107 protein-coding genes, 2 tRNA genes, 2 pseudogenes and 1 riboswitch (1 of these 112 cut by a window edge) are annotated in these 115,343 nt (G+C 54.6%); of the genes and pseudogenes, 81 read left to right on the top strand and 30 right to left on the bottom strand.

All coding sequences use genetic code 11. The features are described from left to right. The 12 genes in view from ACP9M6_RS14225 to ACP9M6_RS14170 are tightly spaced (at most 59 nt apart) and all read left to right on the top strand, a layout consistent with a single transcriptional unit that may run on beyond the window. Positions 1-350: the 3' portion of a hypothetical protein gene (locus ACP9M6_RS14225; RefSeq protein WP_427452171.1), read on the top strand. Its footprint begins 88 nt before the window's first position; only the last 350 of its 438 coding nucleotides appear in the window; its start codon lies off the left edge, out of view; its stop codon occupies positions 348-350. Between the two features lie 59 nt (positions 351-409). Further along, positions 410-715 (top strand): hypothetical protein, encoded by a 306-nt coding sequence (locus tag ACP9M6_RS14220; protein ID WP_427452170.1) that lies wholly within the window; start codon positions 410-412, stop codon positions 713-715. Continuing rightward, positions 712-3,360: a hypothetical protein gene (locus ACP9M6_RS14215; protein WP_427452168.1), complete on the top strand. Its 2,649-nt coding sequence runs from the start codon at positions 712-714 to the stop codon at positions 3,358-3,360. Before ACP9M6_RS14220 ends, ACP9M6_RS14215 begins: the two co-directional genes overlap by 4 nt. Then, the gene (locus ACP9M6_RS14210) at positions 3,360-3,752 is read left to right on the top strand and encodes a hypothetical protein (protein ID WP_427452166.1); all 393 of its coding nucleotides are present in this window, start codon (positions 3,360-3,362) and stop codon (positions 3,750-3,752) included. The genes ACP9M6_RS14215 and ACP9M6_RS14210 overlap by 1 nt, the downstream gene beginning before the upstream one ends. Next, positions 3,739-4,269, top strand: a complete 531-nt coding sequence (locus tag ACP9M6_RS14205; protein ID WP_427452164.1) for a hypothetical protein — start codon at positions 3,739-3,741, stop codon at positions 4,267-4,269. Before ACP9M6_RS14210 ends, ACP9M6_RS14205 begins: the two co-directional genes overlap by 14 nt. Then, positions 4,266-4,763: an NlpC/P60 family protein gene (locus ACP9M6_RS14200; RefSeq protein ID WP_427452162.1), complete on the top strand. Its 498-nt coding sequence runs from the start codon at positions 4,266-4,268 to the stop codon at positions 4,761-4,763. The genes ACP9M6_RS14205 and ACP9M6_RS14200 overlap by 4 nt, the downstream gene beginning before the upstream one ends. Further along, positions 4,760-9,586: a TipJ family phage tail tip protein gene (gene gpJ / locus ACP9M6_RS14195; protein WP_427452160.1), complete on the top strand. Its 4,827-nt coding sequence runs from the start codon at positions 4,760-4,762 to the stop codon at positions 9,584-9,586. The genes ACP9M6_RS14200 and gpJ overlap by 4 nt, the downstream gene beginning before the upstream one ends. Further along, positions 9,587-9,934, top strand: coding sequence for a hypothetical protein (locus tag ACP9M6_RS14190; protein WP_427452158.1), 348 nt, complete (start codon positions 9,587-9,589; stop codon positions 9,932-9,934). Then, entirely contained in the window at positions 9,915-10,505 is a 591-nt protein-coding gene (locus tag ACP9M6_RS14185) for a hypothetical protein (RefSeq protein ID WP_427452156.1), read from the top strand. The genes ACP9M6_RS14190 and ACP9M6_RS14185 overlap by 20 nt, the downstream gene beginning before the upstream one ends. A 46-nt stretch (positions 10,506-10,551) precedes the next feature. Next, positions 10,552-10,890: a hypothetical protein gene (locus ACP9M6_RS14180; protein WP_427452154.1), complete on the top strand. Its 339-nt coding sequence runs from the start codon at positions 10,552-10,554 to the stop codon at positions 10,888-10,890. Further along, positions 10,835-12,013, top strand: coding sequence for a transglycosylase SLT domain-containing protein (locus ACP9M6_RS14175; protein ID WP_427452152.1), 1,179 nt, complete (start codon positions 10,835-10,837; stop codon positions 12,011-12,013). The genes ACP9M6_RS14180 and ACP9M6_RS14175 overlap by 56 nt, the downstream gene beginning before the upstream one ends. Next, the gene (locus ACP9M6_RS14170) at positions 12,010-12,738 is read left to right on the top strand and encodes a hypothetical protein (protein WP_427452150.1); all 729 of its coding nucleotides are present in this window, start codon (positions 12,010-12,012) and stop codon (positions 12,736-12,738) included. The genes ACP9M6_RS14175 and ACP9M6_RS14170 overlap by 4 nt, the downstream gene beginning before the upstream one ends. 53 nt (positions 12,739-12,791) lie before the next feature. On the opposite strand, the gene ACP9M6_RS14165 is transcribed toward ACP9M6_RS14170, so the two are convergent. After that, positions 12,792-13,238: a thermonuclease family protein gene (locus tag ACP9M6_RS14165; RefSeq protein WP_427452149.1), complete on the bottom strand. Its 447-nt coding sequence runs from the start codon at positions 13,236-13,238 to the stop codon at positions 12,792-12,794. 59 nt (positions 13,239-13,297) lie between these two features. Further along, positions 13,298-13,374, bottom strand: a tRNA-Arg gene (locus ACP9M6_RS14160). Positions 13,375-13,454: 80 nt separating this feature from the next. Here ACP9M6_RS14160 and ACP9M6_RS14155 point away from each other — a divergent pair. Next, positions 13,455-14,441 carry a TraB/GumN family protein gene (locus tag ACP9M6_RS14155; RefSeq protein WP_427452147.1) on the top strand — a complete coding sequence of 329 codons (987 nt, stop codon included), beginning with the start codon at positions 13,455-13,457 and terminating at the stop codon, positions 14,439-14,441. Between the two features lies 1 nt (position 14,442). Here the strand turns inward: ACP9M6_RS14155 and ACP9M6_RS14150 are convergent, their stop codons facing one another. Further along, positions 14,443-16,356, bottom strand: a complete 1,914-nt coding sequence (locus ACP9M6_RS14150; RefSeq protein ID WP_427452146.1) for a TonB-dependent receptor plug domain-containing protein — start codon at positions 16,354-16,356, stop codon at positions 14,443-14,445. A gap of 98 nt (positions 16,357-16,454) precedes the next feature. Beyond that, positions 16,455-16,663: riboswitch (cobalamin riboswitch) on the bottom strand. Positions 16,664-16,767: 104 nt separating this feature from the next. On the opposite strand from ACP9M6_RS14150, the pseudogene metH reads away from it, so the two are divergent. Further along, a pseudogene (metH, locus tag ACP9M6_RS14145) lies at positions 16,768-20,450 on the top strand (methionine synthase). 46 nt (positions 20,451-20,496) lie between these two features. Here the strand turns inward: metH and ACP9M6_RS14140 are convergent. The 4 genes from ACP9M6_RS14140 to ACP9M6_RS14125 form a co-directional block, all read right to left on the bottom strand. After that, positions 20,497-21,939 (bottom strand): Do family serine endopeptidase, encoded by a 1,443-nt coding sequence (locus tag ACP9M6_RS14140; protein ID WP_427452144.1) that lies wholly within the window; start codon positions 21,937-21,939, stop codon positions 20,497-20,499. An 803-nt stretch (positions 21,940-22,742) separates the two neighbouring features. Next, positions 22,743-23,381: a DNA-3-methyladenine glycosylase I gene (locus ACP9M6_RS14135; protein ID WP_427452143.1), complete on the bottom strand. Its 639-nt coding sequence runs from the start codon at positions 23,379-23,381 to the stop codon at positions 22,743-22,745. Next, positions 23,381-23,677 carry a hypothetical protein gene (locus ACP9M6_RS14130; RefSeq protein WP_427452141.1) on the bottom strand — a complete coding sequence of 99 codons (297 nt, stop codon included), beginning with the start codon at positions 23,675-23,677 and terminating at the stop codon, positions 23,381-23,383. Before ACP9M6_RS14130 ends, ACP9M6_RS14135 begins: the two co-directional genes overlap by 1 nt. Positions 23,678-23,784: 107 nt before the next feature. Continuing rightward, positions 23,785-24,252 carry a GNAT family N-acetyltransferase gene (locus tag ACP9M6_RS14125; RefSeq protein WP_427452140.1) on the bottom strand — a complete coding sequence of 156 codons (468 nt, stop codon included), beginning with the start codon at positions 24,250-24,252 and terminating at the stop codon, positions 23,785-23,787. A gap of 135 nt (positions 24,253-24,387) precedes the next feature. On the opposite strand from ACP9M6_RS14125, the gene ACP9M6_RS14120 reads away from it, so the two are divergent. Beyond that, on the top strand, positions 24,388-25,002 hold the full coding sequence (locus tag ACP9M6_RS14120) for a ribbon-helix-helix domain-containing protein (protein WP_427452138.1): 615 nt from the start codon (positions 24,388-24,390) through the stop codon (positions 25,000-25,002). On the opposite strand, the gene ACP9M6_RS14115 is transcribed toward ACP9M6_RS14120, so the two are convergent. Continuing rightward, the gene (locus ACP9M6_RS14115) at positions 24,999-25,769 is read right to left on the bottom strand and encodes a YgfZ/GcvT domain-containing protein (protein WP_427452137.1); all 771 of its coding nucleotides are present in this window, start codon (positions 25,767-25,769) and stop codon (positions 24,999-25,001) included. The genes ACP9M6_RS14120 and ACP9M6_RS14115 overlap by 4 nt on opposite strands. A gap of 309 nt (positions 25,770-26,078) precedes the next feature. On the opposite strand from ACP9M6_RS14115, the gene rpsL reads away from it, so the two are divergent. From rpsL to rplQ, 31 genes and pseudogenes are all read left to right on the top strand, one after another. Continuing rightward, positions 26,079-26,450, top strand: a complete 372-nt coding sequence (gene rpsL, locus ACP9M6_RS14110; RefSeq protein ID WP_121103013.1) for a 30S ribosomal protein S12 — start codon at positions 26,079-26,081, stop codon at positions 26,448-26,450. Between the two features lie 12 nt (positions 26,451-26,462). Further along, the gene (rpsG, locus tag ACP9M6_RS14105; protein ID WP_427452135.1) at positions 26,463-26,933 is read left to right on the top strand and encodes a 30S ribosomal protein S7; all 471 of its coding nucleotides are present in this window, start codon (positions 26,463-26,465) and stop codon (positions 26,931-26,933) included. A gap of 44 nt (positions 26,934-26,977) precedes the next feature. After that, the gene (gene fusA, locus ACP9M6_RS14100; RefSeq protein WP_427452133.1) at positions 26,978-29,062 is read left to right on the top strand and encodes an elongation factor G; all 2,085 of its coding nucleotides are present in this window, start codon (positions 26,978-26,980) and stop codon (positions 29,060-29,062) included. Between the two features lie 50 nt (positions 29,063-29,112). After that, the gene (gene tuf, locus ACP9M6_RS14095) at positions 29,113-30,288 is read left to right on the top strand and encodes an elongation factor Tu (RefSeq protein ID WP_427452131.1); all 1,176 of its coding nucleotides are present in this window, start codon (positions 29,113-29,115) and stop codon (positions 30,286-30,288) included. A 118-nt stretch (positions 30,289-30,406) separates the two neighbouring features. Continuing rightward, the gene (gene rpsJ / locus ACP9M6_RS14090) at positions 30,407-30,721 is read left to right on the top strand and encodes a 30S ribosomal protein S10 (RefSeq protein ID WP_427452129.1); all 315 of its coding nucleotides are present in this window, start codon (positions 30,407-30,409) and stop codon (positions 30,719-30,721) included. Positions 30,722-30,726: 5 nt separating this feature from the next. Further along, entirely contained in the window at positions 30,727-31,446 is a 720-nt protein-coding gene (gene rplC, locus ACP9M6_RS14085; RefSeq protein ID WP_427454796.1) for a 50S ribosomal protein L3, read from the top strand. Continuing rightward, positions 31,447-32,067, top strand: a complete 621-nt coding sequence (gene rplD / locus ACP9M6_RS14080) for a 50S ribosomal protein L4 (protein ID WP_427452127.1) — start codon at positions 31,447-31,449, stop codon at positions 32,065-32,067. Beyond that, positions 32,064-32,360 carry a 50S ribosomal protein L23 gene (locus ACP9M6_RS14075; protein WP_427452126.1) on the top strand — a complete coding sequence of 99 codons (297 nt, stop codon included), beginning with the start codon at positions 32,064-32,066 and terminating at the stop codon, positions 32,358-32,360. The genes rplD and ACP9M6_RS14075 overlap by 4 nt, the downstream gene beginning before the upstream one ends. 10 nt (positions 32,361-32,370) lie before the next feature. Next, positions 32,371-33,207 (top strand): 50S ribosomal protein L2, encoded by an 837-nt coding sequence (gene rplB / locus ACP9M6_RS14070; RefSeq protein WP_427452124.1) that lies wholly within the window; start codon positions 32,371-32,373, stop codon positions 33,205-33,207. A 12-nt stretch (positions 33,208-33,219) separates the two neighbouring features. Continuing rightward, positions 33,220-33,498 (top strand): 30S ribosomal protein S19, encoded by a 279-nt coding sequence (rpsS, locus tag ACP9M6_RS14065; protein ID WP_427452123.1) that lies wholly within the window; start codon positions 33,220-33,222, stop codon positions 33,496-33,498. A gap of 5 nt (positions 33,499-33,503) precedes the next feature. Continuing rightward, a pseudogene (gene rplV, locus ACP9M6_RS14060) lies at positions 33,504-33,875 on the top strand (50S ribosomal protein L22); the annotation flags it as partial. A 107-nt stretch (positions 33,876-33,982) separates the two neighbouring features. After that, complete coding sequence (rpsC, locus tag ACP9M6_RS14055; RefSeq protein ID WP_427452121.1) at positions 33,983-34,726, top strand: 30S ribosomal protein S3; 744 nt, start codon at positions 33,983-33,985, stop codon at positions 34,724-34,726. Between the two features lie 16 nt (positions 34,727-34,742). Further along, positions 34,743-35,165, top strand: coding sequence for a 50S ribosomal protein L16 (gene rplP, locus ACP9M6_RS14050; protein ID WP_427452120.1), 423 nt, complete (start codon positions 34,743-34,745; stop codon positions 35,163-35,165). A 10-nt stretch (positions 35,166-35,175) separates the two neighbouring features. Beyond that, a complete protein-coding gene (gene rpmC / locus ACP9M6_RS14045; protein WP_427452119.1) occupies positions 35,176-35,382 on the top strand; it encodes a 50S ribosomal protein L29 in 207 nt (68 codons plus the stop codon). 3 nt (positions 35,383-35,385) lie between these two features. Beyond that, a complete protein-coding gene (rpsQ, locus tag ACP9M6_RS14040) occupies positions 35,386-35,619 on the top strand; it encodes a 30S ribosomal protein S17 (protein WP_427452117.1) in 234 nt (77 codons plus the stop codon). Between the two features lie 38 nt (positions 35,620-35,657). Then, positions 35,658-36,041: a 50S ribosomal protein L14 gene (rplN, locus tag ACP9M6_RS14035; protein ID WP_427452115.1), complete on the top strand. Its 384-nt coding sequence runs from the start codon at positions 35,658-35,660 to the stop codon at positions 36,039-36,041. A 2-nt stretch (positions 36,042-36,043) separates the two neighbouring features. Continuing rightward, positions 36,044-36,364 (top strand): 50S ribosomal protein L24, encoded by a 321-nt coding sequence (gene rplX / locus ACP9M6_RS14030; RefSeq protein ID WP_427452113.1) that lies wholly within the window; start codon positions 36,044-36,046, stop codon positions 36,362-36,364. After that, on the top strand, positions 36,357-36,911 hold the full coding sequence (rplE, locus tag ACP9M6_RS14025; RefSeq protein ID WP_427452111.1) for a 50S ribosomal protein L5: 555 nt from the start codon (positions 36,357-36,359) through the stop codon (positions 36,909-36,911). Before rplX ends, rplE begins: the two co-directional genes overlap by 8 nt. 78 nt (positions 36,912-36,989) lie before the next feature. Further along, positions 36,990-37,295 carry a 30S ribosomal protein S14 gene (rpsN, locus tag ACP9M6_RS14020; RefSeq protein ID WP_189579673.1) on the top strand — a complete coding sequence of 102 codons (306 nt, stop codon included), beginning with the start codon at positions 36,990-36,992 and terminating at the stop codon, positions 37,293-37,295. A gap of 12 nt (positions 37,296-37,307) precedes the next feature. Further along, entirely contained in the window at positions 37,308-37,706 is a 399-nt protein-coding gene (gene rpsH, locus ACP9M6_RS14015; RefSeq protein WP_427452109.1) for a 30S ribosomal protein S8, read from the top strand. A gap of 10 nt (positions 37,707-37,716) precedes the next feature. Then, complete coding sequence (gene rplF, locus ACP9M6_RS14010; RefSeq protein WP_427452107.1) at positions 37,717-38,250, top strand: 50S ribosomal protein L6; 534 nt, start codon at positions 37,717-37,719, stop codon at positions 38,248-38,250. Between the two features lie 2 nt (positions 38,251-38,252). After that, complete coding sequence (gene rplR / locus ACP9M6_RS14005; RefSeq protein ID WP_427452106.1) at positions 38,253-38,603, top strand: 50S ribosomal protein L18; 351 nt, start codon at positions 38,253-38,255, stop codon at positions 38,601-38,603. A gap of 9 nt (positions 38,604-38,612) precedes the next feature. Next, on the top strand, positions 38,613-39,218 hold the full coding sequence (gene rpsE, locus ACP9M6_RS14000) for a 30S ribosomal protein S5 (RefSeq protein ID WP_427452104.1): 606 nt from the start codon (positions 38,613-38,615) through the stop codon (positions 39,216-39,218). Positions 39,219-39,220: 2 nt separating this feature from the next. Continuing rightward, a complete protein-coding gene (gene rpmD, locus ACP9M6_RS13995) occupies positions 39,221-39,409 on the top strand; it encodes a 50S ribosomal protein L30 (protein WP_427452102.1) in 189 nt (62 codons plus the stop codon). 58 nt (positions 39,410-39,467) lie between these two features. Further along, the gene (rplO, locus tag ACP9M6_RS13990; protein WP_427452101.1) at positions 39,468-40,415 is read left to right on the top strand and encodes a 50S ribosomal protein L15; all 948 of its coding nucleotides are present in this window, start codon (positions 39,468-39,470) and stop codon (positions 40,413-40,415) included. A 147-nt stretch (positions 40,416-40,562) separates the two neighbouring features. Next, a complete protein-coding gene (gene secY / locus ACP9M6_RS13985; RefSeq protein ID WP_427452099.1) occupies positions 40,563-41,930 on the top strand; it encodes a preprotein translocase subunit SecY in 1,368 nt (455 codons plus the stop codon). A gap of 15 nt (positions 41,931-41,945) precedes the next feature. After that, entirely contained in the window at positions 41,946-42,566 is a 621-nt protein-coding gene (locus ACP9M6_RS13980) for an adenylate kinase (protein WP_427454795.1), read from the top strand. A gap of 172 nt (positions 42,567-42,738) precedes the next feature. Further along, a complete protein-coding gene (gene rpsM, locus ACP9M6_RS13975; protein ID WP_427452097.1) occupies positions 42,739-43,107 on the top strand; it encodes a 30S ribosomal protein S13 in 369 nt (122 codons plus the stop codon). Between the two features lie 11 nt (positions 43,108-43,118). Beyond that, complete coding sequence (gene rpsK / locus ACP9M6_RS13970; RefSeq protein ID WP_427452095.1) at positions 43,119-43,508, top strand: 30S ribosomal protein S11; 390 nt, start codon at positions 43,119-43,121, stop codon at positions 43,506-43,508. Between the two features lie 99 nt (positions 43,509-43,607). Beyond that, positions 43,608-44,624, top strand: a complete 1,017-nt coding sequence (locus ACP9M6_RS13965) for a DNA-directed RNA polymerase subunit alpha (protein ID WP_427452093.1) — start codon at positions 43,608-43,610, stop codon at positions 44,622-44,624. Between the two features lie 48 nt (positions 44,625-44,672). Beyond that, positions 44,673-45,083: a 50S ribosomal protein L17 gene (gene rplQ, locus ACP9M6_RS13960; RefSeq protein WP_427452092.1), complete on the top strand. Its 411-nt coding sequence runs from the start codon at positions 44,673-44,675 to the stop codon at positions 45,081-45,083. A 216-nt stretch (positions 45,084-45,299) separates the two neighbouring features. Here rplQ and ACP9M6_RS13955 read toward each other — a convergent pair whose 3' ends face one another. Then, positions 45,300-45,980 (bottom strand): type 1 glutamine amidotransferase domain-containing protein, encoded by a 681-nt coding sequence (locus ACP9M6_RS13955; protein ID WP_427452090.1) that lies wholly within the window; start codon positions 45,978-45,980, stop codon positions 45,300-45,302. 163 nt (positions 45,981-46,143) lie between these two features. Between ACP9M6_RS13955 and ACP9M6_RS13950 the strand changes: the two genes are divergently transcribed. Together ACP9M6_RS13950 and ACP9M6_RS13945 are read left to right on the top strand one after the other, a co-directional pair. Continuing rightward, entirely contained in the window at positions 46,144-46,602 is a 459-nt protein-coding gene (locus ACP9M6_RS13950) for a (2Fe-2S)-binding protein (RefSeq protein WP_427452088.1), read from the top strand. A gap of 2 nt (positions 46,603-46,604) precedes the next feature. Next, entirely contained in the window at positions 46,605-48,812 is a 2,208-nt protein-coding gene (locus ACP9M6_RS13945; RefSeq protein WP_427452086.1) for a xanthine dehydrogenase family protein molybdopterin-binding subunit, read from the top strand. Between the two features lie 20 nt (positions 48,813-48,832). Here the strand turns inward: ACP9M6_RS13945 and ACP9M6_RS13940 are convergent, their stop codons facing one another. From ACP9M6_RS13940 to ACP9M6_RS13920, 5 genes are all read right to left on the bottom strand, one after another. Beyond that, positions 48,833-49,411 carry a DUF4272 domain-containing protein gene (locus ACP9M6_RS13940; protein WP_427452084.1) on the bottom strand — a complete coding sequence of 193 codons (579 nt, stop codon included), beginning with the start codon at positions 49,409-49,411 and terminating at the stop codon, positions 48,833-48,835. A gap of 45 nt (positions 49,412-49,456) precedes the next feature. Then, the gene (gene pyrC, locus ACP9M6_RS13935) at positions 49,457-50,491 is read right to left on the bottom strand and encodes a dihydroorotase (protein WP_427452082.1); all 1,035 of its coding nucleotides are present in this window, start codon (positions 50,489-50,491) and stop codon (positions 49,457-49,459) included. Between the two features lie 196 nt (positions 50,492-50,687). Next, positions 50,688-53,363, bottom strand: coding sequence for a DUF4175 domain-containing protein (locus tag ACP9M6_RS13930; protein WP_427452080.1), 2,676 nt, complete (start codon positions 53,361-53,363; stop codon positions 50,688-50,690). Between the two features lie 37 nt (positions 53,364-53,400). Then, positions 53,401-54,690: a diaminopimelate decarboxylase gene (lysA, locus tag ACP9M6_RS13925; RefSeq protein ID WP_427452078.1), complete on the bottom strand. Its 1,290-nt coding sequence runs from the start codon at positions 54,688-54,690 to the stop codon at positions 53,401-53,403. Positions 54,691-54,693: 3 nt separating this feature from the next. Beyond that, entirely contained in the window at positions 54,694-54,963 is a 270-nt protein-coding gene (locus tag ACP9M6_RS13920; protein ID WP_427452076.1) for a hypothetical protein, read from the bottom strand. Between the two features lie 53 nt (positions 54,964-55,016). Between ACP9M6_RS13920 and ACP9M6_RS13915 the strand changes: the two genes are divergently transcribed. Genes ACP9M6_RS13915 through ACP9M6_RS13900 form a run of 4 tightly spaced genes read left to right on the top strand, consistent with a single transcriptional unit; the run spans position 55,017 to position 57,384 of the window. Next, on the top strand, positions 55,017-55,784 hold the full coding sequence (locus ACP9M6_RS13915) for a hypothetical protein (RefSeq protein ID WP_427452075.1): 768 nt from the start codon (positions 55,017-55,019) through the stop codon (positions 55,782-55,784). After that, positions 55,774-56,544 carry a hypothetical protein gene (locus tag ACP9M6_RS13910; RefSeq protein WP_427452073.1) on the top strand — a complete coding sequence of 257 codons (771 nt, stop codon included), beginning with the start codon at positions 55,774-55,776 and terminating at the stop codon, positions 56,542-56,544. The genes ACP9M6_RS13915 and ACP9M6_RS13910 overlap by 11 nt, the downstream gene beginning before the upstream one ends. Positions 56,545-56,579: 35 nt before the next feature. Then, on the top strand, positions 56,580-56,768 hold the full coding sequence (locus ACP9M6_RS13905; protein ID WP_427452071.1) for a DUF1289 domain-containing protein: 189 nt from the start codon (positions 56,580-56,582) through the stop codon (positions 56,766-56,768). Continuing rightward, on the top strand, positions 56,761-57,384 hold the full coding sequence (locus ACP9M6_RS13900; RefSeq protein WP_427452070.1) for a hypothetical protein: 624 nt from the start codon (positions 56,761-56,763) through the stop codon (positions 57,382-57,384). Before ACP9M6_RS13905 ends, ACP9M6_RS13900 begins: the two co-directional genes overlap by 8 nt. Position 57,385: 1 nt before the next feature. On the opposite strand, the gene argH is transcribed toward ACP9M6_RS13900, so the two are convergent. Continuing rightward, a complete protein-coding gene (argH, locus tag ACP9M6_RS13895; protein ID WP_427452068.1) occupies positions 57,386-58,798 on the bottom strand; it encodes an argininosuccinate lyase in 1,413 nt (470 codons plus the stop codon). On the opposite strand from argH, the gene ACP9M6_RS13890 reads away from it, so the two are divergent. Both ACP9M6_RS13890 and ACP9M6_RS13885 read left to right on the top strand, forming a co-directional pair. Further along, positions 58,797-59,381, top strand: a complete 585-nt coding sequence (locus ACP9M6_RS13890; protein WP_427452066.1) for a TlpA family protein disulfide reductase — start codon at positions 58,797-58,799, stop codon at positions 59,379-59,381. The two genes, argH and ACP9M6_RS13890, sit on opposite strands and share 2 nt — an antisense overlap. Positions 59,382-59,440: 59 nt before the next feature. Next, the gene (locus ACP9M6_RS13885; protein WP_427452065.1) at positions 59,441-59,863 is read left to right on the top strand and encodes an ExbD/TolR family protein; all 423 of its coding nucleotides are present in this window, start codon (positions 59,441-59,443) and stop codon (positions 59,861-59,863) included. 63 nt (positions 59,864-59,926) lie between these two features. On the opposite strand, the gene ACP9M6_RS13880 is transcribed toward ACP9M6_RS13885, so the two are convergent. Beyond that, positions 59,927-61,390 (bottom strand): outer membrane protein, encoded by a 1,464-nt coding sequence (locus ACP9M6_RS13880; RefSeq protein ID WP_427452064.1) that lies wholly within the window; start codon positions 61,388-61,390, stop codon positions 59,927-59,929. Between the two features lie 223 nt (positions 61,391-61,613). On the opposite strand from ACP9M6_RS13880, the gene ACP9M6_RS13875 reads away from it, so the two are divergent. Both ACP9M6_RS13875 and ACP9M6_RS13870 read left to right on the top strand, forming a co-directional pair. Further along, positions 61,614-62,444, top strand: a complete 831-nt coding sequence (locus ACP9M6_RS13875; protein WP_427452062.1) for an SIMPL domain-containing protein — start codon at positions 61,614-61,616, stop codon at positions 62,442-62,444. After that, positions 62,437-63,669: an SIMPL domain-containing protein gene (locus ACP9M6_RS13870; protein ID WP_427452061.1), complete on the top strand. Its 1,233-nt coding sequence runs from the start codon at positions 62,437-62,439 to the stop codon at positions 63,667-63,669. Before ACP9M6_RS13875 ends, ACP9M6_RS13870 begins: the two co-directional genes overlap by 8 nt. On the opposite strand, the gene ACP9M6_RS13865 is transcribed toward ACP9M6_RS13870, so the two are convergent. The 3 genes from ACP9M6_RS13865 to ACP9M6_RS13855 are packed head-to-tail and all read right to left on the bottom strand — an operon-like array spanning position 63,666 to position 66,770. After that, positions 63,666-65,105: a serine hydrolase domain-containing protein gene (locus ACP9M6_RS13865; RefSeq protein WP_427452059.1), complete on the bottom strand. Its 1,440-nt coding sequence runs from the start codon at positions 65,103-65,105 to the stop codon at positions 63,666-63,668. The genes ACP9M6_RS13870 and ACP9M6_RS13865 overlap by 4 nt on opposite strands. Beyond that, positions 65,102-65,644 (bottom strand): SRPBCC family protein, encoded by a 543-nt coding sequence (locus ACP9M6_RS13860; protein ID WP_427452057.1) that lies wholly within the window; start codon positions 65,642-65,644, stop codon positions 65,102-65,104. The genes ACP9M6_RS13865 and ACP9M6_RS13860 overlap by 4 nt, the downstream gene beginning before the upstream one ends. Next, a complete protein-coding gene (locus tag ACP9M6_RS13855; RefSeq protein WP_427452054.1) occupies positions 65,616-66,770 on the bottom strand; it encodes a DUF547 domain-containing protein in 1,155 nt (384 codons plus the stop codon). The genes ACP9M6_RS13860 and ACP9M6_RS13855 overlap by 29 nt, the downstream gene beginning before the upstream one ends. 263 nt (positions 66,771-67,033) lie before the next feature. Here ACP9M6_RS13855 and ACP9M6_RS13850 point away from each other — a divergent pair, with 263 nt between their 5' ends. From ACP9M6_RS13850 to ACP9M6_RS13830, 5 genes are all read left to right on the top strand, one after another. Next, positions 67,034-67,420, top strand: coding sequence for a hypothetical protein (locus ACP9M6_RS13850; RefSeq protein ID WP_427452052.1), 387 nt, complete (start codon positions 67,034-67,036; stop codon positions 67,418-67,420). Between the two features lie 133 nt (positions 67,421-67,553). Continuing rightward, positions 67,554-68,084, top strand: coding sequence for an STAS/SEC14 domain-containing protein (locus ACP9M6_RS13845; RefSeq protein ID WP_427452050.1), 531 nt, complete (start codon positions 67,554-67,556; stop codon positions 68,082-68,084). A gap of 121 nt (positions 68,085-68,205) precedes the next feature. Next, a complete protein-coding gene (locus tag ACP9M6_RS13840; RefSeq protein WP_427452048.1) occupies positions 68,206-68,439 on the top strand; it encodes a DUF5710 domain-containing protein in 234 nt (77 codons plus the stop codon). Positions 68,440-68,502: 63 nt separating this feature from the next. Further along, positions 68,503-68,952 (top strand): DUF4112 domain-containing protein, encoded by a 450-nt coding sequence (locus tag ACP9M6_RS13835; RefSeq protein ID WP_427452046.1) that lies wholly within the window; start codon positions 68,503-68,505, stop codon positions 68,950-68,952. A 315-nt stretch (positions 68,953-69,267) separates the two neighbouring features. Next, positions 69,268-70,776: a CoA-acylating methylmalonate-semialdehyde dehydrogenase gene (locus tag ACP9M6_RS13830; RefSeq protein ID WP_427452044.1), complete on the top strand. Its 1,509-nt coding sequence runs from the start codon at positions 69,268-69,270 to the stop codon at positions 70,774-70,776. A gap of 34 nt (positions 70,777-70,810) precedes the next feature. Here the strand turns inward: ACP9M6_RS13830 and ACP9M6_RS13825 are convergent, their stop codons facing one another. Then, positions 70,811-71,866, bottom strand: coding sequence for a polysaccharide lyase family 7 protein (locus ACP9M6_RS13825; RefSeq protein WP_427452042.1), 1,056 nt, complete (start codon positions 71,864-71,866; stop codon positions 70,811-70,813). Positions 71,867-72,032: 166 nt separating this feature from the next. Between ACP9M6_RS13825 and ACP9M6_RS13820 the strand changes: the two genes are divergently transcribed. From ACP9M6_RS13820 to mmsB, 3 genes are read left to right on the top strand one after another with little or no spacing between them, the layout of a single operon-like run. After that, positions 72,033-73,172 carry an acyl-CoA dehydrogenase family protein gene (locus ACP9M6_RS13820; RefSeq protein WP_427452040.1) on the top strand — a complete coding sequence of 380 codons (1,140 nt, stop codon included), beginning with the start codon at positions 72,033-72,035 and terminating at the stop codon, positions 73,170-73,172. A gap of 1 nt (position 73,173) precedes the next feature. Beyond that, entirely contained in the window at positions 73,174-74,217 is a 1,044-nt protein-coding gene (locus ACP9M6_RS13815; protein WP_427452038.1) for an enoyl-CoA hydratase/isomerase family protein, read from the top strand. Continuing rightward, positions 74,214-75,095, top strand: a complete 882-nt coding sequence (mmsB, locus tag ACP9M6_RS13810; protein WP_427452037.1) for a 3-hydroxyisobutyrate dehydrogenase — start codon at positions 74,214-74,216, stop codon at positions 75,093-75,095. Before ACP9M6_RS13815 ends, mmsB begins: the two co-directional genes overlap by 4 nt. Before the next feature lie 65 nt (positions 75,096-75,160). On the opposite strand, the gene ACP9M6_RS13805 is transcribed toward mmsB, so the two are convergent. Then, a complete protein-coding gene (locus tag ACP9M6_RS13805; RefSeq protein ID WP_427452036.1) occupies positions 75,161-75,793 on the bottom strand; it encodes a hypothetical protein in 633 nt (210 codons plus the stop codon). 178 nt (positions 75,794-75,971) lie between these two features. On the opposite strand from ACP9M6_RS13805, the gene ACP9M6_RS13800 reads away from it, so the two are divergent. Then, positions 75,972-76,370, top strand: coding sequence for an Lrp/AsnC family transcriptional regulator (locus ACP9M6_RS13800; protein WP_427452034.1), 399 nt, complete (start codon positions 75,972-75,974; stop codon positions 76,368-76,370). On the opposite strand, the gene putA is transcribed toward ACP9M6_RS13800, so the two are convergent. Further along, positions 76,367-79,702, bottom strand: a complete 3,336-nt coding sequence (putA, locus tag ACP9M6_RS13795) for a bifunctional proline dehydrogenase/L-glutamate gamma-semialdehyde dehydrogenase PutA (RefSeq protein WP_427452033.1) — start codon at positions 79,700-79,702, stop codon at positions 76,367-76,369. The genes ACP9M6_RS13800 and putA overlap by 4 nt on opposite strands. A gap of 149 nt (positions 79,703-79,851) precedes the next feature. After that, a complete protein-coding gene (locus ACP9M6_RS13790; RefSeq protein WP_427452031.1) occupies positions 79,852-80,901 on the bottom strand; it encodes a PLP-dependent cysteine synthase family protein in 1,050 nt (349 codons plus the stop codon). Positions 80,902-81,005: 104 nt separating this feature from the next. Here ACP9M6_RS13790 and ACP9M6_RS13785 point away from each other — a divergent pair, with 104 nt between their 5' ends. Together ACP9M6_RS13785 and ACP9M6_RS13780 are read left to right on the top strand one after the other, a co-directional pair. Next, the gene (locus tag ACP9M6_RS13785) at positions 81,006-81,485 is read left to right on the top strand and encodes an Lrp/AsnC family transcriptional regulator (RefSeq protein ID WP_427452029.1); all 480 of its coding nucleotides are present in this window, start codon (positions 81,006-81,008) and stop codon (positions 81,483-81,485) included. 3 nt (positions 81,486-81,488) lie between these two features. Next, positions 81,489-81,902 carry a PaaI family thioesterase gene (locus ACP9M6_RS13780; protein ID WP_427452027.1) on the top strand — a complete coding sequence of 138 codons (414 nt, stop codon included), beginning with the start codon at positions 81,489-81,491 and terminating at the stop codon, positions 81,900-81,902. Between the two features lie 677 nt (positions 81,903-82,579). On the opposite strand, the gene ACP9M6_RS13775 is transcribed toward ACP9M6_RS13780, so the two are convergent. Continuing rightward, complete coding sequence (locus ACP9M6_RS13775; protein ID WP_427452025.1) at positions 82,580-82,948, bottom strand: hypothetical protein; 369 nt, start codon at positions 82,946-82,948, stop codon at positions 82,580-82,582. A 154-nt stretch (positions 82,949-83,102) separates the two neighbouring features. On the opposite strand from ACP9M6_RS13775, the gene ACP9M6_RS13770 reads away from it, so the two are divergent. Continuing rightward, positions 83,103-83,465 (top strand): metalloregulator ArsR/SmtB family transcription factor, encoded by a 363-nt coding sequence (locus ACP9M6_RS13770; protein WP_427454794.1) that lies wholly within the window; start codon positions 83,103-83,105, stop codon positions 83,463-83,465. Between the two features lie 18 nt (positions 83,466-83,483). Here the strand turns inward: ACP9M6_RS13770 and ACP9M6_RS13765 are convergent, their stop codons facing one another. From ACP9M6_RS13765 to ACP9M6_RS13750, 4 genes are all read right to left on the bottom strand, one after another. Next, complete coding sequence (locus ACP9M6_RS13765; RefSeq protein ID WP_427452024.1) at positions 83,484-84,425, bottom strand: electron transfer flavoprotein subunit alpha/FixB family protein; 942 nt, start codon at positions 84,423-84,425, stop codon at positions 83,484-83,486. Next, on the bottom strand, positions 84,425-85,174 hold the full coding sequence (locus ACP9M6_RS13760; RefSeq protein ID WP_427452022.1) for an electron transfer flavoprotein subunit beta/FixA family protein: 750 nt from the start codon (positions 85,172-85,174) through the stop codon (positions 84,425-84,427). The genes ACP9M6_RS13765 and ACP9M6_RS13760 overlap by 1 nt, the downstream gene beginning before the upstream one ends. A gap of 109 nt (positions 85,175-85,283) precedes the next feature. Continuing rightward, complete coding sequence (locus ACP9M6_RS13755) at positions 85,284-86,000, bottom strand: TMEM175 family protein (protein ID WP_427452020.1); 717 nt, start codon at positions 85,998-86,000, stop codon at positions 85,284-85,286. A 14-nt stretch (positions 86,001-86,014) separates the two neighbouring features. Further along, a complete protein-coding gene (locus tag ACP9M6_RS13750) occupies positions 86,015-87,520 on the bottom strand; it encodes a hypothetical protein (RefSeq protein WP_427452018.1) in 1,506 nt (501 codons plus the stop codon). 109 nt (positions 87,521-87,629) lie between these two features. Between ACP9M6_RS13750 and ACP9M6_RS13745 the strand changes: the two genes are divergently transcribed. Continuing rightward, positions 87,630-88,403: a M48 family metallopeptidase gene (locus ACP9M6_RS13745; protein ID WP_427452016.1), complete on the top strand. Its 774-nt coding sequence runs from the start codon at positions 87,630-87,632 to the stop codon at positions 88,401-88,403. Between the two features lie 22 nt (positions 88,404-88,425). After that, on the top strand, positions 88,426-89,349 hold the full coding sequence (locus ACP9M6_RS13740) for a glycosyltransferase family 2 protein (RefSeq protein ID WP_427452014.1): 924 nt from the start codon (positions 88,426-88,428) through the stop codon (positions 89,347-89,349). 45 nt (positions 89,350-89,394) lie between these two features. On the opposite strand, the gene ACP9M6_RS13735 is transcribed toward ACP9M6_RS13740, so the two are convergent. Both ACP9M6_RS13735 and ACP9M6_RS13730 read right to left on the bottom strand, forming a co-directional pair. Further along, positions 89,395-91,251, bottom strand: a complete 1,857-nt coding sequence (locus tag ACP9M6_RS13735; RefSeq protein ID WP_427452012.1) for a transglycosylase domain-containing protein — start codon at positions 91,249-91,251, stop codon at positions 89,395-89,397. Positions 91,252-91,523: 272 nt separating this feature from the next. Then, positions 91,524-92,258, bottom strand: coding sequence for a Bax inhibitor-1/YccA family protein (locus tag ACP9M6_RS13730; RefSeq protein ID WP_427452010.1), 735 nt, complete (start codon positions 92,256-92,258; stop codon positions 91,524-91,526). A 125-nt stretch (positions 92,259-92,383) separates the two neighbouring features. Here ACP9M6_RS13730 and ACP9M6_RS13725 point away from each other — a divergent pair, with 125 nt between their 5' ends. The 11 genes from ACP9M6_RS13725 to ACP9M6_RS13675 all read left to right on the top strand — a co-directional run bounded on the left by ACP9M6_RS13725 (position 92,384) and on the right by ACP9M6_RS13675 (position 114,640). After that, positions 92,384-93,430: an aldo/keto reductase gene (locus ACP9M6_RS13725; protein ID WP_427452008.1), complete on the top strand. Its 1,047-nt coding sequence runs from the start codon at positions 92,384-92,386 to the stop codon at positions 93,428-93,430. A gap of 6 nt (positions 93,431-93,436) precedes the next feature. Beyond that, positions 93,437-93,991, top strand: a complete 555-nt coding sequence (thpR, locus tag ACP9M6_RS13720) for an RNA 2',3'-cyclic phosphodiesterase (RefSeq protein WP_427452006.1) — start codon at positions 93,437-93,439, stop codon at positions 93,989-93,991. 65 nt (positions 93,992-94,056) lie between these two features. Next, a tRNA-Leu gene (locus tag ACP9M6_RS13715) sits at positions 94,057-94,143 on the top strand. A 178-nt stretch (positions 94,144-94,321) separates the two neighbouring features. Next, positions 94,322-94,693, top strand: a complete 372-nt coding sequence (locus ACP9M6_RS13710; protein WP_427452004.1) for an Arm DNA-binding domain-containing protein — start codon at positions 94,322-94,324, stop codon at positions 94,691-94,693. 40 nt (positions 94,694-94,733) lie between these two features. Next, the gene (locus ACP9M6_RS13705; RefSeq protein ID WP_427452002.1) at positions 94,734-95,522 is read left to right on the top strand and encodes a tyrosine-type recombinase/integrase; all 789 of its coding nucleotides are present in this window, start codon (positions 94,734-94,736) and stop codon (positions 95,520-95,522) included. 129 nt (positions 95,523-95,651) lie between these two features. Then, a complete protein-coding gene (locus ACP9M6_RS13700; protein WP_427452000.1) occupies positions 95,652-96,278 on the top strand; it encodes a hypothetical protein in 627 nt (208 codons plus the stop codon). Between the two features lie 135 nt (positions 96,279-96,413). Next, on the top strand, positions 96,414-96,620 hold the full coding sequence (locus ACP9M6_RS13695) for a helix-turn-helix transcriptional regulator (protein ID WP_427451999.1): 207 nt from the start codon (positions 96,414-96,416) through the stop codon (positions 96,618-96,620). 8 nt (positions 96,621-96,628) lie between these two features. Next, positions 96,629-97,063 carry a hypothetical protein gene (locus ACP9M6_RS13690; protein ID WP_427451998.1) on the top strand — a complete coding sequence of 145 codons (435 nt, stop codon included), beginning with the start codon at positions 96,629-96,631 and terminating at the stop codon, positions 97,061-97,063. 62 nt (positions 97,064-97,125) lie between these two features. Beyond that, a complete protein-coding gene (locus ACP9M6_RS13685) occupies positions 97,126-97,509 on the top strand; it encodes a hypothetical protein (protein ID WP_427451996.1) in 384 nt (127 codons plus the stop codon). 17 nt (positions 97,510-97,526) lie between these two features. Continuing rightward, positions 97,527-97,928 carry a hypothetical protein gene (locus ACP9M6_RS13680; RefSeq protein ID WP_427451994.1) on the top strand — a complete coding sequence of 134 codons (402 nt, stop codon included), beginning with the start codon at positions 97,527-97,529 and terminating at the stop codon, positions 97,926-97,928. A gap of 797 nt (positions 97,929-98,725) precedes the next feature. Then, positions 98,726-114,640, top strand: coding sequence for a VCBS domain-containing protein (locus ACP9M6_RS13675; RefSeq protein WP_427451992.1), 15,915 nt, complete (start codon positions 98,726-98,728; stop codon positions 114,638-114,640). Positions 114,641-115,343 lie beyond the last annotated feature (703 nt).

The raw sequence follows: 115,343 nt of genomic DNA, 5'->3' as shown, positions 1-115,343 counted from the left end.
CCTTGGATGATGACATCGCGATTCAGACGGCGGCGAAATGGTTTGGAGAACTCGCGACCTCTGCCGCGACGCAGGCCGAATTCGGTCTGCCCGTCACTGATCTCGACGCTGTCATTGCCGATGTGAAGAAAGAGATGTGCGATGTGAAAGCTTATTCGCGATATCTTTATTCTGTCGCGCTGGCCGTGCGTCTGGTCCGCGCGCTGACCGGGCTGAAGGTCGAAGGGGAGGTCGCACAACCGACCCGCCGGACCTTTGCCATCCTGTTCAAAGACACGGACTTGATGAACGATTTCCTGAAAATCGCCACCAAACGCTTTCATGCGCAGCGTGCAGCGGGAAACGCCTGACGCGTCGGGTCGAGCATGAGCTCGGCCTCGGCGCGGAATTCTGCAAAGACTGCAAACAGATGGACGAACCCTGCGTCACCGGCGGTCAACGGTCGGACGGCAAGGGGCTCTGCCCCCGATTTGCGGATGCCTTTGTCCTCGATGCTGAACATGCTGTTTTTGATCTCACCCTTGACCCGTCCAATTGGACGGGCGGCTTTGGCCTGCAACGTCTGAACATGACCTCCGTCCTGACACAACTTGAAATCATTCTGCCGGACCTGCCCGATGCCGAACGGCTTGCCCTGACACGGGCGGCGGGTCGCGGGGGTCTGCGCGGGCAGGCCGAACGCCACGCCCATGAAGAGAAAAAGGCCAAGTCATGAGCCGCCGCAATTCCGCCGATGTCGTCGTCCGCCTGATCGCCAAGGATGAGGGTCTGAAAAAAGCCCTGTCAGAGGCCGGACCCGCCGGCGAGAAAGCGTTGAAACAGATTCAACGGGCCAGTGACAAAGCCAGCCCCGCCCTGAAAAGCGTGGATGCCGTCGCGTCAGAAGTCAAACAATCCGTCAGCCAGATGACCGACCGCCTCGGCCCGGCGGGCAAGGGTTTGAAAGCCCTCGGCCCAATTGGAGCGGGGGCTGCGATTGGCCTTGGAGCCGTCGTCGCAGGCTTTGTCGCGATGAACCGCGCGGGATTGGACGCGATCGCGACCCTCACCGAAATCGGGGACAGCGCCGCCAATCTGGGCCTGACGACGGATCAATTTCAGTCGCTGACTTTTGCGGCGGGACAGTTGCAGGTCAAACAGGGTGATCTCACCCGCGGTCTGGCGACCTTCAAGAAAATCACGGATGAGGCCGCGCTCGGCACGGGCGAATTTTATTCCAGCATCAAACGCCTCAACCCCGAATTGGCGGAACAGATTGGAAAGACCGATGACGTGTCTGATCGCCTCGCGCTGTTTCAAAAAGCTTTCAAAGAGGCGGGGTCGGAAACAGAACGAAACACGCTGTTGGTGCGAGGTTTTGGCGATGGCAGCGTCGAAGTTGGGCGCAAACTGGGCGAGATGGAAGTCAGTCTGGACGGCCTGACCGAGGGGGCCATCCGCGCAGGTGTCGTTTTCGAAGAGAGCCTGATCCGCAAGGCGGAAGAAGCCGCCGTCGTGATTGAAGCCGCGAATGCGCGGATGTCGGTGTCGTCCACGCGGTTCAAGGCGACCTTCATTGATGTCGCGGCGGAAACCAAAGACAGCATCTCGCTCCTCCTCGACACGCTGTCCGCGCTGAAAACAGATGACAGTTTTGAAGGACAAATCTTCAAACTTGAAACGGCCAAGAAACGTCTGCTCAATCAGCAGGAATCAGTCGGGCGTGATCCCGTCGCGCGGTTCTTTCTGGGCGAGCCGGGTGAATTTGAAAAACGAATTGCTGAGATCGAGGCCGAACTTCAAAGGGTGTTGAGCAAACGTCGTGAGTTCGAAGACGTTTCACAATTCAACGACCTGAACATTTTTGAAGATGCGGGCCCGCCGCAGGCCAGTGCGGATTTGCAAGCCGCGATGAATGCACTGCGGCAAGAGGCGGTCACCGCCACCGAACGACAGGCCGAGGCTTTGGCGCAATTGAAGGCCGCCCGCACGTCCGGCCTGATCACGTCTGACGCGGAATATGAAAAACTGCGCGCGGTCATCGTGGAAAAATATCGGGACGTGGACGCCATCCGCGCGGCGGCCAAGGCGGACCAAGACCGCAAACAGGCCGCGGCAGAGCTGTCCCGGCAACAGGCCGAAGCCGCCCGCATCCGCGCCGAACTGGGCGACATCACGGGCGTGTTGTCCAAACGACAGGACGAGTTGAACGCCCTGGTCAAGGCGGGGACCTTGGAACAGGGTGATGCGGAGGCGTCGATGCGGCGGTTCCGTGAAAGTCTCGACGGGACGGCAGAGGCGAAACAATTGTTGACCAATGCCATTGCGGCAGGGACCGACCCGATTGAAAAATTCATTGCGCAGACCAAAGCGCTGGAAGAGGCTCAGGCCCTCGCCAACATCAAGGAGGAGGACTTCAACCGCCTGCTCGCGCTGCGGGCTGAAAAGCTGGCGGAGCTGCAGGGCAAGGCGTCTGATGACCGGGAACGCGACCAATTCGGCGAGACACTGGACGCCGCAGAAAAACGCATCAAGGACAGCCTGCGCACCGCAGAAGAGGTGATCGACGCGAAACTGGCCGCGGAACGCAAAGTGCTGGAAGCGTTGGTCGGGGAGGGGTCCCTCGGCGCGGATGAGATGGCGGAGCGGCTTCAAAAATATGAGGCCGAATTGCGCGACACAACCGAGGCCACGACCGAATTGGGACTGGCACAGGAGGTGCTGGACGGCATCCTGAACGGGTCGATTGACAGTTTTGAGGATTTGGGCCGTGTCGGGTTGCGCGTGTTGCAGGATTTGTTGAGCCAATCCGCGCAGACGAGCGGCGGGATCGGCAATTTCTTTTCCAGCATTTTCGGCGGCAACAATGGCGGCGGCAGTTCCGGCGGTGCCGGTGGTTTTCTGCGCGGCATTTTCGGCGGCAGCGCCCCGTCCCCGACCGTCCCGGCGACTGTCGCCCATCAGGGCACCTCGCGGGTTGGGTCGGGCGGCACCCGGCGGCAGGTTCCAATCACGGCCTTCCTCAACGCGCCGCGCGCCCATGACGGGCGGTCCAACATCGGGCGCGATGAACATGCTTACATTTTGCAGGATGATGAACGGGTCTTTTCCGCCTCTGACAATCGCGCCCTGATTGCGGCGATCAATCGTCCGTCCAATGTCCTGGCGATGGCGCCCGCGCCGATCTCGGTCACGGTGGTCGACAATGCCGGGGTTCAAACCACGGCGGAGGAGCGGCAGGATCCAAACGGCAATCGCGAATTGCTGCTGAAGATCGACAAGCGGATTGAGAGCGGCGCGATCTCGGCCATTGCCTCGCCCAAGGGGCAGTCCATGATGCGCCAAACTTATGCCTTGAGGCCGAAATTGGGGCAGGCCTGATGAGCCTCGTCAAAACATGGCCATCCGGGCTGCGCGGCAATGGCGGGCAGATCCGCAAAGACGGGTTCGAACCCTTGCCCCCCGCCAACATCCGCCGTTCCGACATGGAAGACAGCACGAAACAGGCGCGAAAATTCACGCGCGGTTGGTCGGGCGTCAAGGGCCGGTGGCGCTTCTCGCTCTCCGAATTCGCGACGTTCGAAACATGGGTCCGCGACGAGTTGAAAGACGGCATTCACAAATGGCGGTTCAATCACCCCCTGCGCAGTTACGACGTGGCCGCCGGGTTTGTGTCTCAATCGAACGGTCGGGCCTTTGCCGTGTCCGCCGCGCCCGGGGCCAATGTGTTCGTGACCTTTGAACTGGAATTCCTCGACCGTGCCCTCGCCTAGATTTCTGCACCACGCCACGGCGCAAGTTTCGGATGATGTCGATGTCATCCTGTTGCGCCTGTCCTGTTCTGATTTTCCGGATTGGTCCGATTTGACGGACGAAGATGTCGAGGATTTCCCGTTGGATTGGGACCCCGGCACAATGTATTTTGTGTCCAACACAGAGGCGATCACTTCCCGCGGGCACACTTACATTCCGTGGATGTTCGAACTGACGCCGCCGTCACAGGGCTCGGGCCCGTCCGGGTCGACACTGCGGTTTGAAAATATTGATCGGCGCATCGGGGACGCCATCAAATTGTTGCCGTCCTCCGCTGAAATCTTTGTGGCGGCGGAAATGGTGCTGGCTGAGACGCCGGACATCATCGAGCAGAATTTCACGCGATTCAAACTGACCGTCATCCAGTTGCAGCAATTGACGATCGAGGCGAGCCTCGCCCCGCCAAATGACGCGTTGGAGCCGTTCTGTTCCTTCATTTATGAACCGGCCTTCACGCCGGGTGTCTTCCCGCAATGACCCGTTTGAGCCTTGACGCCCTGCGCGATTTCTGCCCGCCCCGCGGTTGGCAGGCGGACCTGATCGGTTTGCCTTATGATTTTCACGGTTTTGACCGGACCGGTTTGTCTTGTTGGGGTTTGGCCTGTCTGGTCTGGATGGAACAGGCGGGGGTGGTTCTGCCGACCTTTGCGGACAGGTTGCCCGCCGACCCGACCTTTTCCACAGATCGTGTGCGGGCCGTGAACGCCCTGATCGCGGAACAGGTGTCCATCTTCCGCCCCTTGGACGTGCCGCGCCCGCTCTGCCTCGTTCAAATGCGCAATGGTCGCAATCTCACACATGTCGGGCTTTATGCCTGGGGCGGGCGTGTCGTTCATGCGGATGAGGAGGCCAATGGCGGGGCGGGGGCCGTCGTGCAGGGCGATTGGGAAGATTTGAAGGCCTGCATCACAGGTTTTTTCTGGCCGTCCGATGCCTTGTTCCGCGCGTCGATTTCGGAAAGCCGCTCATGACGGACGTGATCCCACCGTTTCAAGGCGCACCACATGCCGTGGAGCAGGCGCAGTTCGCGCGTTTCTGTCAGCCGCGCCCCGTCTTCATTCGCGAGGGTCAAACCCTGCAGGACGTCATGGCGCGGGCCCTGCCCAATTCGCCCCTGCGCCGTCACGCCGTGGTGTTGATGGAGGGGGAGGTCATCCCTGCGGAAAATTGGCGGTTGATCCGCCCGAAATCCGGCACACGGGTTCAGGTCGGATTGCGCCCTGCGGGGGATGCCGGGAAGAAAGTTCTGCGCACGGCCCTGACAATCGCGGTTGTTGTTGTCGCCTCATGGATTGCGGGACCGGCGGGTGCCGCGCTGTTGGGATCGACCTTTATCGCCGGCGCGGCAGCGGCGGCCTTCACGGTTGCGGCCACCCTGACGATCAACGCTCTGTTGCCGCCGCCCGGCGCCACGCAGTCGACGCGCCCGGAGGTGGATCCCACTTATTCGTTGACGGGTACGCGCAATCAATTGCGCCCGCGTGCGACGGTGGAGGTCCCCCTTGGGACGCACCGATTCACGCCCAGCCTGATCACGGAACAGTTGCAACAGGCCGTGGGGGACGACATCTGGCTGTCCTTTGGTGTGGCGATCGGCATTGGCAATTTCGAGGTCAGCGACTGGAAACTGGGGGAGACGCCGCTTGAAAATTATGAAGGGGTCACGATTCAGGAAAGCCTGACCGTGACCTCTGCGCCGCAGACCCTGATTCCCGGCGATTTCACGCAGAAGGATCTGGGCATCGAACTGGACACGGGCTGGCATGTCGAGCGCACGAATTCCGACGCCGCCGACATTGATGTCATGCTGTCCTTTCCTCGGGGTTTGGGCACGTCCGATGACAAGGGCAGGCCCGAATCGGTTCAGCTGACGGTCGAGGTTCAATATCGCGAGGTTCGGGCCAACGGGACGGTCGGGGACTGGCGCGGCTCGGCTGCGGTCACAGGCGCAGAGGCGGATGAGGCCGCCCAAGGGGGCGGTTTCCTCAATCGTTTCGTTTATTCGCTGCAGCAGGACCGGCTGGATAATTTTTATGCGAACCTGCCCAATGGCGGAACCGAGCTGAACCGGACTTATCGCCGGTCTGACACCAAACCATTTGCCCGGCGCATTCGCATCGCGGTCCCGCCCGGTTTTCAATATGATGTGCGGGTGCGGCGGTCGTCGGCTAAAGACACCGATGTCGGCGTGGCGAATGACGTGACCTGGTTCAAACTCAACACCTGGTCGGATCGCAATTTGACCCCTGATCCGCGCCTGGCAACAGCTTTTTTCCGGTTGAAGGCCTCCGGCGAATTGTCGGGCGTGGTGTCCAATCTGAACTGCAAACCCAGCAAAATCATTCCGACCTTCAAACGCAATCCGCTGACCTTTGATCCCGCCTTTGCGACGCCTGCGGATTGGGAAGGCAATGACACGACCAGTCGGAATTGCGCGGATGTCCTGCTGGATGTGGGTCGCGGTCTGCACACCCGCCGACCCGCTGCGGATGAGGATTATTTCTGGCCGGATGTCGCCGCGTTCTGGATCTGGTGCGATGAGATGAATTACGTTTTCGACTTGCCCATTGTGCAGGATCTGTCGCGAAACGAAGTCGAGGAAATGGTGGCCGCCGCAGGCCGCGCACGGATTTATCGCGGGGGCGACGGCAAAAAACACATCGTCATTGACCGCGTCCGGACCGAAGGGGCGACCCAGATCATCACGCCGAAAAATGCGCGGGGCTTCACCTTCACCCGCACATTTTCCCCGCCTGTCCATGCCCTGACCATTCCCTTCACAAATGCGGACAACGGATTTCAGGATGACAGCGTCAAGATTTACGCGCCCGGCTTTGATGAAAATAACGCAACTGAATTTCAGGAAATCACGACCCCCGGCACGACCACACCCGACAAGGTTTTCGAACTGGGCGAACTTTATCTCAATGATGCGCGGCTGCTGACGACGGTTGTGAATTTTGAAATGGATGTCGAGGGCACGACAATGTCGCTCGGCCAGTTCGTTCGCCTGCAACACCCGATTTTGAACAGTGTCGCAGGGTCCGCGCGCGTGACGACCGTTGCCGGGCCAACCCTGACCCTCGACACGCCCATCCCGTTTTCTGCGGGTTTCGATTACGTGATGCGGTTCCGGCGGGTTGTTGACCACAGTGACGGCACAGGGTCCATCGAGGCGGAAGGGCTGCTGACCCTGATCAATCCCGCGGCGGAAACGGATGTTGTCACGCTGTCCGAAAGCCTGCCGGAGGGTGTGGATCTGAAAGAAGGGGATCTGGTCACGATTGGCATTGCGGGTGAGGACACGTTTGAAGGTCTCGTCAAAAATATCGTCCCCGCCGGGCCGCGTCAGATTGATGTCGAACTCGTCGCTTACCTGCCTGAGCGTTTGACCCGGACGCCGCCGCCTGCCCACACGCCGCGCATCGGGCCTGTCTGGGACAGCGTTCCCACACCCGAACTGATCGGGGTGACAACCGGCGTGGAGGGCCTGACGGTCAGTTTCGACGTGCCTGCCGCACGGGAACCGTCCGTTGCGGGTTTCCGCGCCCAGACGCGCCTGACCCCGCCCGGCGGAACATCGGGGGGTGAAGCGGTCCTCTGGACGGCCTTGCCCGATTTGTCGGCGGATCAACGCAGCCTGACCTTGCCGCCTGACCGTCCGTCCGAATCCCGCGATGTTCGCGTCTTTGCCGTCGGCGTGGACGGGACGGTGTCGGCTCCCCTGCAGGTTCAGGACATTGCCGCGGCCACACTTGACCTTGCGCCGCAAAACCTGATCCTCACCCCGCGGGTTGAGGGCGGTTCGAACACAGCGCAATTCGGCGTTGTCGATGTGGCCGTGACAGACGGGGACCCGGCCTTTCTTGACCGCCTGTTGATCGAATGGCGCGCGGTGCAGCCTGCGGGACTGCCCTGGTCAGCGCCGACCACGGCCCCCGCGACCAATCCTGTCAAAACCCTGACAGGCCTGCCGCCCGGCATGGTCGTGCAGGTGCGGGTGGCGTGGGTCGATCATCGCGGATCGGAAACACCGGAAGCGGACCGCCCGACCGCATCGGTCACGGTCCCGGCCACCTTCACGGCGGAAGATGTTCGCAATGTTGGCGGGCGGGGTGTTGCAACATTTTTGCAAGAGTTTGATGAAAAACTCAATGATGCCGATCTGGATGCGCGGTTGAAGACGGCGGCCGATCTGATCCTGACCGAATTTGATGACGGAACGGGTCTGGCGCAGGGGACGCTGGAAGAGCGTCTGGAATTTGGATTTAACCGCACGTCCGGCATCATTGCGACGGGGACTTTTGCACCAAACCTGCTTGACAACACGACGCCGAAAACCTTGCCTGAAAACCAAGGCGACATCACATTCTCATTCTTCCAACCGGCGAACACGCCGGATGCCGCCCCGTTGGCGCGGGGGACCCGTCCGACAGGCGCAAGCGGAACCGCATTCGCCCTGCTGGAAACGCTGGATGTTGAGGTGGGACGCCGCATCGGTTTCGCGGCAATCGGGGCGCGCAGCGGCGCGAACAGTGCCGATCTGCGTCTGGTCTTTCGAAATGCCGCGGGCGGGTCGGTTCAGCAACGCGCCATTTTGCCGGAAGTCATCACGACGGATAAGGTGGCGCGGACCGATTATTTGCGGGTCGGTCGGATTGATGTTGTTCCCGTCGGGACCGTGACGGTGGATGTGTTTGTCCGCATCGGGGCGGCGTCCTCTCCAACATCTGTGCCGTTTCTGGAATTCGGGAATATTTTCGTCTGTTACCTCCCAGACGGGCAAACGACCTTGCCGCCTTATTCGCCGGGGACGGAGCAGGCGGGATTGGATGCGGTCAATTCCCGCGTGGGCCTGATCGAGGCGGAGCAGTTAACCCTGACCGAAGATCTGGCCGAGGTCGTTGATGACACGCTCGCCCTCGCCGAGGCCAATGCCGCCGGGCAGGTTGGCCGCGCCATCATCCGCACGGCGGCGTCGACGGGGGACGCGAACACGGCGGTCGTGACGATCGGGGCGTTCAAGGAAAATGGGGACGAGTTCAATGTGATCGTGAACGAGGCGGATGCCTTTGCGTTTCGAGGCGCCAATGGGAAGGGTTTCGTCGCGACGGGCAATGCCTTCACGGCGGAAATTCCTTTCATCTCGGAAAGTCCGGACGGTGAGACCGTGGTCATTCGCGGCAACGGGTTCGGGGCCAACAATGATTTGATCCGCTGGGAAGGCCCGAATTTCGGTGACCCGTCCGCCTGCACGCGCGAGAACGGCACCGCCGCTTTCACGGTCAATCGGGAGCTCTGGCAGTTCGGCGCGAAATTGGGTGGAGCGGCGATTGAGACAAGCCAATCCATTCCCGATGTGGGCATCGTCACGCAAACCGGCATCGGGTCCAATGGCAACACGAAAACGGCGACGGCCTCCGTCCGGATCACGGCCTCGCGCACGTCCTCGCAACCGTCGGGCACGGAACCAACGGGCCAGACGACCAGCACATTGGGTCAAGCCCGCATCATCCTGCGCCATCGCGCGGCAGGGGATGCCTGGACCAGCCGCACGCAGGTCGCCTCAAACGGGACCGTGACCCGCACCGTGACGGAAGACGACCTCGTCCCGCAGCCGGGGTCCACCCAAACCGTGCAGGAAGACTTCCTCGTCACGACGTCGGACACGGTCAGTTTTCCGACCATGGCCGTCCTGAATTATGATGCGGAAGCCGAAAGCGCGGAAACTATCCCGTCCGGATTTCTCAACATCACCCGCCGCACCACAATCGCCACAACGGAGTCCGGATAAATGTCAACTTCATCTGAACGTCTGCGCCGCGCCTTGGCCAATGATGCCGATTGGGAAGCCCGCCAATCGCAGGAGTTCGACGCCGCCCGTGCGGCGCAGGCCGCGATTGACGTCCTCGCCCTGATTGAGGAACACGGCGTCATCTTCATGCAGATCCGTGCCTTTTGCCGCGAGGCCGCCCATCCCGGCAACCCAAACAAATTGCAGCGCACCGTGTTCGGGAACTGGCTGAAATCAACGGATCGCGGCCTTGCGATTGCGCAGGACATCGCGGCGCGGGAACTGGCCAACCGCCGTTTGGAAGCGGAATTCGCAGCCGAGGAGGCAGATGATGAAATCGCCCAATGAATTGGATGAACTGGCGGGTAAGGTTGCCGCGCAATTGGCAGCGCGCATGCCCCCGATTCAGCAACATCAGGCGGCCCCGGTTCAGCCCAGTCAAAGCCCGACGGCCCAGGATGTTTTCAAATGGGCTGCGGGCATCGTCGCGTTTTTGGTCGGGGCCGGCATCATCGCCTATTTCAACGGGCAGTCCACGGGACAGGCAGACCAGGACAGGGCGATTGACAAATGGTCGGGGGATGTGGCGACACTGCGCGCGGATTTCACGTCTTATCAAGAGGTCGAAAGCCTGCGCAATGAGCAACAAATCAAACAGCTCAACCGGATTGAAGCCAACACGAGGGACCGCATCACACGCGCCGAAACCATGCGGGAAGTCGTCGATCTGCAGGAACAGATTGTCGAGGTCCGCGCCCTCGCCAAGGAGGCCTCTGACAAATTGTTGGCGCGCAATGAATTCATGTTTGAAAGCGTGTCGGACCGCGCAGCCATCAAGGAAGAGATGGATGCCCTGACCGCGCAATTGGAATCGGAAATCGCGCAATTGAAGGCCAAACTGGACGAACTCGGCAAATGATCCGTCAAATCAATCCACTCTCCACCACCCATGAAAAGGAAATCCCATGGTCCCTCAAAACTCAAAACCTTCCCGCGCGGCAACTCTGTTTCGGGCGGTGCCGTTCTGGCTCATCCTGGGCATTCTCGCCCTCATTTTGGCGGCGCGTCTGTTCGGCCCGGAAAGCTCGGCGGGCTTCTTCCTCATCGAGGGTCTGGACCGCATTCTCTCGACGGCCGGAAATCTCGGCCTGCTCTTCATTGGATTTTACGCCTTCATCACATTGCGTCTCTGGGACCGGAAAGGACTTCTCGATGTCATCAAACAATCGCCGCTGGCTTTCGCCATTTTTGTCGTGGGCATTTCTGCTTGCATCACTGCTGTCGTTCTCGCCGGCGTCCGCTGATCGCTTTGCCGATTGCCGTCCGTTCCAAGACGAGATTGACAAACAGGTTGCGCAGTTCTGGCCCGAGGGTTTGCGCGATTTTCCCTTCCTGATGACGGCGCAATTTTATCAGGAAAGCCTCTGCGATGCGGTGGCGGTTTCACCCGCCGGTGCGCGGGGCTTTGGTCAGATCATGCCCGGCACGCAGGGGGATTTGGACCGGCGTTTCGGTGACCGTCCATCCCCGTTCGAGGCGCGGCGCAACATCCGAAATTCGACATTTTACATGGCGCAGAAAATGAAGACGTGGTCGCGGCGCGGGCGCCCGCCGGTCGAGGTCCTGAAACTCGGTCAGGCCAGTTACAATTCCGGCACCGGAAATGTGCTGCGCGCGCAAAAACTCTGCGGTGGGGCGCGGGACTGGTCGGGGATCCGTCCGTGCCAATCACGGGTCACGGGCCGTCATGCCCGCGAAACCCTGACTTACGTTGAGCGGATTGAGCGCTGGACGCGGGACGGGGACCGCTGGGCGCATGAACGGATTTACCTGCAGCGGCCCGCCGTGCGCGGGTGGTTTCATGAGGGGCCGACGACACAGGCCCCGGGCACATTTTTTGAGGTGAGGGGCAGCCTCCTCGCGACGGCGGCCCATGTTCGCGACGCGCAGATGGGCACCGTGCCGCCCTTCACATCCGGAAAATATGATTGCGCTCCGGGGGTTTTGGATGCCTGTTTGATTGGGCGCATCCCCGCCACATGGCCCCGCCCGCCTGTCCCTGTCGAGGGTCAATCGGGTTTTGTCATCGGTTTTCCCGGTGGGTCCGGTCTGCCGTCAGAGCGGCGCGCCACGGTGCATTTCAAGCGGTCTGTGTCCGGCTCCCCCGGTTACGAAATGCCGACGTGGATTGCGCGGATTGAACCCTGTCCGGATGACGTCGATGCCGCCACGCCGGAATCGGCCCTCTGTCAGCCCGTCTTTGTCGGGATGAGCGGGTCACCCTTCACCGTGGACGGTGTGCCCATTGGCATCGTCGTGGCGCAGAACTCGCGGGCGGACCTGAACAATGACCGCGACCCGGACCAGAGTTTCGATTTCGTCGCGATGTCGGATGTCTGGGATGTGTTCAAAGGAGAAACGCCATGATCGGGTCACGACTCACGCTTTGGATTTTTGGGGCGTTGGGCGGCTTTGGCCTGCTCCTCGCCGCATGGCTCGGGTTCCAGTCTTGGAAGTCCGGGATTGAAGACGCCGCCTTTGCCGACGGTCAGGCGGCGGAGCGGGCGGTTTGGAATGAATTGAGCGCCTCCAATGACATCCGCGTCGCGGAGGTCCTGTCCGATCTGGCCAAAAGTGAGGCCCGTTTTCACCGTGTCGTGGGGGAGACAAGAGAGACCGCGCGTCTGGCCATCGCACAGGTGCAAGAGAAACTGTCACAACAATCGGCGGTCATCGCCAGACTTCAAGGAGAAATTGATGCCACACCCATTTTGGAAACTGCTGCCGCTCGCGAGCGTGTTGATCCTGTCCGCCTGCGCCAGCACGCCAGAGCCGACGCGGACCTTGCCCAAAACCGTCGAAATCATCCGGATGCCGCCGGACCGACCGCGCCCGACCCCGCCGCCGGAGGGGCTGTTCCGGTTGGAGAGCCTGCCCTGGTTGCCACAGCCGGGCTCACCCTCGGCGGAGCAGAGCGCCGCGCCGCCCATCTCGCCGCCGCCCTCGTCGCCACAGAAAACAGATATCTCGCCCTCTGGGATTTCGTGACCACGACTTATGAAAGTGATCTGCGCGCATGGCAGGCGGAGCAGGTGCGAATTGCGGAGGTTGATGCGCGTGTCGCAGACAGTGCCGCCGACCCGCCGCGTTGAATCCTCGCGCGGGAAGATTTCCTCCAACTGCCCCGGCTCCGGTCGGGGCTTTTTTATTGAGACAGGTGAGCGCACCAATCATGTTTCTCGCCGGTCCACCGCACGGCCAGACCTTCGGCAATCAAGACGTCGCCAAAGATGCGCCCGTCCGGCAATTGCAGTTTTGCCAAGGTCCGACCGTAACGGTCCGGCTTGCCCTCGGTCAGGATGCGGATGGGTTGATCGAGGAGAAGTTCTTTCGCCCGCGCGGTGGCGGCCTCGGCGTGGATGCGCTCGGCCTCGCATTTGAAACCGTGACTGGGATTGTTGTGCTGTTCCGGGGCGTCCAAATCAATCAACCGATATTTCACACCCTCCGCCCAGACAGTGTCGCCATCCACCACACGATCGATGGGTGTGCGGTGATCTGAAAGAGGTTTTTGACAGCCTGAAAGTCCAGTTGCCCAGAAAATGCCCAACAGGAACAAACAAATTGCGCGATATTCGACATAAATTGACAAGATTTCACAACTCCCAATGTCTGCCTATCTCAAAAAACTCAACAAAAACAAGGGGTAAATGGCGCACCCGACAGGATTCGAACCTGTGACCTCTGCCTTCGGAGGGCAGCGCTCTATCCAGCTGAGCTACGGGTGCTGTGCGGTCGCTCCCATAGCGCTGTCATGTCCTGCTGTCCAGCGGTTGAAACGTTGGAAAAGAGGGCGCACATCGAATTTATGAAACTCCGATTTTTTTTACTGCTCCCGTTTTTGTTTTTGGGGGCATGTGACGACACCTCTGAAACACCCCTTGCCACGCGCAGTGTTGAAAACCGCGTGGCCGACGCGCGGGAGCGCAATGACGGTCCGGCGATTTGGGTGGCCAAGGATTACGACTCAACGCTTTACTTGTTCGGCACGGTTCACCTCCTGCCTGATGATTTGTCTTGGCAGCGCGAGGATATGCGGCAGGCTTTTCAAGAGGCTGGAACGGTATTTTTTGAGGTCGATACAGGGCCTGAGGGGCAGGTTCAGGCGACGGTCCTGACGACAAGTTTGGGCTTGCGTGATGATGGTCTGCGACTGACGGATGAGCTGGATAATTACCAACGCAATCTGATGGAGGCCGCCGCCAACAACGGGAACCTGACGATTGCCGCACTGGACTCCATGTATCCTTGGCTCGCGTCGGAGTTTTTGACTTTCGCAGCCGCGCAGAATGCTGGACTATCAGCGGATCTTTCTGCAGATGAAGCGCTGAAATCACGGGCTGCGCGATTGGGCAAGAATATCATTTATCTGGAGACGATGGAGGACCAGATCACGGCTTCGGCGGAGTTGCCGGATTTTGTGCAGGGCCGGTTGCTGACGGAAACACTGGAGAATTTCAACACAATGGGCGACGACCTCGTGACGGTTGCCGAACAATGGGCGGTGGGCGGCACGGATTACCTGACCGAAGAATTGGTCGCTCCGATGAAAGCCCGTGCGCCTGAAGTCTTCCACGCGTTGTTGCGGGACAGGAACCGTAAATGGGCCACGCAACTCTCGCGCTTCATGGAAGATAGCGGGACGGGATTTGTCGCCGTCGGCACATCGCACCTTCTCGGCGAAGAAAGCCTGCTCCACGAATTACGGGAGCAGGGCTATGAGGTGCAACGCTATTACGCGTTCAAGGGCGAGAATGTCATCGACACGGTCGATACGACGATCACACGGCAATAGGCTAAAAGTCGAGTTCCAGTCCGGCAAAGACGGCGCGGGCCGCAGAGGCAAAACCGACGACTTCCTGATAATCCTCATCCAGCAGGTTTGATCCACGCAACGTAATGGCGGCGATATCGCTCAACGCATATCTGGCATTCGCTCCAACCAATGTGAAACTGTCCAGTTCTACGTTCGAGAAAGTCGCAAAATCCGTATCCAACTGCTCACCATTATGATCGGCGTTGAGGGTGAGGGTGAGCGCGTCTGTCGCGTCCCAACTCGCTGTCGCGCTGGCGAGAAAATCGGGGCGGCGGACTTCCTCTATGTCGTCTTGCTCTGAGTCGAGGAAGGCGGCGGACCCGTAAATGCGAACCGAGTCCACAGGCGTCCATTTAGCCGAGAGTTCGACGCCGGATCGCGTGCTATCCGTGTCCAGATTGATAACGCTGGTCGTGAAATCGGGATTGAACAGCGTTGTGATTTCGTCTTCCAATTCTGAATAGAAATAATCCACGCTGAATTCGAAATTGCCGAGTGTTTGATCATAGCCGACGGACACACCGCGTGAAGTTTCAGGCTGCAAATCCTCATTCCCCGTAAAACGGGACGCCGGGAAGAAACCGAATAATTCGATCAAGGTCGGGTTTTTGACCCCGGTACCGGCGGAGGCGCGAAGGCGGCCATCCCAGTCAAACGCGTAGCCTGCCCCGATGCGGACTGTCGTCGCATCCTCGAATAAATCATTGATGTCATGACGGGCGGAGGCGGTGAGGGTGAGCGCATCACCCGTATAACGGTAATCGCCCGCGATGGCATAGGTCCAATTATCCGGTTCCGCGCCGGGTTCCGTAAAATTCGGGCGGATTTCATATTGTTCATGCTCGGCCTCGCCGAGGACGGTGAGGCTGTGCGCGTCAGAGAAATCCCGTTTGGCGGCCCAGTTCGCGACGTGGCGGGACCCAATGGAGCGGGAACTGAAACCACCAACTGTGTCAGTATCCGTTTCGACCATATGAGCCGCGATTTTGTGTTGAAAGCCTGCGAGGTTGAAACGGGCATCAATCCGGGCTGTGGTCGTTTCGACCTCGGTTTCATCACTCGTATTGTTTAGGCGACCATCGAAATTGGAGTCGCTGTCAAAGTCTGTTTCACGCAGGGATGTCCCGAATTTTGCGCTGAAATCAATACCGGCAATGTCGACATTGTTCAGCCCGATATTCAGAGCTTGAGAACTTGAGCTATCGTCTTCGCCGCCGAGGCCGGAAATATCGAATCCTTCTGTTGAGAAGAGATTGCCGTTCACGGTCAGCGCCGCGTCGCCGAGCGGGACGACCGCGCTGAGCTGACCTTCATAGGTCCCGCGACTGCCGCCCTCCACGCTGGCACGCCAGCCCTCGGATGTGCTGCCCGCGCGGGTGATGACATTGATGACACCGCCCACAGCGTCAGAGCCGTAAAGCGCGGATTGTTCTCCGCGCAGGACTTCGATTTTGACAATATCCTCATTGCGAAGCCCGCCAAAATCAAACGCGCCGTCGGATGGATTCGCGACTTCCACGCCATCAATAATGACAAGGACATGATTGGCTTCTGATCCGCGCAAGCGAATTTGGGTGAGAGACCCTGCGCCGCCGTTCTGGCTGACCGCGAGGCCGGGAACCGTGCGGAGGAGGTCCGCGATGACGGCTTGGTTGCGGTTTTGGATGTCTGATTCAGTTAAGAAAGAAACAGGGCTAGTTAGTTCATGCTTCCTAATGGCATCTACTGGAGAGCGTACAATGATGACGTCGTCGTCTATCTTTGCCGGGAGACGAATAACACATGGCGGTTCGATTTCGCCACAAACTTCTGGGTCTTCGGAGAAATCAAACTGGTTGCTCCAAGCCGGACCCGCTATTGCGACCACAGCCGCACTTAATAATAATCTTTTCATCACGCACTCCAAACTGTTCCGATCCAACGGACCGGATAGACATTGTTGTGTCGTCTAGGAGTTTTCTCTCCATGCGCATCGGTACATCCCGCCCGCGCGCGCTGGCGACGTTGTCGGCAGGTCTTCTGACTCGGCCCTCAAGCGGTTCGCGACGTCTTCCCAAGTTACCTCAGTGACATCTGTCGCGACCCTCAGGCCTTACAGCGGCGGGAGCCGTTGGAGACTTCACTTTGCATTTTCATGCAGGTGGCACTCCATTCCCATGTTCGCACTCCGTTACAGAGTGACCGACAAGGCAGGCTCATAACGGGAAATTACGTCTGTGCAAGTGCGTCTTTTCAGTCACATAAAGATTTCTTTATATACACTATGGCGTTGCTCTGATAGGTCGCGCAGGAATAAGGAAGTTTCATGTCAATCTGGTCGAAAATCGAAGCCGCTTCGCAATCCCGCATCCTCATGCTGGATGGGGCAATGGGAACGATGTTGCAGCGTCAGCAACTGGAAGAGGACGATTTTCGCGGCGAGCGTTTCAAGGATTGGCCCAGCCCGCTCAAGGGCAACAATGACCTCCTCGTCCTGACCAAGCCCGAAGCCGTGCTTCAAGTTCATGACGCGTTTCTGGCGGCGGGCGCAGACCTGATTGAGACGAACAGTTTCAATGCCACGACGATCAGTCAGGCCGATTACGACATGTCCGACCTCGCGCCGGAAATCGCGCGCGCCTCGGCTAAACTTGCCCGCGCCGCTGCTGATGCGTGGACGGCCAAGACACCTGATAAGCCCCGCGCTGTTCTCGGCTCTGTCGGGCCGATGAATAAGACGCTCTCCATTTCGCCAAAAGTAGAAGATCCCGGCTATCGCGATGTGACCTTTGATGAGGTGAAGGACAGTTATATCGGTCAGATTACGGCGCAAATCGATATTGTCGATGCGATCCTGATTGAGACGGTGTTCGATACGCTGAATTGCAAAGCGGCCATTGCCGCCTGTCGTGAGGTTTTCGCGACGGTTGGATATGAGAGGCCGATCCTGATTTCCGGTACGATTACGGACCGTTCTGGGCGGACACTGTCGGGGCAAACGGCAGAAGCATTCTACATCTCCATCGCCCATGCCAAACCCTGGGCGGTCGGTCTGAACTGCGCACTCGGTGCGGATGAAATGCGGCCCCATATCGAAGCGATCAGCCGCGTCGCTGAAACGCGAGTGCTGGCTTTCCCGAATGCGGGATTGCCCAATGCGTTCGGGGAATATGACGAAACGCCTGCTGATATGCAGCGCCAAATCACGCCGTGGATTGAGGGGGGATTCGTCAATATTCTCGGGGGCTGCTGCGGGACGTCGCCCGATCATATCAATGCGATATTTGAAGCGACCAAAGGTCAGGCCCCGCGTGTCCCCGTCGCGCCAAATCCAACCTTGCGCCTCTCCGGTCTCGAACCTTTTGCGATTGCTATATGACCTCAGCCACACAATTCATCAATGTCGGCGAGCGGACGAACGTCGCGGGGTCCGCGCGGTTCAAGAAGCTGATCGTTAATAACGATTATGAGAAAGCGTTGTCCGTCGCACGGCAGCAGGTTGAGTCCGGCGCTCAGATTATTGACGTCAATATGGATGACGGCTTGATTGACGGCGTCGCGGCGATGACGCGGTTTCTGCAACTCATGGCGGGCGAGCCGGATATCACGCGCGTGCCCGTTATGATCGACAGTTCCAAATGGGAAGTGCTCGAAGCCGGATTGAAATGCGTTCAGGGCAAGGCGGTCGTTAATTCGATTTCGATGAAGGAAGGCGAGGCGGAGTTCCTCGCCCATGCCCGCAAAGTCCGCGATCTCGGCGCGGCAGCTGTCGTCATGGCCTTTGACGAAGAAGGGCAGGCGGAGACCGCCGATCATAAATTTGAGATCTGCGAACGGGCCTATAATCTGCTCGTGAATGAGATTAACTTCCCGCCGGAAGATATCATTTTCGATCCGAATATTTTCGCCGTCGCGACGGGGATTGAGGAACATAATGATTATGCCGTCGCCTTTTTCGACGCCTGCAAGCGCATCAAGGCGAACCTGCCCCACGCGCGGATTTCCGGCGGTCTGTCCAATGTCAGCTTCGCCTTTCGCGGGAATAATCCCGTGCGCGAAGCTATGCATTCGGTCTTTCTCTATCACGCCATTCCGGCGGGACTAGACATGGCGATCGTCAATGCGGGGCAGTTGACGATCTATGATGATATACCGGATGAGCTGCGCGAGCGGGTTGAAGATGTCATTCTGAACCGTCGGGATGATGCGACGGACCGCCTGCTGGATATTGCCGAGAAATATCGCGGTGACGGCAAGGCGAAGGCGCAAGTCAAGAATGACGAATGGCGGAAACTGCCCGTTGCGAAACGTCTTGAACATGCTTTGGTGCGCGGGATTACGGATCACATTGTTGAAGATACCGAAGAAGCGCGCCAAGCCGCTGATCGTCCGCTGCACGTGATTGAAGGCCCACTCATGGACGGGATGAATGTCGTTGGCGATCTGTTCGGGTCCGGCAAGATGTTTCTCCCCCAAGTCGTGAAATCCGCTCGCGTGATGAAAGCCTCAGTTGCCCATTTGATGCCCTTTATGGAGGCCGAGAAAGAGGAGCTTGGAACGGCGGGAAGCTCGAATGGCAAGGTGTTGATGGCGACGGTGAAGGGCGACGTGCATGATATTGGCAAGAATATTGTCGGCGTCGTTTTACAGTGTAACGGCTATGATGTCGTCGACCTTGGCGTCATGGTGCCGTGCGATAAGATTTTGGATGCGGCGCGCGAACATGATGTTGATATGATTGGCTTGTCAGGCCTGATTACGCCGTCCCTGGATGAGATGGTCTATGTCGGGCAGGAAATGCAGCGACAGGGTTTCACCATGCCGCTTCTTATCGGCGGCGCGACGACATCCAAGACGCATACGGCGGTGAAAATTGAACCGGCCTATGAAGCCGGACCCACGGTTTATGTCACGGACGCCTCTCGCGCTGTTGGTGTGGTCGGACAATTGCTGGGCGAGAATAGTGCCGATTACGCGACGGATTTGCGCAGCGAATATCAGAAAGCCCGCGACGCGCATCAGCGCGGCCAATCGGCGAAAGCCCGCCTGACGCTAAAGGAAGCGCGCGATAATCCGTGGACCACCGATTGGGCCAATTACACGCCGCCCAAGCCGACCTTTTTCGGCACGAAAACGCTCACGAATTATCCGCTGGAGAACCTTCGCGATTTCATCGACTGGACCCCTTTCTTCGCGACGTGGGAATTAAAGGGTCGCTATCCCGCAATCCTCGAGAATGAACGTTACGGCGAAGCGGCGCGGGACTTGTTCGCCGATGCCAATGCCATGCTCGACCAAATGATCGCCGAGAAATGGGTGAGCGCAAACGCCGTATTTGGCTTCTGGCCGGCCGAACGGGACGGCGATGATGTGAAGGTCTTTACGGATGAAACCCGCGCTGAAACGCTCGCGAATTTCCACGGTCTGCGTCAGCAAATTTCCAAGGGCACGGCGGCGAAGGCGAATTATTGTATCTCCGATTTCTGCGCGCCGTCTGATGATTATATTGGCGGCTTCGCGGTCACGGCAGGATTAGGTGAATCCACGAAATCCGCTGAATATGAGGCCGCTGGCGATGATTATAATTCCATTCTTTTCAAAGCACTTTGTGATCGTTTAGCCGAAGCCTTTGCGGAACATTTGCACCAGCGCGTTCGCCGCGAGTTCTGGGGCTATGCACCGGATGAGACATCTTCCGGCGATGAGCTAATTGCCGAGAAATATGCGGGCATCCGCCCCGCGCCCGGCTATCCCGCCCAACCCGATCATACGGAGAAGGCGACGCTCTTCCGCATCCTCGACGCGACGGCCGAGACGGATATTGAATTAACGCAGAGCTTTGCCATGCATCCGGCCAGTTCTGTTTCCGGCATTTATTTCTCTCATCCCGACTCGGTCTATTTCGGTGTCGGTAAGATCGAGAAAGATCAGGTCGAAGATTATGCCCGCCGCAAAGATATGAGCGTCGGAGATGTTGAACGCTGGCTCGCGCCGATTTTGAATTATTAATTAGGCCGGAATGAAGAAGGCCCGCTCTTTCAAGCGGGCCTTTTATTTATTTAACTGCCAAGAACAGGTTCCGGCCTTGGCGCTCGATTTGCAGGGCGAAGGGTCCGTCCCCGCGCACGGCGTCTTCGAAATCATCCAGATCGGAAATGTCATTTTTTCCGACTTTGCGGATGACGTCACCTTTCACCAATCCGGCTCGTTGAGCACGGGAGCCGCGATCAACATTGGCCACATAGACGCCGTCTTCCCCGCCGCGCAGTTCCAGCTCGTCCGGAATATTGGAGACTTCCGCCCCGTCAAAGGCTTCCATCATTTCCATTTCTTCTGGCTCGCTCGAGGCACGTCGTGTTGGCGTCTCATCTTCTGGTGCCGCCTCGACGGTGATCTTGGTGGTACGACGACTACCGTCCCGCAGATAAGTTATGTCGGCGCGTGTGCCGGGCTGGACCAGTCCAACGAAGTTGCGCAGATCAGAACTATCAATCACATCATCCCCATTAAAAGCAATGACGACATCGCCACTCTCGAGTCCGGCTTTTTCGGCGGGCGTATCTTCACCCACTTCGGAGACCAGCGCACCGTTCAAGGATTTGAGACCCAGTCCCGCGCGGAGCTCCGGCGTAACATCCTGAATGATCACACCAATGCGGCCGCGGCGGACTTCACCATTTTCACGGAGTTGTTCGACGACATTTTCAACCGTGCGGATGGGAACGGCAAAGCCGATTCCTGCACTGCTGCCGGAACGGGAGACAATGGCCGTATTTATACCAATGAGTTCACCCTTGGAATTAATGAGGGCTCCGCCCGAATTGCCCGGGTTAATCGAGGCATCGGTCTGAATGTAGTTTTCATAGCGGCTGCGGTTCAACCCGCCGCCCTGTTCACGGCCCAATGCGGAGATGATCCCTGACGTCACGGTTGAGGAGAGACCAAACGGATTGCCCACCGCAATGACGTAATCGCCGACCTTGGCTTCGCCCGCCCGGGCCAAGCGTAATTCGCGCAAATTATCCGCATCAATTTTCAATAGCGCAATATCCGTATCCGGGTCTGTACCGACCAATGTGGCTTCGATCCGGCGGCGGTCTTCCAATGTCACAGTGATTTCATCGGCATCTTCAATCACATGATTATTCGTGATGATGAGACCTTCATCCGCGTCGACAATGACACCTGAACCCAAACCGGCGCGCGGCCCGCGATTTGTGTTGGGCAGGCGACCGCCGAAGAACCGCTCCATCAATTGTTCTTCGCGCGACAATTCGCGGTCCTCATCCGGTGCGTCGCCTTCATCCAATGTATTGATGGACACGACGGCGGGCGTGACGCGCTCCAGCAGGGGGGCCATGGTGAGGACACCGCGTTGCGGGTCAATCGTCATGGCATCAGAGCGCGTGCTGATCTGCGCATCGGCCGAATTCTGGAAGGCGAAGGGGGAGGCGATGAGCGCGAGTGCGGCCGCGCTGAGTAGAAATGTTTTCTTCATGGATTTATCCTTTCGTCAGATGACGTGATCTCTTGCGTCAAGATTTAGGCGCATGCCGCGCCCGTACAAGAGAGCCACGCAGAATCTGAACATGAATTAATTGTGACCGAATGGTTAGGTTCGGGCCAAGCGAAAGCGGCGACCGACGATCTGCGCGTGCGGCGGGGTAGGCGATTGTCCTATAAAGGCGGGACGTCCGCGTGGTGGCCTCCCGCGATGGGGAACCAAGAGAAAAAAGTTTTTACGCAGGGGCCAAGCACGTGAGGTTTGGGTCGTTGAATTTTCTAATAGAAAAATCAACTTAGTCGGCGAAACCGTTACATCTTCCAAATCTCGGGTTATTACTGTTTGCTAGGCAACAATAACCCTTGCGCTTCGTGTAATTGTTGAAAACAAATACACAAACCAACGCGGCGGTGTCTTTCCAACGACGGCCTTACTTGACTGCTCTCGTTCCAGAGAGTCAGGCGCTCGCGGCTGGGCTCCTCCACATCCGCGTTACCGAATGCTTCTAAGCACACCGTCCTTCGGACCAGAAAGCCAACGATCTCTTGCCTGTCCCATGTCCGAAAGAACATTTTGAATATGACACGGGTCTGATAAGTGGGGATCATTCTCTTTATAAATAGGGATTGGTCAACCAACCATCTCTCTCATTCGTCATTACCGCCACAAGGGCGGTAATGACGGAAGTAAAGAATAAACAACTTCGTATTGGTGCGCCATACTGAGATCGGAATAGTCGTTACGTAGAGCTTATACTGTAGGACATAGTTTGCCTTAAACGCGGATTGCAACAGCTCTCAAACAACCCGCCTATCCCGACATGCCCCATAAGCATGACACCCGACTGCGTGATCATTGACCATCCCGACGGCCTGCATGAAGGCGTAGCAAATCACCGGGCCGACGAATTTGAAGCCGCGTTTTTTGAGGTCTTTGGATAGGGCTTCTGACTCCGCTGTTTTCACAGGCGCGTCACTGAAATTCTCCCATGCGTTTTGTACGGGTGCGCTGCCGACAAAGCTCCAGAGGTAGTCGGAAAAATCTTCGCCCGCGTCGCGCATGTCCAGATATTTCTGGGCGTTGGTGATCGTTGCATTTATTTTCAATTTGGACCGGATAATGCCGGGATTGTCCAGCAGGCGCAGGCGGTCCGCATCTGTGTAATGGGCGACAATATCGGGGTCGAACCCATCATAGGCTTTCAGCAGGTCGTCCCGTTTGCGCAGGATGGTAATCCAGGCCAACCCCGCCTGCTGTCCGTCCTGAATGAGTTTCGAAAATAGCGCCTTAGAATCGCGAATAGGCCGCCCCCATTCCGTATCGTGATAATGACAATAGAGCGCGTCATTTGGCGGAACCCAACCGCAACGCGGCAGGTCGGGATCATGATTGGGAAAGCGCGGATCGGGCTCATTCGTTTTGGGCGTTTTGGGCATTAAACATTCCATCCGTGTTCTGGAATTTCTTCATAGAAAGATGTGCCCGCCCCTTCGCCGCCGGAAATCCAGCTCCACTCCAGAGCCATACTGACACGGCCCTCATCCGAGAGTCGAAACGTCGCGACTGCGCGCCCGGCTTTTAACGTGCGGTCCTTGGTGATGCAGTGATAGAGCAATGTTCCCGTGCGGTCGCCCGTAAACCGTCCGATGATATGGCCTTCGCGGACATCGCCGCCAAAATAATCGGCATAGAACGCATCGCCATTCTGCCAGAAATGAAACCGCGTGCGCACATCAACAATGCCGCCCGCGCTGTTTTCAACGGGCGTGAAAATACGCTTATCGAGCGAGAATTTTCGCGTGGCTTTAACCGCATTAGATTGATGTGTGGCAAGCCGGGTCAGAGGACTTTTTCCATGCCGATATTACAACGGTCATAAATGGGATGTTTCCCGCGCAGGTTCACAACCCAACCATTCCGTTCATAAAGGCGCAGGGCCGCTTCGTTCTTTGTATTGGACAAGAGGAAGAGACGGTCGAGTCCGAGCGTCTCTTTGGCGTAAGTCTCGACAGCTGTCATCAGGTGCTGACCGATGCCCCGCCCGCGATAGGCAGGGTCGACAGCCATCTTAGTCAGCTCATAACGTCCATCCTCATGTTGCTTCAGGGCGCAGGCCCCTGCCACTTCGCCGTCAAGGTGGAAGGAGAAAACCGAATTGCCGTTCTGCGTATAAATTTCCGGGTGTGCGACCATCAGTTTGTCGCTCTCCTCCAAATAATGAAGCTCCTCAATCCATGCGGCATTCAGCGCGGCAAAGCGGGGAAGGGCGGTGGGGTCGTTCCTGCGGATGTCGAGCGGTTCGGTCATGAAATACATTTGCCCGTGACAGGTCGTTGGGGTCAATGCGAAACTCTGTCATGACATGAATGACACACTGTCGGACGCGTTTTTCTTTGCAATGGAGGGGCAGATTGTTTTGTCTAAGGCGAATAGGGAGGCGATATGAAAAAGACTGAAAAAATCGAAGTCCGCGTTTCGGCGGAAGAAAAAGAGCGGCTGAACGAATTAGCGGATGCCCGCAATCAAAATATAAGCGAGCTTATTCGCGATCGTATGGCCGGGAATTACACGATGCCCGCGCAGTCATTCTCTCGGGATATAATCTGGAACCGCGGGATTTCCGTGCTGGCTTTGGTTCTGGGTTTGATGGCCTTTATTTGGTCTATGATCGCTTTAATGGACGGACGTTCGAATACGTTACCGCCAACAATGTCCTCTGTAAGAATGACTCCACCAGATACAGTTTTTGCCGTTTTGGAAACAAAAGTGGCGCACAGAAACGGCTTCACGCAAAGCTATACGATCAAAGTGGATGATGCGACCTATCGGACGACACATCTCATTCGCGAAGAGGGTGGCGTTTATCGCCTGACCGCCGATCTCTGCCGGGTACAAAGTGACACCTGTCTGGAATTGGAAACCAAAGAATTGATTTTGTCAGAACCGAGTACTTATTCACGTCAAAGCACGGCGATATTCTTTGAGAATAATCAGCCGGTTTTTCAACTCTCCGCTTTTCCTCAAGCTCTGCCCAGAGCAGCCAATGGCGAAAGTTAAACGTCCTGACCCGTAACGGCCATCATAATTTGAACGCGCGCGCCGTTGAGCGTCGGGTCAACTTCCGCCGAGCGTAATCGATCCAGTCTTATAATCGCCATGCCCATATTGCCGTTGGTATGAATGACGTCGCCCACGACGCGCTCTCCGCAGAGGATGCGGTCTCCGGCTTTTGCCTCGCCCTCGAAAATAATCCCGCGCATGCGTTTCTTCACCGTGGTCATGCGTTTCATCCGGCTGACGACTTCCTGCCCGACAAAGCATCCCTTTGAGAAGTTCACGCCGTTTAGCAGGTCCATATTCGCGTCGGCGGGGAAGGTTGTGACTGTCTCGAAGTCATACTGACTGTCCGGCACGCCGAGGGACAGGCGGTGCGCGTCGTAATCTGCGGCGTCGAGCATCGGCGTGTCTGTAACGACGCGGTGGCCCAGCGCGGGAAGGCGCGGGTCTTGGTGGCCGGCCATGTCGTCTTCATCCCATACCGCGTAGACATTTAAATCTGTCTCCGTAACTTCTATCGGCGCGCGGAGGCGGTACATGCGCAGGCGTTTAAACAGGTCAGCCGCGAACCTCGTCGGGGTTTCCAGCAGGAACGCGTCGCCGTCGCGGTGAACGAACATATCGGCGATGATTTTGCCCTGCGGCGTCAGGAGCGCGGCAAAGCTGATCTCCGCATCCAGTGAGTTGGTAAGGAGCCCCGCCAACCAGTCTTCCACGCCCTCCCCAGAGAGGCGATATATAGTACGGGGGAGATGGGCGCTGGACATGAGCGGGATATGGTCGCTTGCTGCCGGGCATTCAAGCATTTCGAACCTGAAGCGGGAATTAGAAACGCATTACAAACCTCAGCGCTGACTGTTGACGGCCAGTGATTCCCCGTGTAGGTGCGCCCCCGTTGATGAGCATGCTGTCCAGGGATCGCCCCGGAAACCTTGTTTAAGACGAAAAGAGATTACGGAATTCAAGTCATTATGGCCCGTTTCACGGGAAAAGGTGGCTTTCGAAGCGAAAAGCCGGCCTCGCGGACAATGATGTCTGCGGAGATGGGCTTTTTGCATATTTGTGCAGGAACTTAAATGCCAACGATTCAACAACTGATCCGGAAACCCCGGAAAGACAAGCGCAAGCGGAATAAAGTCCCGGCGCTCGAAGCCTGCCCGCAAAAGCGTGGCGTGTGTACACGTGTTTATACAACAACACCGAAGAAGCCGAACTCGGCCCTTCGTAAAGTTGCCAAAGTGCGTTTGACCAACGGTTTCGAAGTTCTCTCCTACATCCCGGGTGAAGGCCATAACCTGCAAGAGCATAGTGTTGTGCTCATTCGCGGCGGTCGTGTGAAAGATTTGCCGGGCGTGCGTTATCACGTCCTTCGGGGTGTCCTCGATACGCAGGGCGTCAAAGATCGTAAGCAACGTCGTTCGAAATACGGCGCGAAGCGTCCTAAGTAAGGAGACACAGATATGTCACGTCGTCACCGCGCTGAGAAACGCACAATTCTCCCCGATGCCAAGTTCCAGGATTTGGTTCTCGCAAAATTCATGAACGCCATCATGCTCGATGGTAAAAAGTCCACAGCCGAGACAATTGTCTATGGTGCGATGGATATCGTTCAGGACAAGGCCAAGACTGAGCCGCTCACAGTTTTCCATGACGCCCTTGAGAACATCAAGCCGGCCGTCGAAGTTCGCTCCCGCCGTGTTGGTGGTGCAACTTATCAGGTGCCTGTTGAGGTCCGCCCGGAACGTCGTCAGGCGCTGGCTATTCGTTGGTTGGTCAAGGCGTCCCGCGCCCGTAATGAGAACACCATGCGCGAACGTCTCGCGGGTGAGCTTCTCGATGCCTCCAACAATCGTGGCTCCGCTGTCAAAAAGCGTGAAGACACGCATAAAATGGCCGAAGCCAACCGCGCATTCTCGCATTATCGCTGGTAGATTTGGACCGCTGGTAAATTCAATTTTAGTTAGGACTGACCGTCATGGCTCGCGAATACGAACTTAAAGACTACCGGAACTTCGGTATCATGGCCCACATTGATGCGGGTAAAACAACATGTACCGAACGGATTCTCTATTATACGGGTAAGAACCACAAGATTGCCGAAGTGCATGACGGTGCGGCGACCATGGATTGGATGGAGCAAGAGCAAGAGCGCGGTATTACAATTACCTCCGCTGCGACAACCTGTTTCTGGGCTGGTAAGCGCCTGAACATCATTGACACACCGGGTCACGTTGACTTCACTATTGAAGTTGAGCGTTCTCTTCGTGTTCTCGACGGTGCTGTTGCGCTGCTCGACGCCAATGCCGGTGTTGAGCCGCAAACAGAGACTGTCTGGCGTCAGGCTGATAAATACCAAGTTCCACGCATGATCTTCATCAATAAGATGGATAAGATCGGTGCGGATTTCTACGCCTCTGTTCAGTCGGTCAAAGATCGTCTCGGCGGAAACGCGCTGGAAATGCAACTCCCAATCGGGTCGGAAGATCAGTTTAAGGGTGTTGTCGATCTCGTGAAAAATGTCGCCTATGTCTGGGAGGCGGAAGCTGACCTCGGCGCGACTTATGAGACTGTCGAAATTCCGGATGACATGAAAGAAAAGGCAGCTGAGTACCGTGAGGCCCTGATCGAGACTGTCGCCGAGATGGATGATGCGGTCATGGAAGCCTATTTCGAAGGTGAAATGCCTGATACGGAAACCATTCAGCGTCTCGTCCGTGCGGCAACGATTGCGAACAAGGTTGTTCCGGTTTTCTGTGGTACAGCGTTTAAGAACAAGGGTGTTCAGCCTCTGCTCGACGCTGTTGTGGCTTATCTGCCATCCCCACTGGATATTAAAGCGATTAAAGGTATCGATGGCAAAACCGGCGAAGAGGTTGCGCGTCCATCATCTGACAGCGAGCCGCTCTCCATGCTGGCCTTCAAAATCATGAACGACAAATTTGTGGGGACACTCACATTCTGTCGCATCTATTCCGGTAAGCTGGAAACAGGCACAACGCTCCTGAACTCTGTCAAAGAGAATAAAGAGCGCGTCGGTCGGATGATGATGATGCATTCCAATGATCGTGAAGATATCCAAGAGGCCTATGCCGGTGATATTATCGCGGTTGCGGGTCTCAAGCGGACAACAACGGGTGACACACTTTGTGACACACAAAACCCTGTCATTCTTGAGCGTATGGAATTCCCCGATCCGGTTATCGAAATCGCGGTTGAGCCGAAATCCAAAGCTGACCAGGAAAAACTCGGCGTTGGCCTCCAGCGTTTGGCGGCTGAGGATCCATCCTTCCGCGTCACGACTGACCACGAATCTGGTCAGACGATCATGGCGGGTATGGGCGAGCTTCATTTGGACATCCTCGTGGACCGTCTACGTCGCGAATTTGGCGTCGAAGCCAATATCGGTCAGCCACAAGTGGCTTATCGTGAAGCGCTCGCGCGTCCGGTCGACATTGATTACACGCATAAGAAACAGTCCGGTGGGTCCGGTCAGTTCGGTCGCGTGAAGATCCGTTTCGAACCGCTCGAGCCGGGTGAAGGCATTGTCTTCGAATCCGCTGTTGTCGGCGGTAACGTCCCGAAGGAATATATCCCGGGTGTTGAGAAGGGTATTCGGACTATGGCTGAAACCGGTCTTCTGGCTGGCTTCCCGGTCATCGACTTTAAGGCCGAGCTTTATGACGGCGCTTATCATGATGTTGACTCCTCGGTTATGGCTTTCGAAATCGCGGCGCGTGCGGCGTTCCGTCAGATCAAGGAAGAGGGCAAGTTGAAGCTCTTGGAGCCAATCATGAAGGTCGAAGTTGTCACGCCTGATGAGTATATGGGCGACGTGATCGGTGACTTGAACTCCCGTCGTGGGATGATCGAGGGCACAGAGATGCGCGGCAATGCCAATGTCATCAATTCCATGGTGCCACTCGCCAATATGTTTGGTTACGTGAACGATCTGCGGTCCAAAACTCAGGGTCGTGCGCAGTTTACCATGACGTTTGACCACTATGCGGGGACACCGCAGGCTGTGGCCGACGAAGTTATCAGCAAGCAGGGCGGCGCATAAGCGCCCCTGCACATTCAGTTTTAACCTCAAAGAGATAGAGGAGCCTTAAGATGGCAAAAGAGAAGTTTGAGCGGACTAAGCCGCATGCGAATATCGGCACGATTGGTCACGTTGACCATGGTAAGACGACATTGACGGCGGCGATCACGAAGTATTTCGGTGATTTTCAGGCCTATGACCAGATTGATGGTGCGCCGGAGGAAAAAGCGCGTGGGATCACGATTTCCACAGCTCACGTTGAGTATGAGACGGAAAACCGTCACTATGCCCACGTCGATTGTCCTGGACATGCTGACTACGTGAAGAACATGATCACTGGTGCGGCCCAAATGGATGGCGGTATCTTGGTTGTGAACGCGGCTGACGGCCCAATGCCACAGACACGTGAGCACATCCTGCTCGCCCGTCAGGTCGGTGTTCCGGCGCTCGTCGTTTACATGAACAAGGTTGACCAGGTTGATGATGAAGAGCTTCTTGAGCTCGTCGAGATGGAAATCCGTGAGCTTCTCAGCTCCTACGACTTCCCGGGTGACGACATTCCTGTCATCGCCGGTTCTGCGCTCGCGGCGATGGAGGGTAAAAATCCAGAAATCGGCGAAGAGTCCATCAAGAAGCTTATGGCCGCTGTTGATGAGTACATCCCACAGCCAGAGCGCGCTGTTGATGGTGCTTTCCTGATGCCAATCGAGGATGTGTTCTCGATCTCCGGTCGTGGTACTGTGACAACAGGCCGTATTGAGCGTGGTGTTCTGAATGTCGGTGACGAGATTGAAATCGTCGGTATCCGCGATACAAAGAAAACGACTTGTACAGGCGTTGAAATGTTTCGGAAGCTGCTCGATCGCGGTGAAGCCGGTGACAATGTTGGTGCGCTTCTTCGCGGTGTTGACCGTGAAGGTGTTGAGCGCGGACAGGTTCTGTGTAAGCCGGGTTCCGTTAACCCACATACAAAGTTCGAGGCCGAGGCCTACATCCTGACAAAAGACGAAGGTGGCCGTCATACGCCGTTCTTCAACAACTATCGTCCACAGTTCTACTTCCGGACAACGGACGTGACGGGTGTTGTGACATTGAAAGAAGGCACTGAGATGGTCATGCCGGGCGATAATGTTGAGCTGAATGTCGAGTTGATCGTACCAATCGCGATGGAAGAGAAGCTCCGCTTCGCTATCCGCGAAGGTGGCCGCACCGTCGGCGCCGGCGTTGTCGCAAAGATCGTCGAATAACCGACATTAATCATTGAACATTCAGGCGGCGTGCTTTATGTGCGCCGTTCTGATAATGAACATGTCCCGACTCGCTCGGGACTAGCTGTTTGAAACGTGTAAGATTTAGGGTTCCGTTATGGATCGTCAAAACATTCGCATCCGGTTGAAGGCTTTCGACCACCGCATTTTGGACACTTCTACCAAGGAGATCGTCTCGACGGCCAAGCGCACTGGCGCGACCGTTCGTGGTCCAATTCCACTGCCAACCCGTATCGAGAAGTTCACTGTGAACCGCTCTCCACACGTTGCAAAAAAATCCCGCGAGCAGTTCGAGATTCGTACGCATAAGCGTATGCTCGACATCGTGGATCCGACACCGCAGACTGTTGACGCGCTGATGAAGCTCGACCTCGCTGCCGGTGTTGACGTTGAAATTAAGCTGGGGGCGTAATCATGTTGCGTTCAGGACTTCTCGCAAAGAAACTTGGTATGACCCAGGTTTATGATGAAGCGGGCAATCACATCCCTGTCACTGTTCTCTCTCTCGAGGGTTGCCAGGTTGTGGCTCAAAAAACAGAAGATAAGCACGGCTACTCTGCGGTTCAGCTGGGTGCTGGCGATGCGAAGCCAAAGCGTGTTTCCAAGGCCGAGCGTGAGCGCTTTGCCAAAGCTGGCGTGACGCCAAAGAAAAAGCTCGTTGAATTCCGGATTGCTTCAGACAACCAAATCGAAGTCGGTGCCACAATGATGGCGGACCACTTCCTTGTTGGTCAAAAAGTCGATGCGGCCGGTATTACAGTCGGTAAGGGTTTTGCGGGTGCGATGAAGCGTCATAACTTTGGCGGTCTTCGCGCGACACATGGTGTGTCTATTTCGCATAGGTCGCACGGTTCGACCGGTCAGTGTCAGGATCCGGGTAAAGTCTTCAAAGGTAAGAAGATGGCGGGTCACATGGGTGCTGTTCGTCGCACGGTCCAAAATCTCGAAGTCGCGCGTGTTGATGCCGAGCAGGGTCTCGTCATGATCAAGGGCGCGACGCCGGGTGCAAAAGGTGCGTGGATTGAAATTCGTGATGCTGTCAAAGGTGTCAAAGCGGACGATCTGCCGACACCAGGAAAATTCACAATGGATGCGCCTAAGGCTGCACCTAAAAAAGCAAAAGGTGAGGAAGAGTAAATGAAACTCGACGTTCAAACACTCGCCGGGAAAAAATCGGGTTCAGTTGATCTGAACGATGATGTTTTCGGCAACGAGCCACGGGCAGACATCCTGCACCGTATGGTTCGCTATCAACTCGCCAAGCGTCGCTCTGGCACGCATCAGGTTCAAGAGCGCGGTGATGTCTCCAAGACAACCAAGCGTATTGGTCGCCAAAAAGGTGGTGGTACAGCCCGTCACGGTAACGGTTCTGTCTCGCAGTTTCGCGGTGGTGCCAAGGCACACGGTCCACGGTCCCGCGATCACAGCTTCAATCTGCCGAAGAAAGTTCGCGCCATGGCGATGCGCCACGCGCTCTCTTCCAAGGTGAAGTCATCCGAGCTTATCATCATTGATGAGGCTTCCGTGAAATCGCCTAAAACGGCAGATCTTCGCAAGCAGCTCGAAAAACTCGGCGTCACAAACGGTCTCGTCGTTACGGGTGCTGCGGTTGATACAAATTTTGCCAAAGCGGCCAATAATATCCCGAATGTGGATGTGTTGTCCTCTGCTGGTGCCAATGTTTATGACATCCTCAAGCGTCACCACCTCGTGTTGACAAAAGAAGCTGTCGCAGATCTGGAGGCTCGCCTGTCATGAGCGTCGCAGCCCGTCATTACGATACGGTCACAGCACCGATTATCACTGAGAAGACGACCATCGTCGCCGAAAACAACCAGGTTGTTTTTGAGGTGCCGTTGAGCGCGTCCAAGCCCGCGATTAAAGAGGCGATTGAGCAATTGTTCAGCGTTTCCGTCACCGCCGTCAATACGATGCGCGTCAAGGGTAAAACCAAGCGCTTCCGGGGTCGCCCTGGTCGCCGCAATGATATCAAAAAAGCTATCGTCACGTTAAAAGACGGCGACAGCATTGATATCGCGACCGGATTGTAGGGGTCACGACATGGCATTAAAGACTTTCAACCCGACTTCCCCTTCGCGTCGTCACCTTGTGCAGGTTGACCGCTCGGAGCTTCACAAGGGTCGTCCAGAAAAATCACTGACACATGGTCTGACAAAGTCCGGTGGTCGGAACAATACAGGTCGCATCACGATGCGCCGTCAAGGTGGTGGCCATAAGCGCCTTTACCGTATGATTGATTTCAAGCGCACGAAGCTGGATATGACGGCGGAAGTCTTGCGTCTGGAATATGATCCGAACCGCACGGCCTTTATCGCGCTGATCCAATATAAAGACGGTGAAAAGTCCTACATTCTCGCGCCACAGCGCTTGGCTGTCGGTGACACGGTTATCTCCTCTGCCCGCGCGGATGTGAAGCCGGGTAATACAATGCCGCTTCGCGTCATGCCTGTCGGGACGATTATTCACAATGTCGAGCTCAAGCCCGGCAAAGGTGGTCAATTGGCCCGTTCGGCAGGTGCTTATGCGCAACTCGTCGGTCGGTCCGAAGGTTACGCTCAGGTTCGCCTGAAATCCGGCGAAATGCGGATGGTTCACCAGACTTGTCTCGCGACGGTCGGTGCGGTGTCCAACCCGGATCACATGAACATCAATCTTGGTAAAGCCGGGCGGAAACGCTGGCTTGGTAAGCGCCCGCAAGTTCGCGGCGTGGCCATGAACCCAGTTGATCACCCTCACGGTGGTGGTGAAGGCCGGACATCCGGTGGTCGTCATCCTGTGACGCCTTGGGGTAAGCCGACTAAGGGTGCGAAAACGCGCTCGAATAAAGCTACTGATAAATTCATCATTCGTTCGCGCCACGCGAAGAAAAAACGCTAGGGAGCGCGGAACATGCCACGTTCAGTTTGGAAAGGTCCGTTTGTTGACGGATACCTCCTGAAAAAAGCCGAAGCGACACGCGCCGAGTCGCGTCATAAGCCGATCAAAACCTGGTCGCGTCGTTCGACAATCATGCCATCTTTTGTGGGTCTGTCCTTTCAGGTTCATAATGGTCAAAAATTCGTGCCCGTCACAATTGACGAGGACATGGTAGGTCACAAGCTCGGTGAATTTGCACCGACGCGGACTTATTATGGTCACTTGGCCGATAAAAAAGCCAAGCGGAAGTAGACGTCATGGCCAAGCAAAAAAATCCCCGTCGCGTCGGCGACAAAGAGGCGCGCGCGAAGCTCCGCATGATCCGGACGAGCCCACAAAAGTTGAACCTCGTTGCGCAGCTTATCCGCGGCAAACGTGTTGAAACAGCTCTGGCTGATCTTCAATTCTCGCATAAGCGTATTTCTAACGACGTAAAAAAAGTGCTCGAAAGCGCGATTGCCAATGCCGAGAATAATCATGGTCTCGATATTGATAGTTTGATCGTTTCTGAAGCTTATGTCGGCAAGAACTTCGTCATGAAGCGTTTCCGTGCCCGTGCCCGTGGTCGTGGTGCCCGTATCCTGAAGCCGTTCTCTGAATTGACGATCATCGTCAAAGAAGTTGATGATGCTGAATATGAGGCGATGAAAGACAAAAAAGCCGGTAAGAAAGCTGCTAAAAACGCGGCGATCGAAAAAGAGGCTAAAAAGTCAGCTAAGACAAGTGAGGCCGCGTAATGGGTCAGAAGATTAATCCAATTGGCTTGCGTCTCGGTATCAACCGGACATGGTCATCACGTTGGTACGCAAACACGTCCGAATATGGCGAATTGTTGCATCAAGATCTCGCTATTCGCGCGTTCCTGATGAGTGAACTGAAGAATGCTTCAGTCTCCCGTATTGTTATTGAGCGTCCACATAAAACATGTCGCATCACAATCTACACGGCGCGTCCGGGTGTTGTGATCGGTAAAAAAGGCTCCGATATCGAGGTTCTTCGCAAGAAGGTTGCCTCCATGGTTGACGGCGAAGTCTTCATCAACCTCGTCGAAGTTCGTAAGCCGGAAGTTGATGCCTATCTCGTTGCTGACGGTATCGCGCAACAGCTTGAGCGTCGCGTGTCTTTCCGTCGTGCCATGAAGCGGTCGCTTCAAAGCGCGATGCGTATGGGTGCTATTGGTTGTAAGATTAAACTTGGTGGTCGTCTCGGCGGTGCTGAAATCGCACGTGTTGAACAGTATCACGAAGGGTCCGTGCCTTTGCACACCATGCGCGCTGACATCGATTACGGGACAGCCCGCGCGATGACGGCCATGGGTATCATTGGCATCAAGGTCTGGATCAATAAGGGCGAGATCATGGAAAATGATCCTTACGCTCACGAGAAACGCATGACCGAGCAGGGCGATACACGCTCGCGCGGGAATGATCGCAACCGGAATGACCGCCAAGGCGGTCGTCGTCCGGCGCGTACAAATTAAGTAAGGGCTAAGAGCAATGTTACAGCCAAAACGTACAAAATTCCGGAAAGCCCATAAGGGCCGGATCAAGGGCATGGCCAAAGGTGGCACGGCGCTGAACTTCGGGTCTTACGGCCTCAAGTCTCTCGATGCGGAGCGTGTTACTGCGCGCCAGATCGAGGCAACACGTCGTGCGATCACGCGTCACATGAAACGGGCCGGACGGGTCTGGATCCGCATCTTCCCTGATGTGCCTGTGACGAAGAAACCGACCGAAGTCCGTATGGGTAAAGGTAAAGGTTCTGTTGAATTCTGGGCGGCCAAGGTCAAGCCGGGTCGTATCATGTTTGAAATTGACGGCGTGTCCGACGAAGTCGCGCGTGAAGCGCTGCGTCTCGGCGCTGCCAAATTGCCAGTGCGGACGAAAATCGTCATGCGTCCTGGTGAAAAGCCGGAATAGGAGAGCGATCATGAAAGCTGAAGATATCCGCGCATTATCCGCCGACCAGGTCACGGACGAGTTGCTCAAGCTGAAGAAAGAGCAGTTCAACCTGCGCTTCCAGGATGCTACCGGCCAGCTCGAGAAGACCGCGCGCGTGCGTCAGGTCCGTCGTGACATCGCCCGCATCAAGACAATCCAGGCTGAAGCAAAATCAGCCGACAAGAAGAAGGCGTAAGTCATGCCTAAACGTATTCTGCAAGGCGTCGTTGTTTCCGACAAGACTGACAAAACTGTTGTTGTCAAAGTCGAGCGTTCTTTTCTGCACCCGCTGCTGAAGAAAACGATCCGCCGGACAAAAAAGTATCACGCACATGATGAGAGCAATGCGATCAAAGTGGGCGAGCAGGTGCGCATCATTGAATGCCCGCCAAAATCGAAATTGAAGACCTGGGAAGTCGTCACCGGGAAATAAATTCCCGGCGGTGAAACTGCCAAGCTTAGGAGAATCGCATGATTCAAATGCAATCCAACCTCGACGTCGCCGATAATTCCGGTGCCCGTCGCGTTCAGTGCATCAAAGTACTGGGCGGATCCAAGCGCCGCTACGCCAGCGTGGGCGACATTATTGTCGTCTCCGTGAAAGAGGCTCAGCCGCGTGGTAAAGTGAAAAAGGGTGACGTCCGTCGCGCTGTTGTTGTGCGTGTCCGTAAGGACATCCAACGCGCCGATGGTTCCGTTATCCGTTTTGACGGCAATGCTGCTGTCATCATCAATACAAATGGCGAACCGCTCGGAACGCGGATTTTTGGCCCTGTGCCGCGCGAGCTTCGCGCCAAGTCAGGCCCGACAAAAAATCTGATGAAGATCGTCTCGCTCGCACCAGAGGTCCTGTAGTCATGGCTGCCAAGATCAAAAAAGGCGATTATGTCGTTGTCCTGTCGGGCGCCGATAAAGGTCGCAAAGGCGAAGTCCTTAAGGTTTCTCCAAAGGATGAGCGCGTCGTTGTCAAAGGCGTTCGCCTGATGAAGCGTCACGTCAAGCCGTCACAGGCTGACCCTGATGGCGGAATTCAACAGTTTGAAGCACCAATTCACGTTTCTAACGTCGCGCATATCGATCCAAAAGACGATGTTCCGACACGCGTGGGTTTCAAGGTTCTGAAAGACGGCAAAAAGGTCCGCGTGGCCAAGAAATCGGGAGAAGTCATCGATGGCTAAGCCGTATACACCCCGCCTGGCCGAACTCTACACGAGCGAAATTCGTGGCAAGATGCAGGATCAGTTTAAATATTCCAACTCCATGCAGATCCCGGCGATTGAAAAAGTCGTCCTGAATATGGGTCTCGGTGAAGGCGTTGCTGACAAGAAGAAAGTCACAGCCGCCATCGAAGAAATGGAATTGATCGCCGGCCAAAAGCCTGTGCCAACTGTCGCCAAGAACTCCATTGCGGGCTTTAAGCTCCGTGACGGTATGGTGATTGGTGCCAAAGTGACGCTGCGTCGCGACAAGATGTATGAATTTCTTGATCGTCTGACAAACGTGGCGCTGCCACGCGTTCGTGACTTTCGCGGCCTGAATGGTAAAAGTTTTGATGGTAATGGCAATTATGCCATGGGCCTGAAAGAGCATATCGTCTTCCCTGAAATTGACTATGATAAGGTCGAGGGAACACGCGGTATGGATATCGTGGTGCAAACCAGCGCCAAAACAGATGAAGAAGCCAAGGCATTGCTGGCCGCGTTTGGGTTCCCGTTCCGCAACTGAGCGAAACGACCAAACGAACGCAGTAAGTCGAGCGGGTCTTTGAAAGAGGCCCAGCAACTTGAAAAAGGAATAGATTGAATGGCTAAAGTCAGTGCAGTCGAACGCAATTTGAAGCGCCAGCGCCTCGTTGCGAAATATGCCGCGAAACGTGCTCTCTTGAAAGACACAGCTCGCGACAAAGACCTTCCGGTCGAAGAGCGTTTTGCCGCTCAGCTGAAACTCGCGGCACTCCCGCGTAACTCTGCTGAGACACGCGTTCGCAACCGTTGTCAGGTCACCGGGCGTCCGCGCGGTTACTATCGTAAAATGAAAATGTCCCGTATCGCCATCCGTGATCTGGGTTCTATCGGCCTGATCCCGGGTCTCACGAAATCCAGCTGGTAGGGAGGAAACAGAATGTCTTTTTCCGATCCACTCGGTGATATGCTCACCCGTATCCGTAACGCCATCATGCGTAACCGCTCTTCGGTTATAACACCGGCGTCAAACTTGCGCGGCCGCGTCCTCGACGTTTTGGCTGATGAAGGTTTCATCCGCGGATATTCCGAAACAACAGATGAAGCGGGCTTCCGTGCCTTCTCCATCGAATTGAAATATTTCGAAGGTGAAGCGGTTATCCGTGAAATCAAACGCGTGTCCAAACCCGGCCGTCGCGTTTACTCGTCCGTCAAGACGTTGCCGCAAGTCCGCAATGGTCTCGGCATCTCTATCCTGTCCACCCCTAAAGGCGTTATGAGTGACGCTGCTGCCCGCGAAAACAATGTCGGCGGCGAAGTCCTCTGCCAGGTCGCGTAAGGAGGGTTATATGTCACGTATTGGTAAAAACCCCGTCACGGTCCCAGTCGCTGTCACACTGACCCAATCCGGTCAGGACGTCACAGTCAAAGGCGCCAAGGGCGAATTAAGCTTCACGCTTCCGGATGCTGTCACAGGCAAATTGGAGGGTGCTGAATTCACCGTTTCCCCCGTTGAAGGCAACAAGAACGCCAAAGCGATGTGGGGCATGGCCCGCACAATGGTAGCAAACATGATTGAAGGCGTGTCAAACGGCTTCAAAAAAGAGCTTCAGCTCAAAGGTGTTGGTTATCGGGCACAGATGAAAGGGTCTACACTGTCTATGCAGCTTGGGTTCTCTCACGATGTTGAATATGCCGCGCCGGACGGAATCACAATTAACGCACCAAAGCCGACTCAGGTGATTATCGAAGGTATCGATAAGCAGCAGGTTGGTCAGGTTGCAGCGGAAATCCGCTCCTACCGGAAGCCAGAGCCTTACAAAGGTAAGGGTGTCCGTTATCTTGGCGAATATGTCCGGATGAAAGAAGGGAAGAAGAAGTAGTCATGAAATCCTCTCGCTCCCTCATGCAGCGTCGCGCGCAACGCGTCCGTCGCCGCCTCAAAAAACACGCCAATGGACGTCCGCGTCTGTCGGTTTTCCGGTCCAACAAAAATATCAGCGTTCAGATCATCGACGATGTGACGGGCACGACTTTGGCTTCGGCTTCCACTTTGGAAGACAAGACAGCCAAAGGCGGCGATGTCGAAGCGGCAAAGCGCATCGGCAAGCTGATCGCGGAACGCGCGTCAAAGGCGAAAGTCGGCGACATCGTGTTCGATCGTGGACCTTATCTCTATCACGGCCGGGTGAAAGCCCTCGCCGACGCGGCTCGCGAAGCCGGTCTGAAATTCTAGGAACGTATTATGGCTCGTAGAGAAGACAACCGTCGCGGTGGAAAACGCGAAGAAGTAGATAACGAATTCACGGATCGCTTGGTTCACATTAACCGTGTTGCCAAGACTGTGAAAGGTGGACGGAATATGTCTTTCGCTGCCCTCGTTATCGTGGGTGATGAAAAAGGTCGTGTCGGCTTCGGTAAGGGTAAAGCCCGCGAAGTGCCGGAAGCGATCCGTAAGGCGTCGGAAGAAGCCAAAAAGACAATGATCCGCGTGCCATTGCGCGAAGGTCGCACATTCCATCATGATGTCCGCGGACGTCACGGTGCGGGTAAAGTTGTGATGCGTGCGGCGCCTCCGGGTACCGGTGTTATTGCAGGTGGACCCATGCGGGCTGTGCTCGAATGCCTCGGCGTTCAGGACGTGGTCACAAAGTCTATCGGGACATCAAACCCATACAACATGGTGCGTGCGACTTTTGATGCGCTCAAGCGTATGGAAAGCCCGCGGACGATCGCGAATAAGCGTGGCAAGAAAGTCGCCGAGATCGTGAACCGCCGCAATGATGGTGCGTCAGCTCCGGAGGCGCTTGATGCGGCTTCTGAAACTGTCGTAGCTGGAGCGGAGGCTTAGTCATGGCTAAAAAAGCAACAGTAACTGTTCGCCAAACCGGCAGTGCGACCCGTCGTAAACCTGACCAGCGTGCAACGCTTGTCGGTCTCGGCTTGGGACGCATCGGAAAACAGCGGACTTTGGAAGACACACCTTCCGTGCGTGGGATGATCAATAAGGTCGCCCATATGGTAAAAATCGTAGAAGAGTAGTTTCTCCACAGTCCGGCATTGCCGGGCTTTGGCTGAAAAACCTCTTGAGGATAGTACAATGCGTTTGAACGAACTAAGTGATAATGATGGCGCCACACACCGCAAGAAGCGGATTGGTCGCGGTATCGGCTCTGGCAAGGGCAAAACAGGTGGCCGCGGTGTCAAAGGTCAGAAGTCCCGCTCAGGTGTGACAGTTGGCGGCTTTGAAGGCGGCCAAATGCCCATCTATATGCGTCTGCCAAAGCGTGGCTTTAACGCGCCAAACAGCAAGACATATCAGGAGCTCAGCATTGCCAATATTAATCGTGCGATTGAGTCCGGTAAGATTGACGGCAAAACTGATCTTGATGCAGCGGCCCTCGTCGAAGCCGGCGTTATCCGCCGTGCCAAAGACGGTGTTCGTCTGATCGGTACAGGTAAAGTGTCGAAGGCCGTGAAGCTTCACGTCTCCGGCGCAACAAAAGGCGCGATTGCCGCTGTCGAAGCGGCCAAAGGCTCCGTAACTGTTCTGGACGAAGACACTGTCTATCGCAAAAAAGGCGAGAAGCAGGACCGTTCTGGCAAAGTGTCCAAAGCTGATAAGAAAGCCGCCAAAGCCGACGCAGCTCCGGCTGAAAAAGCGCCAAAAGCTGAAAAGCCCAAGGCCGTTAAAAAGGCTCCGGCCAAGAAAGCTGCCGCTAAAAAAGATGACGGCGTGTCCGCTTATCTCGAGCCAACACAGCAGTTTGATGCGGATGCTGACAACGCTGTTGTGACGAAGATTGAAAAATATCTTGGGGCGTCTTTGAAGAATAAGGACGCGAAATACGTGTCTTGTTCGGATGAGACGGAACTCGATACAATCGTCAAAGGCTTCATGAAAAAGAAAATGGGCATTGATGACAAAGACACCGCAATGGAAAAAGTCAAAGCTGTCTGTGCCGAGATGAAGCCAATGCGTATGAAAAACCGTGTCACATTCTATTACCTGCTGGCCAAAAACGAAGGCAAGCTCGGCGAATTCTAAACTATAATGTTAAGGCCGTGTCCTGTTCTTACAGGGCGCGGCCTTGAACATGTTTGTCGCACCCCCATCTGGTTATGATACGCGCGTTAAGCCTCTCATATTCTGATTGCAGGTGTGGCGCGATGAACAGATAAAGGGAACCGCATCATGGCTTCAGCCTCTGAACAGCTCGCCGCCAATATGAACCTTGGGGTCTTCTCCAAGGCGAAAGAGCTGCAAAAGCGACTTCTCTTCACGCTCATGATTTTGGTTGTTTACCGTATCGGGACTTTCGTTCCGATTCCGGGGATCAATATTGATGCCTTCCAGGCGGCCTTTGGCAGCGGGACGGGTGGCTCCCTCTTTGAACGATTGAATATGTTTGCCGGTGGTGCCGTCGAGCGTCTCGGTATTTTTGCGTTGAACGTGATGCCATATATTTCGGCTTCGATCATCATGACCCTGCTGAAGGGGTCAGTCGCCTCGCTGAAAGAACTCGACAAAGACGGCGAGCAAGGGCGGAAGCAAATTAACCAATATACGCGCTATCTGACCGTGTTCCTCGCGGCGTTCCAAGCCTTTGGTATTGCCCGTGCGCTGCAAGCCACAGACGGCACTGTCATTGATCCCGGTCTCTTCTTCCAAGCGTCTACAGTGATCACACTCGTCGGCGGTACGATGTTCCTGATGTGGCTCGGTGAGCAGGTGACGGCACGCGGTGTCGGTAACGGTGTCTCGTTGATCATTTTCGCGGGTATTGTCGCCGAGCTACCGAAAGCGCTGTTCCAGCTCTTCGGACAGAACCAGACAGGTCAGATTACAGAATTTCTCTTGATTATCCTGCTGGCGCTCTTTGTCGGGCTGTCCATGCTGATTGTCTTCGTCGAACGGGCGCAGAGGCGATTACTTGTCCGGTATCCCAAACGCCAGATGGCGGGTGGGAAACAGTTTGGCGGCGAAAACTCCTTCATGCCGCTGAAACTGAACACGGCCGGTGTTATCCCGCCAATCTTCGCCAGTTCGCTTCTATTATTGCCAGCGACATTCGGTCAGATCTTTGTTGGCCAAGACGGCGCGGCGTCGGGTATTGCGGGGACAATCCTCGCCTATCTCGGCTATGGCTCGCCAACCTATCTCGCGTTATACGGCCTGTTGATTATCTTCTTCTGTTACTTCTACGTCCCTTACGTGTTTAAGCCCGATGATGTGGCCGATAACCTTCGCAAGAATGGCGGTTTCCTGCCGGGTATTCGTCCGGGTCAACGGACAGCGGAATATCTGTCCTACGTCCTGTCGCGCCTGACATTTATCGGCGCGCTTTACGTGGCCTTTGTCTGTGTCCTGCCCGAGCTCTTCATCGCGCAACAGGGCGGTACGGTTCCGGCCTCTGTCGCCATGTTGATCGGCGGAATGAGCTTGCTGATTATCGTGTCCGTGACACTCGACACGGTCGCACAAATTCAATCGCACCTGATCGCGCATCAATATGAGGGCCTCATCAAGAAGTCCCGCATGCGTCGCCGTAACAAGACATAAGAGGGACTGATGGCTCTGAATCTCGTTCTTTTTGGTCCTCCCGCTGCGGGCAAAGGCACACAAGCCAAACGTCTCGTGGCGGAGCGTCAGCTCATTCAACTCTCAACGGGTGATATGTTGCGTGCGGCCATTAAGTCCGGATCGGAACTCGGCCAAAAAGTTGAGGGTATTATCAAAGCCGGTGACCTCGTCAGTGACGAGATTGTCATCGCCCTGATCGAGGATCAGCTGGATTCGAATCCGGGTGCCGCAGGATTTATCTTTGACGGATTCCCCCGCACCGTCGCCCAAGCCGAAGCCCTGGATTCAGTGCTCGCGAAACGGGACGAATCGGTGGACTCGGTCATCCGTCTCAAAGTAGACGACGGTTCAATTCTCGGGAGGATCGAAAAACGATTCCTCGAACAAGGCCGCAAGGATGATAATCCCGAAGTCTTCAAACATCGCCTCGCGACCTATAACAAACAGACGGCTCCGCTCCTGCCTTATTACTCGGCACAGGGAAAGCTGACGGAAGTTGATGGTATGGCGGATATTGAAACGGTTGCCGCGTCCATTTCGGAAGTGCTCGACCGTCAGGCCTCTCCCAAGGGAGAGCCTAAAAAAGGATTTTTCGCGCGTCTATTTGGCGGGTGAGAGTTTCGGAGGTGAAAACCTCCAAGATAACAGCGCGGACGGTTGACGCCTTCCGTTAATAAGACTAAGTGACCCGCTTTCGCGGCAGACGTCATCGGCTACCGTCTCATTTGTTATGGGACAAGCAAACGTCAGACGCCGAACCGGAACCGGAATGAATTGGAGGCCGAGTGTGGCTCGTATTGCTGGGGTAAATATCCCGACCAACAAACGCGTTGAAATCGCGCTACGTTATATTCACGGCATCGGCCCTGCAAAGGCGACCGAGATCTGTGAGAAGGTTGGCATCTCGCGCGAGCGTCGCGTGCATGACCTGACCGATCAGGAAATTTTGCAAATCCGTGAGACCATTGATGCCGAGCATCAGGTCGAAGGTGATCTGCGTCGTGAAGTGTCCCAGAACATCAAGCGCTTGATGGATATGGGTAACTATCGCGGTCTGCGTCACCGTCGTGGCTTGCCCGTTCGTGGCCAGCGTACACATACAAATGCCCGCACACGCAAAGGCCCTGCAAAGGCCATTGCCGGTAAGAAGAAATAAGGTAGTCTGACATGGCAAGAGAACCAGGCAAGGTCCGCCGCGCCGACCGGAAGAATATCACGTCCGGCGTCGCACATATCAACGCAACATTTAACAACACGATGGTCATGATCACGGATGCTCAGGGCAACGCCGTCTCATGGTGTTCCGCAGGTGCGATGGGCTTTAAAGGCTCTCGTAAATCTACGCCTTATGCGGCACAGGTTGCGGCTGAGGAAGCGGCGCGTAAAGCGGCAGAACACGGCATGAATACATTGGAAGTCAATGTGAACGGTCCAGGTTCGGGTCGTGAGTCCGCAGTCCGTGCGCTAGCGGCGACCGGAATGACGATCACAACAATCCGTGACGTCACACCCATCCCGCATAATGGTTGTCGTCCACCAAAACGCCGTCGCGTTTAAGGTCGAAATACTCCAAGCCCTGCGCTTGGGGAGAACATTTTTCGGCGTGTCATTCCCTCGCGGAACGGCGCGCCAAACGCTTAATTAGAGGCGAACACCGTGATTGAAAAAAACTGGCAAGAACTTATCCGTCCGATCAACCCGGAAATCGAACCCGGCCGTGATCCCTCGCGCAAAGCCCTGATCATTGCAGAGCCGCTCGAGCGTGGCTTTGGTATGACACTCGGTAACGCACTCCGTCGCGTATTGCTGTCCTCCCTACAGGGTGCAGCCGTCTCCGCTGTTCAGATTGACGGTATCGTTCACGAATTTACATCCATCCCAAATGTCCGCGAAGATGTCACAAACATAGTCCTGAACATCAAAGGTCTCGCCGTGCGCATGCATGCTGACGGACCGAAAAAGCTTCTTCTGCGCAAGCAAGGTGCAGGTCCCGTCACAGGTGCCGATATCGAAGAAACAGCCGACGTTGAAATCCTGAACAAGGACCACGTCATCTGTACAGCCGATGAAGGCGCTGACCTTCGTATGGAACTGACCGTGACGTCTGGGAAGGGCTATGTCCCTGCATCGGCGTCCCGTCCGGAAGATGCGCCAATTGGCCTAATCTCCATCGATGCCCTCTATTCGCCCGTCAAACGCGTCGCTTACCGCGTTGAAGACACACGCGAAGGTCAAGTTCTCGATTATGATAAACTCATCATCGACATTGAAACAAATGCCGCCGTCACACCGGAAGATGCGATCGCGGTTGCGGCTCGTATTCTGCAAGACCAATTCCAAGTCTTCGTCAACTTTGACGATCCGGAAGATGTGTCCCGTGGTGAAGAGAAACCCGAACTCGACTTTAACCCCGCGCTTCTGCGCAAGGTTGACGAGCTTGAGCTCTCTGTCCGCTCTGCAAACTGCCTCAAGAACGATAATATCGTTTACATTGGCGACCTGATTCAGAAATCCGAAGCTGAAATGCTCCGTACGCCGAACTTTGGTCGTAAATCCCTCAATGAGATCAAAGAAGTTCTCGCTGCCATGGGCTTGCACCTCGGCATGGACGCGCCAAACTGGCCGCCGGAGAATATCGAAGAACTCGCCAAGAAATATGACGACCATATCTAAGCTTTCTGCTTAGATTGGTCCCAAAGAACACCTCGAAGAGATTTAGCCATGCGTCATAAAATCGCCCATCGTAAACTGAACCGCACAGCGTCACACCGCAAAGCGATGTTCGCCAATATGTCCAGCTCCCTTATCGAGCATGAGCAAATCGTCACGACTCTGCCAAAAGCGAAAGAACTTCGTCCTTTCGTCGAGAAGCTCGTAACACTCGCCAAAAAAGGCGACCTAAACTCCCGTCGTATCGCGATTGCGCGTACGCGCAATAAAGAGATGTCCAAGAAACTCTTCGACGTTCTCGGCCCCCGCTATGCGGATCGTCCGGGTGGATATATCCGCATCATGAAAGCGGGCTTCCGCTATGGTGACAACGCGCCAATGGCCGTCATTGAATTCGTCGATCGCGACGAAGATGCCAAAGGCAAAGTGGACCGTGAGAGAGCCGAAGCGGTCGACGCATAGCGTCGATTGGAAGGTCCAGTGGACCTTCCAAAGTGAAGGCTCCGAAATCGCAAGATTTCGGGACTCGACATAGAATAAATGAACCGTGGCCAGCGCCGCGGTTTTTTGTTTTAGGGGCAACGATCAATAAAACGAGCAATGCAGGGGATAATCAAAACTCAAACACAAAAAGACCGCAGCAAAGCCACGGTCTTGATCATAAAAATTCAAAACAGTTTAAGCCTTAAGAAGCTCCAGCAATTTTTCGGCTGCAGCATCTGATGATGCGGGGTTTTGCCCTGTCACCAACGTCCCATCCGCCACGATAAATGATGTCCAATCGCCCTCCCGTTCAAATTTCCCGCCATTGGCTTTCAACATATCCTCAACCAGGAATGGGACAACATCTGTTAATTCCACAGCCTCTTCTTCACTATTGGTGAAACCTGTTACAGTTCTGCCGTGAACGAGCGGATCGCCATTCGGTGCTTTTGTGTGTTTGAAGATAGCGGGGGCGTGACAGACCGCACCAATAGGGCGATCAGACGCCGCGAAAGCCTCAATCAAATTGATACTATTGGTATCTTCGGCCAAATCCCACAACGGGCCGTGGCCGCCGGGGTAGAAGATAGCATCGAAACCTTCTTCTGAAATTGTTGAGAGTTTGACTGTATTTGCAAGCTCATTTTGTGCAGCTTTATCCGCCTTGAAACGCTCCGTTGCAGGTGTTTGGGCATCTTCAGTATCACTGGAGGGGTCAAGGGGCGGTTGACCGCCTTTGGGCGAGGCGAGCGTAATTTCTGCATTAGCGTCTTTGAAGACGTAATAGGGGGCCGCGAATTCTTCCAACCAAAAGCCTGTCTTTTTGCCCGTATCTCCGAGTTTATCATGCGAGGTGAGAACCATCAGTATTTTCATTATTTGACCTTATATATTTTGGTTATTCGATTGATCGTACAAACGATCATATAGGTATATCGTTCCCGACATTCATGTGTGAACACAGGCCAATTGCATCTCCTATTTTGGTGCCCTGATGTGTTACGCTATGATTGATAGAGAATAGTGGAAGGACGGACAGATGGTTCAGCTCAATATCAATGGACAACAAGCCAGCTTAAAAACCGACCCCGACACTCCGCTACTTTGGGCGATCCGTGAGGAGCTCGGCCTGACGGGGACGAAATTTGGCTGCGGCATTGCACAATGCGGGGCGTGTACAGTTCATGTAAACGGCGAACCCGTGCGGTCCTGTTCCACGCCGCTCTCCGCTGCTGAGGGTACGGATGTCACCACGATTGAAGGTGTTACTGATGCCGAGGGAACGCTCCATGCGGTACAGCAGGCGTGGATCAAACATCAGGTGCCGCAATGCGGTTATTGCCAATCCGGGCAGATTATGAGCGCTGTGGCCCTCTTGGAGACCACGCCTGACCCAACGGATGAAGATATCAACACGGCCATGTCCGGTAATATCTGCCGCTGCGGTATGTATGACCGTATCCGCGCGGCGATCAAAACCGCCGCGAAGGAGGCCTGATCATGGCCAAACTGGGAAAGTGGACACGACGCGGATTTATCGGCGCAGGGCTCGTCGCGGGCGGGGCGCTCGTCGTCGGGGTTGCCATCCGACCCGGTGACCGCACGGACAAGCTCGAAAAATATGTAGCGGGGGAGGGTGAACACCTTCTCGCCGCTTGGGTCAAAATTTCCGAAGAAAATGTCATCACGGCGATCATCCCCCACGGTGAAATGGGGCAGGGCGTACACACGGCCCTCTCCGCCATGCTCGCCGAGGAAATGGATGCGGATTGGGAGGCAATGGAAATCCTCGAAGCGCCTGCCATCAAGGACTACGCAAACTTCCCCCTCGTGCGGGAGTTCATAGCGGGCGGAAAAGCCGTGCCCGGCATGGTGTTTGACACGCTGAACGGGGCGATGCTGGCCATTTCCAAATCCATGAATATGCAGATCACGGGCGGGTCGACTTCCGTCCGCTTTACCGGAACCGGCGCGATGCAGACGGCGGGTGCGGCGGCGCGGGAATTGATTGTGAAGGCTGCGGCGAAAGACTGGGGCGTTCCGGTGTCCAGCCTGCGCACGGAAAAGAGTGTCGTCTATCACGACGCCTCAAATCGGTCTGCGCCTTACGGCACATTCGCGGCGGCGGCGTCCGAAATGGAACCCAATATCCGTCCCAAACTGAAATCCCGCAAAGATTACACGCTAATGGGGAGGTCCCTCCCGCGCGTGGATATTCCGGCCAAGGTGAATGGAACTGCGGCTTTCGGGATTGATGCCAGAGTTGACGGAATGAAATACGCCACCGTTATGGCCCCGCCCGTCCATGGTGCGAAGATCGAGCAGGTCGATGACAGTGCGGCAAAAGACATGCCCGGCGTCATCTCCATTCATAATATGGGCGATTATGTCGGCGTGGTCGCAGACGGTTATTGGCAGGCCCAACAGGCGCTCTATGCGCTGGATGTGACCTTCACGACATCAGACGCGGACGCATTAAATCAGGACGCCCTCTATGCGCAATATGCGCAGGCGCTGGATTCCGGTAAACGCAAAGTCCTGCACAAAACGGGCGATGTCACGAAAGCCGAAGCGAAGGCTGCGCGGATTTTCGAAGCCGAGTATACAGTCCCCTATCTCGCCCATGCCTGTATGGAACCGATGAATGCGACCGCTTGGGTGCGGGATGGGGTTTGCGATATCTGGTGCGGGACGCAAAACCCGCTCGGCACGAAAGAGGCTATCGCGAAAGCTTTCGACATGAAGTCCGAAAATGTCACACTCCACACGGCCTTAATGGGCGGGGCGTTTGGGCGTCGGGCCATGACGGATTATGTCCTGCAGGCCGTGGCTCTGTCGAAAGCCTCCGGTCATCCCGTCAAACTCATCTGGTCACGTGAGGAAACGACGCAGCAGGACCATTACCGTCCGGCGGTGATCGGGCGTTACCGCGCCGCGCTGGACGCGGATAATATGCCGCTGAGTTGGGAGAGTGTCTTCGTCCACAAAATGGACCCGCCCGAAGCCAGCCTGATTCCCTACGCCATCCCGAACCAGAAAATGCAGGTTGTGGAGAGTCCCTCCCATACACGGCTCGGGCCTTGGCGGTCCGTCGATCACACGCAGCACGGTTATTTCACGGAGAGCTTTATCGAAGAACTCGCCCATGAAGCCGGCAAGGACGGCTATGAGTTCCGCCGCGCACTCCTCAGCGATCATCCACGCTTTGTGAAGGTCCTTGATGCTGCTGCGAAACTTGGAAATTGGGGTGCACCGCTTCCCGACGGACAGGCACGCGGTATTTCCATCGTCGAGAGCTTCATGACCATTTGCGCGCAGGTCGTAACTGTGGATGTCAGCGAAGGCGATCCGCATGTGCTCCACGTGGCCTGCGCCGCCGACCCCGGATTGGCTGTTAATCCTGACGGCTTCACAGCACAAATGCAAAGTGGGATTATCTACGGTCTCTGCGCCGCGCTACACGGCGAAATCACATTGGAAGACGGCGCGGTTGCGCAGAGCAACTTCCACGATTACGAAATCCTGCGCATAGACCGCGCCCCGAAAATCGACACCGTGATTGTCAGCAGTGACGCCCGCATCGGCGGGGGCGGCGAACCCGGAACCCCACCGATTGCTCCCGCATTGGCCAATGCCGTGTTTAATGCGACGGGACGGCGGATGCGGAGTTTGCCCATTCGGGATGTGAGTGTGGGTGTTGCGAGTTAATAAACAGACATAAAAATGAATTATGTATCAGTTGTTATGTCATCCCAATTTTCATATTCGCCCCATAAAACCCAATTGATTGCATGATGACGTTCTTGGATAATTTCAATGTCGACTTTGATTTTGGGGGCTTGATTTTTGATTTGAGCGTTTCTTGCTTCCCAGTGATAGTTTTCAATTGTTTCACATAAACTCAGGATTTCTAGTTCGTCTCTTAAATTTGCAGTCTTCAAGTACCTTTGGGCAGTGGTTTGATTCAGTGGTGAAAACGCTTTCTGGAAGATATCTGTTTCACATTTTTCATGTGCAGGCGCTAGCTCGGTAATCTCATTTAGAGCCCATAGCAAAATATGTAATCTTTCTGCTTGCCAGCTATAACTTATCTTCTGCTTTTCTGTAGCATTTGGGTCATTAAGAAAAACGGCCTCTTTAGGGGATAGAGAGCTCCAAAGGTCATTCCCTTTGATCCATTTAATCACGTCTTGTCGTGGTGTTGCATCAATCGATAGGAGCCAAACACCAAATAGAGCTAAAGCACGTTTCGCAACATTTTCAGCACTCACAAAATTAAAGTCTTCTGGTATTTCTTCATAGGACATATTTTTTCTAGCTTAAAACTACTCTCAACTTACCCCACACTCCACTTACCCTACACTCCACCCCAAAGTCTCACCCGCATGAAACGGAATGATATCCGTCTCGCTCAAGGTCATCCGCTCCGGCACGACATGATCCTGCTTTGTTAGCGTCATCGTCTCCTCATTCACGGGCAGGCCGTAAAAGCGGGGGCCGTTTAAACTCGCGAAATTTTCTAATTTATCCAGCGCACCCTCTTCCTCGAATGTGAGAGCGTAGCTTTCCATCGCATAGGGCGCGTTAAACACGCCCGCGCAGCCACAGGCGCTTTCTTTTGCACCAACGGCATGCGGGGCCGTGTCCGTGCCGAGAAAGAATTTGGAATGTCCGGAGGTCGCGGCCTTGCGCAGGGCGAGGCGGTGTTTCTCGCGCTTGGCAATGGGCAGGCAGTAATAATGCGGGCGAATGCCGCCCTCGAAAATGGCATTCCGGTTATAGCGCAGGTGATGCGGTGTAATCGTGGCGGCAACATTCGGTCCGGCCTCGGTCACAAAATCTGCGGCTTCCTGTGTTGTAATATGTTCAAACACGACTTTCAGGTTTGGATGTTCTTTGACGAGACCGACCATCACCTCGTCGATGAAGACGGCTTCGCGGTCAAAAATATCGACATCCTTATGCGTGACTTCGCCGTGGACGAGGAGCGGCATCCCGACATCTTCCATCGCGTCCAACACGTCGTGAATATTGTTCACGTCAGATACGCCATGTGCGGAATTTGTCGTCGCATTTGCCGGGTAGAGTTTGGCCGCCGTAAACACGCCTTCGTCTTTGCCGCGTCGCATCTCCTCCGGGTCCATTGTATCCGTCAGATAGGCCGTCATGAGGGGTGTGAACCCCAGCGACGGATCAACGGCGGCCAGGATGCGGTCCCGATAGGCTCGGCCTGCTGCCACTGTTGTCACGGGCGGTTTCAGGTTGGGCATGATAATCGCGCGGGCAAATTGACGGGCCGTGTGGTTGACGACGTCAGACAGCATCGCCCCGTCGCGTAAATGAACATGCCAGTCATCCGGGCGGCGAATAGTCAGAGAGTCGGTCATGGGATGGAGTTAGGCAAAGTGACGGAACGGGACAAGGCTAATTTCAGGTTATAGACCTGTCCCCGGCGTAGGCCGGGGCCTCGTGAGGTTGTCGCGATGTCTTTTTGGTAGAGATTAGCCGACAGGGCCGCGGCTTGCGTCTGGGACAGGTTTTAACTGTATATCGCCAGACTTGGTTCTGCAAAATTGAGGCGATTTAAAATCGTTTCAACAACCGTTCCAGATAATCCCGCTCTTCCTGTTCGCGTTGTTGTTCGGCGGCGCGGCGGCGGAGTTCTTCGAGGAGTTCGCGGGAGCGGGTGGCGTTATCGCGGTCGTCAATATCGGCTTCGCTATTGCCGTCATTAAACCCATCGGCGCTGCGGCCCAGCGGGTCTTGGCCTTCGCCGTCGGCCTCGCTGCTTTGTCCCGATTGTTGAATAGCGGCTTCCGCGAGGGCTTCGCCCGCATCGCGGAGGGCTTGGATAGCCTCGGCTTGGGCTTCGCCCGCACCGCGTAAGTCGCCGCCCGCCAGTGCCTCTTCACTGCGTTGCATAGCCTCGTCTGCCGCACCTAGACCGCGCGCGAGTTGGTCTTGTAGCTCCTGCGTCGAGCGCCCGCCGCCTTGACCTTCACCCTGCTCAGTGCCGCCAGCGGATTGACCCTCTTCGCCCGACTGGCCTTCGCCTGTTTCTCCAGCTTGCTCTCCGCCTTCCCCTTCGCCGCTCTCCTCGCCTTGACCGGATTGTCCGTTCTCGCCCTGCGCAGGAATGGCACCATCGAGTTGTTCCAGTAGGTCGCGGAGTTCTGCCTGACGTCCGGCGAGTTCCTGTGGGTCGAGTTCTTCCTCTCCGGGTTGGCTTTGATCATTCCGTTCGGCGCGTTCCGTCTCGTCCTGCAGGTCGCGTTGTTGTCCCGTCAGGTCAGCGAGATCTTCGAGATTTTCCTTCATCTCTTCGGACATGCTCCCACTGGCCGGGTCGCCGCCTTCACCGCCACCGCCGCCTTGCGACAGTTGAATTTGCATATTTTCCAGCAGCTCGGCGAGCTGGGCGAGGGCGATGCGCGCCCCTTCGGTGTCGCCCGCGGCATTGGCTTCCTCGATGGCTTTCAGAAGTTCCTGAATTTCGTCGACACTACCCATCGCGCCGCCACCGCCGCCTCCCCCTTCGGCGACATTGCCTTCTTCTTGCGCTTTGCGGCGGAGTTCTTCGGTATAGGCGTCGACGGCGAGGTTATAGCGATCAAAGAGTGTATCAATTTCACGTTTTGACGCGCGGCGGGCAATGCCTTCGCGCAGCGCTTCTTCGGCCTCGCGCATTTCTTCCAAGGCCGTGCCGAGCACGCCGAATTCCGCACGGATCGCAATTTTCCAGAGGTCTTCGGGCAGGCCCTCCAAGAGCGTAATTCCATCCGCATGACGCATGGCGGAGCGTGCATGGCGCAATCCCATATAGACAGCGGGGTCTTCAAAAAATCCTGACGGTTGGTCGGTCACAGCCTCAATGAGAAGGGTTGCACGTTTGATCTCTGCAGGGGCACGATCAAAGGTCAAGCGCGGACGATATTCATTCATGAGGCCGTCCGCCGCTGTCCATTCGGGACGCGGGCGCGGGGCGTAGTCTTTTTCCAGACCCGCAATGACGAGACCGCGTTGTTCGGCCACGGCTTTGGCGAGCGGTTCGACGAAAATTTTATCCGGTATTGTGAAATAGGCCGGCCCTGACACGCCTGTATTTCCGGCCCCATCTGTTGCGATCAGACGGCCAATGACTTTCTTTCCGGCCCAGCGGTTCTTGGACAGGTCCAGCGCGGCAGACGCGCTTTCAACATCTGTCTGTTTGGAACCGGGCAGGGCGATATCGGCGCGGACGGTGACGCCGTCAAAGATGGTCTCTTCCGAAAACCCCTCGACCAAAAGCGCCATTTCGAGATCGAGTTTTTCGACACCAAAATCATCTTTTAAGCCATAGGAAAGTACAAGGCGGTCACGTTTATCCGCTTCGGGCGGTTCTACGATGTCCACTTCCGGCGGGGTATCATCAACAATGTTGAGCGTAAAAACCTTGCGGTCCAGCCCGACGCGGAATTCAATCGTGGCGCTACCCGTGATAATTTCGCGGACTTCAAAGCTCTTCGCGCCGAGGCGTTTCGGCGTCAGGAATGTTCCGCGCCAGCCCTGTTGCAGGCGGGGTCGGGGCGCGTCTTTTGCCCCGGAAATTCGCGCAACAAATTCACTGCCGGCAGGCACAGAAATATCGGTTGTTTCCTTGAAATAAAGCGGCGGGCGGCCCGTGTAAGATGGCGGGTCGATCCACGCTTCATAGGTGACAGAGGAGCTGCGAATGGGTGATTGCCATGTCGGCGAGATGGCTTTGCGGAGGCGTTCAAATGAGAACCCCGCCATGTAAATCGCCGCGCAGAGCAGGAGGAAGGGGAGGATAAATCGCAAATAGGCAGGGTCTATCGGGCCGAGTGTCGGACGGGGCTGAGCCTTTTTCAAAAATTGCGCTTTCTGAAGGGCGGCTTTCTGGTGAGAGGGCCAGACATCAGCAGACAGTGCGGGGCGATCATCCAAGACATCCAACGGGCGATGGGCTTGACCGGAATCTACTTCGACGCGACGGCGGGCATCGGACTGCGTTGGGACCGGAATTGGGAGCGCGCGGTAGAGACTGCGGGCGAGGACAGAAAGCGTTGCGACCAGCGCAATTAAACGGATCGGATCCCCGATCCACTGCCAGACACCCATCCATGCGCCGAGCAGGAAAATGGCGACAGCCAAAAATCCGGGTGCGAGGGTCGGCGCATAATGTTCCCACACCAAACGCAGACGGGCCCGCGCGACCAGGCGAGATGTCCGTTTCAATGTATGTTCGAGATTTATCGACATGAGCCGTAACTATAGCCAGCCAAATGTCGATGTCGCATTAAATGTCCGTGACATTTTCGTCTTTTGTCAGCCAGTTCGGGAGCGACTCCGTTTTCAGAATATCCTCAACTGTCGGGCGCGCGCGAATAACCGAATAGTCGCTGCCATTCACGAGCACTTCGGGCACGAGGGGACGTGTATTATATTGGCTCGCCTGCGCTGCCCCATAGGCGCCTGCGGAGTGGAGGACGATCAGGTCGCCGCTTTCCAGCGCCGGCATTTCGCGACCCTTGGTGAATGTATCGCCACTTTCGCAAATTGGACCGACGACATCATAAGTCTCCATCTTGTCCAGATCAGGCTGCTGCACGGCTTCAATTTCATGATAGGCGTCATAGAGCGCAGGGCGGAGGAGATCATTCATCGCCGCGTCGATAATCAGGAAGTCCCGATCCTCGCCGCGTTTGACGTAGAGGACTTCCGACAACAACACGCCGGAATTACCCGCAATCATCCGGCCGGGCTCAAAAATCATTTCGACATTCAGGTCTGCCGTTAGACGTTTGACCAGCGCCGCGTATTCGGACGGGGGCGGCGGGACAGCTGCATTGTTTCCGTAGGGAATGCCCAGCCCACCGCCAATATCGAAACTGGAAATGGTATGCCCGGCGGCGCGGAGTTTTTTGATGAGTCCCGCGACTTTGACGATGGCGGCTTCAAATGGAGCGAGATCGGAAATCTGGCTGCCAATATGAACATCGACGCCGACAATTTCGATGCCGGGCAGGGCGGCGGCTTCCGCATAGGCGCTCTCTGCCTGTGACCAGGCAATCCCGAATTTATTCTCTTTCTTGCCCGTCGAAATTTTCGCGTGTCCGCCAGCTGTCACATCCGGATTGACGCGGAAGGCGACGGGGGCGGTTTTGCCCGTATCTGCCGCAACTTCGTTCAACACGCGCAATTCGGCGAGGCTTTCCACATTGAAGACGCGAATACCGACCTCTAATGCTGCGCGCATTTCCGCGCGGGTTTTGCCTACGCCTGAAAAAACGATGCGGTCCGCCGGAATACCGGCCATGAGTGCGCGTTTTAATTCTCCCACAGAGACGACATCGGCGCCCGCGCCGAGTTGTGCGAGCGTGGCCAAGACGGCAATATTGGAATTGGCTTTCACTGAATAGGCGATAAGGGATTTCGTGTCGGCAAAACTGTCAGCGAAAACATTATAATGCCGCGTGAAGGTTGCAGTGGAATAAACATAGACGGGCGTCCCGACCTCCGCCGCGATACGGGACAGGGGAACGTCTTCGGCGAACATTTCGCCGTTTTGGTAATCAAAATGGCGCATGGCTTAGCCCTGATCTTGTCCGAAGGGATCGGTGTCGAAATCATCTTCGTCCGGGTCGCTGAAATCCTGGTCCAGCAAATCATCTGGATCGGGCCTGTCTTCGCGGTCCAAATCTTTCGCCGGTACGCGGTCGGGGTCGACTTGACCGGAGCCAAAGACGGGCGGCGGTACCTTGAGGTCGCCGCGAATCCCGCAACCGGACAGCAGCGCAGCCAGCAGACCTGTCGTCACTGTAAGTTTTAACATCGGGTTCAGCTTGATACGACTAGGCATAAATTTGGGCATCCTCATTTGGGTGTGGTCTGCATATCCGTAAAAGGTCAAAGATGAAACATTGGATTCCTGTGCTTTTGGTCACAGTCTCGGCAAGTTCAGCTTTCGCGAGTGAAGACCTGCGCGGCGAGACATTCTGCTTTCCGGCCAAAGATGTGCCCAAGCTTGTCAGCGAATTAGCGGAAGTGGATGAAGACCGTCGTGATATTGTGGATGTCCGGCTGCAACCCCGGTTTATCATCAAGGATGACGGTATCTGGCCGGAGCGGTTTTATCTCGCCAAAGACGGGGAACTGGTGACGGATATTCCGTTTTCGCGTGAAACGGGTGCAACGCCGACCTTCCTGGAGAGTGCTAAAGCGCGGCCCGATACGGATATCTGCGTCGATGATCCCACGCGCGCTGACCGCCCCGCCGATGATGAGGGCTTATATTTTGAAATGGGCCTGTCGCCGCTTTTCCATAATGAGAGCGGGACCTACTCTTTGGATGAATTGAAAGAGGGCGCAAAGGATGGGAAAAAATTCTACAAGAAAATGCTGCCCGGCGTCGTCGCAATGTTAATGCCGGATACGGATTATTTTGCTGTTAAAATGGTGGTACGTGACGCCGTGCCGACGGTTGCGGCTCTTACGGAGCGGGGGCAGACACCGCTGACATTGGAACCCGTCAAAGATATGTGGATTGTCAGTCTGGACGATATCAAAGATCTGGACGCGACAGGCATGACGATCACAGGCGGGGCCTATGAATTGCAACCCGTGCCCAGCCCGAAAACATTGCGTCAATTTGGCTGGGGAGATGCCACCGATGAAAAATAGTTTCACATTTGCCGGGCTCTTATTCTTTGCGTCAAGTTCAGCTGCGCAAGCCGGAGAGGCCTGTCGGTCGGCCAAGGATATGATCCGAATGGTCGATGCATTTTACGGCGCGGACGCGGACCGTGTTGATATTATTGAGCCTTCCGTCTCCCTGAAAATGACGGGGATAAACGGGCATCCCACTCCGAGCCAGATGCTATTCCGGGATGGCGGTGCAGAACACTATCTTGAGATTGATGAAGCGGGTCAGTTGCAGAATATAGAAAAAGTGGCAGGCCTCTCAAAAGATGCCGAGATGTGTCGTGTGATAAATGGAGAGATTCCCGAGCCTGTGGAGGGCGACACAACATCCGCGAATATCTCTTTCCTTTTTCCTTATCGTCGAACGGATGGCGAGTTCACGGTCGAGGAGTTACGTGAGGGCGCAAAGGACGGTTCAAAAATCATGGACGGCGTTGCCCCCGGTGGATTGGGGTTTGCGGTACCTGGATTGAAAGCGATTGCCTTAAAGCGTGTCAGCGAAGACGCCCCGATACCTGTCGCAACATTCACGCGGAAAGGGGAGCCGGTCGACGTGCCGATATCCACTTTTAATTCAGATCAGTTCATGCGTTTGAAAGATATTAAATCTGCAAAAGCCGACATGTTGACGATTCAAGGCGATTATGATTTGTCAGCCATGTTCAAATTTGATCCCGAGGATATGGCGGAAGCGGAAACCAAGCGCCTCGCCGCTCTCGTGGAACAGCCTGCTGAATAGGTTGAATGTTAACGAAAGCGGGGTAATCTCACCCCATGGCTGCCAATCCTGACATAGAGAGTCCCTGTAAACTCATCTGCACATTGGATATCCAATCAGGTGTTTGCACAGGATGTGGGCGTACACGTCAAGACATCGGAATGTGGACACGCTATTCCAAGGCACAGAGAGCCTTTGCCAATATTGAGGCAAAGAAGCGGTTAAAGGGGTTGGCAAATGGCTGAAGACAAAGTGGACCGTTCGGACATGTGGAAGGCGGTAAAATGGATAGTCATCGCCTTCATTGCCTGTCTTATCACATTCGGTATTTGGAAAGCCTGGTCCATTGCGACGGCCCCGGCCCGGGTTGTGGGCGATGCGGCGGGCTCGGTCAAAACGGGCGTTAGCAATGTCGTCAATCGGTTGGACGTGGAAATTCCCAATGCGCGCCGTTTCAACACGGTATCCGAAAACGCCTTTAAAGTTTTGAATGAGATGGAAACGTCTGACCCTGACGGGATGAAAGACCGGGCCTTCCGTATCGCCAATCTGAACGGTGCCGATAATAAGGTCTGTGAGATCAGCTATGATTTCGGTCAGGGCGACGTGCCCGTCTATGTTGCCGCCGATAATAAAGAACATGAAGCCGCCAAAGCCGTTGGGCAAAAAACTGACCGTCGTATTCGCATCGTCATTGTCACGAGTGAGGAAACATTGGGTCTTAATAGTGAATATGATGCTGAAGCAGAGGTTTGGAACCTCTCTTGGCGCCCCAGTTCAATTAATAAGCCTTATGATGATAGCTGGACACAAGGCCCCGTGATGTCAGTCCTGCGCGATGTCCCGAAAATCTGCGGCTAGATTATTTCGCCAGCTTTCCTCGCCACGTCTTCACCTGTTTACGCACTTCACTCGGCGCTGTGCCGCCATAGCTCGTCCGGCTGCTGGCCGAGGCAAGAGGGGTGAGGACGGTATAGATGTCTTCCGTGATGCGCGGCTCAACGGTCTGCATATCTGCGAGGTCCAGCGCGTCGAGCGTCTTTCCTTGTTTCTCCGCCATGGCGACGATCGCGCCCGTCACGTGATGGGCGTCGCGGAAGGGCATGTTGAGGGTCATGACGAGCCAATCGGCGAGGTCTGTTGCGGTGGAGAAGGCTGCGCCCGCGGCGCCCGCTAACTTGTCCTTATTCGGTACCATGTCCGCAACCATGCCCGCCATCGCCGCAAGGCCGAGTTCCAGCGCGTCAAAGGCGTCAAAGACGGGTTCTTTATCTTCCTGCATGTCCTTGGAATAGGCGAGAGGCAGGCCCTTCATCACGATGGTTAGCGCCGTGAGCGCGCCCATGATACGGCCGACTTTTGCACGGACGAGTTCTGCCGCGTCGGGATTTCGCTTTTGCGGCATGATCGAACTGCCCGTCGTGAAGGCGTCCGAGAGTTTGATGAACTGGAATTGCGCGCTCGTCCAGATGACGATTTCTTCCGACAGGCGCGAGAGATGCGTCGCGCAGATCGTGGCCGCTGACAGGGCTTCCAAGGCAAAGTCCCGCGCGGAGACGGCGTCGAGAGAATTGGCCATCGGGCGATCAAAGCCGAGCGCTGCCGCCGTCATGTCGCGGTCAATATTATACGGCGTCCCGGCGAGGGCCGCCGCGCCCAGCGGGCTCTCATTCATCCGCGTCCGACAATCTGCGAACCGCGCGCGGTCCCGCGCAAACATCTCGGCATAAGCCAGCATGTGATGGCCAAAAGTCACAGGTTGCGCGCTCTGCAAATGCGTGAAACCGGGCATGATTGTGTCCGCATTCTCCGCCGCTTGATCGACCAAAGCTTCAATCAAGGTCGTGAGTTGCTGCCCGAACAGGTCCAGATGATCCCGTACCCAGAGGCGGAAATCCGTCGCGACCTGATCATTACGCGACCGTCCTGTATGAAGACGTCCGCCCGCATCCCCGATTTTATCTTTCAAGCGCGCCTCAATATTGAGGTGAATATCTTCCAGTTCTTCCGACCACGGGAACGAACCATTCGCGATTTCCGCGCCAATTTCATCCAGCCCCGTGTGGATGGCGTCGCGGTCTTCCGCCGTAATAATGCCTTGGGCGGCGAGCATATCGGAATGCGCCTTTGAGCCCGCAATGTCCTGCGTCGCGAGTTTGCGGTCAAAGTCGATGGACACGTTGATGGCCTGCATCAATGCACCCGGACCTGCGGCAAAGCGGCCCCCCCACATGGTCTGGCCTTTCGATGATTTCGGCTTTATCTCGTCGGTCATGACGTCCTCATTCTTTTCTCTCGGCAATGCTATTCGCGCGACCATTCTGTTCGGGCTTTTCATCATCTTGTTCGTGCTTGTCCAGTCCTGTCAGGCCCCAAAAACGGGATTGGATCGATTTGCTGTTGGGTCACTCAAGAAATTGACGGTGCGGGAAAGCCCGCCCCTTCCGCCCAAGACGGTTTTTACGGCTGCGGATGGCCGGGAACTGACGCTGGAAAGCTTGCGCGGGAAAACGGTTGTCCTGAATGTCTGGGCGACGTGGTGCCCGCCCTGTATTAAGGAAATGCCCTCGCTGGATAATTTACAAGCCCAACGCGGCGGTGACGATTTCGAAGTCATCACGATTAGTATTGACCGCACGAAATATGAACCCGCCAAATTCTTCACCGATAATGAAATCAATAACTTCGCCCCCTATCATGACGGCTCCTACGGCATACCGGGTAACCTGCGATTGCAGGGGTATCCAACGACGTTGATCTACGGCCCCGCCGGAAACGAAATCGCCTATCTGGAGGGCGAGGCGGAATGGGACAGCGCCGAGGCCTTGGCCCTCGTGGATTATCTCACGGGAAAATAAACCCTTGCTAATAGAGGTGTAACAGTATTACGTTACATTTATAATCAAGGAGGAAGCCCATGTCCCGTCGTCGTACCCGAACGCTCACAGATGATAGCACGGAGGTCGACATGACCCCCATGTTGGACATCGTCTTTATCATGCTGATCTTCTTCATCGTGACGGCTGTGTTCCTTAATGAGCAAGGCATAGATTTCACGAAAGCGCAGGGCGGTGACGGCGCACCAACCGCCACAGTCTCAATCGTCATCAACGCCAAAAACGAAGTCTCCGTCGAAGGGCGAATTGTCCCGATCTCCGTCGTGGAGGCGGAAGTGCAGCGCCATCTCGTTAATAAACCGGGGGCGCCTATCGACCTTCGCGCGGACGAGACGGCGCGTTTGGCAGATGTCGTGACGATCAAAGACGGGATGGAACGTGTCGGGCGGACGGTGAGTTTTGAAACTTATGTGGCGTCGGAGGAGATGGCTCGCCTCCATTAGTAGCCAAAGAAAAAGCCTCCACCGGAGTGGAGGCTTGACGGTCTTATTCATGCAACTCGCGCTCTATTCGCAGGCATACATATAGTTGCCGCAGGTCTTCATGAAGTGAACCACAGACCCATTTGCGCTCTGAATACGGAAGGCCTGACGGTCCCGATCATTCGCTGGCAGGATGGAATATTTATAGTGATGTTGTTTACCCAGACCCAACAGACCGGATGTTCCAACAGGTAGAACCTCTTCGGAGAACATGTAAGGTTGTGCGTCAGCCCATCCATTTGCGTATCCCATGGATTTGAACAGATAGTTCAAATAGGCCTTGTCAACGGCGCTGGTGCGGAAACGCCCATCTAGCTTCTCGTAGAATTCTGTTGGTGTCAGACCGTGAGAGTCTCCGAATTCCGGCATAGTGCCAAGGCGAGACATTTGTTTTGGTGTCGTATTGAGCGGCACATCAAAAATCGCAACAGGAGAGGAGCCACAGACATTCAGATTTGTTTGCTGAACAACGGCAACAGGTTCAGGGATTGCCGGGCAGAAGGCGGAATCACTGACAAGAGAGCCATCCCAACAAGCGACTTGCGGTGATGGCTGAGGAGCAGGACGTGCCGGACATGTACTGGCAACGGGAATGTTAGAGCCGTCCCAGCAGGTTTGAGTTTGAACGACTGGTGCGGGTTCGGCAGGACACTGACCGGAGTTAAACACCATTGATCCATCCCAGCAGGCATATGTGGGCTTTGGCGGTGGTGCTACAGGCGCAATCGCTTTTGGTGCTTCGTAAGAGTTTCCAAATCTGTAGCGAAGACCCGTCATCACAGTATGTGCCGCAAGATCGCTCAGTGTCGCTTCAATCGGTGTCGAAGCCTGTGTGACGCTATTCGTGCGCGCACCTTCAAAATCGAAATCAGGTGCGTTCATATAGGTGTAATGCGTGTCCCATGTCAGCTTGTCAGACAACGCATAGCCAAGTCCGGCAATTAATTGCCATCCAAATCCGGAGTCGGTGTCTGAGACGTCACAGCTCACGCCCTGTTGCGCGACGCGGTCACCGGGACAGACGGGTGTGCGGTTTAATAATCCGTTATTGATAAAGTCATGCGCGACAAGGCTCGCATCGCCGCGGACCAGTCCTAAACCTGCGCCGACATAAGGCTCAAGTTTTCCAAGATTGTCGAAATCATAATAGGCATTGAGCATCACAGTGTCTGTGCGAAGCTTTGCAAAGCTCGATGGTACCTGACTTATGGAGCCGAAATCCGTCCAGAGCGTGTCTCCATCGAGTTCAAGGCGCCAATTGTCACCAAAATCATAGCCAATACCGAGAGAGGCCGCTCCATTCCCTTCGCTTTGAATGCCGTCATCATGCACTTGACTCGTGATACCACCCGTTATGTCTGCGTCCGTATGGACGCCATAACCAGCGTTACCACGCAGGTACCAACCGTCATTGTCATCTGCGAAAGCAGCACCTGACATTAAGAGACTGAGTGCCGAAGCGGCTGAGCATAAAGCTAATTTATTCATTGTACTTCCCCCAAAGAAATTTGTGATCAGACCTGAAAATAACGGTCCGAATATATCCGCATTAACGGATGAGTAACCATATGACGTTTCGGGTCTGAACGCATTCTGAATGAAATCTTATCTACCCTCTCAACCCTTTAGAGGCGGGGGTATTTGCCAAACAGCTAAATATCTGACACCTATTATACTTATGAAACGTCATAAGAATTGGGGAGGGGATATTATGAAAATTATTTTACTGAGCACGACACTGGGGTGTTTAACTTTACTGACCGCCTGTCAGCCCGTCACTACGCCCACTGAAATCGAACGCGCGGATATCAAAACGCTCTCTGTGACAGGGGTGGGTGAGGTAGAGGTCATGCCCGACCTCTTCGTATTATCAGGCGCGATTATTCAGCAGAGCGAGAACTCGCGTGAGGCGATGAACGCCTTGGCCGATATCGTCAATGACATTCAGGCGCGGGCAGGTGAGACGGAAGCCCTTACCTCGCAGGAATTCAGCTTTGCCAGTGTGAATACAACAGGTGTCAAAGACCCGGAATGTCTTCTGTTTAACCAAGAAGCGGACCGCACAAATTCGACCCTGCGCGAAGGCGAAAAACGGATCATAAAACGGGTCTGTCAGGACATCTCGCAACAGGCGAGCATCAGCTTCACCTTTACTGCAGGTCCCCCGAATGAGGCCGGCGATATGCTGGCTGATTTTTCAGAAGCGGGCGCCATTCGCCTGACGCTGGACGGCTATAAGATCAATAATATTGAGGAAATTGAGTTGCAGGCGGGCGAACGCGCCGTCGCCAATGCCCGCGAAAAAGCGGATCGTTTGGCGGCCGCAGGTGGCGCGACGATTACGGGCGTTGTTGATCTCAATTCCTATCAATCGACCTATAATCAGCGCACGGCGCGACCGCCCGTGATTAATACGAGCGGGGCGGGTGAAAGTTCGCAACTCGTCGATGGCGGCGCACCCGTCGATGTGACCAGCATCAATCTGGAAGCCGGGATGCAGGTTGTCTCGGCCGCCGTGCAGTTGGAGTTCATCTATGAATAAGCTCCTCCTCGGCGCGGCTATCCTCCTCACAGGATGCACGGCGCAGACACCGACGGAACAGGTCGTCCTCGATATGGGCGATCTCGAAGACTACATGTATTTTATGGAGGACCGGGATGAGGAGATACGTGAACCAGTGCCCTTCAAGGCAGAGCCACTCTTTGTTAGCGCCATCGGTAAGGTACAGGCTCAACCGGATATCGCCGTCATCACGGCGAGAATTTCAGCCACGGATAAAAACGAATCCAAGGCGACGGAGGAAATGGGCGGCATCATCAACGCGGTTCAGGCCTCGCTTTCAGGTCTGGAGATCGAGACGGGCTTTACCGCGATTGTCTCCAACCGTGAATTCGATCAGGCTTGCCTGAATGAAAATAATTTCGCGTGGCAGCGTCACACTCAAATCACGCAGGATTATTATTTTAATCGCAATCTGGATCAGCGCGGCGACACGAAAACGAAACGCCGTCCAGCGAAAGAACGGGTCCCGCAACAAGTTTGTATGGCGCAGGAAATTGAGGTTGCCACAAATATGGTGATCCGTGTTCAACCCCCTGAAGCGGCGGGTGATGTCTTGCGAGCGCTGTCAGATGCGGGTGCTGAAAATGCGCGGCTCTATGGCTATGATTTCACGGATTATGACGCGCTTTATCAGGACGCGGCGGCGAAAGCCGTGACCCTCGCACGGGAAAAAGCGGAAACGGTCGCGCGAATTGCGGGCGGAGAGCTTGGCGAGATTGAGAGCTTCTCGGTCAGCAAGCCTGAGCGCACGGGGCGGTTTGGCCCGCAACCGAATGTCATCCGTCCCGCCAATCGCTATCAGGGGCAGGACGGCTCTGTGATTGATCGGCACTTAGAAGTGGATGGCTCAGGGTGGCAAACGCCACGAAAACGACGCCCGGCTCCCGCTCCGTTCATTGGCGGTGGAATGAGCGGTGAGGAAGATGTCATTGTCGTCACAGCCTCCAGAATTCAAAGTCCTATGGCCACGCCTGAACCCATCAGCGTTGCTGATTTTGAAGAAACGCAAACCGTGACTCAGGAGGCCGCCACCTATGTGACATCCACTGGGCAGGAGGTTCGCCAGTCTGGTAACAATACCAACGCGCTGTCCATCAGCTTGCTCTCAGGCCCGCAAACGATCTCCGTCGCTGCGCGGCTTGGGTACAGTTATTCTACACCGCTGGACGGGAAAATAATCGTTGATCCGGACTTGGAAAATTAGGGCGCGAGGGTTTCCAAAACGGCGGCCGTGAAAGCGGGACCGTCGAAATAATTCGCACGCCAGTCATAGCCACGTCGGACGATCACCACATTACGGGAGGGCACAATAATCAGGAACTGTCCGCGATTACCGAGCGCCGCATAAGTGTCATTTGGCACGCCGGGATAATTCTCATAGCGCCAAAACTGCGCGCCGTAACCGCGACCGGGTTCTGACGCGCGCTCGCCCTGTCGATTGGCGGGCTGTGCGGGGGCAGGGGCCGCGACGTAATTTGCCCAGCCTTCTGGCAGGATGCGTTTCGATTTACCGTCATGCGTCCAGATGCCGTCATTCAGATAGAGCTGACCCAATCGCGCCAAATCACGGGAGGTCGTCCAGACTTGACTGGAGAGGATGAAGTCCCCGCCCCAATCCATTTCGGGAACGGTGTTATACATACCGATTTCATGCAGCAGCGCTTTGAACGGATAGGCGTGATATTTGTGGTCATTGTCCATCCTCTCACGGAGAACCCGCATGGCCAGCATCGTATCATTATTGGCATATTTCCAACGTGCTCCGGGCGGCGCTTCTAACGGATTACGTGTTGCCTGTTGCGCCATTAATCCGCCGCCGAAATAGACTTGATCCGTGCGGTTGCCGCCCTTACCGGGCGCGGGATCACTGTGCAGCCCGCTCGCCATATGGAGGAGATTTTCCAGTGTAATCTCCGCACGTGGATCACCGGGGCGGGACCAAGCGTCCAAATCGGCCTTGTCCTCGACATCAATGATACCGTCTTCAACCGCGGCGCCGATGATGGAGGCCCCAACGGATTTCGCGACTGACCATGTGCGTTGTGACGTGTGCATATCCCAACCGTCACGATATCGCTCGCCGATAATGCGGCCATTTTGGAGGATGAGGGTCGCGGTCGTATTGCCCTTGAACCTGTCTCCAAATGCGCCGTCCAGAACCACCTCAAATGCGGCTTGGTCAATCGTCTCGGGCAAAGGCGAATTCGGCAGACGGTCCCCCATTGGCCAATCGACATCTGCCATATCAACTTTAGGAGATTTCAATTTCACGCGTGGCAGGTTCTGTATGAACGCCGCATCTGCACCTTGGGGTAGGGCGGTGCATCCCAGATGTTGGCGCCAAGCGGAAATGCGCGGCGGCATATCCTCTGCAAAACTGACACTGACAGTCTGCGTATTGACGTCAATCACGGTCTTGCCCGTCGCCGCCATGCCGTCCGCGAAGTCAGGATAGATATTCGCCAATTCGTCGTCAGAAATTTGGTCGAGTGATTTGCCCGCATTGAAAATGGCGGAGCAAGTGAACATGGCTTTATAGCCCGCAGCCAGTGCGATATCCTGACGGCTCGGGGTGTTCTCTTGTGAGAGGGCTTGCCCTGCAAAAAGGACCGTCAGCGCCGCCGCAAACCCAACTCTCATTCTGCGTCTTCTGCCTCGGCTTCCGCTGTTTCCTTATAGAGGTTCAGGACAGCTGGCCAGATTCTGTCGAAATATTCGATACCTTCATCCCAGGCATCCGTGTCACCAAAGCCCGTATGGAAGAGGCGGAGCTTTGTCGTATCATCATCGACGCGTTGAAATTCAATCTGCAGGGATGTCAGATGTGGGCGGATTTTTGGCATGTAAGGCGGCATGGACCATGTGACATGTAACATCTGTTCATAGTGATAGCCCAAGACCTGCCCGTAATCATTGCCCTTGGAACCTTCCTCGGCAGATGGGTCGAATGAGATGAAATATTTTCCGCCGGGCTGCATCTCAATGATTGCTTCTTCCCCGAAGAAGCTCTCTATGCCCTCAGATGTTGTCCAATCTTGCCACACCTCTGATCTGGGGAGATCAATCGTCTCTTCTGCATAGATCATCGGACGCAATTGCGCCTGTGCAGAGGTCGCGCAGGCCAAAGCCGTCAGTGTGAGCGCTGTTAGCTTACTCGATTTCGTCAGGAATGCCGTCATCTGTTTCAATGTCCTCAATAGTTACGGTCCCGCGTTTGAACCAATCTGTCTTCAGCAATTTCTGTGCCTTCAGCTCTCGTTCTACCAAGAAAGCTTCTATGGCGGGCCCAAGATTGGCAGAACTGCCCAATGAGATTGGATTGCCGTAAAACTTCCCAATACCTTGATCTAAACCATAACCGGAGCTGATGTCGGCGACAACATATTCGGGGCTATTTTTGCTTCTAATCCCTGTTTGCTCAAACTCGGAGAAAACTTCAGACCTCATTCGACGTTTCAAATATGTCGTGAGGTCTTTCTTGAAATCGGGGAAATACCAAGGCGCAATTTCATAAAAGAACGGCGCAAGTCTTCCACTATGATAGCCTCGCAGAGAATTGGCATATTCCGTCGCATTATCCCGCAAAAGGGATCTGAGATTTTCTCCGGTATAAGCAATGTTCATGATCGAAGGACCGCCCAGATGACCGTGATGAAATCCAAAGGCAATATCGGGATTGTCCCAGTTTGGATATACAATGCGCTCACGTATGTCTCGCAATGACAAATCAAGGCCATCGATTTTGATTAATTTTGCGTCATGCAGTTTTGCGTCTGAGCCTTTGATGGGTTTGATAAGGTGAGGCCGTCGACTTGGACCCGGGTAATTTGATTGGATCGTCGTAATAATCAGCGCGTTATGGAGGTTGAGCCAATACGCCAACTGTTCATTGCGCGGTAAGGCGGGGATATCCAACTTATTCCCCAGTGCGACCAGTTCCTCTGCATAAGCCGCCATATCTTCTTGAACGAGATCATTCATCATGGGGTAGAGGACTTTATTGCCTTCCATGCGGTAAGGTGAGTCCTCTATTCTTTGGAGACGGGTCCCTGTCTGGCTCCCTTGTTTCGACGCTCTCGTGCGTGTGCTGGGCCCCATAAATAAAACGGTCTCGGATAAAATGAAATCCCAGGGTTCATAATCTATTCTTGTCGCTTTTGTGGGGCGTGGCGTGAATTGCGAAAGGGGTGCGCTGGACTCAGCCGCAACCGCTTCCACCTCATCCATATTGGCAAAACTATAAATGGGTGTCGTGATAAGTAGCGTCGCAATCATGGACGCAAAGACTCGGTTTGAGGTCTTCATTCTCTTCTCCTTTTGACCGACATGTTCCGATTTGGAACGCTGGCACGCTGTCGATTTAATGTTGCCTTACCATATAATTACGGCGCTGTGGCCGAAATGTGGTGAAGATTTCTCCATGTAAAACAAAGATAATGAAGGGTTAATGGCGCAAGTAAGGCAGGTTTTTCCTGACCTTAACCTTAATTTCCGTTCACTTGAGCCTCTGCCCGAAGCGGCCCATTCCATCCTCACCGCTGGGGAGCGTTGTTGAGACGGAGAGAAATATGTCCAACTTAAAGACCATTATTGCGATTGCTGCGGCCACCTGCTTTGCGGGTTCCGCTATCGCCCAAGACGACACAGAGTCCATTCTGGATACATCACCTGATACGATGGCCAGCGATTTTGCCGCCGCTGATCTGGATCAGGACGGTGCCTTGAATTCGGATGAGTTCGTAACATTCGCCGTCATGCGTGCCGAAGCCGGAGAGGCCGACTACCGCGACCTCGTGCTGGGCGGTGAGTATTCTGACAAATTCACGATGCATGATGCCGATGCATCGGGTGGCCTGACCGCTGCCGAGCTTGGCGGCGAGGATGAGGATGACATGTCGACCAATATCGAAGCGGACGATATGGATGACGACTATGCCGAACCGGAGTTGAACTAGCGCCCCTGTTCAACGCCTTTCCACCCGATCATATTCTGGTCGGGTGGATAATCCCGTTCATTTCCAATTTAATTGGAACCTTTCCCGAGTGAGCCTGTTGATTACGTATACAAGCAACTTAACAGGAGAATCCATGAAAGCCCTCAAGACAGAGAATCTTGAATTAACACTCGACGACAATGTCGTCCAAATGTCCGTGACCGGTGCCATCGCGCCCGAGTCTCTTCAGTCATCTTTTGACTGGATTGAGACCGTCCAATCCGCAAATGACAATATTCAACTCTGCGTCGAAATGCAGTCTGATGATTTTTCTGATCTCGCCGAGGCGAGCCAGCAATTTCGCCGTGTTGGCGATGTGCTGCGCCGCGCCCATGATATTGAACGCTGTGCTGTCGTTACCGATAGTTCTTGGCTCCGTAATTCCGCAAAGGTTGAAGGTGCGGTCATTCCAGGTATGAACATCATGGCGTTTTCACCAGATGAGGCCGATAGTGCCGGGAAATGGCTGCGTGATGAACCGTTGCTAGAGCCTGAAAAGACTGAGCCGGAAACAGCAATTGTTACCCCACAGTCACCCCAAAAAGCCGTGGAAGTGCCGCCCTCACCACCCGTTAAGCCGGAAAATCCATGGGATAATTTCTCGGTAAAAAATGTAGACTTATAGAATGAGCAAAAGCCCTCCCCGGAGGGCTTTTTTTAAATGACACAAAATTAGGAATATATCCCTTGATTGTTCTTTTTGTTCTTACTATGTTCTCATTATCGAAAGAAAGTGGAACAATGTTATGGCAACCAAACATTATCTGAATGTGGCCTATAAAGACCGCGATATGGCCAAACGTCTCGGCGCAAAATGGGATCCATCCGTCCGGCGCTGGTATTGTCCGGCGGGGTCTCCGTTGGCCAAAATTTTTACGTGGCGGAAAGCGGCGAATACTGTGAATGCTGAAGTTGCCTCTGCTTCCGCCGCCTCTGTGGCGATGAATGAGAATTTCGATATGTTTAGGGCCGCTGGATAGCGTTTGAACCAAATATGATGTGGGGCGTTGAAAACCTGAGTCAAATCGGCTCAGGTTTTTTTTATGGCTGATATGAACATAGAGACCCAGATTATTACACCCGCCGTGCATGCGCGCTTATCCGTTTTGGAGGCGCGGCATGAAAAAGAGGCAGCGCAGCTTCTGCGGTTAGAGTCGCTCGCAAATCTCATGGATGCACAGTTCAAAATTCCCTTACTGCCCATTCCGATAGGATTAGACGCGATTATAGGATTAATCCCTGTGATTGGCGACACGATCAGTATTGGTGCATCCGGTGTGATCGTTGTCGGGGCGCAGCGCTTGAATTTGCCAAAGCGTTATCTGTTACAGATGGCTGGAAATATGTTTATTGACTGGTTGATTGGATTAATCCCGCTGGTTGGGGATTTGTTCGATATTGGTTGGCGCGGGAATATTCGAAATGTGAGGATTGCACGAGAGCAGTTGGAGCGAAAATGGGCAAAAGAGCGTGAGTTTGCGCTAAAGGACTGATTTATAATTTACGTCATACCGTCGCCGCAAAGCCGCCCGGTACCCCTGCCGTGAAGATAGCGGCGATCACGTAGTTCAGATTTTTTACGCCAAGATCACGGCATGGGCACCGAGCGAACTAAAGCTCGCGTCGGTGTGACGGTCTGTAAAGATGTGCGCTTCGTTCTTCACCTCACATCACCCCATAGAATCCCTTTTCAAAAGGCCTCTCAATAAAAGCCCTTCCCGCAAGACTGTGCCTCACTGTCACGGGTTCCTGACTGGCAACTCCGGTTCCAATCCCTATAAAGACGAAAAACGGCATTGGGGAAGACCATGGAAACTATCGGACATTTCATCGACGGCAAACGCGTTGCGGGCCTTTCAGTTTCGGAGGGCGGACGCACGAAAGATATTTTCGATCCCAATACGGGCGAGGTTCAATCCAAGGTCAGCATGGCCACGCCCGCAGAACTGGACGCCGCCGTTGCCTCTGCCGCTGAAGCACAACGTAAATGGGCGCAGGAAAATCCGCAGCGCCGTTCGCGGGTTCTGTTCCGATATAAGCAACTCGTCGAAGAGAATATGGAAGAGCTCGCTCATATGCTCAGTTCCGAGCACGGCAAAGTCATCGCCGATTCGCGTGGTGACGTCATGCGCGGCATAGATGTCATCGAATTTGCGTGCGGTGTCCCGCATGGGCAAAAAGGGGAGCACACTTACGGCGCGGGACCGGGCATTGACGTCTATTCACTGCGAAAACCTCTCGGCGTTGTGGCGGGTATCACGCCGTTCAACTTCCCCGCCATGATCCCGATGTGGATGTTTGGCATGGCGATTTCGACGGGCAATGCTTGTATCCTGAAGCCCTCTGAAAAAGACCCATCTGTTCCGATGCGCCTCAGCGAGTTATTTATTGAAGCAGGCGGTCCTGCCGGACTGTTGCAATGCGTGAATGGTGATAAGGAAATCGTCGATGCAATCTGTGATCATCCGACCATCAAAGCTGTCAGCTTTGTTGGCTCCTCCGACATCGCGCAATATGTCTATGCCCGCGCGACGGCGAACGGCAAACGCGCGCAATGTATGGGCGGCGCGAAAAATCACGGCATCATTATGCCCGACGCGAATATGGAACAGGCCGCGAAAGATATTCTCGGCGCGGCTTACGGCTCGGCGGGCGAACGCTGTATGGCGCTGCCCGTTGTCGTGCCTGTCGGTGAGGGGACGGCGGAGAAATTCCTAGAAGCCTTCATGCCGAAACTGGAAGCGATGACGGTCGGCACCTCCACCGATCCGGATGCGGATTATGGTCCCGTTGTGACGCAGGTCCATAAGGAAAGTATCGAAGCCAATATTGATAAAGCGGTGGAAGAGGGCGCGACTCTGCTCGTTGACGGGCGCGAATTTAAACTCCAGGGCCATGAAGGCGGGTTCTTTGTCGGGCCAACACTGCTCGATCATGTGACGCCGGATATGCAGACCTATCACGAAGAAATTTTCGGCCCCGTTCTACAAGTTGTGCGTGCCAAGAATTTCGAAGAGGCCGTCGCCCTGCCGAGTGAGCATCAATACGGCAATGGCGTTGCGATTTTCACGCAAAATGGCCGTGTTGCAAGAGAATTCGCAGACCGCGTCGAAGTCGGCATGGTCGGCATTAACGTGCCAATTCCCGTCCCCGTCGCCTATCATAGTTTTGGCGGCTGGAAACGTTCAGCTTTCGGTGACGCAAACCAATACGGGATGGAAGGCTTGCGGTTCTACACGAAGGTAAAGACCGTCACGCAACGTTGGCCCGAAGGCGAAACAGAAGATTCAGCCTTTATCATTCCGCATTTTGGTTAGAAAAAAGGGGGTGCATTCTGCGCCGCCTTTTTAATTACTCAACAGGTGTCGCGGGTCCAACCGTCAGCTTGCTGAATGTCGCCTGCGCATAATCACCATTGGCTTTGTCTGTGGCCCAATCGCCCGTACCGGGACAACCGGCATACCAGTTCCCGCCGCCTTTTTTCGTGCTGCATTGATTATAGATGCCCGCTTTAAAATAGAGAGAGTCACCGCCATAGCTATATTTATTATCCAATGGGTCGATTTCGCCATAGGCATCATGCTGGCTGACGAGACTTTTCGTAAAGGTCTTTGTCCCGAGCCGCTCATTTGAGAAGGTCAGAGACATCATATTTTTGTAAACATTGATTGTGTAACTAAACTCTTCGCCGATGGCGATGCCTTGGTCACCCGGATCGTCTGAGTTAGACCAGTTGTTGCCGAAAATGGCGTACGAAATATCCGTTCGATTCGGATCGTCCTTTGCCAGATTACGCTCATAATTCCAGAAGACGGAACCCATTTCGTGCCCCGGAAACTTCTTATAATAGATTTTAATCGGTTCATTGCCGTACCCAAAACCTGACGAAGTCTTGTCATATTTCACGGCATGAATTTGTCCGACAACGGCAGAATAGGCAGCTTTCGTGCTGGCATCTCCGGCACGTTTCGCGACGTGGTCGACTTTTAATGTGGCATCCAATCGGCCGCCGATACGGGCAAACTCATCAGAGCCTTTTCGGGCCTCGACGGCGAAATTATTTTTCGGGCCGCTCGTCTTAAATTTCGTATTTGTCCCGCGAAGCATATGGCGCAACTCTGAACGGGTGTTACTGGAATTGGCAGTGGTAGCGGCTTTGTTGGGCGCGGCGAAAACCATGCCGCCATTTTCATCAAGGTAGAAGAAATCTGGATGAGCGTATTTTTTCAATTTCTTGACGGTGACAGTATCCGGCTTTTTGTCCTTATTGGTATCGACGGGAACTGTTATATTCCACTCGCTGAGATCAAAAACCTCCGCAGGGACCGTGTCGCTTTTTCCCGTGGCAACCATTCCGACTGACATTGCTGCAAGCGTACAGACGGTGGCGAATAAGATCTGTTTCATGTCGGGTCCCCAACGCTTAAAGGTTATATTTTGCGCAGGACTAGCGCATCTGTTCAAGATGTCCAATAAATGGCCTGAAAGAAGGCTGAACATCGCGGATTGAAACTGGCAAATGTTTGAAAGCAATAACTTTGCGCCCCTTCAAACCTTCACCTATAGTTCGGATATGCAATTTCAACACACCGAAGACCAAATCATGATAACCGATATGGCGCGGCAATTCGCGGCCTCGGAACTCGCCCCGCATGCGGAAATGTGGGACCGCGAGAAGATTATGGACCGCGCCGTTTTTGAAAAGGCCGCCGCGCTCGGTTTTCTTGGGATTTACACGTCCGAAGAACATGGTGGGTCTAACCTCTCGCGCCTTGATTCCGCACTGGTTTTCGAACAACTCGCGGCGGGGGATGTGTCGCATACCGCGATGATGACGATCCATAATATGGCGACGTGGATGATTGACCGTTACGGCGATGCGGACCTCCGTGCGAAATATGTGCCTCGCCTGACGGCGGGTGAATTGGTAGCCTCCTATTGTCTGACCGAACCCGGCAGCGGGTCGGATGCGGCGTCACTTTCAACCAAAGCTGTGCGGGATGGGGATGACTACGTCCTCAACGGCACCAAGACCTTTATCTCCGGCGCGGGCTGGTCTGATGTCTATATCGTCATGGCGCGAACGTCGGATGACGGCGCGCGGGGCGTATCCTGTTTCGTGGTCGAGAAAGGCATGGCGGGTCTGTCTTTCGGGGCGCAAGAACGCAAAATGGGCTGGAACGCGCAACCGACGGCACAGGTCATATTCGAGGATTGCCGCATCCCGGCGTCCAACCGTGTCGGCGCAGAAGGTGAGGGCTTCCGCTTTGCCATGTCCGGTCTCGATGGCGGACGCATCAATATCGGCGCCTGCAGCCTCGGCGGGGCGCAGGCTGCGTTGGATATGGCGGTGGAATACACGAAAGAGCGCAAGCAATTCAAAACCCGCATCGCCGATTTTCAGAACACACAATTCAAGCTCGCCGATATGAGCACCGAACTGGATGCCGCCCGCCTCATGATTTACCGCGCGGCCAATCTGGTAGACGCAAAAGTCCCCGATGCAGGAATTGCCTGTGCCAAGGCCAAACGGTTCGCCACAGATACCTGCTCGAAAATCGCGAATGACGCGCTGCAACTTCACGGTGGTTATGGTTATCTCGCGGATTATCAGGTCGAACGGATTGTGCGCGACCTGCGCGTCCATCAAATCCTCGAGGGAACGAATGAAATCATGCGCATGATTGTGGGCCGGTCCATGGTGAGGCAGTAATATGACAGATCAGATCATCACGCGAAAACGCGGCAATCTCGGCCATATCACGCTGAACCGTCCTGAAGCGTTAAACGCGCTGACGGAAGAGATGTGCATGGCTATCACGGACGCCCTACAGGCTTGGGCGACAGACGCCGAGATCGGCGCCGTCCTTGTGGACGGGGCGGGGGACCGCGCTTTTTGCGCCGGCGGGGATGTCATCCTACTGCATGATAGCGGCAAGGCGGGCGATGACCGTGCCGAGCAGTTCTGGCGCACGGAATATGCGCTGAACGAGCTGATCAAGACTTATTCTAAACCCTATATCGCCCTGATTGACGGGTTCGTCATGGGCGGCGGAGTCGGTCTCTCCGTGCATGGACGGTTGCGCGTGGCGGGCGATAATACGCTCTTTGCTATGCCTGAAACAGGGATCGGATATTTCCCGGATGTGGGCGGCACTTATTTCCTGCCGCGCCTGGGGACAGCCATAGGGAACTGGCTGGGTCTGACAGGAGCGCGGTTGAAAACTGCCGATACCTGCGCCGTGGGTGTGGCGAATGCCTACATTCCGACGGATAAACATAATGATTTAATTGAGGCTTTGGCAAAGGCTAAACTCGATGGGTCTGATCTGGCCGTGGCAACGGTGATGAAAGATTTTGTCCGTCGCCCCCCTGTTGCGGAGCCGTTACCTAACGCGCTGTCCTGTTTTGAAAAAGAGACCGTTCCGGCGATCTTGAAAGCGCTGGATGCGGACGGGTCAGACTGGGCGTCCAAACAGGCCGCAAATTTGCGGAAGAAGTCACCTCTGGCTTTGGCCGTTACATTGGAAGCGATGCGGCGTGGCGCGAAGCTCGATTTCCGAACGGCAATGGCGCGTGAGCTGGACTATTCCCTCGGATTTCTAAAAACGCAGGATTTCTATGAAGGTATCCGGGCGCAACTCATTGATAAGGACCGCAATCCGAAATGGTCCCACACGGAAGGTGAGGTCACAGACGCGCAGGTTGGTCGTGTGTTGGGGCGGTATGCGATGAACGAATTGGAGTTCCTGTCATGACAACCATCGCTTTTATCGGGCTCGGCAATATGGGCCTCGGCATGGCGGCAAACCTCGTAAAGGCGGGGCACAATGTTCTGGCTTTTGATCTTTCACCATCAGCTCAAAAAGCGGCTAAAAAATCAGGTTGCGTGATCGCAGTATCCATTAATGAAGCTGTCAAAGATGCTAGTGCAGTTGTGATGATGCTGCCATCTGGCGATATTGTTAGGAAGGTTTGTGAAGACGTCTTTTTCTCATCTGTACCAGGAGCGTTAGTGATTGATTGTTCTACGATTGATGTGGAAACCGCTAGAGATATGATTTCAAAGGCGAAAGCTCAATTAATTGATATGATCGACGCGCCCGTTTCCGGCGGAGTGGGCGGTGCGGCAGCGGGCACGCTGACCTTTATGTGTGGCGGAACGACGGAGGCGTTTGAACGCGCGCGCCCCCTACTCGATATCATGGGTAAGAACGTATTTCACGCCGGTGATGCAGGGAATGGGCAGGTCGCCAAGATCGCGAATAATATGCTGCTCGGCATCCATATGATCGGCACCTGCGAAGCGTTTAACCTGGCGGAAAAACTCGGTCTGGATGCGCAGACTTTCTACGATATTTCCTCCACCGCTTCGGGTCAAAATTGGTCCATGACAAGTTACTGCCCCGCCCCCGGTCCGGTCGAGAGCGCACCGTCAAACCGCGATTACAAACCCGGTTTTGCTGCTGCGATGATGCTCAAAGATCTGCGACTAGCACAGGAAGCCGCACAATCCGCGAAAGCCGCCACACCGCTCGGCGCACAGGCCATGGCGCTCTATGCGCTGATGGAAAGCGCGGGCGAAGACGGATTGGATTTCTCAGGTGTGATGAAACTGATCAATGGCTCGCTGTAGACTTTGACGAATAAAAAAAGCCCCGATGAAAATCGAGGCTTTTATTTAGATGCTGTTTTATTTGGTTAAGCGGCTTTGCCGACTTTTTCCTGTACGGGCGGCACTTCCCAATCACCGGGCATTTTTTTGAAGTCGAAGAACGGCGTCGTGTCGTTTTCTTCAATGGCTTTCTGCACTTGGGCGTAGAACCCTTCGCCGGCCATTTCGGAAAATGTGATTTCCATATCGCGTTGCTCTGATGCGTTACGCGGACGTTCGCAATATTCCGGGAAAGTCGCTTCGCCCGCATGACCGGACGCAAATCCTTTGGCGAACATCTGTTTCAGAATGCCAAAGCCGTCATCCTGAATGATAACGTCGCCGCGTGGATGTCCACCCAGCGTTTTCATGTGGTCGATAAATTTATCGAGGCTGTAACAATCATAGGCAACATGCTGACAGGAGTGATCGCCGTGCTTGTCGACAAAGGCCGTGACCTGTGACTTCTCTTCACGATCAATGCCTTCGATCAGGGCAATTCCGAAATTCCCGTAATCAATGCACCAGATTTTCATGGAGGATTTGCCATCCGGATTTACATCGTCAATCCGCTTGATGAGTGTTCCGCCCTCAACTTCGATATGGAACCAAGCCCATTTCTCGATTGTCCCCGCTGCGCAGGCATAGGTGACGTGATCAATACTTTTAAGATGTGACATGTTTAGCTCCTGTTTTCCTAAAACACTATATCAGGTTATATGCGCGATTATTCTGTTAATTCGTGCCCATAATGATTATAGAGTGCAGGATTATTGTATTTAAACTTAAAAAATAGACGTTTTCATGCTTACCGAAATTGATAAAAAAATCATCCGTGAATTGTCAGGGGACGGTCGGATGAGTTGGGTTAACCTCGGCGCGGCTGTCGGATTGTCGCCCTCGGCTTGCCAGAGACGCGTGGAATCCTTGCAAAGCGCGGGGGTTATTCAGCGTTTCACCCTGAAGATTAATCCTGAATCCGTCGGGCAAGCCATACATGCCATCGTCCAAATCAAAGTCGAGCGACAGGATGTCAAAACGGCGCAAATCTTTCGGAACCGACTGTCGAGCTATGCTGAGATTAGCGGATTTTACAAACTCTCCGGGGCCGTTGATTATTTAATTCATCTTCACGTTGCCGATATTCGGGCGCTGTCTGATTTCCTCGATAATCGTCTTCTCGCGTTGGACGGTGTCGTCGATGCCAGTTCCGCGATTGTGTTGGCGGAGCAGCCTGTGGGCTATCTCCCGGCCTAGCCTTCTCCCGCCAAGAGCGCGGCATTTCCGCCACTGGCCGTTGTATCAATGCAAACGTGAACTTCCGTCGTAACCGCCCATGTGACATCCCGCGTTGTCGCGAGCGGCAGGATCGGGCCGTCCCGTCTCGCCAAAGCTATACGGGACGCTCGTCGTTCCGCCTCCTCGCTCCAACGCACAACGGCCGCAAACCCCGTGAGTTGTTCAAGGTGGTCTGGGTCTAATCCGGGAAGGGCTACACCCCGTCCGCCTGCACCTTCGACAAGGAGCATTTGCTCTTCGACATCCGGTCCGAGGCAGAGAATTTTCCCGCGCGCATAGCGCGTCAGGCGGTTGCTCTCGCCCGTCGGCCCGGGGCAATCCAGTGTGTGGAGCGGATGAAAGGGCAGGGACGGGGCGGCGTCGATCACGGCCTGCGCATCTTTAAGGCTCATCGTGTTTTGCGTTTCTTCAGGCAGGGTCACGCGGTCGAAATTAAAAAAGCGTGGCAAGTAATCCGGACCTCCGGCCTTTGGTCCCGTTCCGGACAGGCCTGATCCGCCAAAAGGCTGGCTGCCGACAACCGCGCCGATCTGGTTGCGATTGACGTAGATATTCCCGACGCGCAGCGACTTCGTCACCTCGTCCACGCGATTATCAATGCGGGTATGAAGGCCGAATGTCAGCGCGTAATTACGATCATTAATGTCTTCCAGAATGTCATCTAAATCATCCGGATCGAATTTAATAACGTGGAGAACGGGCCCAAAAATTTCCTGTGTCACATCCTTACGACCCTCCACTCGCAAGAGTGTCGGTTGAATAAAATGGCCCGTATCGGGCAGGTCACAGGATTGATGGATGACGTCGGATCCGGCGATATATTTGGAAAATTTCGCGCGGGCGGCCTCATCAATCACGGGCCCGACATCAGTTTCGCTCAGCCACGGCTCGCCGAGTTTCAACTCATCCATGGCTTCGCACAACATTTTGAGGGTCGGCTCGTAAATATCTTCTTGGAGGTAGAGCACGCGCAGCGCCGAGCACCGTTGCCCCGCACTCTGGAACGCGCTGGCAATCACGTCATTGACAGCCTGTTGGGGCAGGGCGGTGCTGTCCACGACCATACAATTAATACCGCCCGTTTCCGCGATGAAGAGCGCTTCAGGTGAGAGATTTTCGGCAACGGATTTGTGAATAATCTTTGCGGTCGCCGTACTGCCCGTAAAGACAACACCGTCCGCGCGCGGGTCGGATGTCAGCGCCGCGCCAACCGTCGCGCCTTCACCCGGCAGGTTTTGCAGCGCCGTTTTCGGGACGCCCGCCTCATGCAGGATGTCGACAGCCAGTCCCGCGATGAGCGGGGTGGCTTCGGCGGGTTTGGCGATGACCGAATTGCCCGACGCCAGCGCTGCCCCGATTTGGCCGAGGAAAATTGCGAGCGGAAAGTTCCACGGCGCAATCGTAACAATTGTTCCACGTGGAGTACCCTCGCGCATCTCCGCCTCATCCGCATAATAGCGCAGAAAATCGACAGCCTCGCGCAATTCCGCAACAGCATCTGCGGCTGTCTTTCCGGCTTCCCGCGCCAGTAATGCGAAGATTTCAGCGTGTCGCGCTTCCAGCGCATTTGACGCTTCCCGCAAGGTCTTGGCCCGCTGATAGGGCGAGGCGTCCCACGGTTTTGCCCCCGCAAAGGCGGTCGCGGCTTGTTCCTCTGTGGCGAAGGTCACCGTGCCGACTGTGTCAGTCCCATTGGCGGGATTGATGATATGTGTCGCCGGACCGGATTTGGGCAGGCGCTTCGCGATTTGCGGTTTGGCTGTCCATGTTTTGGTTTCAAAGGCGGCGCGGTCTGCGAGAAACTGCTCCAGCTCCTGTGGGTCGTTCAAATTCCAGCCGCGGGAATTCTTGCGCGGGTAGAAGATATCTTCAGGTTTGCCAATAATCGGCGTTTCCTGCGTCTCGAACGGATCGGCGATGATGGCCTCTATCGGCACATCCTTATCCGTAATCTGCGAGACAAAGGACGAGTTCGCGCCATTTTCCAATAACCGTCTGACGAGATAGGCGAGCAGGTCTTTGTGAATGCCCACGGGCGCGTAAATCCGGCAGGGCAGCCCCGTCTCCTTGCGCAGGATTTCATGCAGGGCATCACCCATCCCGTGCAGGCGTTGAAATTCGAATCCGCTCTTATCCTCACCCGCCAAGGCCAGAACCGTCGCCGTTGTCAGCGCGTTATGCGTTGCGAATTGGGGATAAAGCCGGTCCCGCATGGAGAGGAGCTTTTTGGCGCAGAGCGCGTAATTGCGATCCGTTTCCGATTTCGTCTCAAAAACAGGATAGGCCGCGTGCCCGCCAACTTGCGCATGTTTGATCTCGCCGTCCCAATAGGCTCCTTTGACGAGGCGGATCATAAAGTGACGTTCTGCCTCTTTCGCGAGTGCGTAAACCCAATCAATCGTGGCTCCCGCGCGCAGACCGTAAGCCTGCACGACCAGACCAAGTCCGTCCCATCCGGCGAGGTCGGGATCGCGGGCGAGTGCCTCGAAAATATCGAGCGAGAGGTCCAACCTGTCGGCTTCCTCGGCGTCTATATTTAATCCCATGCCCGCTTCTGCCGCGACCGTCGCAATCCCTTTCAGCCGCGGGAGGAGTTCCGCCATAACGCGCTTGCTCTGCAGGGTTTCATAACGGGGATGCAGCGCGGAAAGTTTGACTGAAATGCCCGGATTGTCGTGGATGGAGGACGAGTTGCAATAGGGCGTGAGCGCTTTGGCCGCCTCCAGATAGCTGGACTCATAGCGCCGCGCATCGGGTGTAGAAATCGCGGCCTCGCCCAACATGTCAAAGCTGTAGCGATAGCCGGAGCGACGGTTTTTCAACGCATCCTTGATATCTTCGCCGAGGACGAATTGCTTGCCCATTTCGCGCATGGCCTGCCGCACGGCGGTGCGGATGACGGGTTCGCCCATCCGTTTGACGAGATTGCGCAAGGTCTTGACGACGCCACGGCTGTCATCCGTGTCCAGAACTTTCCCCGTCAGCATCAGCCCCCAGGTCGAGGCGTTGACGAGGGCAGACGAGGACTTATTTAAATGCTCGCCCCATTTTGACGGTGCGATTTTATCCTCAATCAGGGCGTCCATCGTCTCCGCATCCGGCACGCGGAGCAGGGCTTCGGCGAGACACATAAGGGCCACGCCTTCCTCTGTCGACAGCCCGTATTCGCCGAGAAATTTTTCCATCAATCCCGGATCGGAGTCGTTTCGCAGCTGTTCGACCAAGTTCTGGGCGCGATATTCTGCATCTGCCCTTATATCGGGTGAAAGGGAGGTTGAAACTTTGACCATTTCGTTACCTGTAAATCCATAATTTGATCGAATATTGCCGCTCAAATTGATTGGCTTAGGTCCGACTTAAACCATGATATCAGAATTTGGCCATTTTAATTTATCCGGAAATATCTTGAGGACGCAAAATTATTTTCTGCTGGGGTGAGCTAAAGAACGTCATACCCTAAGAGCGTCACATCCGATGATAAATAGCCTGCTTTTACAGGCTCAATCTGCGTCAAATCCGTCGTCAGATATTTTTTATTATCGTCACAAAAAATGGTAACAACAGTGTCTGCGGGGTTATCCCGTTTCAATTTCAGCGCCGCGATCAGGTTTGCGCCCGAACTTATCCCGACGGCCAGCCCCAATTCTGCAGAGAGCTTCTGCGCCATGATGATCCCGTCGCCATCATTGACGCAGACAATGTCGTCCAATGTATCAAGGCAGACAATCTCGGGAATAAATTCATCGCTGACGCCTTGAATGCGGTGCTTGCCGACCTTGTAACCGGTCGTCAGGGTCGGCGATTCCGCAGGCTCCATGGGATGTATTTTCGTTTCAGGGCAGAGCGCGCGTAGCGCTGTTCCAACACCCATAACGGTTCCGCCTGTGCCGACACCCGCCACGAAACGATTGGGACAACGCCCCAATTGACGTGCGATTTCCGGTCCCGTGCCTTTGCAATGCGCGTTACAATTATCAGGGTTGGAAAATTGCCGCGGCAGAAAGACATCATTTCGCGAGCGCGCCAGATCTTCCGCCATTGCGATGGATCCGAGAAAACCGCCCTCGTCATGACTGACGAGGACGACCTCTGACCCATACCCACGCATGAGGGCTATTCGCTCAGCACTCATCCAATCCGGCATATAGATACGGACGGGATGCCCTAAAGCGCGCCCCAGCGCACATAAAGCGATGCCCGCATTGCCGGAGGTGGCCTCGACGATCATATCGCCAGGCTGTAACGCACCCTTCAGGTAAGCCTGTCGCAGGACTTCCAGCGCCATCCGGTCTTTTATGGACCCAGAGAGATTGAAATATTCCAGCTTGGCGTGAATTGTCCGGTGCGTGCCCTTATCCTCTAGATGCACCGCGATGAGCGGCGTATTTCCTATCAGCTTATCCAGGGCGGAGAAGAGCGGCGGAAGGGGTTTGACCTTGCTTGTCTCCAAACGGTTTATGTTTGTTTCTAATGTATTGACGTGACGCATTTTTAGTCTCCGCCTGTTTTTTACCCAATCCTGCGTCGAAAATTCACGCCTAAATTTTATTGAATTGAGCTGACACCCTTAAAAAATTTCGTTATTTTGTTAAGATGGCCGAAGACTTTCATACTCATGACGTTAAGATTTTAGAAATCCTCCAACAGGATGCAACGCGCTCGCTTGAGTCGATTGCGGATGAAATTGGGGTGTCTTTGAACACGTGTTGGCGTCGTGTCCGGCGGTTGGAAGATGATGGCGTTTTGGAGCGCCGTGTCGCGCTGATCGATAATGAGAAGGTCGGCTTGCCCCTGACAGTTTTCGTATCTGTACGGACAAGCGACCATTCCAAAGGCTGGGCGGATCGGTTCACCGCTGCCGTTATCGATATTCCGGAAATTGTAGAGTTCTACCGCTTGGCCGGTGATGTGGATTACATCCTGAAAATGATGGTTGGAAATGTCGCCGATTATGACCGCGTCTATCAGAGCCTGATTGCGAAAATCGGCCTATCCGATGTCTCGGCCAGTTTCGCGATGGAGAAATTAAAATTTACGACGGAACTCCCCATTCGCCAAAAATTGAAAGCTTAAGTCATGACCTTTACTGATCTTAAGCTCACTAACGCTTTCTTCCGCGATAATTTTATTGGACCTAAATCCGATCGCCCAACTGTAACTGTGATGCGCGACGGCTTTGCAGAGGTAACACTGCAAACAGGTCGGCAACATAGTCGTCCCGGCAATATGGTCTCCGGTCCGACGCAAATGGCACTCGCGGATACAGTTGCCTATGTCACGATTTTCACAAAACTGGGCATAACGCCGATGGCCGTGACGAGCAGTTTGAACGTGAGTTTCCTACGTCCTTGCATTGGGCCAAGTATGCGAGCGGAAGGGACCTTAGTGAAACTTGGGCAAACGCTCGGCGTAACGGATGTTCGAATTTTCGGGGAAGGGCGCGATGCGCCCAGCGCCATCGCGACGGTGACTTACGCGCTACCGAAATAAAGCCAAGCGAAAGCTGCGACCGCCCATCTTGGGGTCGGCAGGAATTGGAAAAGAAGGGACTGTCCGCGTGGGGCCTCCAGCGAAGGAGGACCAAGGGGTAGGTCTTTCATCTTTGTTTTACGCAAGAGGCCAAGCGCGTGAGGTTTGTTGAGAGGTCGGCGAAACCGTTACATCTTCCAAATCTCAGGCCCTGTCGGTTGTCAATCGACAGAGCCATTACACTGCCACGCGGCGATGGTTTACAGATAACGGCCTTACTTGACTGCGAATGTTTCAATCCGTCAGGCACTCGAAATCCGGTTCCCCGATAGAGCTCTCACACCCTACCGATAAACACACCGTCTCTCAGGTCCAGCAGGTGAGCTCCTACCTGTCCCTGCCTGAAAGAACGAGAGTAAATATGACACAGGTCTTATAAGTGCTGGAGTATTCTTTTTATAAACGGGGATCGGGGACCAGATTTCACGCCTTAGAACCCAATGTCATCCCGCACGCAGCGAAGTGGAGATGCGGGACCTATCGCCTAATCACCCAAGCTAAAGCCCTGAAAACGTTAGGTCCCGCATCTGCGCCCTGCGGGCTGGTGCGGGATAACGGATGAGAGTGACTTTAAGATATCCTATAGTCCCGAATATGAGGATAGAGTTCCAAATAAACGCGGATTGTCCCCATTTTCCCTATGTCATTAGTGGGTTTTTTACCGGGTCTTTCGCCATTTGCGCATATTTCTGTAGCGCGAACATCAGGCCGAAATGCATAACGCCCAAGACAATTGCCATCGCGCCAATCTTGGTGCTGAGGAATTCCAAACCCTGTGCCCAATTTGTCGGACCTGTGCCTTCAATCCGCATCGTGTAGGCGATGTAACCTATATTTATAAGATAAAAGCCGACGAGGAGCATTTGATTGATCGCGTCGGCGAGTTGCGGTTTGTCTTTGTAATTTTCCAATAGAAATATACGGCCATTGCGATTGAGGGTCCGTCCCACCCAAAATGTAATGCCGAGGCTGACGCCGATATAGGCCAGGTAAGTCGTTCCAAGCATGAGAGTCTCCCTTGCGAATCTCTATGTATTTGTTAGTTAGCTAAAAAGCTAAACGTTACTTATCTCCATTTAGATGTTTCGTCAATTAGCTAAATAACTTTTTATGCTGTAGCAGATATTCATATTTGCCGGACCTGAAATAGAGTGGATGATGATGGATAAAATTTTCTCGGCCCTGGCTTCAACGCCCCGACGTCGCATTTTGGCCTATCTCTCCGCGACGTCCATGACGGCGGGGGAGATTGCCGAGCGGTTCGAGATCAGTAAACCGTCTCTCTCTAAACACCTCTCTGTGCTCGAAAATGCAGGATTGGTGAAGCGAGAGAAGAAGGGGCAATTCGTCCATTACTCCCTGATGCCCGATAATTTGACAAATACGCTCCACGGTTTCGCGCAACAGGTCTGCCCGCAGGGCGGTCCGATTGTGAAGGAATCCAAGCGCATTGCGGAAGAGCGGGGCGAGATCGCGCCGAAAGTAGGCATAAAAAAAGCCCCGCCAACTGGCGAGGCTTTATAATCTTCTTAAAAGCTGGACCTAAACGCCAGCCTTTTCCAACTCGGCTTCGAATTCCGGCAGCGCCTTGAACAAATCTGCGACTAAGCCGTAATCCGCGACGGAGAAGATCGGGGCGTCTTCGTCCTTATTAATCGCGGCGATGACTTTGGAGTCTTTCATGCCCGCGAGATGCTGGATCGCGCCGGAAATGCCGACGGCGATGTAGAGTTCGGGCGCGACGGATTTACCCGTTTGACCGACCTGCCAGTCATTCGGGACAAAGCCCGCATCGACGGCGGCGCGGGAGGCCCCCATCGCCGCGCCGAGTTTATCGGCAATGCCTTCGAGTAATTTGAAGTTCTCGCCACTGCCCATGCCGCGACCGCCGGAGATAACCGTTTTGGCGGCCGTTAATTCCGGACGATCAGATTTGGTCAGTTCTTCGCTGACAAATTCGGATTTCAGATCACCGATATTGGCAGCAGAATCGGACGCTGACGCGGACCCGCCTTCACCTGCGGCGGCGAAGGCCGTTGTCCGCACGGTGACGACTTTCTTGGCGTCTGTGGATTGCACCGTGGCCATGGCGTTACCGGCATAGATTGGGCGCACAAATGTGTCCGCGCTTTCCACGCCTGTGACGGAGCTGATTTGCTGCACGTCGAGCTTGGCCGCAACGCGGGGCATATAGTTCTTATGCGTGGTTGTGTCCGGCGACAGCACGGCGTCATAGCCGTCCATCAGGCCGACAACGACGACTTCCATCGCTTCCGCCAATTGACGCTCAAGGCTGTCATGATCGACGCCGAGGACAGCGCGGACGCCGTCAATTTTGGCGGCGGCTGCCATGACATCTTTAATGCCTTTACCCGCGACGAGGACATCAATATCTCCGCCCATTTTTGCGGCGGCGGTGACGGTTTTATGGGTCGCGTCTTTCAGGGACGCATTGTCATGCTCTGCAATTACGAGGACAGCCATTATAGTACTCCTGCTTCGTTTTTGAGTTTATCGACGAGCGCAGCGGCGTCCTCGACCTTGATACCGGCTTCGCGCGCGGCGGGCTCCGTGACTTTTAGCGTCTTGAGGCGCGGTGTTGTGTCGACGCCGTAATCCGCCGGTGTCTTCGCCTCAATCGGCTTACGCTTGGCCTTCATGATATTTGGCAGTGACGCATAGCGTGGCTCATTCAGGCGCAAATCGGTCGTGACAAGGGCGGGCATTTGCAGCTTTACCGTCTGCAAGCCGCCATCAACTTCTTTGACAACAGTCAGCGCGTCACCGTCCTTAGACATGGAGTTCGCGGCAGAACCAATCGGCCAGTCGAGAAGCGCCGCAAGCATCCCGCCCGTGGACCCGTAATCATTATCAATCGCCTGCTTTCCGGTGATGACGAGGTCTGCGCCCTCGGCTTCCGCGACGGCTTTCAGGATTTTTGCGACGGCGAGTGGCTCGAGGTCGTCATCCGTTTGCACGTGAACGCCGCGGTCCATGCCCATGGCGAGACCCGTCCGGATGGTTTCCTGCGCTTTTGCCGGCCCGATGGAGACGACGATGGTCTCTGTCGCTGTACCGGCCTCTTGCAGGCGTACGGCTTCTTCGACGGCAATTTCGTCAAATGGGTTCATGGACATTTTGACGTTGGACAGATCAACGCCGGACTGGTCGGGCTTCACCCGCGCCTTGACGTTATAATCAAGCACGCGCTTGACCGGGACTAGGACTTTCATATGGACTTCCCCTTCTTGAGGATTGGAGGATTGAATTCTTTGAACATCATATGCGACGCGCAGACGAAGGTTTCAAGGCGCAGGGGGCGGCCAATTCGCGCAGGTCGGCCTACGAATCTGAATGTGCGACCATGAGATGTTTGGAGGGGTAGCGCTTTTCTGCATACCAATAGGCCAGAAAGAAAAATGTGTGGAAGATCCCCGCCAGGGGATAGAGCGGCGACCAATAGGCCATGACCGCCGTGAAGAGCGCGATGGCGCATTGGCCGTAGCGTGTCGCCCGCATCTGTTGGGTCAGCGCCAGTTCGAAGCCGTTGAGGGCCAGCAATTCCGCTTTCTTGAGGATATGACCGTACATGAGGGCAAAGATCAGGAAGGCAATCGCGTAGCCGAGGCTGAAAAAGGCCACGAATTCTCCGGCGATCTTGAGGCTCATGACGCCCATGCCGACGGATCTGTCAATGTCTCCCGTCATGAAAGCAAAGAGCGAATCAAAGGCAAAGCGGAGGGGGTAGGCCATGAACAGTACGACGAAAATCAAAATTGCATTCAGGAAAATAATCGTCTTGTCCGCCACGCCGTAGCGCCGGAAGAATGTGTAATGGCCGTGCCAGAGTCCCAGAAGTACGGCGAAACCGAGCGCTGTCGGGAAGACATTCCAGAGGAATTGCCGCAATCCGGCAATATCCCGCGGGGCATCCACCCCCGTAATCAACATGCCGAGCGCAATCGCGAAGACAATATCAGACAGGTTTTCAATACGCGTGACATTGGTCCCGCGCCAGCGGAAATCCGGATCGTGGTCCAGCCCTTTAAAATCGTCCAATGCCCCTCGGATCATTATTCAGTCGGGGCTTGCGATGCGGAAAAACCGAGCGTGTCCGGATCAATATCTTCGCCTCCGCCAGAAATCAGTGGGGTGAGGGGGAAGGGTTCCGGCGGGTTGGCCTCTATGGTCAGTGTTCCGCCATTTTTGACGAAATCTGCGAAGGCGGCGGTGGTTTCAGAATAGACTTCGGCTTGCACATCATTCTGCGCGGCGAGGGCTGCGCCGAGGACGGCGACACCCAGCATGCGTTTGACATTCTTCTCCGACTGGCCCGTCATCTCCGACGCCAGTTTCAATCCACGCGTCGTGATGGAATTATCCTCCAATGTGATCCGCATGGAGCGGAGTTTCAGTGGGTCATAGGCGGCGAGCGGGTTCTGGCGCAGCTCCAGATCGGTCATCCCCTTCATCGTCTCGACCATATCGTTCAGCCCTTCGGCGGAATATTCGAAATTTAGGCGAAAGGCGTCATCCATGATGAGGAGGCCGTCGGAGACGGTGAGGGAGTCATCGCGTTTGTCCAGCGTCGATTCTGAGCTGCCGGAGAATCGCATGGACTCGAAACCGAGGGTTTTGAGCTGCTGATATATCCCCGCCGTGTTGGGTTTCTGACCCATTTCCGGCTTCAGATTGATCGTTACGGGTTTGAGGGTCTGGACCACGGACACGACATCGCCATTTTCTGTCGCCTGTCCTTCTATACCCTGAAAATTGACATCGAATTCCGGCGAGGCCAGTTTTAGCTGCCCCACGACAAATTCGTCATAGGGCTTTTTCATGAGGGTAAAGCCGTCCAGCACGGACCCGACAACGCCGGAGGTCGAGACTTGCGAAGCGTCCAGACCACCCACGGCGAAATTCCGCGCGCTCATGCCGTCAAATGTCAATTCCAATCCGTCTGCACCGTCCTGACTCGCAAAGCTCACCTTTAAATTCTCGACCATCATATCGGCAAGACCCTGAAGATCGTTTTCGCGTGTTTCGCCCCAGGCTAGCGTGTCCAGCTTGCCCGTAAAGCCCTCGCCTGTCACGGTCGCGCCCGTCAGGGAAATACCGCCAAAACCGATATTGCCCTCCTGACTGCCGGAAATGGGCCCCAGCATGCCGCCGACAATTGCGGCGGCCGCATCCGGTGTCGGCTCGCTAATGTTCAGCGTCTCGAAGTTGAAGGTGACATCCTCGTCGCGGATCATCGCGTTGCCGAGGTCGAGGCGGTCATAGCTTGGACCTTCATCCGTCATGGCCGCGCAGTGGAAGGTCGCGAGATCGGCGGTAAATGCGTCGATGGACGCCGTCTCGTCACGCACTTTCAGATCGCGGTAAGTCACCGTCGCGCCGTCAATCTCCCGCGCGGCAAAGCTCACACCTGATTCGCCATTTTCACCGAGGCCGAGTCCCGCAAGTGCGCCAAGGGCTTCCATCTCGTCTGTTTCGCAATTTGCGAGCTCGAAATGTTTCGAAAAGACCCGGGTGTCCGCACGGTCAAGGTTGAGCGCGGCCATTTCATTGGACTTCAACGCACCTTGCCCCTTGTCGGCGCGGTTGCATCCCCCCACTATCAGTAAGGTGGAGAGCGCGACTGCGCTGACCGATATTTTCAATAAGGATGGCTTTGCAAAGAGCATTATGAGCGGCTTTCTAAATAGCATTTTCAAATCGGACGATAGCACGGGCGGACGCCCCGACAAGTCGGATTTCCCATTACGAGACAGTCAGGATCCGCGCCTGCTCTATGTGCTCTCGGAGCGGGCCAAGCGGATCACATTAAAGGTGAAAGCCAGTGCTCGCGAAGTCCATGTCGTCGTACCGGGCGTGCGGAGTTTCCCGAAAGCTCGAGAATTTGCGGCGCAACAACGCGATTGGATCGATGTTCAATTGGAAGCCCTACCGCCGCCGCAACCTTTTGTGCCGGGGGAGAGTATTCTGTTTCAGGGCAAACCCTACCGTCTCGTCTGTCCGCCCGGCCGGGGACGTGCGCGTGTGGATCGTGTGCAGCAAAAGATTGTCGTACCCAGTCCCGATGGGGAAAGTTTCCCCGGTCGTGTCCGCCGTTTCCTCATTCGGGAGGCAAGAGCCGAACTAGAGGCGGCGTCCCATCACTATGCCGAACTACTCGGCAAGCGCGTCGGGAAGGTTAGCGTGCGCGATACGGAAAGCCGCTGGGGGTCCTGCATCACGCGTAACGGAGAAGGGCATATTTCCTATTCCTGGCGGCTCATTTGTGCGCCGCCGCAAGTCCTCGAATATGTCGCCGCCCATGAATGCGCCCATATGATCGAGGCCAATCACAGTGCCGCGTTCTGGGGGGTTTGCGACAGAATATTTGATGATGTAAAGGGTGCTAAACGCTGGTTGAACAAGAATGGTGCTCGACTCCACGCGGTTGGCGCTCTATTCTAAAAAAAACGCAGGGGTGCGAGAAATGTTATCCATAGTTCCAAGATTATCCATAATCGTTATATTTCATGATATGGCGCGTGAGGCCAAACGCACGCTGGCGACGCTCTCCCCTGAATATCAGATTGGTGTGAGCGAATATGATTACGAAGTGATCGCCGTTGATAATGGGTCGTCCACGCCTCTAACGGAAGAATTCGTCAACGGATTTGGAGATAATTTCACCCTCATTCATTATGAAACCGATCTGCCTTCTCCGGCGATGGCTGTGAATGTCGGCGTCAAACATGCGCGGGCGCCCTATATTGCACTCGTCGTGGATGGAGCGCGGATGCTCAGTCCTGGAATTGTAAAAGCCAGTCTCGATGGGCTCATAAATGTGCAACTCTCGACGACTATAGGTGCCCGGCCTCTTATTGCCGCATTAGCTTGGCATTTAGGGCCGGATGTTCAAAATCTTTCGATGCAAACCGGTTACAATCAATCTGTCGAGGACGATCTGTTATCGTCAATTGATTGGCGTCAGGATGGCTATCGCCTTTTCAATATTTCCACACTGGCGGATTCTTCCGTCAAGGGGGTGGGCATCAGTTTTCCGACAGAATGTAGCTGGGTCGCGCTTGGCCGGGAGCATTTTTTGGAGGTCGGAGGATATGACCGCCGTTTTGTCTCTCCCGGTGGAGGTTTGGTCAATCATGAATTTATTGAACGGGTCTTTAATGTACCGCCTGTTGCACCCATAATTTTGAATGATGAGGGAAGCTTCCATCAATTTCACGGTGGTGTTGCGACAAATGTTTTGCCTGAGAACCATCCTTGGGAGAGCTTTCACCAAGAATATCAGTCAATTATCGGAAAAGGGTATAATCCACCCCCCTTCCCGGAACCGGTTTTATGGGAAACCTATGAGAGAGATGCGCCGGAAGAACGCGCAAGGCTCGCGTCTTAAATATTGGCCGTCTGACTATAAGCTAGGGCAAGTGGCCTGGCCGCTTTAGGGTAGACGAGTTTCGAGCTGGTCCAGCAAACTATTTAACTGTGCATCTTTTCGCGCCCAATCCGGCTTGGTTGAGACGGGCAGGCGGGCTTGTGGTGTTTCCGGTAATTGTGCGGCCATGGTGTCTGCGAAAATCATGGCGGGGATATTGCCGCCCGTGACGCTTTGCATCGGCGAGTTATCATCATTTCCGACCCAGACCGATGTCACGCGGTCAGGGGCATAACCGATAAACCAAGCATCGCGGAAATCATTCGTCGTGCCTGTTTTCCCAGCAATCACATGGTTTTGGAGCTGGGCGCGACGGCCCGTTCCGCGTTCGACCGTGTCGACCATCATATAGTTCATATCGCCAATCTCCTGCGCGCCGAGGACGAGAGCGCCGCGCGGGGCGATGCGGTCATAAAGTGGTGTCCCGTCCGCTGTGGAAATCGAAAGAATGCCATGGGCTTCGCGTAAGGTTCCCCAATTCGCAAAGGGCAGGTAACTCTCTGTCATGGCGAGTGGGGTCTGCCCCTGTGCGCCAAGGGCGAGACTGCGATAAGGTTTTAGACCTGTCAGGCCGAACTGCTCCGCCGTTCCGATGACAGAGTCGCGCCCGATGTCTTCGCCCAGTTCCACGGCGACCGTGTTCAGCGATTTGGCTAGCGCGGTTGTCAGCGTTACTGTGCCGAGATGCTCCTCCGTGAAATTTTCGGGACTCCAACCGTCAATGTCGATGGGCGCATCAAAGGCTGTGTCCCATGGCGTTTTGCCGGAGCGCAGGGCAGCCAGATAGACGAAGGGTTTAAACGCGGAGCCGGGCTGGCGGACCGCCTGTGTCGCGCGGTTGAATTGCGACTGACCATAATCCGCCCCGCCGACCATGGCGCGGACACCGCCCGTCCCATCAAGGCTGATCACCGCGCCTTGTGTCGCGTTTCGGTCCATATCAAGATGGGCGAGCAGGGCGCTTTGCGCTGCGATCTGTGCGTTAATGTCCAATGTGGTGCGGATAACTATGTCCTGCGTCGGGATGCCGATATGATCTTCCAGATCGGCCCAGATCCAATCCGCGAAATATTGTGCCCCCTCCGTATCCGTTGGACTGTGGATTGTGATCGGATCGGCTATCGCTGCGGCGAGAACGCCATCCTCCAGCAGGCCTTGCCGTTGCATGGCGTCCAGCACGACTTCTTGACGCCTTTTCGACCTTTCGAAGTTGGCGACGGGATTGGCGGAAGACGGCGCGTTCAACAAGCCTGACAGTATGGCTGTTTCCGCGAGTGTGAGTTGCGCTGCGGGCTTATCGAAATAACGGTGGCTGGCGCTCTCAAGGCCCCAGGCACCACTGCCGAAATAAACGCGGGAGAGATACATCTCCAGTAACTCATCTTTTGTGAAATCGCGTTCCAGCCAGATGGCCAGCAGGGCTTCCTGTGCCTTGCGGGACATTTTCTTGTCAGAGGTCAGGAAGACATTTTTGGAGAGTTGTTGAGTCAGCGTGGAGCCGCCCTCAACATAACGCCCAGCCTTGATATTCTTCACCATGGCGCGTCCGATGGCACGCGGGTCTATGCCCATATGATTGCGGAAACGACGATCTTCTGTCGCGAGGATTGTCATGGGAATGTGAAAGGGCAGGGCGTCCAGATCGACGGGGCGTTCACTGCTGGCGCCGCGGACCAAGACGTCGCGGCCATTGCGGTCAAGGATTTGCACAGAAACGGGACGTTGCTTCTCCCAAAGGCGTTTCGGGTCGGGCATGTCTTTCGCGGCGACGGCGAAAATTGAGAGGAGGCCCATGCCACCGAGATAAGCGCAGGCGATACCGGCGATGGCTGTGTTTTTTAGCAATGTCCGAGAAAGACGCATAGCGGAGGGAATAGCCGTTTCGGCATTAAGGGTGTGTTAAACATGTGTGTTTGGAATCACCTCCTCGCGGGGTGATGGGAATAATGCAGGCGGCAGCCTGCTCCTGTTCTATCGGATTAATGAAGAGCGCCTGCCGGCGCGCATGTTTTCCCCTCACCCGCCAATTCGCTACACTCATGGCGACCTCTCCCCGGGAGAGGTAATATCAATCGCAACCCAATAAAAAACCCGCCACAAAGGGCGGGTTTCTCTATTCATATCTCTTCCGAAAATCAGTCGCGACCGAAGAGGCTCATAAGGATTTGGAACATGTTGATGAAAGTCAGCAGAAGCGACGCGGCACCGAACGCGCTCATTTTTCCGAGCATCGCGGCATTGCCGGCCATGCTGTAATAGATACGCTTCAAGTTCTGCGTTTCCCATGCTGCAATAACGGCGATAGCTGCAAGCGCGATGATATTGATTGCGATGCCGAGTGGGCCACCTGCTGTCACGCTGAGCGCTGGTATGAACATGCCAAGCACAGCTAGGGCGATATAACCCATAAAGGCAGCGACAGCATATTTGATGATCGCGTTCAGATTAAACGAGGTCGTGTAACCGAATAGGCTCAACGCGCCAAACATAGCGACCGTCATGAAGAAAATCTTCGCAACGACATAGGGGTCATAAAATGCAGTGGCATAGGCCGACATGATGAGGCCCATAAAGGCTGCAAAGCCGAAGAGGAACGTTAGCACACCGCCCATCGACATAGAGGGAAGCTTGCGTCCGACGGCACCAAACCCGAACATGATAATACCAATCGTGGCAATCGCCGTGATCGGATTATAGATCAGTGCGCCAAGCGCCGGGTTGGCCATAATGGCTTGGCCTGTGAAATAGGCGACGATGGCTGTGACCGCCATGGCCATAGCCATATAGCGATAGGTACCCAACATGAAATCACGTAGGCCGGCATCCGTTGGCGCGACGGCGCCGGTGGTGCGTGTATTAAAATCGTTCATGACATCTCCTTGAACATGACATTTTGACCGTTGCGACGGTGTTAGCGTCTATATAGTAGTTTTTGCACGCGAATACAAACATTCCTCATTATACTTAATTGTCACAGCTCTCATAAGGAAAACCTATGGAACTTCGTAAACTCGGTCGGACAGATATAGAGGTGACCTCGGTTTGTCTCGGCACGATGACATGGGGCAAGCAGAACACAGAAGCCGAAGCGCATGATCAGTTGGATTATGCCCTGGACCGGGGCATCAACTTTATCGACACGGCGGAAATGTATCCCGTCCCCGGCGAAGCCAAGACGCAGGGCCGGACGGAAGCGTATATTGGAACATGGATCGCGGCGCGCAAGAACCGCGATAAATATGTACTGGCCACAAAAGTTACAGGCCGATCCGGCATGACATGGTGCCGTGACGGGGATGTTGAACAGACTCGCCATACGCCGGAACAAATTGACGAGGCGGTCGAAAACTCCCTCCGACGTCTACAAACCGATTATATCGATCTCTACCAACTTCACTGGCCGGACCGCGATATGCCGGGTTTCGGATTTGATAGTTATTACGACTATGATGCGGGCGAGATGACCCCGCTGGAAGATATTCTCGGTGCACTTTCCCGTCATGTTGAAAAGGGCAATATCCGACATATTGGCCTGTCCAATGAGACAGCCTGGGGCACGATGAAGTTTTTGGAACTGGCTGAACGGTTGGCCCTTCCGCGGATGGTGTCAAACCAATGCGTGTATAACCTCATTGCAAGACGGTTCGATTATGACCGCGCCGAAATCGCGATGCGTGAACAGGTGGGCCTACTGGCTTATTCACCGCTAGCCATGGGCGTGTTGACCGGAAAATATGATAATAGTGCGACACCGAAAGGGTCTCGCGGCGATCTCTTCCCGCAATTTATGACGGGCTGGCAAAATGCGGAAGCGGCCTATTTGGATTGCAACACGACAGCCCGGAAGTTGGGCCTGACGCCAACACAGTTTGCGTTGAAATTTGTCGAAACCCGTGAATTTTTGACCAGCAATATTATCGGCGCGACAAGCCTGTCTCAGTTGGAAGAGAATATTGCGGCCCATGAGATAGACTGGACGGACGATATGGAACGGGAAGCCCGCCGTATCCACAAAACCTATCGCTGCCCTGCCAGTCGCTAGACTTTAATGAAACTCTTCGCCGCCATTTTCCTGCCTGAAAAAATCGCGCTTGATTGCACGCGCGAACAGAAAGGTGTGGCAGGCGCGCGCTGGGTCAGTGAAGAGAAGCTGCACATCACGCTTGGTTTTTTTGGTGACGTGGATGCGGACGGAGCGGAACTATTGGACCAAGAACTCGGTAAACTCCGCATGGGCAGTTTTGAATTAAATCTTGAGGGCGGTGGGCATTTCGGGAAAACGGAACCGCATGCGATTTGGGCGGGCGTGTCGCCGTCGCCGGAACTTATCCGGCTCAATACCCATTGCCGCCACGCCGCCCGCCGCGCAGATATCCAGATGGAAGCCCGCAAATATACGCCCCACGTGACGATGGCCTATATGAAGCCAAAATCCCCGCTCGACCGGATCATTTCTTTTGAGCAACGCTTGGCGGATTGGAGCACGCGGCCCTTCCTCGTCGACAGTTTCAGCCTCGTCTCCAGCCATACAAAAAAGCGCGGACCGAATATGTACCGCGAAGAAGCCACATTCCCCCTATTGGGTGAGGGTGTGGCACCGTAAGTTTCGCACCTTTCCCCGCTTGACGATAGAGCAGGGCAGGGTTAAACGCCCGCTTCCAATGACGTGCCCAGATGGCGGAATTGGTAGACGCGCTAGCTTCAGGTGCTAGTGTCCGTATGGACGTGGAGGTTCGAGTCCTCTTCTGGGCACCATTTAGACTTCCGATAAAATCCGAAGATGTCCGATAAACCCTAGTAAATACGCGGTATTGGGGATATATCTGTCCGAAGCCGTCCGATACGACTTTTCCAAATCCGACCCCATTGGGGGTTTATTCTGGGGGTGTAATTTTAAACCGCCAGTGCGCTGGGGGGCGATTTTGGGGGTTTGATGCCATTTACCGTGGCAAAAATGAAATCGTTGAAGCCAAAGGTCAAGCCTTACAAGGTTTCAGACTATGACAGCCTCTTCGTATTGGTTACGCCAAACGGTTCTAAGCTTTGGAAATTCAAGTTTCGTGTAGACGGCAAAGAGAAGAGCTTGTCCCTAGGGAAATATCCAGCCGTTACACTGAAGAGAGCCCGCTTTCTAAGAGATGAGGCGCGAAGGCTTCATGCTGAAGGCGTTGACCCAGCGGCTAAAAAGCAAAAGGCCAAAGCGAAAAAGGCCGTCGTGTCAGAACATACCTTCGCAAAGCTCGCTGAAAAATTTCTCGCGAAACAGCTCAAAGAAGGAAAATCCGAAGGGACCATAAAAAAATAAAGAATGGCTTTTACGGCTGGCGATGGATGATCTGGGCGATATGCCGATCAATGAAATCAAAGCGCAAACGGTCCTGAAGACGTTGAAGAGGCGCGAAGCGCTGGGGCATTATGAAACCGTGCGCCGCTTACGATCCACGATTAGTGCCGTGTTTCGCTATGCGGTGGCGTCTGGTGTTGCCGAGACTGATCCGACCTTCGCTCTGAAAGACGCGCTCATAAAGCCCACGGTGAAACACCATGCGGCCATTACCGATGAAGATAGGTTGAAAGAGTTTCTAAGGGCGCTGGATAGCTATGGCGGTAAGGCTGAAACCAAAATCGCCCTAACCCTTCATATTCTATTCGCGTCGCGACCGGGCGAAATTCGTAAAGCGCGATGGGAGGAATTCGACTTTGAAGAGCGGGTTTGGAATGTCCCAGCGGAACGGATGAAAATGCGGGCGGCGCATAATGTGCCGCTATCAAATGCCGCCTTGGCATTACTGGAGGAGTTGCGAGAGCTGACAGGTTGGGGCGCTTTGCTCTTTCCATCACTTAGCTCTGCTGAGAAACCAATCAGCGAGAATACACTCAATCAGGCTCTAAGGCGTTTAGGCTTCAGCGCGGAGGAAGTCACATCGCATGGTTTCAGAACAACATTCTCAACTTTCGCAAATGAGAGCGGTTTATGGAGCGGTGATGCTATTGAGGCCTATCTCTCACATCAGGACAAAAACGCGATTAGACGAATCTACAACCGCGCGGGCTATTGGGATGAGCGTGTAAAGATTGCCGATTGGTGGGCGGCATATGTCGAAGAGTTGCAAAGCAAGACAGACTCAACTTAACAGTTCTACATCTGATATAAGGGGTGTGATTTGAAAGCGATCGATTATTGGCGTCTCGCGGATGAGTTGACAGTTGTACAAGGCGCACTTCTGATATGCGGTTATGACCCTTCCGAGCTTCAATAAAAAATGGGCTATGGCTCTAAAGAAAAGCCAGTCGGATATGTGGCAGTGAAGCATGCATTAGGGAGTGCCGTTAAGGCGAAAATTCTCCAAGGCAGAGAAGCGCACGTGGTAAACCCAAACGATGGAGAGTATTATCCAGATGATGATCTGGCTTTGATAAGGGTTGACGCGATTAAGGATTGGTTGCGTTCTAAAGGAGTCGTCACTCATTTCTTTTTCTTTCCTGAAGAACCTGAGGGAGAATTTTTAAGTTCCCAACACCCTCGCTACTCTCCTAAGTTGGCGGCGGCGATACGAGCTTGGCAAGCGATGGAAGGGAAAGACTTAAAGGGGAAAACCCCTAAGCAATCTGTTATAAAGTGGTTGCGCCTTCATGGTGCAGATTACGATTTAACAGATGATGATGGGAAACCACTTGATACCGTCATCGACGAGATTGCCAAAATAGTGAACTGGAAGCCGCAAGGTGGAGCGCCTAAGACTCCAACTGGTGCAGGTTCTACAAAACCTACTGGAGTTTCGAAGGCTCTAGCGGCAATTGATCAAAACTTCCAAGTCACGGCGGAGAAAAAAATAGATTCGATAGAAAAATTGACTTTGATTTGGATGCAGAAATTCCATTTTAAGTGATTGTATTTAAGAGATTATTTTTATCCCTGAGAGTTATTCGGTCGAAAGGGTGTGACGGGTTTTCGTAACCTACCCAGCTATTAAACCTGCCAGAATTGTCGATCTTGATGTGACCAAATCACATGGAGACCGCATATGTCCGACAATCCCGCATTCCCCCAAACTGGCCTAGTCCGCCTCTCTCAAATCCTTTCTCCGCGCGGTCCTATACCCGTTTCTAAGTCCACGTGGTGGCAAGGCGTAAAAGATGGGCGCTTTCCCCAACCTCAAAAGCTGGGGCCGCGCACGACCGTCTGGCGCGTCGAAGAGATACGGGCGCTTTTCGAAGCTGATGACGCGTAGGGCGTCCCGTGAGTCTGTCCAAAGACTATCAGCGGGTGCGATCCCATCGACCCTATACGATTGTGACGCTGGCCGAGCTTTTGGAGGTCAATCCCGCAACTATTCGGCGCTGGATAAATTTGCACGGGTTGGACGTTGCCATCACTAACACGCGCCGCCCCATCATTCTGAATGGTGCGAAGATCAAAGACTGGATGAAGGCCAGACAGGTGGCCAAGCGCAAGCCTTGTGGGCCGAATGAGATGTATTGCGTCCGGTGCAAAGTGCCGCGCCAGATCAAGGGCGATACGTTTCACATCATCCAGCGCAATGCGTCCAAGCTGACCGTCAAAGGCGATTGTAAAACATGCGGTTTGACCCTTCAGCGGTTTGGGTCTGTGGCCAATCGGGCGGCGTTGGAAGCCGTTTTCTGTCCAAAACGGTCAGACAATCCAGCGGCGTGACCTGCACTTATAAACATTCCCCATTCACCCCTTACATGCTCACTTGGCGAAAGGTCCAACGCATGACTGAAACGAATCCCAATAATGACCGCCTGAAGCTCGACTGGATGGAAGACCTGAAAATCCGACAAGCGGACTCCACCATTGATCAAAGACTGGCCGCGCTAGCCCAATATGAGGCCGCGACGGGGTGGGCCGATCTTGCCAGTATCGACCGTGAAAAGGTCAAAGCCTATCTGGACGCCTTGCGGGCAACACCGACACGGATGCGGACGAAACAAGCCAAGGTTCGCCATGTGCGCGGGTTCTTTGACTGGATGATTGCCGATGAACGTTTGCGCCCGAAAAAGGTCCGTAAGGCGCTTCTAAGCCTTCGCCTGAAGGATACTGAAATCCGCGCGGGCATGCCGTCAAAACGGCAAATTATGCGACGGTCGAGCAAATAACGGACACGATCCTAGCCATGCCCAGCGCCAGCGCCGTGGACCGTCGCAACCGCGCCTTGCTGGCCTTCACCCTGTTATCAGGTGCAAGAGACGGGGCCATCATCACTATGAAAGTGAAACACGTCCTATGGGCTGAGCGCGAAGTCCTGCAAGACCCGAATGAGGTGGCGACGAAAGCCAGTAAAATGATCGCAACGTGGTTCTTCCCCGTGGGGCAGGCCATAGAGGATAAGGTAGCGAGCTATCTCGCCTATCTAAAGGATGAGTTGGGTTTTTTGCCCGACGATCCGCTTTTTCCATCTACTCGAATGGGGCAAGATGATCAGGACAATTTTGCGCCGATTGGTTTATCAAAAACGCATTGGGCCCGCGCCGCGCCGATGCGCAAAGTTTTTAAAGATGCATTCACCGCGCGATGATGGGGATTGGAAAGGCGTCAAAGGCCGATCCGACAATGGCTGACATTGCCGCCATGGTTGAACACGCCGTGGCAAGGCGTTTTGATTAGGGGCAGGGGTGAATCTTTGCGGATTTTTCAGACGGACATCTACGCAAAAACACGAATTCCAGAATTCTTCTACGACCAGTGATGTGATTGTGATTTTAGGCTGGACTGGCAGGCCAGAACGACATCGGATCGGTTGCTCAATGAGTAACTTTCTTATTTTGGGAAATTGGTTTTTCGTTTCTACGTTGACTCCGAAATTTACCTTGTGTTAACTGTAGGTCATCTGGGGGGCGATTAAGTTATGGGCAAAGCAGATTGTTTCTGCATTATACCTAAACGGAATTTCTCTTCATTTTAAATTTTCATCTTCATGATGTTCGAATTTTTCGATCTATCAGAAGAAGAAGTTTCACCCTAATTTGAAGGGGTGACGGTGCGCAAATTTGGGGCTGGATACATGCGAAATAGTTTTTTTAAACCCGATATAATTCTGCCTTTCCCACTTTTCGGTCCTATCCCGTAGGACTTTCAATATGTGGGGCGCTCCAAAAATTATCTTAAATACCGGATGTGGTCGCTTTGCGGCGCTGCCGCATAAACTCGGCTGGCCGCAAAACTGCCATTTGCATTTTCAGGACGTCATCATGACGTGACCGCGAGGGGCTTTCCCTCTTTTCCTTCGTGGCGCGCAGGAAGCTCAACTCAAAATTCATTCAAAATACGCCCGTCACATTCGGGATATCCAAACAAACTTAGGGGACTATCATCATGGCACTTTCAGCGACTTTTACATCAGGTGACGACAATGTAGTGAACGCGGCCGAGCAGGCTACAGGAATTTTCTCGATATTGGGAACGGGTGCAACGCCTAACAGTACTGTTTCGTTCAACCTTGGGGGCAATTTTTTCGAGGCCATGGCTGACATGAATGGTGAGTTCAGCTTCGATCAAAATTCTATGTCAAATGGGATGCCGCCTGTCAGTTTTGGGTCTGTCGTTCAAGCCGCTTCTGACAACATTCTCTCTCTAAGTCTCAGTGATACAGGTGGTCAGACCGGGAGTGCCTTTTTAACGATTGACACGACAGCTCCGACGGCCCCAACGATTTCGGTCAGCAACACCCTGGTTTTGGATGGCGACACGACAGATTTCGTTATCACGGTCGTGTATAATGAGTTGATGGATGAGTCAGCCGGTAATGAGCCGTCTGTTTCACTCTCTGCGGTTCCTGCCGGTTTTGCCTCACCGACTGGGGTTTGGACAAATGACGGGATGGTTTCAACTTATACCGTGACCTATTCCGTCGCGGATCTGGATGCTGAGGTTGAAGACATTGATATCACCGTGAGTGGCGGGAGAGACGTTGCCGAAAACCCGGCGGCGGGCAATGTGGCTGTGGCAGCATTCTCAGTCGATATGGCGGCCCCGGCGCCGGGCACGCTTTCTCTGGATAATTTTCAGGATACCGGCCCAGGTAACGTGGATAATAGCGATGGGATCACATCCGATAATACGTTTGATTTGTCCCTTATGGGTCAAGATATGGATCCAACGACAACCGTTGCATATGAAGTCTCAACGGATGGCGGTATGAGCTTTACTTCAACGACTGCTGTGCAAAACGCTATTCCTGATGGCGATTACGTCTTCCGTGCCGTGGTCATGGATGACTCGGGCAACAGCTCGATCAGCAATACAGTTTCTGTGACTGTCGATGCCTCTGCAGATAAAGACACCGCCTTAGAGGTCAGCTTTGCGGACATGGAAATTAGTTCGCTGGAATCCGGTGCAACGTTTATCAATGTTGTCGGCTTGGACTCTGATGCATCCGGCACGTTGACTGTAACTGACAGTGCTGGTGGCACGGCGACACTTATGAATGTGTCGTCAGCAGACCTGACTGCCGGGCAAATCGCCATGAATATTTCCGGCTTGGCTGACGGCGCACTTATGGTTGATTTCGACGTGACCGATACTGCGGGCAATACAACTTCGGCGAGCGCTAATACCGCAGTATTGGACCAAACGCCTCCCTCCGTCGTAACGTTCGACATTGTCGATTCCTCGCTGAATGTTTTGAATAATTCCACGACCGTATCTATCGCATTTTCGGATCCGGTGATGGGATTCACAGCCGATGATATTTCTGTCCCCGCCGATTTCACGGTCGTATTGGTATCCGGTGGCGTTGGCGACAGCGTTTTTACGGCTGTCATCACAGCGCCTTCGGGATTTGAAGGAAACCTTCAGGCTTCGATTGCTGCTGGGACTTACACCGATTTATTCGGCAATCCGGGCGAGGCTGGAGCGTCTGACACAATTCCTGTAGACACGGCAGCGCCTGCCGCCCCGACAATAGCCCTAACTGTTGACACTGGTGCTGATGGCGATTTGATCACGTTCAACGGTGAGGTCACTCTCACAGATGTTGAGATGGGGGCGACCGTTGAGTACTCTCTGGATAACGTGACGTTCACAACGACACAGCCTAATCTAACGGATGGATCCAACACGGTCTACGCGCGTCAGATTGATGCCGCGAATAATACCGGGCCATCAGCCTCCATCACATTCACGCTCGACACCGGGAATCCGTCCGGATTCGCGCCTTTGGCCGTGAATATTGATGAATATGTTGAGGGTGCGGACCCTGCGCCTGTCGCAGGTGATATATTGGCGACATTGGTCGCAACAGATGGTGGGGCGGCGCCTGAGCTGACCTACACGCTAGCGAATGATTTTGGCGGTGCCATTGCACTTGTCGATAATGGCGGGAATTGGACTCTTATTGTGGCGGATCCGGAACTCTTTGATTTTGAAGACAACTCCAGTTTTGAGGTCGATCTAACAGCGACAGATACAGCGGGTAATGCGACAACGGAAATGTTCACAATTTCGCTGAATGATTTGAACGATGCGCCCGTTATTGACGGGTCTGCCGGTGTGACCGGTGGTGTCACTGAGCGTGCGGATACGAATGAAGCCGCTGAAAATGCCCCTGCGGGCTTCGGCACGGCCGGTGCTTTCACCTTCACCGATGATGACGAAACAGACTCCCATTCCGTTTCCGTCGCCAATGTTAGTTCCAGTAATGGGTCTTTCTTGGGTGTGTTTCTCGCAGGCGCTTCGAGCCCGGCTCAGGGTGGAAATACGGGTGTTATCAGCTGGACATTCGATAATCTGGATGCCTCTGACATGGCGATTGTCGATGCTTTGCCGGAAGGTGATACAATCACGCAGGTTTACGCGGTCACGATTAATGATGGGCAGGGCGGCGTCACAACCCAGAACGTCACAATTACGATTACGGGTACAAATGATGCTGCTATTTTTGCCGGTGACGTTTCGGGCGCTGTCGTTGAAGCGGGCGGTGTAGCTAATGCTGACGCCGGGACTCCATCTGTAATGGGCACAGTGACTGTGACGGATGTCGATACGGGCGAGACTGGTTTTCAGGCTGCGATGGCGGCAGATCTTGTTGGGACTTACGGCACGTTCACCTTTGATGAGACATCCGGGGCTTGGACCTATTCGCTCGATAACAGCGCGGCGGACGCCCTCAATGATGGGCAGGTTGTCACGGAAACGCTGACGATCCTCTCCTTGGACGGCACGAGCCAAGATATTGATGTGACTGTTACGGGCACAAATGATGCGCCTGTCCTCGCGGCGCAGGTCGGAACTGTTGGTGCTGTTGAAGACGGTTCAATGGTGATGTTTGATCTGTCGGCCATTGGCTCCGATGCAGATGCGGAGAATGACGGATCGAACCTGACATATTCGATTGAAACAGCGCCCGGTGAGGGCTCTGCCATGGTCTCAGGAACAAACTTGATCTTCAATCCGGGTATGGATTTCCAAGACTTGGCGGCAGGGGAAACGCGTGATGTCACGGTCACTGTACTGGCCGAAGACTCGCAGGGTGAGACTTCAAATGTTCAGACAGTCACCTTCACGGTGACGGGCACAAATGATACGCCTTTCGTCGTCGCAGGTGGCGATGTTTCGGGCAGTTTATCCGAAGGTAATGACGCCATTACGGTCTCAGGGGTATTCTCTGTCACAGATGTCGATTTATCTGACGTTGTGAGTGTTTCCAATGTCTCTGTCGCCGCGACGGGTACGGGCGCCGCAGAAGCGCCAAGTGAAGCTGCGCTTCTGGCGCTCATCACAGAGCCTTCCAATCCGGAAATTGTCGGTAGTTCTGACGCCACGGATACACTCGATTGGACTTTTGCTGCCGCAGCGGGCGTGTTTGATTACCTCAATGACGGTGACGTACTGGTTCTGACTTATACCGTGACCCTATCGGATGACGCGATGCCCCCGGCGACGACAACGCAGGGCATTACAATTACGATTACGGGTACGAATGACGCGCCGGTCTTTGCTGGAGATTTAACGGGCAATGTTGTCGAGGCGGGCGGCGTCGCCAATGCCGATGCCGGGACTCCGTCTATCACCGGAACGGCCACTGTGACGGATGCAGACACAGGTGAAGGTGGTTTCGGCCCAATTGCTGTGGCTGACCTGACCGGTGATTACGGTACATTTACGTTTAATCAATCAACAGGGGCTTGGTCCTATACCCTCAATAACGGCACGACTGACGCTCTGAATGACATGGAAGTCGTGACAGATACCCTGACTGTCACGTCCTTGGACGGGACGCCTCAGGATTTGGTTGTCACCATCACAGGTTCGAATGATGCGCCCGTTCTGGCGGCACAGGTCGGCACTGTTGCAGCCGTTGAAGATGGTGCGGCTGTCACGTTTGATCTCACGGCTCTGGGTTCTGATGCGGATGCTGAAGATACCGGCGCGAGCCTGAGCTACGCCATTACGACAGGTCCGAGTGAGGGCACGGCGACGATTGTGGATGGCGAACTCACCTTCGATCCGGGTATGGCTTTCCAAGACTTGGCGGATGGCGACACCCGCACTGTCACTGTGCAGGTTCAGGCGACGGATGCCCGCGCGGCGACTTCGAATATCGAAACGATTACCTTTGTTATCACGGGCACGAATGATGACCCTGTGATTGACTCCATCAATGGAAATACAGGCGTCGTTACGGAAGCGGCTGAGACCTCCGCGACTCCTGCCGATAATGCGGGCGACCTTATGGTTTCAGGCGCGATCGGCTTTAATGATCTTGATGACGGCAATACATTTACGGCTGAAGTCCTGTCTGTCGAAATTGCAGGCGGTACAGAGCCGTCAGCAGAATTTGCTGGCGTTGATCTCCTCGCGCTGATGTCTCTTGTTGATCTTGATGCTGGCACAGCCGGTATCCAAGTTGACGAGGCTGGCGGTCTGCAGTGGACATTCACGGCGGGTGAAGATCTGTTTGATTATCTGGCGGATGGCGAGTCCATCGTCTTCGAATATACGCTGCGTGTCACCGACAATGACGGCGGTTTTGATGATCAGATCTTGACGATCACGGTCAATGGCGCAAATGATGCGCCTGTTGTCACAGTTATGAATCCCGTCGACGACACCGAGGGTGATTCCCTTGACAGCGCAGGGGACACAATTGCGCCGCCGCTTCCGACCGCCGCTGACGATGTCACAATTGACCTCAACACATTGACGACAATCGTCGAAGTTGACGAAAGTGACACACAATTAATTGACGGTGTAACAATCTCCAACACGACATCCGCCGCTGTCCTTGCGGCTCTGGGTGGAGTCTCCGCTGGCGATATTGAAGCGCTGTTCACAATAGACGGCGATGAGGTCACATATAACCGCAATGCGCCGTTATTTGATATGTTGGGCGACGGTGAATCCATCACCGTTGATGTGACTTTTGATGTCACATCTGGACCGGACACAGTGTCCCGGACCGTTACACTGACGATTAATGGCGCGAATGACACGCCCTACTTCATCACGCCGCTATCTGCGACTGAGGCCACAATTACCGAAGATGTCGGCGTGGATGGCATGGACAATCACGTCCGAGATTTCACGATTGAATTTGACGATGTTGAGCTAAACGACACGCATACAGTCACGATTTTGCCATCAGGCCCGGAAACCGCTGATTATATCGGAACGTTCTCCTCAGGCTTTACAGAGACTGCGACGGGCACAGGCACGGGCGAGGTGATTTTCCAATTCGTCGTCGCGGATTCTGTCATTGAAAACCTGACATCCAGCGATAGTTTTGTCCAAACCTATGCGGTTTCAGTCAGTGATGGGGACGGCGCCACAATTACGCGCGAGATTGAAATTACAATCGAAGGCACAAATGACGCGCCTGTTATCACGGCGATCACGCCGGATACGGGTACAACAATTATTGAAGATCAAGCTGTCATTGAGACAGGTTCTGCGGATACGCAAAGCCTTACGGGGACAATCGACTTTGATGATGTCGATATCAGCAGTCTGGCCATCGCGTCAGGTGTTGCCGATACGAACTCTATTACGGCCACGGTAACGGGCACGACTCTGGAAGGCGCCGCCTTTGCAGGAACGATTCCGTCCGGTCTCCTGACCTTTAATGTGTCCGGCGCGAATGCGGCCAGCACAGTCGGTAATCAGGCGACGTGGTCCTTCGACATTACGGATGGAGATTTCGACTTCCTCGCTGCGGGCGAAGATTTGGTAATCACATATGACGTGACGGTCAGTGACGGGAATGGCGGCACATCGACGATGCCATTATCCTTTACCATCACGGGTACAAATGATCTGGCGACCATTACTGGTACTGCCACGGGCGGCGTCACCGAAGATGATGCTATGGCGAACACGGCCACGGGCACATTGACGGTTTCAGACGCAGATACCGGTGAAGACGTTCTGATCGCTGTTATGGCGGGTCAGGACGGCGATAATGGCTACGGCACATTTGAAGTCTCCGCTGCGGGCGTTTGGACTTACACATTGGATGATTCTGACCCTGCGGTTCAGGCGCTTCCCATGGGCGCGACCCTAACGGACACAATCACGGTCATGTCGGCTGACGGCACGGCGTCTCAACTCATCACTGTTACAATTACAGGCGCGAATGATGCGGCGACCTTTGCTGGCGATGTCTCGGGCGCAGTGGTTGAAGCTGGCGGCGTTGCGAATGCTGACGCCGGGACTCCGTCAGTCTCCGGGACCGTCACAGTGGCAGATGTCGATACGGGTCAGGCCGGTTTCCAAGCGGCGCTCGCGGGTGATCTTGTTGGCACTTATGGTACTTTCACCTTCAACGAGATGACGGGGGCATGGGATTACACACTCAATAACAGCACAGCAGACGCGTTGAATGATGAGGAAGTTGTCACAGATACGCTAACCATCTTGTCGACAGACGGCACGAGTCAGGATCTCGTCGTGACCATTACGGGCACGAATGACGCGCCCGTGCTCGCGGTGCAGGTCGGAACAGTCTCTGCAACTGAAGATAACGGATCTGTTGCTTTCGACCTGACAGCCTTGGCCTCCGATGTAGATGCCGAAGATACAGCGGCGAATTTGACCTATGCGATCACGACAGCTCCGAGTGAGGGCAGTGCGTCGATCAGCGGTGGTATGCTGATATTTGATCCGGGTACTGATTTCCAAGAGTTGGGTGCAGGTATAACGACGACAGTCACGGTCCAGGTGCAAGCCACCGACGCCAGTGGTGGAACCTCGAATATTGAGACGATCACATTCACCGTCACAGGCGTGAATGACGATGCCGTTATTGCAGGCGTTGCGACAGGTGATGTCACGGAAGATGACGCGATGGCGAATACGGCCACGGGTACACTGACAGTCACTGACGTTGATACGGGCGAGAATGTTCTTGTTGCGGTGACTGCGGGTACAGCTGGCGATAATGCATACGGCACGTTCGAAGTTTCCGCGGCGGGTGTTTGGACTTACACATTGGATAATATGAACGGTGTGGTTCAGGCGCTTCCGGCAGGCGATACGCTGACGGATACGATCACGGTTATGTCGGCTGACGGGACTGCGATGGAAACCATCACGGTGACCATCACGGGTACGAATGACACGGCCACGATTGCGGGTCTCGCGACAGGTGATGTGACTGAAGATGATGCGATGGCGAACACGGCCACGGGTACGTTGACAGTCACGGATGTCGATACGGGTGAAAATGTTCTGGTCGAAGTACCGTCCGGTACAGCGGGTGATGCAGGTTACGGTACCTTCGCCGTTACGGCGGCGGGTGTTTGGACTTACACATTGGATAATTCCAACAGTTCAGTTCAGGCTCTACCTGCAGGCGTCACGCTTACCGACACGATTACTGTCTCATCAGAAGATGGTACTGCGATGGAAACCATCACGGTGACCATCACGGGTACGAATGATACGGCCACGATTGCGGGTGTCTCAACTGGTAACGTGACGGAAGATGACGCCATGGCAAATACGGCCACGGGTACGCTGACAGTCACGGATGTTGATACAGGCGAAGATGTCCTTGTGGCCGTTGCTGCGGGTACCGCTGGTGACGCGGGTTACGGCACGTTCGAAGTCTCTGCGGCGGGTGTTTGGACATACACGCTGGATAATTCCAATGGGTCGGTTCAGGCGCTTCCGGCTGGCGATACGCTGACGGACACGATCACGGTTATGTCGGCTGACGGGACTGCGATGGAAACCATTACGGTGACCATCACGGGTACGAATGACACGGCCACGATTGCGGGTCTCGCGACAGGTGATGTGATCGAAGATGACGCGATGGCGAACACGGCCACGGGTACGTTGACAGTCACGGATGTCGATACGGGTGAAAATGTTCTGGTCGAAGTACCGTCCGGTACAGCGGGTGATGCAGGTTACGGAACCTTCGCGGTTACGGCGGCGGGTGTTTGGACTTACACATTGGATAATTCCAACAGTTCAGTTCAGGCTCTACCTGCAGGCGTCACGCTTACCGACACGATTACTGTCTCGTCAGCTGACGGGACTGCGATGGAAACCATCACGGTGACGATCACAGGGACGAATGATGCTGCCACGATCGCGGGCCTTGCGACGGGTGGTGTGACGGAAGATGACGCCATGGCCAACACTGCCACAGGAACACTGACGGTGACTGACGTTGATACAGGCGAGGATGTTCTGGTCGAGGTGCCAGCCGGTACGGCGGGACTAAATGGCTATGGCACGTTTGAAGTCACGGCGGCGGGAGTTTGGACATACACCTTGGATAATTCCAATGGGTCGGTTCAGGCCCTTCCAGCAGGAGTCACGCTAACTGACACGATCACGGTTATGTCGGCTGACGGGACTGCGATGGAAACCATCACGGTGACCATCACGGGTACGAATGACGCGGCCACGATTGCGGGTCTCGCGACAGGTGATGTGACTGAAGATGATGCGATGAATACGGCTTCCGGAACGCTAATGGTGACGGATGTCGATACAGGTGAAACCGGCTTCCAAGCCGCAGCTATGGCTGACCTCTCCGGCACTTACGGCACATTTACCTTTGATGAGACATCGGGGGCTTGGACTTATACGCTCAATAATATGCTGGCCGCGACACAAGGCCTGACGGATGGACAGGACGTCACGGAAACGCTGACTATTCTTTCTCTGGATGGAACAAGTCAGGATATCGTTGTGACTGTCACGGGTGAAAATGATCTAGCGACGATCGTTGGCGATGTAACAGGTGCTGTTGTCGAGGCGAGCGGTGATGATACGCCTGACGCCGGGACTCCGTCGGATAGCGGCACGCTGACCGTGTCTGATGCTGATGTGGGTGAGGCCGTCTTCCAAGTTGCGTCGGCCGGTGATCTTGCCGGGACTTATGGTACATTTACGTTCGATGACGCCACAGGCGCTTGGACATACACATTGGATAACACTCTGGCCGCGACGCAAGGTTTGGCGGTTGGCGTGACGGCCATGGAAACGCTGACAGTTCTTTCATTCGACGGAACGGCAACCGAGACAATTACCGTCACCGTGACGGGTGCCAATGATGGCCCTGATGCGACGGACGACACCGCAACTGTGAATGAGGGCGCCTTCGGGACCTTCAACGTCCTGTTCGGGAATAGTCAAGGCGTATTGGCCGATAGCGATATTGACGGCGATTCACTCTTCGTCATATCCGCCTCCGATATTGATGATGACGCCGAAGACGGTGTGACCGGAAATGACGGTGTGAGCGGTCTGGTCTCAGGCGTTCCGCAAACATTCTTCACAGATTTCGGCGCAGAAGTCACAGTCTCGGCCAATGGATCAATCACCTATAATCTGACATCTCCAACGGCGGCCTTTAACAGCCTCGCGCTTGGCGAAATGGCGATTGATACATTCTCCTACACGATTTCCGACGGGAATGGCGGTACGGATACGGCGACATTCAGCGTCACAATCGTCGGTACGAATGATCCTGTAACCGCCGTTACCGATGCGATTGTCGCAATCGAAGACGGGGCAGGTTTGACCGGAAATCTGACGGATAATGATCAGGATGTTGATACGAATGATACATTCTCAATCGTCAATATCACGGGCGGATCCGGAACATCTGTTGCCGCGCGTTTGGACGGCGGCTTTGACCTGACGCTCTCTGATGGTGTGCTGGTCTCCGTCGACTCGGACGGATCCTACACAGTGACGGCTCCGGATAGTCTCGCCGATGGGTATGAGGTTACGGGTAACTTTACCTACACAGTCCAGGATACAGGCGGTGCGCAATCCTTTGCGACGGTCAGTATTTCCGTCACAGGCACGAATGATGCCCCGGATGTAACAATGATCACAGCTCCGCCGACGGATGAGGACCAGGCTGCTGTCGGTATTAACCTTCTTCAAGGTCAGACGGATGTCGATATGAATGATGCGCCGGATGTCCTGAGCGTGAATTCGATTGTCGTAACGTCATCCGATGGCCGCACAGTGGTCTTCAGCGATGTTGGCTCTGTTGTCACGATTGACCCGGCTCAGTTTAACGACTTGGCAGGTGGCGATTCAGTGACATTGACCATCACATATAACGTCAATGACGGTTTTGTGGATGTTCAGAACACAGCAGAGCTTGTGATTAACGGCGTCAATGATGCCGCCAGTATTGCGGGTCTGGCCACAGGTGATGTCACGGAAGATGACGCGATGGCGAATACGGCCACGGGTACACTGACAGTCACTGACGTTGATACGGGCGAGAATGTTCTTGTTGCGGTGACTGCGGGTACAGCTGGCGATAATGCATACGGCACGTTCGAAGTTTCCGCGGCGGGTGTTTGGACTTACACATTGGATAATATGAACGGTGTGGTTCAGGCGCTTCCGGCAGGCGATACGCTGACGGATACGATCACGGTTATGTCGGCTGACGGGACTGCGATGGAAACCATCACGGTGACCATCACGGGTACGAATGACACGGCCACGATTGCGGGTCTCGCGACAGGTGATGTGACTGAAGATGATGCGATGGCGAACACGGCCACGGGTACGTTGACAGTCACGGATGTCGATACGGGTGAAAATGTTCTGGTCGAAGTACCGTCCGGTACAGCGGGTGATGCAGGTTACGGTACCTTCGCCGTTACGGCGGCGGGTGTTTGGACTTACACATTGGATAATTCCAACAGTTCAGTTCAGGCTCTACCTGCAGGCGTCACGCTTACCGACACGATTACTGTCTCATCAGAAGATGGTACTGCGATGGAAACCATCACGGTGACCATCACGGGTACAAATGATACGGCCACGATTGCGGGTGTCTCAACTGGTAACGTGACGGAAGATGACGCCATGGCAAATACGGCCACGGGTACGCTGACAGTCACGGATGTTGATACAGGCGAAGATGTCCTTGTTTCGGTGACTGCGGGTACAGCTGGCGATAATGCATACGGCACGTTCGAAGTTTCCGCGGCGGGTGTTTGGACTTACACATTGGATAATTCCAACAGTGCAGTCCAAGCCCTTCCGGCAGGCGATACGCTGACGGATACGATCACGGTTATGTCGGCTGACGGGACTGCGATGGAAACCATCACGGTGACCATCACGGGTACCAATGATGCGGCCACGATTGCGGGTCTCGCGACAGGTGATGTGACCGAAGATGACGCGATGGCGAACACGGCCACGGGTACGTTGACAGTCACGGATGTCGATACGGGTGAAAATGTTCTGGTCGAAGTACCGTCCGGTACAGCGGGTGATGCGGGCTACGGTACATTCGAAGTCACCGAGGCCGGTGTGTGGACCTATACATTGGATAATTCCAATGGCTCCGTTCAGTCGCTTCCGGCAGGCGTCACGCTAACTGACACGATTACTGTCTCATCAGAAGATGGTACTGCGATGGAAACCATTACGGTGACCATCACGGGTACGAATGATGCTGCCACGATTGCGGGTGTCGCCACAGGTGATGTGACGGAAGATGACGCGGCTGCCAACACGGCTACGGGTACGCTGACAGTCACGGATGTTGATACGGGCGAAAATGTTCTTGTGGCAGTTGCTGCGGGAGCGGCTGGTGACAATGGTTACGGCACGTTTGAAGTGACTGAGGCCGGTGTTTGGACATACACGCTGGACAACTTAAATCCGACCGTGAATGCGCTGCCTGCGGGTATCACTTTGACGGACACGATCACGGTTATGTCGGCCGACGGCACGGCGATGGAAACCATCACGGTGACGATTACCGGTTCGAATGACGTCGCTGCAATCTTCGGCGTCTCAACAGGAGCCGTGACCGAAGATGACGCTGCCGCAAATGCGGCGTCGGGAACGCTGCTTATTGATGATCCGGATACGGGCGAAGCCGGTTTCCAAGCTGCTGCAATGGCTGACCTGTCCGGCACATATGGTACATTTACCTTTAACGAAGTCTCCGGTGAGTGGACGTACACGCTCGATAATTCGCGCACGGTTACACAGGCTCTGACGGATGGTCAGATTGTAACGGAAACACTGACCGTTCTATCGATTGATGGCGTCAGCCAGGATATCGTTGTCACCGTCACAGGTGAGAACGACGCCGCTACGATTGCGGGTGTCGCGACAGGTGACGTCACGGAAGATGCTGAAATCAATACGGCCACGGGTACGCTGACAATCACAGATGTGGATACAGGCGAAGATGTTTTTGTCGCTGTCACCGCTGGTACAGCGGGCGATAATGCTTACGGAACCTTCGAAGTGACCGAAGCGGGTGTTTGGACCTACACATTGGATAATTCCAATGGCACGGTTCAGGCACTGCCTGCGGGTGTTACACTGACGGACACCATCACGGTTATGTCGGCTGACGGGACTGCGATGGAAACCATTATGGTAACCATCACGGGTACGAATGACGACGCGATCTTCGGCGGCACCACAACCGGTGCAGTGGTTGAAGCCGGCGGCGTTGCAAATGCCGATGCCGGAACTCCGTCTGCGACGGGCACAGTCACTGTGGCTGATGTCGATACAGGCGAGACCGGCTTCCAAGCTGTCTTGGCCGCTGATCTTGTTGGAACCTACGGTACATTTAGCTTTGATGAGACATCGGGGGCGTGGACCTATACGCTGAATAACAGCACGGCAGACGCGCTGGATGACGGTGAGACCGTTACGGAAACCCTGACGATTATGTCCCTCGACGGGACGATGCAGGACATTGATGTGACCGTTACCGGCACAAATGATGCGCCGGTTGCGATGGCTGATGTTAATAGCGGTATCGAAGACGGCCCGCTCATTTTGGGAAGTGTTGCGACGAATGACAGCGACGTCGACGCAGATGCGATCTTGACATATACATTGGCTGACGGGCCTGTCGCAGGACTGACCTTGAGCCCCAATGGCATCTACAGTTTCGATACGACGGATGCGGCCTATCAAAGCCTTAACCGTAACGAGACATTGGTTCTGACAATCAACTACCTCGTGACGGATGAGCAGGGCGCTTCAACTCCGTCAACACTGACCATCACGCTAACCGGTACAAATGACACGCCGGTTATGACGGCGCAGGTCGGAACTGTTGCGGCGAATGAGGACGGCATGGCTGTCACATTTGATCTGTCGACATTGGGCACTGATGCGGATGATGAGAATGACGGTTCAAACCTGACTTACGCCATTACGACTGGTCCAAGCGAAGGCAGTGCGTCGATTATGGGGACAGATTTGTCCTTTGATCCGGGTTCTGACTTCCAGGACTTGGCAGCCGGTGAAACCCGCATTGTAACAATGCAGGTGCAAGCCACAGATGCTCAAGGCGCGTTCTCAAATATCGAGACGATCAGCTTCACCGTGACTGGCGTCAATGACGCGGCCACAATTGCGGGTCTTGCGACAGGTGATGTCATTGAAGATGATGCTGCGGCCAACACGGCTACAGGTACGCTGACAGTCACGGATGTGGATACAGGCGAAGATGTTCTGGTCGAAGTACCGTCCGGCACGGCAAGCGATAATGGTTACGGTACCTTTGCGGTCACGGCCGCGGGTGTTTGGACTTACACATTGGATAACTCCAATTCGGCTGTCCAAGCCCTTCCAGCAGGTGTCACTTTGACGGACACGATTACTGTCTCATCAGCAGATGGCACGGCGATGGAAACCATTACGGTGACCATCACGGGTACGAACGATACGGCCACGATTGCGGGTGTCGCCACAGGTGATGTGACGGAAGATGACGCTGCGGCGAATACTGCGACGGGTACTCTGACAATTACTGACGTTGATACAGGCGAAGCCGAATTGGTAGCCGTTCCTTCCGGTACAGCTGGCGATGCAGGTTATGGTACCTTTGAAGTGACTGAAGCGGGCGTTTGGACTTACATGTTGGATAATTCCAACAGTTCGGTTCAAGCACTACCTGCAGGTGTGACGCTGACCGATACGATCACGGTGATGTCCGCTGACGGCACGGCGATGGAGACCATCACAGTCACCATTACGGGGACCAATGATGTCGCCACGATTGCGGGTGTCGCAACAGGTGACGTCACAGAGGACGCCATGGGCAATACGACTACGGGTACGTTGACGGTCACGGATGTGGATACAGGCGAAGATGTTCTAGTCGCCGTCACCGCTGGTACAGCGGGCGATGCGGGCTACGGTACATTTGAAGTCACCGAGGCTGGCGTTTGGACTTACACATTGGATAATTCCAATAGCACAGTTCAGGCCCTTCCTGCCGGTGTGACACTGACCGACACGATTACGGTTATGTCGGCTGACGGCACGGCGATGGAAACTATCACGGTGACTATCACGGGGTCTAATGACACACCTGTTCTGGCGGGGACTGTGACGGGTGAGGTTGTCGAGGATAATGCCTTCACGACATCCGGCCAGATTACGATCACTGACGTCGATACGGGCGAGGACTTGGTCCAAGCGCAAGCGGCGGCTCTTGGCAGTAACGGACTGGGTAGTTTCACAGTCCTGTCTGACGGATCGTGGACCTACACGCTCGATAATGATAATGTGGCTGTTCAGGGACTGGCCGTTGGAGAAACAACGACTGACAGCCTGATCGTCACATCACTTGATGGCAGTGAGACAATCACACTGACCGTCACAATTACCGGCGGTGTTAATATTATTGTCGGTACAGATGAGCCTGACACATTAAACGGGACATCTGATGAGGATGATATCACCGGCGGAGACGGTGATGACTTCATATTCGGCAATGGCGGTGATGACGTTATCGACGGTGGTGCAGGTAATGATACAATCATTATTGGAGCAGGGATGACTATTATTGATGGCGGTACTGGCTTGGATAGGGTGGGCGTTGATAACAGCGTTCATTCTGTCAACGTCAATCTTGCAGTTGGGTCAGCCACATTATTCGACACGCTAGGCTCAGATATCGGATCGCTCACTCTCAGCAATGTGGAAGGAGTTAGAGGTGGCGCTGGCGATGATGTTATGGTTGCTGGAACTGACTCAGTTTCCTTTAGTGGTCTTGACGGAGATGATATGCTGACAGGAAGTGCCCAGAATGATATTTTGACCGGCGGAAATGGTGAAGATATCCTCTCAGGCGGCGACGGAATTGACCTCATACGCGGGGGTAACGGAAATGATGATCTCAGCGGTGGCGCGGGTAATGACCGCCTAAGGGGTAATTCCGGTGAAGACATGATTGATGGCGGTGAAGGCAATGATAATATCGTTGCAGGTGCCGATGACGACACTGTATATGGCGGTGAAGGCAATGATCTGATCTTGGGCGATGCCGGAGCGGATACGCTCTTCGGTGATGCCGGTAATGACCGAATTAATGGTGGAGCCGATGATGACTTCATCTTAGGTGGCGACGGCGCTGACACGGTTAATGGCGGATCGGGTGATGACCTTATCTTCGGTGGACGGGATGCTGATATCCTGAACGGCGATGAAGGGGCTGATGATATCCGTGGCGGCAGTGGAGAGGACACTATTAATGGCGGCACAGGCGCCGATAGGCTTCAGGGTAATGGCGGGAATGACACATTCGTGTTTGGAGTCGGAACGGGTGCTGACCAGATTGTCGACTTTGACGATGCCGGCAATGATGTGATGGACCTCACCGCCTTTGGCTTTGCCGACTTTGCAGACCTGCAAGGCAATATCAGCCAGTCCGGAAACCACGTCATTATTGACCTCGGTAATGGTGACGAAATCCTGCTGCTAAACACCGATATCATTGATATTGATGATGCAGACTTCCTGCTCTAACCGACGCGTCTAAAGGGGCAATCATCCGGTTGCCCCCCACTCTGAATTCAGCTTCTGAAGTATGATTATTCTATTACAAAATGTACCTGAGCTAAAAATATAGGCTCAGGTAAATTGCTTTGGGGGTATTATTGAGGGTATTAAAAAAAATTGATTGAAAAGAAGATTACAAAAACAGTAGTTTATTTTAAAACTATGCTGCCTCTTCTGCACCATTTTCCTGGCATAGCAAGTACCGTAAGCCGTTGAAAAGTTTATAAAAAACACCATTCTTCCTTGCCTTTCTTGTAGCAACTTACGCGATTTGCCTCACTTGTTGCCCTGCAAAGGGCTGCGCGGAGATGCAGGATGAAAGCGATTAAGAGGCCCGACCAATACTTACGACTACGCGGCGATATTTGGCACTATTTCAGGCGTGTTGAGCTGGAAGCTATGCGTGCAGCACCGAATGGCTTTCCAGACTATCGAGATCGTAGCTATTTATTGAGCGCGTCACTTACCAAAGCGTTCAAAGCGAGAGAGCTATTTCCAACAAAGGAGCACCGTGTTTACAGCTTTAGGCACAGCTTTGAGAACAGAATGTTGGAGGCAGGATTAGACTCAGGGTTGCGTTGCACCTTGATGGGTCATCGCAACCCACGCCCTGAATGTGGGGATGGAGGTTCACTTACTTACCGCCGAGATGAACTGTTAAAATCGCCCA

Origin of the sequence: Litorimonas sp. WD9-15 (genome assembly GCF_050271975.1) — a bacterium.
GTDB lineage: Bacteria > Pseudomonadota > Alphaproteobacteria > Caulobacterales > Maricaulaceae > Litorimonas.
This window is presented reverse-complemented; position numbering and strand designations above follow the sequence as displayed.

Excerpts from the sequence above, each read along its gene's own strand:
- rpsC (WP_427452121.1), top strand. The coding sequence starts at position 33,983 with ATGGGTCAGAAGATTAATCCAATTGGCTTGCGTCTCGGTATCAACCGG.
- secY (WP_427452099.1), top strand. The coding sequence starts at position 40,563 with ATGGCTTCAGCCTCTGAACAGCTCGCCGCCAATATGAACCTTGGGGTC.
- ACP9M6_RS13905 (WP_427452071.1), top strand. The coding sequence starts at position 56,580 with ATGGCTGCCAATCCTGACATAGAGAGTCCCTGTAAACTCATCTGCACA.
- ACP9M6_RS13940 (WP_427452084.1), bottom strand. The coding sequence starts at position 49,411 with ATGTCCTATGAAGAAATACCAGAAGACTTTAATTTTGTGAGTGCTGAA.
- ACP9M6_RS13730 (WP_427452010.1), bottom strand. The coding sequence starts at position 92,258 with ATGAACGATTTTAATACACGCACCACCGGCGCCGTCGCGCCAACGGAT.
- ACP9M6_RS14180 (WP_427452154.1), top strand. The coding sequence starts at position 10,552 with ATGGTCCCTCAAAACTCAAAACCTTCCCGCGCGGCAACTCTGTTTCGG.
- ACP9M6_RS14075 (WP_427452126.1), top strand. The coding sequence starts at position 32,064 with ATGAGCGTCGCAGCCCGTCATTACGATACGGTCACAGCACCGATTATC.
- ACP9M6_RS13910 (WP_427452073.1), top strand. The coding sequence starts at position 55,774 with ATGAAAAATAGTTTCACATTTGCCGGGCTCTTATTCTTTGCGTCAAGT.
- rplN (WP_427452115.1), top strand. The coding sequence starts at position 35,658 with ATGATTCAAATGCAATCCAACCTCGACGTCGCCGATAATTCCGGTGCC.
- rplB (WP_427452124.1), top strand. The coding sequence starts at position 32,371 with ATGGCATTAAAGACTTTCAACCCGACTTCCCCTTCGCGTCGTCACCTT.
- ACP9M6_RS13820 (WP_427452040.1), top strand. The coding sequence starts at position 72,033 with ATGCAATTTCAACACACCGAAGACCAAATCATGATAACCGATATGGCG.
- tuf (WP_427452131.1), top strand. The coding sequence starts at position 29,113 with ATGGCAAAAGAGAAGTTTGAGCGGACTAAGCCGCATGCGAATATCGGC.
- ACP9M6_RS13745 (WP_427452016.1), top strand. The coding sequence starts at position 87,630 with ATGAGCGGCTTTCTAAATAGCATTTTCAAATCGGACGATAGCACGGGC.
- ACP9M6_RS13840 (WP_427452048.1), top strand. The coding sequence starts at position 68,206 with ATGGCAACCAAACATTATCTGAATGTGGCCTATAAAGACCGCGATATG.
- ACP9M6_RS14200 (WP_427452162.1), top strand. The coding sequence starts at position 4,266 with ATGACCCGTTTGAGCCTTGACGCCCTGCGCGATTTCTGCCCGCCCCGC.
- rpsQ (WP_427452117.1), top strand. The coding sequence starts at position 35,386 with ATGCCTAAACGTATTCTGCAAGGCGTCGTTGTTTCCGACAAGACTGAC.
- rpmD (WP_427452102.1), top strand. The coding sequence starts at position 39,221 with ATGGCTAAAAAAGCAACAGTAACTGTTCGCCAAACCGGCAGTGCGACC.
- ACP9M6_RS14185 (WP_427452156.1), top strand. The coding sequence starts at position 9,915 with ATGATGAAATCGCCCAATGAATTGGATGAACTGGCGGGTAAGGTTGCC.
- ACP9M6_RS13915 (WP_427452075.1), top strand. The coding sequence starts at position 55,017 with ATGAAACATTGGATTCCTGTGCTTTTGGTCACAGTCTCGGCAAGTTCA.
- ACP9M6_RS14210 (WP_427452166.1), top strand. The coding sequence starts at position 3,360 with ATGAGCCTCGTCAAAACATGGCCATCCGGGCTGCGCGGCAATGGCGGG.
- ACP9M6_RS13765 (WP_427452024.1), bottom strand. The coding sequence starts at position 84,425 with ATGGCTGTCCTCGTAATTGCAGAGCATGACAATGCGTCCCTGAAAGAC.
- ACP9M6_RS13855 (WP_427452054.1), bottom strand. The coding sequence starts at position 66,770 with ATGAAGACCTCAAACCGAGTCTTTGCGTCCATGATTGCGACGCTACTT.
- ACP9M6_RS13945 (WP_427452086.1), top strand. The coding sequence starts at position 46,605 with ATGGCCAAACTGGGAAAGTGGACACGACGCGGATTTATCGGCGCAGGG.
- ACP9M6_RS13770 (WP_427454794.1), top strand. The coding sequence starts at position 83,103 with ATGGATAAAATTTTCTCGGCCCTGGCTTCAACGCCCCGACGTCGCATT.
- rplD (WP_427452127.1), top strand. The coding sequence starts at position 31,447 with ATGAAACTCGACGTTCAAACACTCGCCGGGAAAAAATCGGGTTCAGTT.
- fusA (WP_427452133.1), top strand. The coding sequence starts at position 26,978 with ATGGCTCGCGAATACGAACTTAAAGACTACCGGAACTTCGGTATCATG.
- rpsL (WP_121103013.1), top strand. The coding sequence starts at position 26,079 with ATGCCAACGATTCAACAACTGATCCGGAAACCCCGGAAAGACAAGCGC.
- ACP9M6_RS14220 (WP_427452170.1), top strand. The coding sequence starts at position 410 with ATGGACGAACCCTGCGTCACCGGCGGTCAACGGTCGGACGGCAAGGGG.
- pyrC (WP_427452082.1), bottom strand. The coding sequence starts at position 50,491 with ATGACCGACTCTCTGACTATTCGCCGCCCGGATGACTGGCATGTTCAT.
- ACP9M6_RS13675 (WP_427451992.1), top strand. The coding sequence starts at position 98,726 with ATGGCACTTTCAGCGACTTTTACATCAGGTGACGACAATGTAGTGAAC.
- ACP9M6_RS13845 (WP_427452050.1), top strand. The coding sequence starts at position 67,554 with ATGAAAGCCCTCAAGACAGAGAATCTTGAATTAACACTCGACGACAAT.
- ACP9M6_RS13760 (WP_427452022.1), bottom strand. The coding sequence starts at position 85,174 with ATGAAAGTCCTAGTCCCGGTCAAGCGCGTGCTTGATTATAACGTCAAG.
- ACP9M6_RS14140 (WP_427452144.1), bottom strand. The coding sequence starts at position 21,939 with ATGAAGAAAACATTTCTACTCAGCGCGGCCGCACTCGCGCTCATCGCC.
- rpsJ (WP_427452129.1), top strand. The coding sequence starts at position 30,407 with ATGGATCGTCAAAACATTCGCATCCGGTTGAAGGCTTTCGACCACCGC.
- rplF (WP_427452107.1), top strand. The coding sequence starts at position 37,717 with ATGTCACGTATTGGTAAAAACCCCGTCACGGTCCCAGTCGCTGTCACA.
- ACP9M6_RS13880 (WP_427452064.1), bottom strand. The coding sequence starts at position 61,390 with ATGAATAAATTAGCTTTATGCTCAGCCGCTTCGGCACTCAGTCTCTTA.
- rpsG (WP_427452135.1), top strand. The coding sequence starts at position 26,463 with ATGTCACGTCGTCACCGCGCTGAGAAACGCACAATTCTCCCCGATGCC.
- ACP9M6_RS13710 (WP_427452004.1), top strand. The coding sequence starts at position 94,322 with ATGCCATTTACCGTGGCAAAAATGAAATCGTTGAAGCCAAAGGTCAAG.
- ACP9M6_RS14135 (WP_427452143.1), bottom strand. The coding sequence starts at position 23,381 with ATGCCCAAAACGCCCAAAACGAATGAGCCCGATCCGCGCTTTCCCAAT.
- rplQ (WP_427452092.1), top strand. The coding sequence starts at position 44,673 with ATGCGTCATAAAATCGCCCATCGTAAACTGAACCGCACAGCGTCACAC.
- rpsH (WP_427452109.1), top strand. The coding sequence starts at position 37,308 with ATGTCTTTTTCCGATCCACTCGGTGATATGCTCACCCGTATCCGTAAC.
- ACP9M6_RS14215 (WP_427452168.1), top strand. The coding sequence starts at position 712 with ATGAGCCGCCGCAATTCCGCCGATGTCGTCGTCCGCCTGATCGCCAAG.
- rplR (WP_427452106.1), top strand. The coding sequence starts at position 38,253 with ATGAAATCCTCTCGCTCCCTCATGCAGCGTCGCGCGCAACGCGTCCGT.
- ACP9M6_RS14170 (WP_427452150.1), top strand. The coding sequence starts at position 12,010 with ATGATCGGGTCACGACTCACGCTTTGGATTTTTGGGGCGTTGGGCGGC.
- ACP9M6_RS13920 (WP_427452076.1), bottom strand. The coding sequence starts at position 54,963 with ATGCCTAGTCGTATCAAGCTGAACCCGATGTTAAAACTTACAGTGACG.
- ACP9M6_RS14150 (WP_427452146.1), bottom strand. The coding sequence starts at position 16,356 with ATGAAAAGATTATTATTAAGTGCGGCTGTGGTCGCAATAGCGGGTCCG.
- ACP9M6_RS13900 (WP_427452070.1), top strand. The coding sequence starts at position 56,761 with ATGGCTGAAGACAAAGTGGACCGTTCGGACATGTGGAAGGCGGTAAAA.
- ACP9M6_RS13735 (WP_427452012.1), bottom strand. The coding sequence starts at position 91,251 with ATGCGTCTTTCTCGGACATTGCTAAAAAACACAGCCATCGCCGGTATC.
- rplX (WP_427452113.1), top strand. The coding sequence starts at position 36,044 with ATGGCTGCCAAGATCAAAAAAGGCGATTATGTCGTTGTCCTGTCGGGC.
- ACP9M6_RS13890 (WP_427452066.1), top strand. The coding sequence starts at position 58,797 with ATGACGTCCTCATTCTTTTCTCTCGGCAATGCTATTCGCGCGACCATT.
- lysA (WP_427452078.1), bottom strand. The coding sequence starts at position 54,690 with ATGCGCCATTTTGATTACCAAAACGGCGAAATGTTCGCCGAAGACGTT.
- ACP9M6_RS13850 (WP_427452052.1), top strand. The coding sequence starts at position 67,034 with ATGTCCAACTTAAAGACCATTATTGCGATTGCTGCGGCCACCTGCTTT.
- thpR (WP_427452006.1), top strand. The coding sequence starts at position 93,437 with ATGAAACTCTTCGCCGCCATTTTCCTGCCTGAAAAAATCGCGCTTGAT.
- ACP9M6_RS14190 (WP_427452158.1), top strand. The coding sequence starts at position 9,587 with ATGTCAACTTCATCTGAACGTCTGCGCCGCGCCTTGGCCAATGATGCC.
- ACP9M6_RS14115 (WP_427452137.1), bottom strand. The coding sequence starts at position 25,769 with ATGTCCAGCGCCCATCTCCCCCGTACTATATATCGCCTCTCTGGGGAG.
- ACP9M6_RS13800 (WP_427452034.1), top strand. The coding sequence starts at position 75,972 with ATGAGTTGGGTTAACCTCGGCGCGGCTGTCGGATTGTCGCCCTCGGCT.
- rpmC (WP_427452119.1), top strand. The coding sequence starts at position 35,176 with ATGAAAGCTGAAGATATCCGCGCATTATCCGCCGACCAGGTCACGGAC.
- ACP9M6_RS13695 (WP_427451999.1), top strand. The coding sequence starts at position 96,414 with ATGTCCGACAATCCCGCATTCCCCCAAACTGGCCTAGTCCGCCTCTCT.
- ACP9M6_RS13790 (WP_427452031.1), bottom strand. The coding sequence starts at position 80,901 with ATGCGTCACGTCAATACATTAGAAACAAACATAAACCGTTTGGAGACA.
- ACP9M6_RS13725 (WP_427452008.1), top strand. The coding sequence starts at position 92,384 with ATGGAACTTCGTAAACTCGGTCGGACAGATATAGAGGTGACCTCGGTT.
- ACP9M6_RS13775 (WP_427452025.1), bottom strand. The coding sequence starts at position 82,948 with ATGCTTGGAACGACTTACCTGGCCTATATCGGCGTCAGCCTCGGCATT.
- ACP9M6_RS13885 (WP_427452065.1), top strand. The coding sequence starts at position 59,441 with ATGTCCCGTCGTCGTACCCGAACGCTCACAGATGATAGCACGGAGGTC.
- ACP9M6_RS13780 (WP_427452027.1), top strand. The coding sequence starts at position 81,489 with ATGACCTTTACTGATCTTAAGCTCACTAACGCTTTCTTCCGCGATAAT.
- rpsS (WP_427452123.1), top strand. The coding sequence starts at position 33,220 with ATGCCACGTTCAGTTTGGAAAGGTCCGTTTGTTGACGGATACCTCCTG.
- ACP9M6_RS13680 (WP_427451994.1), top strand. The coding sequence starts at position 97,527 with ATGCCCAGCGCCAGCGCCGTGGACCGTCGCAACCGCGCCTTGCTGGCC.
- ACP9M6_RS14120 (WP_427452138.1), top strand. The coding sequence starts at position 24,388 with ATGAAAAAGACTGAAAAAATCGAAGTCCGCGTTTCGGCGGAAGAAAAA.
- rpsK (WP_427452095.1), top strand. The coding sequence starts at position 43,119 with ATGGCAAGAGAACCAGGCAAGGTCCGCCGCGCCGACCGGAAGAATATC.
- ACP9M6_RS13740 (WP_427452014.1), top strand. The coding sequence starts at position 88,426 with ATGTTATCCATAGTTCCAAGATTATCCATAATCGTTATATTTCATGAT.
- argH (WP_427452068.1), bottom strand. The coding sequence starts at position 58,798 with ATGACCGACGAGATAAAGCCGAAATCATCGAAAGGCCAGACCATGTGG.
- ACP9M6_RS13955 (WP_427452090.1), bottom strand. The coding sequence starts at position 45,980 with ATGAAAATACTGATGGTTCTCACCTCGCATGATAAACTCGGAGATACG.
- ACP9M6_RS13860 (WP_427452057.1), bottom strand. The coding sequence starts at position 65,644 with ATGACGGCATTCCTGACGAAATCGAGTAAGCTAACAGCGCTCACACTG.
- ACP9M6_RS13815 (WP_427452038.1), top strand. The coding sequence starts at position 73,174 with ATGACAGATCAGATCATCACGCGAAAACGCGGCAATCTCGGCCATATC.
- ACP9M6_RS13805 (WP_427452036.1), bottom strand. The coding sequence starts at position 75,793 with ATGTCACATCTTAAAAGTATTGATCACGTCACCTATGCCTGCGCAGCG.
- ACP9M6_RS13785 (WP_427452029.1), top strand. The coding sequence starts at position 81,006 with ATGGCCGAAGACTTTCATACTCATGACGTTAAGATTTTAGAAATCCTC.
- mmsB (WP_427452037.1), top strand. The coding sequence starts at position 74,214 with ATGACAACCATCGCTTTTATCGGGCTCGGCAATATGGGCCTCGGCATG.
- rplP (WP_427452120.1), top strand. The coding sequence starts at position 34,743 with ATGTTACAGCCAAAACGTACAAAATTCCGGAAAGCCCATAAGGGCCGG.
- rpsE (WP_427452104.1), top strand. The coding sequence starts at position 38,613 with ATGGCTCGTAGAGAAGACAACCGTCGCGGTGGAAAACGCGAAGAAGTA.
- ACP9M6_RS13870 (WP_427452061.1), top strand. The coding sequence starts at position 62,437 with ATGAATAAGCTCCTCCTCGGCGCGGCTATCCTCCTCACAGGATGCACG.
- rplE (WP_427452111.1), top strand. The coding sequence starts at position 36,357 with ATGGCTAAGCCGTATACACCCCGCCTGGCCGAACTCTACACGAGCGAA.
- ACP9M6_RS13825 (WP_427452042.1), bottom strand. The coding sequence starts at position 71,866 with ATGAAACAGATCTTATTCGCCACCGTCTGTACGCTTGCAGCAATGTCA.
- ACP9M6_RS14155 (WP_427452147.1), top strand. The coding sequence starts at position 13,455 with ATGAAACTCCGATTTTTTTTACTGCTCCCGTTTTTGTTTTTGGGGGCA.
- putA (WP_427452033.1), bottom strand. The coding sequence starts at position 79,702 with ATGGTCAAAGTTTCAACCTCCCTTTCACCCGATATAAGGGCAGATGCA.
- rpsN (WP_189579673.1), top strand. The coding sequence starts at position 36,990 with ATGGCTAAAGTCAGTGCAGTCGAACGCAATTTGAAGCGCCAGCGCCTC.
- ACP9M6_RS13950 (WP_427452088.1), top strand. The coding sequence starts at position 46,144 with ATGGTTCAGCTCAATATCAATGGACAACAAGCCAGCTTAAAAACCGAC.
- ACP9M6_RS13705 (WP_427452002.1), top strand. The coding sequence starts at position 94,734 with ATGCCGATCAATGAAATCAAAGCGCAAACGGTCCTGAAGACGTTGAAG.
- ACP9M6_RS13930 (WP_427452080.1), bottom strand. The coding sequence starts at position 53,363 with ATGTCGATAAATCTCGAACATACATTGAAACGGACATCTCGCCTGGTC.
- ACP9M6_RS13875 (WP_427452062.1), top strand. The coding sequence starts at position 61,614 with ATGAAAATTATTTTACTGAGCACGACACTGGGGTGTTTAACTTTACTG.
- ACP9M6_RS13830 (WP_427452044.1), top strand. The coding sequence starts at position 69,268 with ATGGAAACTATCGGACATTTCATCGACGGCAAACGCGTTGCGGGCCTT.
- ACP9M6_RS14125 (WP_427452140.1), bottom strand. The coding sequence starts at position 24,252 with ATGACCGAACCGCTCGACATCCGCAGGAACGACCCCACCGCCCTTCCC.
- ACP9M6_RS13685 (WP_427451996.1), top strand. The coding sequence starts at position 97,126 with ATGACTGAAACGAATCCCAATAATGACCGCCTGAAGCTCGACTGGATG.
- ACP9M6_RS13835 (WP_427452046.1), top strand. The coding sequence starts at position 68,503 with ATGGCTGATATGAACATAGAGACCCAGATTATTACACCCGCCGTGCAT.
- ACP9M6_RS13700 (WP_427452000.1), top strand. The coding sequence starts at position 95,652 with ATGGGCTATGGCTCTAAAGAAAAGCCAGTCGGATATGTGGCAGTGAAG.
- gpJ (WP_427452160.1), top strand. The coding sequence starts at position 4,760 with ATGACGGACGTGATCCCACCGTTTCAAGGCGCACCACATGCCGTGGAG.
- ACP9M6_RS13865 (WP_427452059.1), bottom strand. The coding sequence starts at position 65,105 with ATGAGAGTTGGGTTTGCGGCGGCGCTGACGGTCCTTTTTGCAGGGCAA.
- rplO (WP_427452101.1), top strand. The coding sequence starts at position 39,468 with ATGCGTTTGAACGAACTAAGTGATAATGATGGCGCCACACACCGCAAG.